This is a genomic window from Rahnella sp. PD12R (assembly GCF_019200965.1).
In the GTDB taxonomy this organism is placed as follows: Bacteria; Pseudomonadota; Gammaproteobacteria; order Enterobacterales; family Enterobacteriaceae; genus Rahnella; species Rahnella laticis.
On sequence record NZ_JAHTMS010000015.1, the window covers coordinates 1 to 115343 of the forward strand.

110 protein-coding genes and 3 tRNA genes (1 of these 113 running past the window's edge) are annotated in these 115343 nt (G+C 53.6%); 51 read left to right on the forward strand and 62 right to left on the reverse strand.

Features of this window, described 5'->3' with window-relative positions; translation table 11 throughout:
* Positions 1-253 precede the first annotated feature (253 nt).
* The gene (locus KWG64_RS22335; RefSeq protein ID WP_218523158.1) at positions 254-1351 is read right to left on the reverse strand and encodes an NADH:flavin oxidoreductase/NADH oxidase; all 1098 of its coding nucleotides are present in this window, start codon (positions 1349-1351) and stop codon (positions 254-256) included.
* Between the two features lie 246 nt (positions 1352-1597).
* On the opposite strand from KWG64_RS22335, the gene KWG64_RS22340 reads away from it, so the two are divergent.
* From KWG64_RS22340 to KWG64_RS22350, 3 genes are all read left to right on the forward strand, one after another.
* Entirely contained in the window at positions 1598-1903 is a 306-nt protein-coding gene (locus KWG64_RS22340) for a SelT/SelW/SelH family protein (protein ID WP_195824870.1), read from the forward strand.
* Positions 1903-2796: a LysR family transcriptional regulator gene (locus KWG64_RS22345; RefSeq protein WP_218523159.1), complete on the forward strand. Its 894-nt coding sequence runs from the start codon at positions 1903-1905 to the stop codon at positions 2794-2796. Before KWG64_RS22340 ends, KWG64_RS22345 begins: the two co-directional genes overlap by 1 nt.
* 140 nt (positions 2797-2936) lie before the next feature.
* Positions 2937-4121, forward strand: a complete 1185-nt coding sequence (locus KWG64_RS22350) for an MFS transporter (protein ID WP_218523160.1) — start codon at positions 2937-2939, stop codon at positions 4119-4121.
* Positions 4122-4182: 61 nt separating this feature from the next.
* Here the strand turns inward: KWG64_RS22350 and KWG64_RS22355 are convergent, their stop codons facing one another.
* The 6 genes from KWG64_RS22355 to KWG64_RS22380 form a co-directional block, all read right to left on the reverse strand.
* Positions 4183-5043, reverse strand: a complete 861-nt coding sequence (locus KWG64_RS22355; RefSeq protein ID WP_218523161.1) for a ribokinase — start codon at positions 5041-5043, stop codon at positions 4183-4185.
* Position 5044: 1 nt separating this feature from the next.
* The gene (locus KWG64_RS22360) at positions 5045-5902 is read right to left on the reverse strand and encodes a MurR/RpiR family transcriptional regulator (protein ID WP_152324611.1); all 858 of its coding nucleotides are present in this window, start codon (positions 5900-5902) and stop codon (positions 5045-5047) included.
* Positions 5902-6873 carry an ABC transporter permease gene (locus KWG64_RS22365; RefSeq protein WP_218523162.1) on the reverse strand — a complete coding sequence of 324 codons (972 nt, stop codon included), beginning with the start codon at positions 6871-6873 and terminating at the stop codon, positions 5902-5904. The genes KWG64_RS22360 and KWG64_RS22365 overlap by 1 nt, the downstream gene beginning before the upstream one ends.
* 46 nt (positions 6874-6919) lie before the next feature.
* On the reverse strand, positions 6920-8422 hold the full coding sequence (locus KWG64_RS22370) for a sugar ABC transporter ATP-binding protein (RefSeq protein WP_195824874.1): 1503 nt from the start codon (positions 8420-8422) through the stop codon (positions 6920-6922).
* 33 nt (positions 8423-8455) lie between these two features.
* On the reverse strand, positions 8456-9499 hold the full coding sequence (locus tag KWG64_RS22375) for a substrate-binding domain-containing protein (protein WP_218523233.1): 1044 nt from the start codon (positions 9497-9499) through the stop codon (positions 8456-8458).
* Between the two features lie 66 nt (positions 9500-9565).
* Positions 9566-10546 (reverse strand): TIM barrel protein, encoded by a 981-nt coding sequence (locus tag KWG64_RS22380; protein WP_195815458.1) that lies wholly within the window; start codon positions 10544-10546, stop codon positions 9566-9568.
* Between the two features lie 319 nt (positions 10547-10865).
* Here KWG64_RS22380 and KWG64_RS22385 point away from each other — a divergent pair, with 319 nt between their 5' ends.
* The gene (locus KWG64_RS22385; protein ID WP_195824879.1) at positions 10866-12653 is read left to right on the forward strand and encodes a methyl-accepting chemotaxis protein; all 1788 of its coding nucleotides are present in this window, start codon (positions 10866-10868) and stop codon (positions 12651-12653) included.
* Positions 12654-12704: 51 nt separating this feature from the next.
* Here KWG64_RS22385 and KWG64_RS22390 read toward each other — a convergent pair whose 3' ends face one another.
* The 3 genes from KWG64_RS22390 to KWG64_RS22400 form a co-directional block, all read right to left on the reverse strand.
* Positions 12705-13541, reverse strand: a complete 837-nt coding sequence (locus KWG64_RS22390; RefSeq protein ID WP_218523163.1) for a proline/glycine betaine ABC transporter permease — start codon at positions 13539-13541, stop codon at positions 12705-12707.
* Positions 13542-13562: 21 nt separating this feature from the next.
* Positions 13563-14402 carry an ATP-binding cassette domain-containing protein gene (locus KWG64_RS22395; protein ID WP_218523164.1) on the reverse strand — a complete coding sequence of 280 codons (840 nt, stop codon included), beginning with the start codon at positions 14400-14402 and terminating at the stop codon, positions 13563-13565.
* A 123-nt stretch (positions 14403-14525) separates the two neighbouring features.
* Positions 14526-15458, reverse strand: a complete 933-nt coding sequence (locus KWG64_RS22400) for a LysR substrate-binding domain-containing protein (protein ID WP_218523165.1) — start codon at positions 15456-15458, stop codon at positions 14526-14528.
* A gap of 105 nt (positions 15459-15563) precedes the next feature.
* Here KWG64_RS22400 and betC point away from each other — a divergent pair, with 105 nt between their 5' ends.
* Together betC and choX are read left to right on the forward strand one after the other, a co-directional pair.
* A complete protein-coding gene (betC, locus tag KWG64_RS22405; protein ID WP_218523166.1) occupies positions 15564-17105 on the forward strand; it encodes a choline-sulfatase in 1542 nt (513 codons plus the stop codon).
* Positions 17105-18049 carry a choline ABC transporter substrate-binding protein gene (choX, locus tag KWG64_RS22410; protein ID WP_255562270.1) on the forward strand — a complete coding sequence of 315 codons (945 nt, stop codon included), beginning with the start codon at positions 17105-17107 and terminating at the stop codon, positions 18047-18049. Before betC ends, choX begins: the two co-directional genes overlap by 1 nt.
* A gap of 88 nt (positions 18050-18137) precedes the next feature.
* On the opposite strand, the gene KWG64_RS22415 is transcribed toward choX, so the two are convergent.
* Positions 18138-19304, reverse strand: coding sequence for a M20 aminoacylase family protein (locus KWG64_RS22415; RefSeq protein WP_218523167.1), 1167 nt, complete (start codon positions 19302-19304; stop codon positions 18138-18140).
* Between the two features lie 571 nt (positions 19305-19875).
* On the opposite strand from KWG64_RS22415, the gene KWG64_RS22420 reads away from it, so the two are divergent.
* Positions 19876-21474: a PAS domain-containing methyl-accepting chemotaxis protein gene (locus KWG64_RS22420; protein WP_218523168.1), complete on the forward strand. Its 1599-nt coding sequence runs from the start codon at positions 19876-19878 to the stop codon at positions 21472-21474.
* Positions 21475-21481: 7 nt separating this feature from the next.
* Here KWG64_RS22420 and KWG64_RS22425 read toward each other — a convergent pair whose 3' ends face one another.
* Positions 21482-22513 (reverse strand): GlxA family transcriptional regulator, encoded by a 1032-nt coding sequence (locus KWG64_RS22425; RefSeq protein WP_255562271.1) that lies wholly within the window; start codon positions 22511-22513, stop codon positions 21482-21484.
* Between the two features lie 436 nt (positions 22514-22949).
* Between KWG64_RS22425 and KWG64_RS22430 the strand changes: the two genes are divergently transcribed.
* The 11 genes from KWG64_RS22430 to KWG64_RS22480 all read left to right on the forward strand — a co-directional run bounded on the left by KWG64_RS22430 (position 22950) and on the right by KWG64_RS22480 (position 35459).
* Entirely contained in the window at positions 22950-23495 is a 546-nt protein-coding gene (locus tag KWG64_RS22430; RefSeq protein WP_218523169.1) for a fimbrial protein, read from the forward strand.
* 119 nt (positions 23496-23614) lie between these two features.
* Positions 23615-24340, forward strand: a complete 726-nt coding sequence (locus KWG64_RS22435) for a fimbria/pilus periplasmic chaperone (RefSeq protein WP_195815448.1) — start codon at positions 23615-23617, stop codon at positions 24338-24340.
* Positions 24318-26906 (forward strand): fimbrial outer membrane usher protein, encoded by a 2589-nt coding sequence (locus KWG64_RS22440; RefSeq protein WP_218523170.1) that lies wholly within the window; start codon positions 24318-24320, stop codon positions 26904-26906. Before KWG64_RS22435 ends, KWG64_RS22440 begins: the two co-directional genes overlap by 23 nt.
* Positions 26907-26914: 8 nt before the next feature.
* Complete coding sequence (stbD, locus tag KWG64_RS22445) at positions 26915-28264, forward strand: fimbrial usher protein StbD (RefSeq protein WP_218523171.1); 1350 nt, start codon at positions 26915-26917, stop codon at positions 28262-28264.
* Complete coding sequence (locus KWG64_RS22450) at positions 28230-28943, forward strand: fimbria/pilus periplasmic chaperone (RefSeq protein WP_218523172.1); 714 nt, start codon at positions 28230-28232, stop codon at positions 28941-28943. The genes stbD and KWG64_RS22450 overlap by 35 nt, the downstream gene beginning before the upstream one ends.
* A 94-nt stretch (positions 28944-29037) precedes the next feature.
* Positions 29038-29691 (forward strand): LuxR C-terminal-related transcriptional regulator, encoded by a 654-nt coding sequence (locus KWG64_RS22455; protein WP_218523173.1) that lies wholly within the window; start codon positions 29038-29040, stop codon positions 29689-29691.
* A 22-nt stretch (positions 29692-29713) separates the two neighbouring features.
* A complete protein-coding gene (locus KWG64_RS22460; protein ID WP_195815444.1) occupies positions 29714-31033 on the forward strand; it encodes a TolC family outer membrane protein in 1320 nt (439 codons plus the stop codon).
* 15 nt (positions 31034-31048) lie between these two features.
* Positions 31049-32311: an HlyD family secretion protein gene (locus KWG64_RS22465; RefSeq protein ID WP_218523174.1), complete on the forward strand. Its 1263-nt coding sequence runs from the start codon at positions 31049-31051 to the stop codon at positions 32309-32311.
* Between the two features lie 25 nt (positions 32312-32336).
* The gene (locus KWG64_RS22470; protein WP_218523175.1) at positions 32337-34499 is read left to right on the forward strand and encodes a peptidase domain-containing ABC transporter; all 2163 of its coding nucleotides are present in this window, start codon (positions 32337-32339) and stop codon (positions 34497-34499) included.
* A gap of 35 nt (positions 34500-34534) precedes the next feature.
* Positions 34535-34969, forward strand: a complete 435-nt coding sequence (locus tag KWG64_RS22475) for a DcrB-related protein (protein WP_218523176.1) — start codon at positions 34535-34537, stop codon at positions 34967-34969.
* A 166-nt stretch (positions 34970-35135) separates the two neighbouring features.
* Positions 35136-35459: a colicin V synthesis protein gene (locus KWG64_RS22480; protein ID WP_195815440.1), complete on the forward strand. Its 324-nt coding sequence runs from the start codon at positions 35136-35138 to the stop codon at positions 35457-35459.
* A gap of 76 nt (positions 35460-35535) precedes the next feature.
* On the opposite strand, the gene KWG64_RS22485 is transcribed toward KWG64_RS22480, so the two are convergent.
* Together KWG64_RS22485 and KWG64_RS22490 are read right to left on the reverse strand one after the other, a co-directional pair.
* Entirely contained in the window at positions 35536-36015 is a 480-nt protein-coding gene (locus tag KWG64_RS22485; RefSeq protein WP_218523177.1) for a hypothetical protein, read from the reverse strand.
* A complete protein-coding gene (locus KWG64_RS22490) occupies positions 36016-36981 on the reverse strand; it encodes a transcriptional regulator (protein ID WP_255562272.1) in 966 nt (321 codons plus the stop codon).
* 1067 nt (positions 36982-38048) lie between these two features.
* Here KWG64_RS22490 and KWG64_RS22495 point away from each other — a divergent pair.
* From KWG64_RS22495 to KWG64_RS22520, 6 genes are all read left to right on the forward strand, one after another.
* A complete protein-coding gene (locus KWG64_RS22495; protein ID WP_255562273.1) occupies positions 38049-38651 on the forward strand; it encodes a LuxR C-terminal-related transcriptional regulator in 603 nt (200 codons plus the stop codon).
* Between the two features lie 54 nt (positions 38652-38705).
* On the forward strand, positions 38706-39281 hold the full coding sequence (locus tag KWG64_RS22500; RefSeq protein ID WP_195815438.1) for a fimbrial protein: 576 nt from the start codon (positions 38706-38708) through the stop codon (positions 39279-39281).
* A 68-nt stretch (positions 39282-39349) separates the two neighbouring features.
* The gene (locus tag KWG64_RS22505) at positions 39350-40030 is read left to right on the forward strand and encodes a molecular chaperone (RefSeq protein WP_218523178.1); all 681 of its coding nucleotides are present in this window, start codon (positions 39350-39352) and stop codon (positions 40028-40030) included.
* A 58-nt stretch (positions 40031-40088) separates the two neighbouring features.
* Positions 40089-42623: a fimbria/pilus outer membrane usher protein gene (locus KWG64_RS22510; protein WP_218523179.1), complete on the forward strand. Its 2535-nt coding sequence runs from the start codon at positions 40089-40091 to the stop codon at positions 42621-42623.
* Positions 42614-43135, forward strand: a complete 522-nt coding sequence (locus tag KWG64_RS22515) for a fimbrial protein (RefSeq protein ID WP_195824897.1) — start codon at positions 42614-42616, stop codon at positions 43133-43135. The genes KWG64_RS22510 and KWG64_RS22515 overlap by 10 nt, the downstream gene beginning before the upstream one ends.
* On the forward strand, positions 43135-44145 hold the full coding sequence (locus KWG64_RS22520; RefSeq protein ID WP_218523180.1) for a fimbrial protein: 1011 nt from the start codon (positions 43135-43137) through the stop codon (positions 44143-44145). Before KWG64_RS22515 ends, KWG64_RS22520 begins: the two co-directional genes overlap by 1 nt.
* 75 nt (positions 44146-44220) lie before the next feature.
* Here the strand turns inward: KWG64_RS22520 and KWG64_RS22525 are convergent, their stop codons facing one another.
* Positions 44221-44454: a DUF333 domain-containing protein gene (locus tag KWG64_RS22525; protein WP_218523181.1), complete on the reverse strand. Its 234-nt coding sequence runs from the start codon at positions 44452-44454 to the stop codon at positions 44221-44223.
* Positions 44455-44651: 197 nt separating this feature from the next.
* Here KWG64_RS22525 and tehA point away from each other — a divergent pair, with 197 nt between their 5' ends.
* Entirely contained in the window at positions 44652-45611 is a 960-nt protein-coding gene (gene tehA, locus KWG64_RS22530; RefSeq protein ID WP_218523182.1) for a dicarboxylate transporter/tellurite-resistance protein TehA, read from the forward strand.
* 115 nt (positions 45612-45726) lie between these two features.
* Positions 45727-45954, forward strand: a complete 228-nt coding sequence (locus KWG64_RS22535; protein WP_152324738.1) for a hypothetical protein — start codon at positions 45727-45729, stop codon at positions 45952-45954.
* 57 nt (positions 45955-46011) lie between these two features.
* On the opposite strand, the gene KWG64_RS22540 is transcribed toward KWG64_RS22535, so the two are convergent.
* The 5 genes from KWG64_RS22540 to KWG64_RS22560 all read right to left on the reverse strand — a co-directional run bounded on the left by KWG64_RS22540 (position 46012) and on the right by KWG64_RS22560 (position 51159).
* The gene (locus KWG64_RS22540) at positions 46012-46269 is read right to left on the reverse strand and encodes a YdgH/BhsA/McbA-like domain containing protein (RefSeq protein ID WP_195815431.1); all 258 of its coding nucleotides are present in this window, start codon (positions 46267-46269) and stop codon (positions 46012-46014) included.
* A 272-nt stretch (positions 46270-46541) separates the two neighbouring features.
* Entirely contained in the window at positions 46542-48083 is a 1542-nt protein-coding gene (locus KWG64_RS22545) for a right-handed parallel beta-helix repeat-containing protein (RefSeq protein WP_218523183.1), read from the reverse strand.
* A 225-nt stretch (positions 48084-48308) separates the two neighbouring features.
* Positions 48309-49028, reverse strand: coding sequence for a DUF554 domain-containing protein (locus KWG64_RS22550; RefSeq protein WP_195824903.1), 720 nt, complete (start codon positions 49026-49028; stop codon positions 48309-48311).
* The gene (locus KWG64_RS22555) at positions 49025-49645 is read right to left on the reverse strand and encodes a UbiX family flavin prenyltransferase (RefSeq protein ID WP_218523184.1); all 621 of its coding nucleotides are present in this window, start codon (positions 49643-49645) and stop codon (positions 49025-49027) included. The genes KWG64_RS22550 and KWG64_RS22555 overlap by 4 nt, the downstream gene beginning before the upstream one ends.
* A 26-nt stretch (positions 49646-49671) precedes the next feature.
* Positions 49672-51159 (reverse strand): UbiD family decarboxylase, encoded by a 1488-nt coding sequence (locus tag KWG64_RS22560; RefSeq protein WP_218523185.1) that lies wholly within the window; start codon positions 51157-51159, stop codon positions 49672-49674.
* 156 nt (positions 51160-51315) lie between these two features.
* Between KWG64_RS22560 and KWG64_RS22565 the strand changes: the two genes are divergently transcribed.
* The 4 genes from KWG64_RS22565 (at position 51316) to KWG64_RS22580 (ending at position 53802) form a co-directional block, all read left to right on the forward strand.
* Complete coding sequence (locus KWG64_RS22565) at positions 51316-52203, forward strand: LysR substrate-binding domain-containing protein (protein WP_195824906.1); 888 nt, start codon at positions 51316-51318, stop codon at positions 52201-52203.
* Between the two features lie 218 nt (positions 52204-52421).
* On the forward strand, positions 52422-52913 hold the full coding sequence (locus KWG64_RS22570; protein WP_218523186.1) for an Hcp family type VI secretion system effector: 492 nt from the start codon (positions 52422-52424) through the stop codon (positions 52911-52913).
* Positions 52913-53383 (forward strand): L,D-transpeptidase family protein, encoded by a 471-nt coding sequence (locus KWG64_RS22575; RefSeq protein ID WP_195824908.1) that lies wholly within the window; start codon positions 52913-52915, stop codon positions 53381-53383. The genes KWG64_RS22570 and KWG64_RS22575 overlap by 1 nt, the downstream gene beginning before the upstream one ends.
* Positions 53380-53802, forward strand: coding sequence for a hypothetical protein (locus tag KWG64_RS22580; protein WP_218523187.1), 423 nt, complete (start codon positions 53380-53382; stop codon positions 53800-53802). The genes KWG64_RS22575 and KWG64_RS22580 overlap by 4 nt, the downstream gene beginning before the upstream one ends.
* A gap of 138 nt (positions 53803-53940) precedes the next feature.
* Here the strand turns inward: KWG64_RS22580 and KWG64_RS22585 are convergent, their stop codons facing one another.
* Positions 53941-54201: a helix-turn-helix domain-containing protein gene (locus KWG64_RS22585; RefSeq protein ID WP_218523188.1), complete on the reverse strand. Its 261-nt coding sequence runs from the start codon at positions 54199-54201 to the stop codon at positions 53941-53943.
* A 112-nt stretch (positions 54202-54313) separates the two neighbouring features.
* Here KWG64_RS22585 and KWG64_RS22590 point away from each other — a divergent pair, with 112 nt between their 5' ends.
* A complete protein-coding gene (locus tag KWG64_RS22590; RefSeq protein ID WP_218523189.1) occupies positions 54314-54586 on the forward strand; it encodes a helix-turn-helix transcriptional regulator in 273 nt (90 codons plus the stop codon).
* Positions 54587-54608: 22 nt separating this feature from the next.
* On the opposite strand, the gene KWG64_RS22595 is transcribed toward KWG64_RS22590, so the two are convergent.
* The 7 genes from KWG64_RS22595 to gpt form a co-directional block, all read right to left on the reverse strand.
* A tRNA-Thr gene (locus KWG64_RS22595) sits at positions 54609-54683 on the reverse strand.
* A 218-nt stretch (positions 54684-54901) separates the two neighbouring features.
* A tRNA-Thr gene (locus tag KWG64_RS22600) sits at positions 54902-54977 on the reverse strand.
* A 157-nt stretch (positions 54978-55134) separates the two neighbouring features.
* A complete protein-coding gene (gene proA, locus KWG64_RS22605; protein WP_218523190.1) occupies positions 55135-56388 on the reverse strand; it encodes a glutamate-5-semialdehyde dehydrogenase in 1254 nt (417 codons plus the stop codon).
* Positions 56389-56398: 10 nt separating this feature from the next.
* A complete protein-coding gene (gene proB / locus KWG64_RS22610; protein WP_195815424.1) occupies positions 56399-57502 on the reverse strand; it encodes a glutamate 5-kinase in 1104 nt (367 codons plus the stop codon).
* A gap of 126 nt (positions 57503-57628) precedes the next feature.
* On the reverse strand, positions 57629-58030 hold the full coding sequence (crl, locus tag KWG64_RS22615; RefSeq protein WP_195815423.1) for a sigma factor-binding protein Crl: 402 nt from the start codon (positions 58028-58030) through the stop codon (positions 57629-57631).
* Positions 58031-58093: 63 nt separating this feature from the next.
* Complete coding sequence (gene frsA / locus KWG64_RS22620; protein ID WP_195815422.1) at positions 58094-59344, reverse strand: esterase FrsA; 1251 nt, start codon at positions 59342-59344, stop codon at positions 58094-58096.
* A 226-nt stretch (positions 59345-59570) separates the two neighbouring features.
* Positions 59571-60029: a xanthine phosphoribosyltransferase gene (gpt, locus tag KWG64_RS22625; protein ID WP_056781475.1), complete on the reverse strand. Its 459-nt coding sequence runs from the start codon at positions 60027-60029 to the stop codon at positions 59571-59573.
* Between the two features lie 416 nt (positions 60030-60445).
* Between gpt and pepD the strand changes: the two genes are divergently transcribed.
* Entirely contained in the window at positions 60446-61906 is a 1461-nt protein-coding gene (gene pepD, locus KWG64_RS22630) for a beta-Ala-His dipeptidase (protein WP_218523191.1), read from the forward strand.
* 39 nt (positions 61907-61945) lie between these two features.
* Here the strand turns inward: pepD and dinB are convergent, their stop codons facing one another.
* Positions 61946-63004: a DNA polymerase IV gene (gene dinB, locus KWG64_RS22635; RefSeq protein ID WP_218523192.1), complete on the reverse strand. Its 1059-nt coding sequence runs from the start codon at positions 63002-63004 to the stop codon at positions 61946-61948.
* Positions 63005-63285: 281 nt separating this feature from the next.
* Here dinB and dpaA point away from each other — a divergent pair, with 281 nt between their 5' ends.
* Positions 63286-64011, forward strand: a complete 726-nt coding sequence (gene dpaA / locus KWG64_RS22640; RefSeq protein ID WP_152324647.1) for a peptidoglycan meso-diaminopimelic acid protein amidase — start codon at positions 63286-63288, stop codon at positions 64009-64011.
* Here the strand turns inward: dpaA and KWG64_RS22645 are convergent.
* The gene (locus tag KWG64_RS22645; RefSeq protein ID WP_218523193.1) at positions 63982-64749 is read right to left on the reverse strand and encodes a class II glutamine amidotransferase; all 768 of its coding nucleotides are present in this window, start codon (positions 64747-64749) and stop codon (positions 63982-63984) included. The genes dpaA and KWG64_RS22645 overlap by 30 nt on opposite strands.
* Before the next feature lie 26 nt (positions 64750-64775).
* Positions 64776-65357 (reverse strand): D-sedoheptulose 7-phosphate isomerase, encoded by a 582-nt coding sequence (lpcA, locus tag KWG64_RS22650; protein ID WP_101079792.1) that lies wholly within the window; start codon positions 65355-65357, stop codon positions 64776-64778.
* Positions 65358-65625: 268 nt separating this feature from the next.
* On the opposite strand from lpcA, the gene fadE reads away from it, so the two are divergent.
* A complete protein-coding gene (gene fadE / locus KWG64_RS22655; RefSeq protein ID WP_218523194.1) occupies positions 65626-68094 on the forward strand; it encodes an acyl-CoA dehydrogenase FadE in 2469 nt (822 codons plus the stop codon).
* Positions 68095-68168: 74 nt separating this feature from the next.
* Here fadE and KWG64_RS22660 read toward each other — a convergent pair whose 3' ends face one another.
* The 3 genes from KWG64_RS22660 to mtnK form a co-directional block, all read right to left on the reverse strand.
* Complete coding sequence (locus KWG64_RS22660; RefSeq protein WP_218523195.1) at positions 68169-69572, reverse strand: carbohydrate porin; 1404 nt, start codon at positions 69570-69572, stop codon at positions 68169-68171.
* 295 nt (positions 69573-69867) lie between these two features.
* Positions 69868-70338, reverse strand: a complete 471-nt coding sequence (locus KWG64_RS22665) for a DUF1456 family protein (protein WP_152324652.1) — start codon at positions 70336-70338, stop codon at positions 69868-69870.
* Between the two features lie 95 nt (positions 70339-70433).
* Entirely contained in the window at positions 70434-71633 is a 1200-nt protein-coding gene (mtnK, locus tag KWG64_RS22670) for an S-methyl-5-thioribose kinase (RefSeq protein ID WP_218523196.1), read from the reverse strand.
* Positions 71634-71750: 117 nt separating this feature from the next.
* On the opposite strand from mtnK, the gene mtnA reads away from it, so the two are divergent.
* Positions 71751-72779 carry an S-methyl-5-thioribose-1-phosphate isomerase gene (mtnA, locus tag KWG64_RS22675; RefSeq protein ID WP_218523197.1) on the forward strand — a complete coding sequence of 343 codons (1029 nt, stop codon included), beginning with the start codon at positions 71751-71753 and terminating at the stop codon, positions 72777-72779.
* Positions 72780-73594: 815 nt separating this feature from the next.
* Here the strand turns inward: mtnA and KWG64_RS22680 are convergent.
* The 4 genes from KWG64_RS22680 to KWG64_RS22695 form a co-directional block, all read right to left on the reverse strand.
* Entirely contained in the window at positions 73595-74140 is a 546-nt protein-coding gene (locus KWG64_RS22680) for an acireductone dioxygenase (RefSeq protein WP_195824918.1), read from the reverse strand.
* Between the two features lie 11 nt (positions 74141-74151).
* The gene (mtnC, locus tag KWG64_RS22685) at positions 74152-74838 is read right to left on the reverse strand and encodes an acireductone synthase (protein WP_218523198.1); all 687 of its coding nucleotides are present in this window, start codon (positions 74836-74838) and stop codon (positions 74152-74154) included.
* A complete protein-coding gene (locus KWG64_RS22690; protein WP_218523199.1) occupies positions 74835-75449 on the reverse strand; it encodes a methylthioribulose 1-phosphate dehydratase in 615 nt (204 codons plus the stop codon). The genes mtnC and KWG64_RS22690 overlap by 4 nt, the downstream gene beginning before the upstream one ends.
* A gap of 220 nt (positions 75450-75669) precedes the next feature.
* Complete coding sequence (locus tag KWG64_RS22695; protein WP_101079808.1) at positions 75670-76299, reverse strand: hypothetical protein; 630 nt, start codon at positions 76297-76299, stop codon at positions 75670-75672.
* A 236-nt stretch (positions 76300-76535) separates the two neighbouring features.
* On the opposite strand from KWG64_RS22695, the gene KWG64_RS22700 reads away from it, so the two are divergent.
* The gene (locus KWG64_RS22700; RefSeq protein WP_218523200.1) at positions 76536-77696 is read left to right on the forward strand and encodes a pyridoxal phosphate-dependent aminotransferase; all 1161 of its coding nucleotides are present in this window, start codon (positions 76536-76538) and stop codon (positions 77694-77696) included.
* Positions 77684-78457 carry an amidohydrolase gene (locus tag KWG64_RS22705; protein ID WP_218523201.1) on the forward strand — a complete coding sequence of 258 codons (774 nt, stop codon included), beginning with the start codon at positions 77684-77686 and terminating at the stop codon, positions 78455-78457. The genes KWG64_RS22700 and KWG64_RS22705 overlap by 13 nt, the downstream gene beginning before the upstream one ends.
* An 89-nt stretch (positions 78458-78546) precedes the next feature.
* On the opposite strand, the gene KWG64_RS22710 is transcribed toward KWG64_RS22705, so the two are convergent.
* On the reverse strand, positions 78547-79821 hold the full coding sequence (locus tag KWG64_RS22710) for a nucleoside deaminase (RefSeq protein WP_218523202.1): 1275 nt from the start codon (positions 79819-79821) through the stop codon (positions 78547-78549).
* Positions 79822-80118: 297 nt separating this feature from the next.
* Complete coding sequence (locus KWG64_RS22715) at positions 80119-80625, reverse strand: DUF1993 family protein (protein WP_218523203.1); 507 nt, start codon at positions 80623-80625, stop codon at positions 80119-80121.
* A 212-nt stretch (positions 80626-80837) separates the two neighbouring features.
* Here KWG64_RS22715 and KWG64_RS22720 point away from each other — a divergent pair, with 212 nt between their 5' ends.
* Positions 80838-82106 carry a glutamine amidotransferase gene (locus tag KWG64_RS22720; protein ID WP_218523204.1) on the forward strand — a complete coding sequence of 423 codons (1269 nt, stop codon included), beginning with the start codon at positions 80838-80840 and terminating at the stop codon, positions 82104-82106.
* Between the two features lie 108 nt (positions 82107-82214).
* Entirely contained in the window at positions 82215-83495 is a 1281-nt protein-coding gene (locus tag KWG64_RS22725) for a ferric reductase-like transmembrane domain-containing protein (RefSeq protein WP_218523205.1), read from the forward strand.
* Between the two features lie 21 nt (positions 83496-83516).
* Here KWG64_RS22725 and uraH read toward each other — a convergent pair whose 3' ends face one another.
* From uraH to KWG64_RS22770, 9 genes are all read right to left on the reverse strand, one after another.
* Positions 83517-83867 (reverse strand): hydroxyisourate hydrolase, encoded by a 351-nt coding sequence (gene uraH / locus KWG64_RS22730; RefSeq protein WP_218523206.1) that lies wholly within the window; start codon positions 83865-83867, stop codon positions 83517-83519.
* Positions 83864-84361, reverse strand: coding sequence for a 2-oxo-4-hydroxy-4-carboxy-5-ureidoimidazoline decarboxylase (uraD, locus tag KWG64_RS22735; RefSeq protein WP_218523207.1), 498 nt, complete (start codon positions 84359-84361; stop codon positions 83864-83866). Before uraD ends, uraH begins: the two co-directional genes overlap by 4 nt.
* On the reverse strand, positions 84358-85632 hold the full coding sequence (hpxK, locus tag KWG64_RS22740) for an allantoate amidohydrolase (RefSeq protein ID WP_218523208.1): 1275 nt from the start codon (positions 85630-85632) through the stop codon (positions 84358-84360). The genes uraD and hpxK overlap by 4 nt, the downstream gene beginning before the upstream one ends.
* The gene (locus tag KWG64_RS22745; RefSeq protein ID WP_195815402.1) at positions 85632-86870 is read right to left on the reverse strand and encodes an alanine--glyoxylate aminotransferase family protein; all 1239 of its coding nucleotides are present in this window, start codon (positions 86868-86870) and stop codon (positions 85632-85634) included. Before KWG64_RS22745 ends, hpxK begins: the two co-directional genes overlap by 1 nt.
* An 18-nt stretch (positions 86871-86888) precedes the next feature.
* Positions 86889-87641 carry an amino acid ABC transporter ATP-binding protein gene (locus KWG64_RS22750; RefSeq protein ID WP_101079818.1) on the reverse strand — a complete coding sequence of 251 codons (753 nt, stop codon included), beginning with the start codon at positions 87639-87641 and terminating at the stop codon, positions 86889-86891.
* Entirely contained in the window at positions 87641-88291 is a 651-nt protein-coding gene (locus KWG64_RS22755; protein WP_218523238.1) for an amino acid ABC transporter permease, read from the reverse strand. Before KWG64_RS22755 ends, KWG64_RS22750 begins: the two co-directional genes overlap by 1 nt.
* A gap of 2 nt (positions 88292-88293) precedes the next feature.
* Positions 88294-88959 (reverse strand): amino acid ABC transporter permease, encoded by a 666-nt coding sequence (locus tag KWG64_RS22760; protein WP_195824931.1) that lies wholly within the window; start codon positions 88957-88959, stop codon positions 88294-88296.
* A 24-nt stretch (positions 88960-88983) separates the two neighbouring features.
* Positions 88984-89775 (reverse strand): transporter substrate-binding domain-containing protein, encoded by a 792-nt coding sequence (locus KWG64_RS22765; RefSeq protein WP_195824932.1) that lies wholly within the window; start codon positions 89773-89775, stop codon positions 88984-88986.
* Positions 89776-90032: 257 nt separating this feature from the next.
* Positions 90033-90872: a MurR/RpiR family transcriptional regulator gene (locus tag KWG64_RS22770; protein WP_218523209.1), complete on the reverse strand. Its 840-nt coding sequence runs from the start codon at positions 90870-90872 to the stop codon at positions 90033-90035.
* A gap of 314 nt (positions 90873-91186) precedes the next feature.
* Between KWG64_RS22770 and KWG64_RS22775 the strand changes: the two genes are divergently transcribed.
* Genes KWG64_RS22775 through hpxZ form a run of 4 tightly spaced genes read left to right on the forward strand, consistent with a single transcriptional unit; the run spans position 91187 to position 94812 of the window.
* Positions 91187-92773 (forward strand): gamma-glutamyltransferase family protein, encoded by a 1587-nt coding sequence (locus KWG64_RS22775; RefSeq protein WP_218523210.1) that lies wholly within the window; start codon positions 91187-91189, stop codon positions 92771-92773.
* A gap of 15 nt (positions 92774-92788) precedes the next feature.
* On the forward strand, positions 92789-92983 hold the full coding sequence (gene hpxX, locus KWG64_RS22780; protein ID WP_218523211.1) for an oxalurate catabolism protein HpxX: 195 nt from the start codon (positions 92789-92791) through the stop codon (positions 92981-92983).
* The gene (locus KWG64_RS22785; protein ID WP_218523212.1) at positions 92980-94383 is read left to right on the forward strand and encodes an AtzE family amidohydrolase; all 1404 of its coding nucleotides are present in this window, start codon (positions 92980-92982) and stop codon (positions 94381-94383) included. Before hpxX ends, KWG64_RS22785 begins: the two co-directional genes overlap by 4 nt.
* A gap of 45 nt (positions 94384-94428) precedes the next feature.
* Positions 94429-94812, forward strand: coding sequence for an oxalurate catabolism protein HpxZ (gene hpxZ / locus KWG64_RS22790; RefSeq protein ID WP_195815395.1), 384 nt, complete (start codon positions 94429-94431; stop codon positions 94810-94812).
* A 421-nt stretch (positions 94813-95233) separates the two neighbouring features.
* Here the strand turns inward: hpxZ and KWG64_RS22795 are convergent, their stop codons facing one another.
* On the reverse strand, positions 95234-95725 hold the full coding sequence (locus KWG64_RS22795) for a hypothetical protein (RefSeq protein WP_195824937.1): 492 nt from the start codon (positions 95723-95725) through the stop codon (positions 95234-95236).
* Between the two features lie 320 nt (positions 95726-96045).
* Between KWG64_RS22795 and KWG64_RS22800 the strand changes: the two genes are divergently transcribed.
* Entirely contained in the window at positions 96046-96540 is a 495-nt protein-coding gene (locus KWG64_RS22800; RefSeq protein ID WP_218523213.1) for a hypothetical protein, read from the forward strand.
* Positions 96541-96748: 208 nt separating this feature from the next.
* Here KWG64_RS22800 and puuE read toward each other — a convergent pair whose 3' ends face one another.
* Genes puuE through KWG64_RS22815 form a run of 3 tightly spaced genes read right to left on the reverse strand, consistent with a single transcriptional unit; the run spans position 96749 to position 99178 of the window.
* Positions 96749-97693, reverse strand: coding sequence for an allantoinase PuuE (gene puuE / locus KWG64_RS22805; RefSeq protein WP_218523214.1), 945 nt, complete (start codon positions 97691-97693; stop codon positions 96749-96751).
* Complete coding sequence (locus KWG64_RS22810) at positions 97686-98444, reverse strand: aspartate/glutamate racemase family protein (RefSeq protein ID WP_218523215.1); 759 nt, start codon at positions 98442-98444, stop codon at positions 97686-97688. The genes puuE and KWG64_RS22810 overlap by 8 nt, the downstream gene beginning before the upstream one ends.
* Positions 98444-99178 carry a GntR family transcriptional regulator gene (locus KWG64_RS22815; protein WP_218523216.1) on the reverse strand — a complete coding sequence of 245 codons (735 nt, stop codon included), beginning with the start codon at positions 99176-99178 and terminating at the stop codon, positions 98444-98446. The genes KWG64_RS22810 and KWG64_RS22815 overlap by 1 nt, the downstream gene beginning before the upstream one ends.
* A gap of 177 nt (positions 99179-99355) precedes the next feature.
* Here KWG64_RS22815 and KWG64_RS22820 point away from each other — a divergent pair, with 177 nt between their 5' ends.
* Entirely contained in the window at positions 99356-100858 is a 1503-nt protein-coding gene (locus KWG64_RS22820; RefSeq protein ID WP_218523217.1) for an NCS1 family nucleobase:cation symporter-1, read from the forward strand.
* 82 nt (positions 100859-100940) lie between these two features.
* On the opposite strand, the gene KWG64_RS22825 is transcribed toward KWG64_RS22820, so the two are convergent.
* The 4 genes from KWG64_RS22825 to aguB form a co-directional block, all read right to left on the reverse strand.
* A tRNA-Asp gene (locus tag KWG64_RS22825) sits at positions 100941-101017 on the reverse strand.
* A 139-nt stretch (positions 101018-101156) separates the two neighbouring features.
* On the reverse strand, positions 101157-101894 hold the full coding sequence (gene dnaQ, locus KWG64_RS22830) for a DNA polymerase III subunit epsilon (RefSeq protein WP_195815389.1): 738 nt from the start codon (positions 101892-101894) through the stop codon (positions 101157-101159).
* 152 nt (positions 101895-102046) lie between these two features.
* On the reverse strand, positions 102047-103132 hold the full coding sequence (gene aguA / locus KWG64_RS22835; protein ID WP_218523218.1) for an agmatine deiminase: 1086 nt from the start codon (positions 103130-103132) through the stop codon (positions 102047-102049).
* Positions 103133-103135: 3 nt separating this feature from the next.
* A complete protein-coding gene (gene aguB, locus KWG64_RS22840; protein ID WP_218523219.1) occupies positions 103136-104020 on the reverse strand; it encodes an N-carbamoylputrescine amidase in 885 nt (294 codons plus the stop codon).
* Positions 104021-104291: 271 nt separating this feature from the next.
* Between aguB and rnhA the strand changes: the two genes are divergently transcribed.
* On the forward strand, positions 104292-104759 hold the full coding sequence (gene rnhA, locus KWG64_RS22845) for a ribonuclease HI (RefSeq protein ID WP_195815386.1): 468 nt from the start codon (positions 104292-104294) through the stop codon (positions 104757-104759).
* 21 nt (positions 104760-104780) lie between these two features.
* Here rnhA and KWG64_RS22850 read toward each other — a convergent pair whose 3' ends face one another.
* Positions 104781-105506 (reverse strand): methyltransferase domain-containing protein, encoded by a 726-nt coding sequence (locus tag KWG64_RS22850; protein ID WP_195815385.1) that lies wholly within the window; start codon positions 105504-105506, stop codon positions 104781-104783.
* A gap of 43 nt (positions 105507-105549) precedes the next feature.
* Between KWG64_RS22850 and gloB the strand changes: the two genes are divergently transcribed.
* Together gloB and mltD are read left to right on the forward strand one after the other, a co-directional pair.
* A complete protein-coding gene (gene gloB / locus KWG64_RS22855) occupies positions 105550-106305 on the forward strand; it encodes a hydroxyacylglutathione hydrolase (protein ID WP_218523220.1) in 756 nt (251 codons plus the stop codon).
* A gap of 69 nt (positions 106306-106374) precedes the next feature.
* A complete protein-coding gene (gene mltD, locus KWG64_RS22860) occupies positions 106375-107760 on the forward strand; it encodes a murein transglycosylase D (RefSeq protein WP_218523221.1) in 1386 nt (461 codons plus the stop codon).
* A gap of 108 nt (positions 107761-107868) precedes the next feature.
* Here the strand turns inward: mltD and KWG64_RS22865 are convergent, their stop codons facing one another.
* Both KWG64_RS22865 and KWG64_RS22870 read right to left on the reverse strand, forming a co-directional pair.
* Complete coding sequence (locus tag KWG64_RS22865; RefSeq protein ID WP_195815382.1) at positions 107869-108657, reverse strand: endonuclease/exonuclease/phosphatase family protein; 789 nt, start codon at positions 108655-108657, stop codon at positions 107869-107871.
* 194 nt (positions 108658-108851) lie between these two features.
* On the reverse strand, positions 108852-110027 hold the full coding sequence (locus tag KWG64_RS22870; protein WP_195824944.1) for an MFS transporter: 1176 nt from the start codon (positions 110025-110027) through the stop codon (positions 108852-108854).
* A gap of 107 nt (positions 110028-110134) precedes the next feature.
* On the opposite strand from KWG64_RS22870, the gene yafC reads away from it, so the two are divergent.
* On the forward strand, positions 110135-111031 hold the full coding sequence (yafC, locus tag KWG64_RS22875; RefSeq protein WP_218523222.1) for a DNA-binding transcriptional regulator YafC: 897 nt from the start codon (positions 110135-110137) through the stop codon (positions 111029-111031).
* A 358-nt stretch (positions 111032-111389) separates the two neighbouring features.
* A complete protein-coding gene (locus KWG64_RS22880; RefSeq protein ID WP_218523223.1) occupies positions 111390-112376 on the forward strand; it encodes an IS110 family transposase in 987 nt (328 codons plus the stop codon).
* Between the two features lie 529 nt (positions 112377-112905).
* Here the strand turns inward: KWG64_RS22880 and cybC are convergent.
* Both cybC and pmbA read right to left on the reverse strand, forming a co-directional pair.
* Positions 112906-113292, reverse strand: coding sequence for a cytochrome b562 (cybC, locus tag KWG64_RS22885; RefSeq protein WP_218523224.1), 387 nt, complete (start codon positions 113290-113292; stop codon positions 112906-112908).
* A gap of 162 nt (positions 113293-113454) precedes the next feature.
* Complete coding sequence (gene pmbA, locus KWG64_RS22890; protein WP_218523225.1) at positions 113455-114795, reverse strand: metalloprotease PmbA; 1341 nt, start codon at positions 114793-114795, stop codon at positions 113455-113457.
* Positions 114796-115011: 216 nt separating this feature from the next.
* Between pmbA and yjgA the strand changes: the two genes are divergently transcribed.
* Positions 115012-115343: the 5' portion of a ribosome biogenesis factor YjgA gene (yjgA, locus tag KWG64_RS22895; RefSeq protein ID WP_218523226.1), read on the forward strand. The gene runs 220 nt beyond the window's last position; the window shows 332 of its 552 coding nt (coding positions 1-332); its start codon is at positions 115012-115014; its stop codon lies beyond the right edge, outside the window.

The following is a 115343-nucleotide window of genomic DNA, read 5'->3' on the forward strand; positions in this document are numbered from 1 at the left end:
GATATTTACAGTTCCATCGCGTGTGCGCTAAGCTCTTTTCGTCCCTCATTGGGACCCCCTTTTGATTTCTTGTTGAACCTTTGCAGTTGCCAGACCGCAAACTGTTTTAACAAATCAAAAGGGGTTTTTATAACTGGCTCAAAGCTGAAAGCTTTACTGAACCCCCAGCCTAGCTGGGGGTTTTCTGTGCACAAAAAAACAGGCAGAAGAATCGCTTCTGCCTGTTGTTATTACCGCAATATCCTGGTGAACGTTAGCTGATGCTGTAACGCTCAAGCCAGTGGGCGTAAGGCGCGGGCAGGACCCAGGACGGATTTTCCACACCCAGCTCTTTCGCCAGCGCATACGGATAATGCGGGTTGGCGAGCATCGCGCGGCCAATCATCACCAGATCCATGTCTTCTTCGCTGATGCAGCGTTCGGCGACGTCCGCAGACGCCACGCCCCAGGAACTGGCGACCGGCAAACCGGCTTCTTTGCGCACACGGCGCGAAACTGGTGCCAGGAAGCCTGCGCCCCACGGGATCTGCGCTTCCCAGGTGGAGAAACCCACGCTGACGTTAAGCAGATCCAGCCCTTTCTCACGCAGGATGCGCGTCAGTTCAATGGACTCGGACAACGTTTCTTCGTCGCGGCCATCGTATTCAATCACGCCAAAACGCGCGGTGATCGGCAGGTTTTTCGGCCAGACCGCGCTGACGGCGTCGAAGGTTTCAATCAGGAAACGGCTGCGACCGGCGAAATCACCGCCGTATTCATCCGTGCGGGTGTTGGAATGCACGGAGAAGAAACTCTGCGCCAGATAGCCGTGGGCAAAATGCAGTTCCAGCCATTCAAAACCGGCATCACGCGCGCGTTTGGCTGCCGCGACGAAATCCGCCATAACGCGCTGGATATCCGCTTTTGTCATCTCTTTCGGCACTTTTGGAAGATGTTTGCCGAACGCAACCGCAGAAGGCGCGATAGTCGCCCAGCCGCGCGGATCGCCTTCTGCAATGTGATCATCGCCTTCCCATGGCAGGTTGGCGCTGGCTTTGCGGCCTGCGTGACCAATCTGGATCCCCGGAACAGCGCCGGCGGCTTTGATGGATTTGGCGATTTTCGCCAGTTCAGCGGCCTGCGCGTCGTTCCAGATCCCTAAGCATCCCGGGGTGATGCGGCCTTCAGGCGAAACAGCGGTCGCCTCGACGATCACCAGGCTTGCGCCACCGCGCGCAAGCGTTGCGTAATGCACCTGATGCCAGTCGTTCGGCACGCCGTCAGTGGCGGAATACTGGCACATCGGCGGAACAGCGATACGGTTTTTTAACGTGACGTCTTTCAGCGTAAACGGCGTAAAGAGTGCGGACATAATTTTTTCCTTTCACAGGTTAATGCGATGAAGCGGCAATCAAAGTGTCACCGGGGAACAATTAAAAAAGCTGGAAAGAGTATAGTGCGTGACGCATTTTGCCATAACTCAATGCGTGCCCTTCCCCGGCTAAACGGCATGCGCTATATGCAGTAAATCGCGCCACATCATGATATTTTCAAGGCTTCATCTGCTTTTCACATGTTAAAAAGGCGGCAATAAAACCGCGCACAGAAGGGTTATTCCATGGAAAAACGTCCGGCAGTGACCATTACTTATTGTTCCCAGTGCAACTGGCTTTTGCGTGCCGCGTGGATGGCACAGGAACTGTTGAACTCGTTCAGCACCGATCTGGCGTCCGTCACGCTGGTGCCGGGAACGGGTGGAATTTACGAGATTAAAGTCGATGACGAGCTTATCTGGGAACGCAAAAGAGACGGCGGTTTTCCGGACGCCGCACCGCTTAAACAGCGCGTGCGCGATATCTGCTTCCCCGACCGGGATTTGGGGCATGCGGATAAGAAGAAAATTCCAGAGGACGGACAAGCGTAATGCCGCGCGATAATCTTAACGATCTGGTGGCGTTTGTTACCGTTGCCCGCGAGAAGAGTTTTACCCGCGCCGCCGCACAGCTGGGTGTTTCACAGTCAGCACTCAGCCATACCATTCGCGGTCTGGAATCGCGGCTCGGTATGCGGTTACTGACCCGTACTACCCGCAGCGTCTCGGCGACTGATGTCGGTGAGCGCCTGCTCGCTACGCTGGCACCGCGTTTTGATGAGATTTACAGCGAGCTGGCGGCACTCAATGACCTGCGCGATAAACCTTCCGGCGTGATCCGCATATCCGCGACGGACTACGCCATTAATCAGCTTTTATGGCCTAAGCTGGAACATTTTCTGCATGAATACCCGGACATCACCGTCGAGCTTATCAGCGACTACGGGCTGACGGACATCGTCGCTAACCGTTACGACGCGGGTATCCGCCTGGGTGAACAGGTGACGAACGGAATGATTTCAGCGCGGATCGGCCCGGATTTGCGCTTTGTCGTGGTCGGCTCTCCGGCATATTTCGCCAGCCACCCGAAGCCTGAAACACCACATGATTTACTTCAGCATCGTTGTATCAATCTGCGGTTGCCCACACACGGGGGTTTTTACGTCTGGGAATTTGCCAAAGACGGACGCGAGGTCAAAGCCCGCGTTGAGGGTCAGGTTATTTTTAACAGCGTGTATCAGATCCGTTCTGCCGCCGTTTCAGGCTTCGGTCTGGCGCATATTCCGGAAGACATTGTGGCGCCGCTGATCGCCGAAGGGAAACTGATTCAGGTGATGGATGAATGGTGTCCGGTCTGGGACGGCCTGCATATTTACTACCCCAGCCGCCGGGAATCATCGCGCGCACTGGCGTTAGTCGTGAAGGCGCTGCGGGCGGGGATTTAGCGTAATTCGGCATAATTTATTTCATTGATGAGCCTGGCTCATGATGGTGTCCCATTTCCCGCTATTCATTAGCGGGAACGTTCTCCCTACACTTCCTGCTTCCTGTAACCCCCGATATCAACACGCACGGATACTCTTTCATGACGCAAACCTATCCTCAGAAAGCGGCGGCGGGATCCCCCGTTCACGCTCACTGGAGCGCCGTATTTTCAATTGCTTTAAGCGTAGTCAGTCTGGTGACTGCAGAATTACTGCCCATCAGTTTGTTAACGCCCATAGCTACCGATCTGGGTATCAGCGAAGGCATGGCCGGACAGGCAGTCAGCGCGACATCCATTATGGGAATGATCGCCAGCCTGTTTATCGCGGCAGCTTGCCGCAGACTTGACCGCCGCCTGGTGCTGATGGGTTTCACGCTGATTTCGATTGCCTCCAATGTCATGGTGGCAGCTGCGCCGGATTACACGGTGTTGCTGATCGGGCGTTTATTACTGGGCATCAGTCTTGGCGGATTCTGGTCGATGGCGGCGGCAGTTTCAATGCGGCTGGTGCATAAATCGCTGATCCCGAAAGCACTGTCGGTTATTTTCGGCGGCGTTTCTGTCGCGATGGCCGTTGCGACGCCGCTGGGAACCTGGCTCGGCGATATCGCAGGCTGGCGCGGCGTATTTCTGGTCACGGCGGCGCTGGGTATTATCACGCTTGTCTGGCAGTACAGCGTATTTCCTTCCATGAAACCGGCCGGACAAACGCGCCTGAGCACATTATTCGGACTGCTGAAAAGACCACAAATCCGGCTGGCGATGGCCGGAATGGTCGGCGTATTTGGGGGGCATTTCGCCTTCTTTACCTATCTGCGTCCCTTGCTGGAAAACGTGGCGCATTTCAGCGTAAGCGGTGTTTCGGCCATTTTGCTGGGCTTTGGCATCGCTAATATTCTCGGGACGGCGGCGTCAGGCATGATGCTGCGCCGCAGCCTGAAAGGCACCCTGCTCTTCATGCCTCTGATACTGGCGCTGATGGCGGCGGTTTTGGTCAGATTCGGCGAAAGTCAGCCAGTGACGGCAATTCTGGTCACGCTGTGGGGATTTGTTTTTGGCGCCGTCCCGGTGGCGTGGACGACGTGGCTGACTTACGCAGTACCGGATGAAACCGAAAGCGGTGGCGGTTTGCAGGTCGCCTCAATTCAGCTTGCCATCACGGCAGGTGCAACATTGGGCGGGCTTTTACTTGATGCACACGGCACGCTGGGAACGGTCACCGGCAGCGGGATTATTTTGTTGCTGGCAGCAGGTTTGATTGAATTTATGCGCTGTAAGTCATAGCCCTGAAAGGGAATAAAACAATAAGGCAGAGATCTCCCTGCCTTAGTGTTTTGCATCAACGCTACGCTTTACGTGAAACGTGTTCTGCGGCGGCGCGGTTGGCTTTTGCCACGGAATCAGCCAGCGTTTTACCCTGCAAAAGTGACGTACACAACATGCCCATAAAGCAGTCGCCTGCGCCGTGCGTGCTGATCAGTTCGACTTTTTCAGCGGGCATGGACTGGCTACGTTCACCGGTTTCGCACCAGGCGACGCCGTGTTCGCCTGCCGTGACGACCACTGCCGGATAATGCCCGCCGAGCCATTCGGCGGCGGCGCGGGCGTCGGATAACGAATTCACTGCAATTCCGCTCAGGTCGCGGGCTTCGACGCCGTTGACCACCAGCAAGCTGACGGCGGATTGCATCGCGCTGCACATCGCGCGCGCCGGAGCGGCGTTCAGGCAGACGCGGATGCCGCGCTGTTTTGCCGCTTCGGCGGCCACCAGATTGACCGCTTCCGGCACTTCGTTTTGCAGCAGCAACATCTCAACCTGTTGCCAGAGGGCGTCGTGGCTAAATTGCGCGGCGTCCACCCGGTTATTGGCGTTGGAGACAACGACCGCGCCGTAATCCCCTTCCGCGTCCATCAGCGCAACACTCATGCCCGACGGCACGTCAGCACTGACTGCCACAAAATCCGTATTCACGCCGTTTTCTTCGAGCACGGAACGCAGGAAATCACCCTGTGTATCTGCGCCAACAGCACCGGCAAAGCTGACCTGCGCGCCCGCTTTTGCGGCGGACACCGCCTGATTGCCACCTTTGCCGCCAAATTTGTACGAACAGCCGTTGCCCATTACCGTTTCGCCTTTTTCAGGGCGGTGATGCGCGTGGATCACGATGTCGTAATGAAGGCTGCCCGTGACTAAAATTTTACCCATTCTAGTATTCCCGAAGGTCCTGAACCGCCTGCTGGGTTTTCATCAGGTTTTTCTCCGCTGTCTTCAAATCCTTCTGCGCAATCGCCACAAATAAGGCATCCAGAATATTTAACTGGGCGATGCGGGCAGCGGCGTTTTCCCCGAGCAAGTGCGATCCCTGAGAGGTTGAATTGAGAACCACATGCGCATTGCGCGCAATAGGCGACTCGGCGTAATTGGTGATGGCGATAACTTTGGCGCCATTGCGCGCCGCCAGTTTAATCGGGTCATTCACCGCACGGGTGGCGCCGGAATGGCTGATAGCGACCACCGCATCATCGTCCGACAAGACTGCTGCTGACATCAGCATAATATGGGCATCATCGTAGACCGTCGTTTTGATCCCGATTTTCAGGAGCTTATGCGACAAATCTCTGGCGACGGCGGCAGAACCCCCGACGGCATATAAATCGATGTGCCTGGCTTTAAAAAGAATGTCAGCGGCGCGGTTAAATTCCGACACATCGACAATAGATAATGTTTCTTCTATTGCCTGAATGGATGTGCGAAATACCTTTTCAAGTAATTGCTCCGACGAATCTCCCGGCTCAATTTCCGCATGTAAATTTGCCACTTCAGAATAGTTGTAATAAATCAAACTGCTTCTGAAATCTCTAAATCCTGAGAAATTTAGTTTCTTCGTCAATTTAACAATCATCGCCTCAGAAACGTTATTTTCCAGCGCAATTTCTTTTAAAGAAGTTTGCTCAGAAAAATCAGTTTTGGACGTAATTGCATCGACGACTTTTCTTTCCAGTGGCGTCAGATGTGGCAATTTCATACGAATTTGAGCGCCTATGGCTCGCGGATCCTGATTCATTACTTGCCTCGTGTCGCCCGGTCAATCAACATCGCTATGATAATAATAAGGCCGGTGGCAAGCAATTGATAAAACGCCTGAATATTCAGAAGCGTCAGGCCATTTCGTAATGAACCCAAAATAACCGCGCCAATCAGAGTGCCGATGACACTGCCTTTGCCGCCCATCAGCGAAGCCCCGCCAATGGCCGCCGCGGCAATCGCATCCAGCTCCCATAAATTCCCCATCGTCGGCTCGGCAGCGCCCAGGCGACCAATCAGAATCAGTGAGGCCAGAGACGCCAGTACGCCGGAAATCACAAACACCGTAACTTTGGTTCTTTTGACCGGCACACCGGCGACGCGCGCGGCTTCTTCGCTACCGCCGACGGCCAGAATGTATTCGCCCAGCGGCGTTTTATTCATGACCACCCACAGGATTGCCGCGATGGCGATAACAATCACAATCGGTGCCGGAACCCCGAATACCGTGCTGTTGATGACGGTGCGGAACTCCATCGGGATGCCGAAAATCGGGTTACCGTTGGTGAAAATCAGCGCCAGCGCACGGAACAGCGACAGGCCGCCGAGGGTGACGATAAACGGCTGCAAACCGGCATAGGCGACTAACATTCCGCTGAAAACGCCGCACAGCGCGCCGACGCCCAGCGTCGCCATAATCGCCAGCGGAACCGGCACGCCCGCCACCATCAGCGTCGCGCCGAGTACCGCAGAAAGCGCCGCCGTTGGCCCGACGGACAAGTCGATGCCGCCGGAAATAATCACCAGGGTCATCCCCAGCGCAATAATTCCGTTAATCGATGACTGCTGCAAAATATTCAGCAGGTTCGGCAGCGTGAAAAATACCGGCGAAAGAAAAGAGAAGGTGATCACAATAATCAGTAAACCAATCAGCGTACCGGCATCGCGAACATTGAATTTAAATAATGCCAGAGGGAAAGCCTTTGGCTGAACATTACCTTGAGTCGTCATAATAATGGCCTTAAAAATCGGTAGGTGTCGGAGCGTATCGTTAAATTCAGACGGCTTTTTTCACATCATTAATGGCATAACGCGCGATATTTTCTTCGGTGATATCGTCGCCGTTAAGTTCTTTCGTAATTTGCCCTTCCCGCATGACCAGAACCCGATCGGAGATACGAATGATTTCCGGCATTTCAGAAGAAACCACCACAATGGCTTTTCCCTGCTGCGCGAGTTTTTCAATCAGATTATAAATTTCAGACTTGGCACCGATATCAATTCCACGGGTCGGTTCGTCAAAAAGAAACACCTTATTATCGGCGGCTACCCAGCGGCCAATAATTACTTTTTGCTGATTCCCGCCGCTCAGCGTACCAATGGTTTTTTCGATATTGAGCGGACGTAACCGCAAATCCGTCATCACATCCAGCGCGGTCTGGTTCAGCTGACTTTTTTTGAGCAGACCAAAACGGGTAAAACGCGCCATCGACGGCAGGGCCATGTTCATTTTGACGGCGCGTTCTTTAATGATGCCTTCTTTTTTGCGGTCTTCCGGCACCAGGCCAATCCCGGCGCGAATGGCGGAACTGACGTTATGTTTTTTCACCGCGACGCCTTCCACTTCAATGCTGCCGCCGGTTTTGGCATCGATACCGGCAATCAGTTTCAGCAACTCGGTGCGCCCGGATCCCACCAGCCCGGCAATGCCCAGCACTTCACCTGCTTTTACGCTAAAACTGGCGTTACGCACGGCTTTATCGCGGCTTAAATCTTCCACGCTCAGCACGATGCGTTCGGTGGCATACGAGTGGTGCTGCACTTTTTCGATTTTGCGGCCCACCATTTTGGTCACGATCGTCTCTTCGGTTTCGTCGCAGATATTCACCACGCCGACCTGCTTGCCATCGCGCAAAATCGTGGCGCGGTCGCAGACTTTGAAGATTTCATTCATCTTGTGCGAGACGTAAATCAGCGAGACATTCATCGATTTCAGATCAGAAATCAGTTCAGCCAGGCGTTCAAATTCCGTCGGCGTCAGGCTCGACGTCGGTTCATCCATCGCAATAATTTTGGCTTCATCGAGCAGCGCACGGGCGATCTCGACGATCTGCTGCTGCGAGACTTTCAGGTTTTTGATCGGCTCATCCGGGTTAATGCTCGGATCCAGACGGCGCAGGATCGCCACCGCCCGTTTGTACTGCGCCTTTCTGTCAACAAACAGCCCTTTCATTTTGGTCAGGGGCCGCCCGAGAAACATATTCTGGGCGACGGAGAGTTCAGGAACGTGCTGCAACTCCTGATGAATCATTGCGATACCGGCATGACGCGCAGACAGCGGGTTCTTCATCTGAATCACCTGCCCTTCCACCAGGATCTCGCCGGAATCGGCGGCCCGGACGCCTGACAGGATATTGAGCAACGTCGATTTTCCGGCGCCGTTTTCACCAATCAGCGCGTGGACTTCGCCCGGCCTGACGGAGAAATCAACCCCCTGAACCGCCGCCACGCCGCTGTAGCTTTTGCTGATGCCGCGCATCGTCAAACAATACTGTTCCATAAACTCTCCTCGCCCTGTTCTCTGACGCCAGACTTATTGTTGCTGCTTCAGCAACTGGCGAATCTTCGCGTTATCTTTGGTGGAGAATGCGTCGGCGTTGTCTTTGGTGATCAGCGCCTGCGGAGTGGACACCACGCGGGAGATTTTCTGGCCATTAATCAGACGGACAACCACTTCCATCGCCACTTCGCCGGTCAGCACCGGGAAGCTGTCAACCGTACCGGTCAGCTCGCCGCGTTTGATTGACGCGTACGCATCGGAAATCCCGTCGGTGCCAAAAACAGCAACCTGTTTCGATTTTCCGGCAGCCGCAACGGCTTCCACCACGCCCAGCGCCATGCCGTCGTTGTTGGCGTAGAAGCCAATCAGATCAGGATGTTGCTGTAAAATTGTCGCTGCGGCGTTGTACGCATTTTCGCGGCTCCAGTTAGCCGGAACGCTGGCGACCACGGTGAATTTCCCGCTGGCCTGAATCGTTTCTTTAAAGCCTTTGGTGCGCTGCGTTGCCGCATACACGCCCGGCTGGCCTTCGATGACCGCGACCTTGCCGCCTTCAGGGTGTTTTTTTATAAACCAGCCCGCCACGCGCACGCCGTTATCTTTCTGCACGTTACCGACGTAATACGCGGCATTTGGCATCACGGCGTCATTGACGTTCACCACGGCAATGTTTTTGCTTTTGGCGGATTCATACGCCGGTTGCAGGTTGGCGTCGGTTTGCGGCGACACCAGCAGGCCGTTGAACCCTTGTGAAATCAGCGTTTCGGCGATAGAGAGCTGGCCGAGCTGGTCGTCTTCATTGGCGGCTGCCTGATATTCCACGGTGAAACCGTGCTTATCGGCAAAGTTTTTATAGCCCTGGCCGAGGGAGCGCCAGTATTCGTTGGTCAGCGTTTTCGACACGCCGCCAATTTTCAGCGATTTATCGATAGCCGGTAACGGGCCATATTTGACGGTCAGTTGCGTCCAGTCGGTGCGATCCGGTTCGGTGTCGGATTGCAGTGGCGGTAAATCCGCCGCATAAAGGCTGGTGCAAAACAGTGTAGAGGTGAGTACAGACAGTAAGAGTTTTTTCATCATCTGGCCTTCGGATTGTTATTTTTATGGTTATCACAGCGACTCGCGCTGTGGCGGTCGCTTTTATTACTGCGCCAGCATCACGTTGTTCACGATTTGCTGAGAGGCGACGGCATCCTGCCTGCTGATGGCTTCATTCAGCGCCGGGTTGTTTTCGAGCTTTTCACACAGTTTCAGTAAGCGGATCACGGTCGCGATATTGGTTTCCGCTTCGCGAACCGGATCCAGGCCGCTGGCATCCGGGAACGTATCGAAGTAATACGCGCCTTTATAGCCGTCACGTTTCATTTGCAGCAGGAATTCCAGCGTGGCGCGCGGGTTCACGGAGCCAACCATCAGGCCGTCGTCACGTTTGCCCCAGCCGTCGTTGAGATCCAGCCCGAGCAGGCGTGAACGGCGCGCCACCATCGCCGCGGCAAACGCCGGGACTTCATTGGCAAACAGCACGTGCGCGAAATCCAGCGTGATGCCTAAATTCTTGCAACCGGCTTCTTCCACCGCCAGCAGACAGGTAGTGGCATTCGGGAAGATGCTGTACGCGCGCGGTTCGTTGGGTTTGTATTCAATGCTGACGTCGAGGTCCGGCGCATATTCCGCCACTTCGCGCACCGCGCTGACCGCGTCTTCCCACATTTTTTTGTAGTCAGCCTGGAAGCAGTAATCGAAACCGTCCTGGCCCATCCACAGTGTCATGATGCTGGCACCGAATTCACGCCCGGCGTCGATGCCGCGTTTGGTTAACTCAATCGCCTGACGACGAATTTTGGGATCCGGGTTGGTAAATGCGCCGATTTTAAATTCCGGAGCATCCCAGCGCATTTGCATCCCGTTGACCGCCAGCCCGACTTCTTCGATTTTCTGACGCATGGTTTTAACGTCATCAGTCATGTGCTGAGGATAATTCAGGTCCAGATGTGTCAATCCTTTAACCGTAGCTGCACGTTCGATCATTTGCAGCACTGAAGGTTTGCCTTTCAGTTCCGGCCAGTAAAGATAAGCCCCCGAGGCAAACGAGTTCAGACGTGTGGCAAATTTAAGTTCTGACATGGGGTGTCCTTTGTAAACTGATTCGTAATGTACTTTCCTTCTTCACATTATTTCGTGAAGTAGTGCATTACTATCATCAGACGAAAAAACCCGCAAGATCCCCTGCGGGTTTTGTGATCAGATTTGAGAGGAGTTTCACGAAATTTCGGTAAAGCGTGGTGGGAATAGTGAGTTGGAGCCTGATGACGATAAATTTCACGCAGAAATAAAAAAGGGCGCTATTTCTTCCCTATAAACCTCCGTTTTTCTGTGACACATCTCAAGTTTTTCGCTTTTCTGCCGTTATCTAAATCTTAAGATTCCTTCCAGGGAAACGCCCATGTTAAAGACCATCCGTTCGCGCATTATTACAGCCTGCATCGCCATTGTGGCCTGCTCGCTGGTGATCAATACCTTCCTCAGTTACACCGTTGCAGATAAATACAACAGTCAGGCGACAGATACCACGCTGAACGCCCTGACCTCCAGCCACACGCAAGGGATCAGCGACTGGGTCAGTTCAAAAACAGGGATGATTGTTTCACTTCAGCCAGTTGCGTTAACGGAAGATCCGGTTCCGGTACTTAAACAAATTGCCAGCGCGGGCGGGTTTACCAACGTCTACGTCGGTTATGCCAATAAAACTGCGAAATTCTCCGATCCGACCGGCGTGCCGTCCGATTACGATCCGACAGGCCGCCCGTGGTACAGGCAGGCAGCCGAAGCCGGGCATCCGGTCGCCACGCCGCCGTATATTGATGCGGGCACCGGTAAGTTAGTGGTCACATTCGCCGTACCCGTGATGGACGGCGGAACGCTGAAAGCCATTGTCGCCGGTGATGTCTCGATGGACAGTGTGGTGAATAACGTCAATACCATCCATCCGACGCCCGGCAGTTTCGGGATGCTGGTGGATAAGTCCGGTGTCATCATCGCGCACCCGGACGATAAGCTGGCCCTGAAACCGTTCAGTTCGCTGGCGGAAGGCGTGAATTTGCAGGATTTATTCGCGGCGAAAACGCCGGTGGATATTCAGCTTAATGGCGCAACAAAGCGCGTTCGGGCCCTGCCGGTCGCGGGCACCGAATGGTACACGCTTGTGTTACAGGACAAGAGTGAGTCAACGGCGGGTATGCGTTCGCTGCTGACCTCTTCGGTGATTACGCTGATTGTGATCGTGCTGATTTCAGCCGCCGTGATTGGCCTGATCATCACCAAATCGTTCCGCCGTTTGTCGGTGGTACGCGATACGCTTAACGCCATCAGTTCCGGCGAGGATGATCTGACCCAGCGCTTACCGACCGACGGCCACGACGAGGTGACGCAAATTGCCCATGCGTTCAACACATTCGTGGATAAACTCAGCAAGGTGATGTCCGAAATCCGCACCACCAGCGAATCCGTTAAAATTGCCGCCGACGAAATTGCCGCCGGAAATAACGATTTGTCGGGCCGTACCGAATCCGCGGCGGCCAGCCTGCAACAAACCGCCGCGTCGCTGGAGCAGATCACCGCCACGGTTTCTCAGTCCGCCAGTTCCGCCAAACAGGCCAGCGCGACGGCGAAATCCGCCTCAGAAGCCGCCACGCGCGGCGACGAGGTGGTGACGAAAGTCATTACGACGATGGAAACGATTGAAAGCGCGTCGTCAAAAATCGGCGATATCACCGGCGTCATCGACGGCATTGCGTTCCAGACCAACATTCTGGCGCTGAACGCCGCGGTTGAAGCCGCGCGTGCCGGGGAACAGGGGCGCGGATTTGCCGTGGTCGCCAGCGAAGTGCGCAGTCTGGCACAGCGCAGCGCGCAGGCAGCAAAAGAGATTAAAGTGCTGATTGAATCGACGGTGAGCAGCGTGGCGTCGGGTTCCGCGCAGGTGCGGCTGGCCAGCGACAGCATGAGTGAAATCGTCAGTAACGTGTCGAACGTCAGCAGCGTGATGATGGAAATCACTCACGCGTCCGAAGAGCAGATGCTGAGTATTCATGAAATCAACAAGGCGATTACCCAGCTTGATGGCATGGTGCAGCAAAATGCGGCGATGGTTCAGGAATCTACCGGCGCGGCGTCAGCCTTGCAGGAACAGGCCACCGGTCTGGCACTCGCCGTCGGGCATTTCCGCGTGTAAGTTCTGTTGATGAAATCAGAAGGCCAGACGCTGTCACACGTCTGGCCTTTTTTACGCCCTGCCGCCCTGTTTACGGGCAAAACTGGCCGACAGCCGGTCCAGCAAAATCGCCATCAGCACCACCACAACTCCGCTTTGTAACCCGAGTCCGATATCCAGCTGCTGAATACTGCTGAGAATATCATTCCCCAGACCACCGGCACCGACCATCGAGGCGATAATCACCATCGACATTGCCATCATAATCGTCTGGTTCACGCCCGCCATAATTGCCGGTTGCGCGGCAGGCAGCTGCACTTTCCACAGCAACTGCCACGGCGTACAGCCGAACGCCAGCCCGGCTTCGATACGCGCCTGACTCACCTGGCGGATCCCCAGATCCGTGAGGCGCACCACTGGCGGCATGGAAAATAAGATGGTGGCAAAAATGCCCGGCGGACGCCCGAGGCCAAACAAAATGGTCGCGGGGATCAGATAAACAAATGCGGGCATGGTCTGCATGAAATCCATCAGCGTGCGCACGACACTGCCGACGGTGGCGCGGCGTGCGCTCCAGATCCCCAGCGGAATGCCAAACAGCAGACTGAAAAATGTCGAGGAAAGCGTCAGTGCCAGCGTGATTGACGCGTGATCGCTGTAGCCGCTGTAAACGATGTAAAGCGTGGCGAGCAGCGCAAACAGCGCGAAGCCTTTGCCAATACGCCAGAAGCCAATCGCGACGGCCAGAAACACCAGCCCCCACGGCGAGAGCCAGCCGGTCAGGGTTTCCAGCCCGCCGGCAACGGCGTCGATGCCAGCCGAAAGGCCGTCAAAAAAACCACCGGCATGCACCAGCAGCGCGTGAATGGCGCTGTCGATCTGACGGCTAAAATCTAAGGGATAGGCCATAACGTTCTCTGTATAAAAAGCTTAAAGCGGCGGCTGCCAGACATCGGCGTAAGATTCGGCCAGCTGCCAGCGCGAGGTATCCACGCCGGAGAAAAAGTGCCGGACATAAGGCGACGCCGGAGCGTTAATGATGTTTTCCGGCGTACCGACCTGCACCAGTTTGCCCTCCTCCATAATCGCAATGCGTGTCCCCAGAAGCAGCGCTTCTTCCATATCGTGGGTAACGAAAACCACCGTTCGCTGTTGTTCCGCCTGAAGGGCCAGCAGCAATGACTGCATGTCGCGGCGGATAATCGGATCCAGCGCTGAGAACGCCTCATCCATCAGCAACACTGCCGGGTTCACCACCAGCGCCCGCGCCAGCCCGACGCGCTGCTGCATGCCGCCGGAAAGCTGATGCGGATATTGCGCGGCAACGTGCGCCAGCCCGACTTTTTCCAGCATCGCGTGCGCCCGTTTGTGCCGTTCGTCACGGCTGACACCCGACACTTCCAGCCCGAACGCCACGTTATCGAGCACGGTGCGTTCGTCAAACAGCGCAAACGACTGAAAAACCATGCCAATCTGGCTGCGGCGCAGTTCAATCATTTCGCGGGCATTCAGGCTGCCCAGCGCCTGCCCCTGAAACAGGACATCGCCGGCACCCGGCTGAATGAGAAAATTGAGCGCGCGCAGCAGCGTCGATTTCCCCGAGCCGGAAAGCCCGACAATAACAAAAATCTCACCGGCTGTTATTTGCAAACTAATATCGTCCAGCGCATTGACCGGCGGTTTATTCTTCTCGCGGGAAAACAGTTTCTTTCCGGTCGCAGAAGAATAACTTTTAAAAACACGACGTAACTCGATGATGGATTGCGTCATAATGGTTTCGCACTCTGTTAATTATCCTGACACGCTAACTCAAAATAATAAAATAAGTGATGTCTTTTGGAATTCTATATAGAGTTATTTCGCATTAGCTTATGACTATTTGTGAAATACACTCTATTCCTGCCGGGAAACAGGGGCGGAATGGTGATGAAAATTCCATGCTTCATTTAACAGCCAGCGGGTTACTTTTTCCTGCTGTACGGACGCCGGTTTACTGCCGGAAGAGATGAGATAATAGCCCCGTTCCGTGCGCACTTCCGCCCCGCAAACGAACAACTGACGGCTCTCCAGCAGCGCCGAAATCAGCGGCCGCCAGCCGAGTGCAATCCCCTGTCCTTCGACCGCAGCCTGGATCACCAGCGAGTACGCATTAAAGGTGCGCGACCCGGCGTGATGCTGCGCGGGCAAGCCCTGCGAACGGAACCAGTCTTCCCATGTCAGCCAGCGCTGCGGACGGGTTTCCGGCAGCTTCAGCAGCGGGAAATGCATCAGTTTTTCCGGCAGCGGATCATCGCCAAGTTTATCCATAACCACCTGATTACAGACAGGAATAACATCCTCGGGAAACAGCTTTTGCGCATGCGTTCCCGGCCAGTTACCGTTGCCGAAATAGATCGCCAGATGGGCGTTGTTATCGCGAAAATTATAGTCATTCGGCGAGGTCGACACCTGCACTTCCACACCCGGGATCAGCGCCTGAATGGCGTTCATCCGCGGCATCAGCCAGTAGGTGGCGAAGCCCATATCGGTGTCAATCCGCAGCGTACTGCGCTGATATCGCGTGCGTTCTATCTGCTCGCTGATGTCGCTCAGGCTGGTGCGGACAATCTGGTAAAGCGCACTGCCGGATTCGGTCAGTTGCACGCCCCGGTGACGCCGTTCAAACAGCGGTCCGTTGAGCAGATTTTCCAGCATCTGAATACGCTGGCTGACCGCCGGTTGCGAAAGTCCGAGCTCATTTCCCGCCGCGGTAAAATTACCGTGTCGTGCGGCAGCTTCAAATACCACTAAAACCTGTAACGGAGGTAATTCTAATTTACCTGCCATAAACCCACCTTATGCCATGATAATTTAATAACCTCTTCACAGAATGAAAAAGGCATGCGATAAAAATATCACGATTCGCTAATTAATTTTTCTTTCAGGCTAACAATGCTTATAAATAAACCGAATATCGTTATTCTCATGGCCGATCAGTTAACCGCCGGGGCATTACGCACCTACGGAAATAATGTCAGCCTGACGCCCAATATCGACAAACTGGCCGACGAAGGCGTGGTCTTTGAATCCGCCTACTGCAACAGCCCGCTGTGCGCCCCTTCCCGCGCGGCGCTGATGACCGGCCAGTTTTTGTCAAACAACGGCGTTTACGACAACGCCGCAGAATTTCGCGCCGACTCGCCGACCTTCTGCCATTACCTGCGCGAACAGGGTTACCAGACCTGGCTTTCCGGCAAGATGCATTTTTGCGGCCCTGACCAGTTGCACGGCTTTGACGAGCGCCTGACCACCGATATTTATCCGGCTGATTTTGGCTGGACGCCGGACTGGGCAAACCCGGAGCGCCGTCTGGACTGGTTCCACAACATGAGTTCAGTGCTGGAAGCCGGTGAGTGTGTACGCACTAACCAGCTGGATTTCGATGATGAAGCGCTGTTTATGGCACGCCAGCGATTGTACGACGCCGCGCGCAAACCGGACGACAAGCCGTTTCTGCTGTTGCTTTCACTCACGCATCCGCATGATCCGTTTGCCATTCCGCGCCGTTATCTCGACCGCTTCAACGCGGATGATATTGACCTGCCGAAAACCGGCGCGGGCGACGTGGAAGACGACGCGCACTCGCAGCGCCTGCGCGCCATGTATCAGCTCGAAGACGGTTTGCTCAGCGACGAGCAAATCCGCCGCGCCCGTCACGCCTATTACGGATCGATTGCCTACGTAGATGACTGCTTTGGTGAAGTGGTCCGCACACTGGAAGAAACCGGTCAGGCGGAGAATACCGTGGTATTTGTGATTGCCGACCACGGCGAAATGCTGGGTGAACGCGGGCTGTGGTACAAAATGACCTTCTTCGAAGGGGCCGTGCGCGTGCCGCTGATTGTCCACAATCCGCAGCGTTTTGCGCCCCGCCGCGTCGGCGGCAATGTCTCGCTGGTGGATTTGCTACCGACGTTCACCGAACTGGCAGGCGGCGCAGAACGCCTTGAGCATCCGGTTGCCCCGCTCGACGGCCACAGCCTTGTATCGCATCTTAAAGGCCAGCCGGGGCCGGACGAAGCCTGCGCTGAATATCTGGCGGAAGGCGCGATTGAGCCGATGGTGATGATCCGCCGCGGGCCGTGGAAATACATTCATTCGCTGACCGAAGCGCCGCATCTTTACCAGCTTGAGCAGGATCCGTTTGAGCTGAAAAACCTTGCAGCGCTGGCCGAACATCGCGATACCGTCGCGGCGTTTGCGGCCGAAGTCGCCGCCCGCTGGGACTTAAATACCCTGAACAAACAGGTTCGCGCCAGCCAGTTAAAACGGCTGTATCTGACCGAAATCGCCGGGCGGGATGCCATTCCGCAATGGGATTTCCAGCCGCATCAGGCCGCTTCGCACCGTTTTATCCGTAACCACCAGACGCTGGACGAGCAGGAAGCCTTTGCCCGTTACCCGCGCCCTTATAAACACCCGACCGGGAAATAATGATGATGATAAAAAGACTCACCACGCTGATGCTTCTGGCCAGTGCCAGCCTGCTGCCGCTGAGCAGTTTCGCCGCTGACGACGCCCGCTGTGCCACCGTTAATCAGTCCGACCCCGGCTGGACGGATATTGCAGCGACCAATGCCGTGTCCGGCGTGGTGCTGAACGCGCTGGGTTATCAGCAAAAAGTGCAAAACCTTTCCGTCGCGCTGGCATTTCAGGGATTGAAAACCGGCCAGCTGGATGTGTTTTTAGGTAACTGGATGCCCGCACAGGCGCCGGTTATCGCGAAATTCACCGATGACATCAGCGTCACCGGCGCTAATTTACCGGCGGCCAAATTTACGCTGGCCGTGCCGGATTACGTGGCAAAAGCGGGCGTGAAGGATTTCGCCGATCTGGAGAAATACGCGGATAAGTTTGATCACAAGATCTACGGCATCGCGCCGGGCGCACCGGCGAATCAGAACATTAAGAAAATGATCGACCAGCATGATTTTGGTTTGCAGAAATGGAATCTGGTGGAGTCGAGCGAAAGCGGCATGCTGGCGCAGGTGACCCGCGCGGTGAGCCGTCAGCAGTGGATCGTGTTTCTGGGCTGGGAACCGCATGCGATGAATACGCGCTTTAAGCTGACGTATCTGAGCGGTGGCGATAAATGGTTTGGTGCGAACTATGGCAGCGCGACGGTGAACACCGTGACGCGCAAAGGTTTTGCCGAACAGTGCCCGAACCTCAACCGCTTCTTCACGCAGCTGAAATTTAACGTGCCGCTGGAAAACGCCATCATCACCCGCGTGCTCGATGACAAGCAAAGCCCGGAAGACGCCGCCCGCGCCGAACTGGCGAAACACCCGGAACTGCTGACCGGCTGGCTGAACGGCGTGACCACCCGCGACGGCCAACCGGCAGAAAGCACGGTGAAAAAAGCGCTGGGGATCTGATCGCCCGGAATAAAGACACAAAAAAAGCCAGGCAATTTATGTGCCTGGCTTTTTTGTCTCTGACGTTTATCAGTCCGTCGTCAGCCGGTTAAGCGGCTGCATCTTTCAGTTGTCTTTCCACCAGCGTGACCCAGATGCCGATGCCCAGCGGAATAAGATCATCATTAAAATCGAAACGGGCGTTGTGCAGCGACGCGGAAGGTTCTGCGCCGTCGGCACCCAGCCAGAAATAAGCGCCGGGACATCGCTCGAGCAAATACGCGAAATCTTCTGCCGCCATCGACGGCGGATTATTGAAATGCACTTTTGTGACGCCCGGCGAATGCTCCGCGGCTTCGCGCACAATTTCGGCCTGCGCCGGATGGTTTTTCGTCACCGGATAGCCAAATTCCCAGCGGACTTCGCCTTTGACGCCAAACGGCAGCGGCACGGATTTGACGTATTCTTCAATCAGCCGCCAGCAGGTCATACGCGTTTCATTGCTCTGGCAGCGCAGCGTGCCGGACATGTGCAGCGTTTCCGGGATGACATTGATTGCCTCGCCCGCCTGTAACTGCGTCAGGCTGATCACCGTTTGTTCCAGCGGCGAGAGGCGGCGCGAAATCAGACTTTGCAGCGACAAAATCAGCTGTGCGCCCGCCACTACCGGATCCGCGCCCAGTTCAGGCATCGCCGCATGGCAGCCTTTGCCGGTGAGCGTGATGTAGAAATTATCCTGCGACGCCATCATCGCGCCCTGGCTGACCGCCACTTCGCCAACCGGCAGGCCGGGCCAGTTATGCAGCGCGTACACTTCCTGCATCGGGAAACGTTCAAACAGCCCTTCATTAACCATCATCTGGCCGCCCCCGGCGTTTTCTTCCGCAGGTTGGAAAATGAAATGTACCGTGCCGCGAAAATGGCGGTTTTCACTGAGATGTCGCGCCGCGCCGAGCAAAATGGCTGAATGGCCGTCGTGACCGCAGGCGTGCATCAGGCCGGGATTTTGCGAGACGTGTTCGAAATCATTGAGTTCCTGAATTGGCAGCGCATCGATATCCGCACGCAGGCCGATTGAAGGCCCGTCGCCGTTGCGCAGGGTCGCGACAATACCGGTTCCGGCGAGTCCGGTGTGAACGTCAAGGCCGAAAGACAGCAGCAGTTCACTGATTTTTTGGGAAGTATGATGTTCATTCAGACCCAGCTCTGGCCGGGTGTGGAGTTCACGGCGTAACTGTTTGGCTTGTTTAATAATCTGCTCGGAAATGACCGCCATAAACCCTCTGTGCTGATCTGAATTCAGTGCGGCGGGCCTGACCCGCGGGCACATTGTTAATTTAAAGTATCACATTCAGAACGATTGGGTTAAACGTCAAATAAGGCCTCTACCGCTGGTCAGAGGACGCGGATTGCGCGCCTTGCGCATTTTCAGAATTTGCCCAGGTTTTGCCGGATCATACAGTTGTGCTTGAATGAAAAATGCCCCCGGAATTGTACTTTTATTGCACATAATCGTTATTCAGAATCGCTAAGTTATATTGCCGTGCCCTCCTGTATGAAATTTGCCTTAATACAGTTTTTTATCTCTACCAATATTAAAACTTTCACTCCACATAAAAATTACATTTATATTAATTCAACAATAAAATTAACCTTTAATATTATCTCATGCCACCACTCAGGTTTTGTAATTTAAATATTTCTGGTCAGTAACAAAAAATCACTGCATAGTAGTTTCGTCATGGAGTGTGCTAACAATCATTTGGACGTTATAACCAGGTCGTAACACAGCAAATCAACAATATAACAACGTTATTAAATATTATTTAATAACACAGAGGTTCCTCATGCGCGTAAACATGCCAGTGACACAGCGGGAATATGGTTTAGATCCCGATACCACATTAATGTCCACGACGGATGTCAACAGCCGGATTATTTATGCAAACTCCGCGTTTATTAATGTCAGCGGATTCTCCGAAGACGAACTGATCTTCAAACCCCACAATATAGTCCGCCACCCGGACATGCCGGTCGAAGCCTTTGCCGACATGTGGTTTACCCTGCAACAGGGCGACAGCTGGACGGGGCTGGTGAAGAACCGTCGTAAAAATGGCGACCACTATTGGGTTCGCGCCAACGTCACGCCGGTACATCATCAGGATAAACTGACGGGATATATTTCCGTGCGCAATAAACCCGCTGAGCACGAAATTAAAGCCGCGGAAGAATTATACAAATCAGTAAAAGATAAAAATGCCGGAAGCCGGAAATTCTATAAAGGTCTGGTGGTGCGCACCGGTTTATTTTCACTCTTTTCGGTATTACAAAAACTGCCGGTGAGCTGGCGTTTACGTTTACCGTTATTTATCGCAGGCATTTTCCCGCTGTTATTTCCGCTGACGGGGATCGCTCAGACGTGGGGGGCTATTTCCACGATTATCCTGTTACTGCTCGCCGATCTCTTTTTACAAACACAAATCCGCAATCCGATAAAAACGATTCTGGATCAGGCGCAGCAAGTGGTCTCCGGGAAAAAAGCCGATTCCGTGCATTTTAACCGCGTCGATGAAATTGGTTTACTGATGCGTTCAGTGAATCAGTTTGGCCTGAATCTGCATTCTCTGGTGGAAGATGTCGGGACGCAGGTCGGCGGGATTTCAAATATCAGCAATCTGATGTCGAAAAACAGCATGGCGCTCAGCGCACGAACTGAAGAAACGGCGGCCAATCTTCAGCAAACGGCGGCGGCGATTGAGGAGATTGCCGGTGCCGTCGGGCAAAGCGCTGACACTGTGATTCAGGCCAGCAAACTGGCGGACAGCGCCGCATCCGTGGCGAAGAAAGGCGGCGAAATCATGCAGGACACTATCGGCATGATGCAGTCAATTTCGCAGGCCAGCAGCAAAGTCGTGGACATTATTTCCGTGATTGACGGCATTGCCTTCCAGACCAACATTCTGGCGCTCAATGCCGCCGTGGAAGCCGCCCGCGCCGGAACCGAAGGCCGCGGATTTGCCGTGGTCGCCGCGGAGGTGCGCGTGCTGGCACAGCGTTCCGCCACCGCCGCCAAAGAAATCAAAGCGCTAATCGAAGCCAATATGCACAGCGTTGAAACCGGCGGCCACATGGTGGAAAGCGCCGGTCAGCAGATCAGCGAAATTATCGGTGAAGTGGTGCAGATGTCGGGGCTGATTAAAGAAATCAGTCACGCCACCCGCGAGCAGACATCGGCGCTTTCACTGATTAATACGTCGCTGGCGCAGATTGAAACCATGACACAAGACAATGCCGGGATGGTGGCGCAATCTTCTGAATCGGCTGAAACGCTGAACTATCAGGCCACGCGGCTGAAAAGCGCCATCGACGTGTACGGCGGCCAGATGACAAAAATGGAGAGCCGTTCTGCGCAGCTTGCGGGTTTCGGGAAAGTCACCGCCAGTTAAGAAATATTCAGATGCTCGCGCGGGCGTTCAACTGTTCATTCTGCCCGCGCCAGAAACCGGGAGTACAGCCGTATTCATTCTGAAAATGACGGATGAAATGGGCGCAGTCGCTGAACCCCATGCGCACGGCGATTTCGGTAATACTTTCCTGCGTATTATTCAGCAACCAGCACGCGTAACGCAGTCTGGCGCTGCGGATAAATTCCCGCGGGCTTTTCCCCAATTCAGCATCAAACAACCGGGTTAACTGCCGGGCGCTGAGCTTAACCTGATGCGCCAGCCACGCGGTGCTCAGCGGGCGCGCCAGATATTGTTCAATCAGCATCACCACCTGACGCAGACGCGGGTCGGCAATCAGGGAAATATTCGCCGGCCTTGAAACGGCGGCGGTGCGAAATTCATCATGACCCAGTGATAAACGGTGGCTGGCTTTTGCCGCCGTCTCTTCACCCGCATGCTGGCGGATCAGTTCAGTCGCCAGCGTGAGCGTCGAAATACCGCCAGGGCAAGTCAGCACGTCCCCTTCATCGATAAAATCAAATCCTTCCTCGGCATACACGCCCGGAAACCTTTTGCGAAATTCTTCATTGTGAAACGGATGCACCGACGCGCGGCGGCCATTAAGCAAACCGGCTTTTGCCAGAATAAAGCTGCCGGTGCCAATCCCGACCACCGGCACACCGGCCTGATGTGCGCGCCTGATATATTTAAGATCGTCTGCCTGTCCGCGTGACAAACATTTCAGCGTTCCGCCAATAACAGCGAGGTAATCATAATGTTCGGGGAATTCATGCGCCCTGCCGGGTTTCACGCTGATACCGGTATTACTGTTCACCGGCATCTCCGGTTTTGCGCTGATAATACTCAGCTGACATTGTGTTTTATTTCCGGCATGTGCGGCATAACGCATGGCATCCATCATTCCCGACAGCGCCAGCAGCGGAAATTCCGGCCATAAAATTAATCCGATATGTAATTTCTCCCCGGGGGGAGGAATATTTTCACCTGCGGGAGAAGAAACAGCGGCAGATGTTTTCATTATTGTTCCCTCGTATTTATGGCAGGGAATTATAACGGGCAATTAATAACCACTTATCTCAACAGATCGTCAACGCGGCCAAACCTCAGGATTTCTTAACCGCCAAATCTTCCCGTTTCAAACCAAATAATTAACGTTAATCACACAAGCGCAGTGCGGCACTTCACATTTCCTGAGTTTTCTTCACTAACATAACTTTACATTCGAATTCTACTATGGCCCGGCAAATGAGCGATTCGTGCTTATTGCAGCTCTTTCTGATGTTTTTTTGAGATTCAAATGTACGTCTTTAAGTCTTCAGCGCCGCCCCCAAGACGGGGCTGAATTTTAAATACAGGGTTGATTTCAGCATCAGAATGAAAAGGAAATACGCCGTCCTGCGTTATGAAACGTCGCCGTCGTATTAATCAACTGTAAGTAAATAGGGAATTTTGCAATGAAAAAACTGGCCTTCTTATCTGTTACGGCAATGTCTGTTCTGTTCGCATCTCAGGCGTTCGCTTTTTCTGATAATACAGTGACTTTCCAGGGTGAAGTGACAGCAGAAACCTGTTCTGTGACCATCAACGGTAACAGCGCAAAACCACTGGTTCTGCTGCCAAGCGTTAACGCAAGCACGCTGGCTGCAGCAGGTCAGACTGCCGGTCAGGCGACTTTCGATATCGGTGTTTCCGGTTGTACTGGCAGCGCAGATGCTGCAACTAAAGTTTCCAGCGTCTTCGCCGGTAACAGCGTTGCGACCACTGGCGACCTGAGCAACGTGGCAACCACTGACGCTGCAACTAACGTAAACATCCAGATCCTGGATACCAAAGCCACAGCAATCGACTTCTCTTCTCCGTTCACAGCTGACGGTGACCTGACGCTGGCTGCCGGTGAAACGGCTGCAACGGCTACCTACACCGCGCAATACATTGCAACCGGTAAAGCAACCGCGGGTGCGGTTGAATCCACTATGCAATACGCAGTGAGCTACAACTAATACCTTAATAAATCAGGGATGTTTATTTCTCTGAATACCTTATTCAGATTAATTAAGGCCACGGATGGCCTGTTAATTCCTTTCCAGAATATCAGTCAGTATTTTCACGGGTGGATATTATGTCCCGCTTTCAATGGCGTAGCATTTTCTTATTTGTATTCGCACTGAGCGCTTCATTCAGTGCCTCAGCCAGCGTCGTCATGACCGGCTCACGCGTTATTTATCCCTCTGATGCGAAATCAGTGGACGTCCAGCTGAGAAATAACGACGAATTCCCTTACGTTATTCAGGCCTGGTTTGACAGCGGCGATCAAAATTCCACACCGACGACCGGTAAAGCGCCTTTTGTCGCCACACCACCCACATTCAGAATTGCCGCCAAAGACGGGCAGGTATTACGCCTGTTCTTTACCGGTGAAAAAGCATTACCCCAGGATCGTGAATCCATTTTTTATTTTAATTTCCTGCAAGTGCCTCCGTCTAATATTGGCGGAGACAAAGGAAATCAGATGGTCATTATGCTGAAAAACAGGCTGAAGGTGTTTTATCGCCCGGCCGGTTTAAAAGCCAATAATAAGAAGATTTTTGATTATCTGAGTTTCAGCAATATCACCGCCAATAATATCCGCATTACCAATGCCTCACCTTTTTATATTTCACTCGGCAAGGTTGCGGTGAAAGGGGTGAATGCAAAAGATAAACCGCCAATGATTGCGCCTTTTGCCGCCGCGGATGTGGCGCTGAATGCAGGAAAAGTCACCGATAAGAACGTTCAGGGAATAGAAATCGGTCTGGTTAATGATTATGGAGCAACGGTGACACATGAGTATCCAATCCAAAAATAACAACAGGGTCTTCCGCCTCGCGGTGCTGACCTGTGTGATTAAAGCGTCATTGTTCTCTCATTCTGCGTTTGCCGAAGATTATCGTTTCGACAGCCATTTGCTCGCCGGTTCAGATTTCGCAGAAAGCGTGGATCTGGATAAATTTAACGAAACCCAAATCAGTGTTCCGGAAGGCCCGCAAACGCTGGATATCAGCCTCAACGGTATCAAAATTAAAAGCCAGGTACCGGTGCAGTTCCGCAAAGTGAAAGCGACGGATAAAAGCGCGCAGCCGTGTCTGGACGTTGAGCTGATGAAGCTGTTGCAGCTGAAATCCCAGCCGCTGAAAGGCACGCAGAAACAGTGTGTCTTTTTGTCAGAAATCACACAACAGGGCAGCTGGAAAATACAGCAATCCACCCTGACGCTGAATTTTTTAATTCCGCAAATTCTGCTGAACCGCCAGCCGCGCGATTACATTCCGATTTCAGAATGGAATGCCGGTGCGCCGCTGGTGTTTTTACGCCACAACACCAACTTCACGCGCAACATCATGCGCGACGTTCACTACAACTATGTCTGGAGCATGATCAACGCCGGGGCGAATATGGGCATGTGGCAACTCCGCCATCAGGCCAATTTGCGCTATATGGAAAGCAGCACCAGCGGCGATCACTACAAATGGAACACCGTGCGGACGTGGGTGCAGCGCCCGGTTCCTTCCCTTTCCAGCGAGCTGATGGTCGGTGATACCTACACCGACAGTTCAATGTTCGGCTCGATGTCGTTTAACGGTGTGAAGCTGGCCACCGATCAGCGTATGTGGGCGCAGGGAAAACGCGGCTACGCGCCGGAAGTGCGCGGCGTGGCGAGTACCAATGCGCGCGTGATGATCCGTCAGGCCGGTAATCTCATTTATGAAACGCAGGTGCCGCCCGGCCCGTTCCTGATTGACGACCTTTACAACACGCGCAGTCAGGGGGATTTACAGGTTCAGGTGATTGAAGCCGACGGCAAATCGTCGTTCTTCGTCGTGCCTTACGCCGCCGTACCGAACTCCATGCGCCCCGGCAACCTGAGTTATCAGTTTGCCGCCGGTAAAGTCCGCAATTATTACTCGGTACAAAATGCCTTCACCGAAGGCGTACTCCAGTACGGCGTGAATAACAGCATTACGTCCAACACCGGCGCGCGCTTTGCCAATGATTATCAGGCATTGCTGGTCGGCGGCGTGTTTGCATCCGAACTCGGCGCGCTGTCGCTCAATACCACCTGGTCACATGCGCGGGTGGAAAACGATCAGTCGAAAAGCGGCTGGCGTGCGGAGATGTCGTACAGCAAAACGTTTGAAACCAATACCAATATCGTGCTGGCGGCGTACCGCTATTCCACCGCCGGTTACCGCGACCTCGAAGACGTGCTGGGCGTTCGCCGTCAGGAAAATGGCGGCACAAACTATTATTCCGACACGCTGAAACAACGAAACCGTTTCACCGCCACGCTCAGCCAGAACATGGGTGACTACGGCACCGTGGCGCTCAGCGGCAGCAGTACGGACTATTACAACAACCGTTCGCGCATCACCGAGTTGCAGCTTTCTTACAACAATATGTGGAAGAAGCTCAGCTACAACATCAACGTGGGCCGCCAGCGTTCGAGCTGGAGCAACGATAACGTCTACAGCGTGAACGACGCCGATTACGATTCGAGCCGCTATCAGAAATACACCGAGAACGTGATTTCCATTGGCCTGTCCGTACCGCTGGACTGGCGCGATTCCCGCTCGAGCGTGTCGTTTGACATGATGAAAGACAAAAATACCCGCTCGGCGATGACCACCCTTTCCGGCTCCGCAGGCCAGGAAAGCGACTTCACTTATTCCGTGTATGCCGACCACGACAAATACACCGAACTGGAAGAAGGCAAGAGCCATGACATCCGCTGGGGCACCAACGTGCAGGAACGCACCCGCATGGGGACGGTCCGCGCCTCGTATGCCCGCAGCGATGATTATCATCAGCTCGGCCTCGGCACGGCCGGAACGCTGGCCGTGCACGGCGGCGGTGTGACCTACGGCCCGTACGCCAGCGACACCTTTGCGCTGGTCGAAGCCAAAGGCGCAACCGGTGCGCGCGTCAACAACGCACAGGGCGCACAAATCGATACCTTCGGTTACGCCATCGTGCCGTCACTCGCGCCTTACCGCTACAACACCATCAGCATCGACGGCAATTCCATGAGTCAGGACGTTGAGCTGGAAGGCGGTAACGTGCGCGTGGTGCCGGTACTCGGCGCCGTGCCAAAAATTGCCTTCAAAACCCTCGGCGGCACACCGGCATTAATCACGGTCATGATGCCGGACGGCACACCGGTGCCGATGGGTGCGGATGTGAAAGACAGCAACGGAAACAGCGTCGGGATGGCCGGTCAGAGCGGTCAGGTCTACGCCCGTCTTCCGGCCGCTTCCGGCACGCTGTTTATCAGCTGGGGAAGCAATAAATCGTGCCGCGTGAATTATCAGCTTCCGGCTAAGAACAAAACCGACGGCAATAACTTCATTCTCTTAAACGGCACCTGCGTACAGTGAGAATCACCATGAAATTTCCTATTTCTCAGTTAAAAACCTGGCTGATTGCCTCAGCCTTTATGGCCTGCTCGCCGTGGGCTCACGCGATTTGCTACAAGGTCACCGGGATCGGCACCACCACGTCCACGATCCCGCAGGCGGTGGCGGATATGGGTTACACCGCCACCAGCTGGGGCGGCGTACTGAACTCGGCAGCGGCGTCGATTTCTTTCGGGACCATTATTATGGGTACCGGCGCGCAGTCGCTGGCGACGGCGGGCACCGTGCTCGCCAGCGCAAACCTGAACTTTATCGATACGGCGCTGAAAGTGCCGTATTCCGCCAATCAGATTGTCTTCAAATGCGCGCTGGCCGATGCCGATACGTTATATGAAATGTATGCCCTGTTCGGCGGCAACGGGGTTTTCTACGGCGGATATGCAGTGAATGACGTTGACGGCGGTTATGCCACGCCAGCACAGGGCATTGCCTACCGTATTACGAACCAGAAAACCGGCCTGTATTACACCAGCAAATGGCAGGAACGTAAGCTGACGGCTGATGATTACATTACCGTCGGATCTAACATTTATATTCCGGCGTCGTCATTTGACAGCGCCACGTTTGAGCTGATTAAAACGGACGATATCGGCTCCGGGGCTTACGTCACACGTAATGCCTTCTCGCAAATCGTAGCTCCGCAGGGTTTTGTGGCCCTGAAAGGCAACGCGATGAACACCGATCTGACCACCGGATCCCTCGCAAACTCTCCTTCACCTTATAACACCTCCGCGGTGTGGAGCATGAGGGGCGGTTCCACCACGATCATTCGCGGGAATACCTGCAAGGTCGGCGATTTCGATCAGGTGGTGCAGTTACCGTCTATCGGTGCCGGTGATCTGCGTAACGGCAGCAGCAGTTCGAATACCTTTAACGTCTCCATCGAATGTGACGCCGGTGCCATTTCCGGTACCACGTCCAGCAGTACAAACGCTCCCGTCGCGATGGGTTTCCTGGTGACGCAGCCCACGGCGTTAAGTCAGGCGTCAACGCTGGGGCTGAAAAGCAGCTCCGGCGGGATCAGCTATCTGCTTGATGATAACTACGGCACCAGCGGCGTGGCCTCCGGCGTTGGCATCCGTCTGTACTCTCCGTCCGGCGCGGCACTGAATCTGCTGTCATCCAAGGATACCACCGGCACCGGCAATGCCGCGGGCTGGTACGGTTTTGCCGATTTACTCAGTGCAACCGGTGCCACGTCGACCGGCGGGGAAGCGTATGGCGGAACGTTCACCGCGTCGCTTGAACAACTTCCGGGATTACAGGCCGCAGCAGGATCAGTCAATGCGCAAGCTCAGATTGTTGTCAGCCTTCAGTAAGCCTTTGCTGGCGGCGGCGCTGTTGCTCAACGCCAGCATGGCCGGTGCGGTGGTTAACAGCACGCAAAGCCGTCTGGTGTTTAATGAAGACAGCATGGCCGAATCGCTGGTGCTGGTGAATTCAGAACGGGCACCGGCGCTGGTTCAGGTCTGGAGTGACGATAACAACCCGCTTACGTCGCCGGACAAGATCAGCACGCCGGTTATTGTTGTGCCGCCGGTGTTCAAACTGGACGCAGGCGGATCGCGCAACCTGCGCGTGATGTTGCTTTCCCGTCAGGGAATGCCGTCGGATCGTGAGCAGGTTTACTGGCTGAATATTTATCAGATCCCGCCGAATACGCAGGCCGGCAGCACCGGTGAAAAGAAAGTGATTCTACCGCTGCGTATCCGTATGAAAGTGTTTGTGCGCCCCGCCGGGCTGAAAGCGCCGGGTGAAGATATCGGGAAATCGCTGGAGTTTGCGCTACGCGATGGCGCGCTGGTGATCACTAATCCGACGCCTTATCACCAGACGTTAGGCGGGCTGAGCCTGGGCAATAAACCGCTGACGCCGCTGATGGTGGCACCAAAATCTTCCGCCACGGTGACGGTTCTGGCGGGCAATCATGCCCGGCAGATAAGCTGGTCGGTGATTGACGATTACGGGAAACAAACCTTGTACCAGCGGCAATTATAACAATAACGCTGTCACGTCCGGGCATCCCGCAGATGCCCGGATTTATCGCACCCGTTCCAGAGGGTTTATTACGTTGACGAACCTGAAGCAGCCTATGAAAAATACAACGCTCACAACGATTAATATGACGTACTTCCATCAATATCATATGTCCTATGATTTGATTGCTTCGTATATTCAGCAGGAAATGAAAGTCAGTCATTTACAGTTACACCATTTCCCGGATCCGGAATCGCTGTTAAACGCGGTGAAAGAAAATAAAATCGACATTGTGATGATTAATTCATCCTGCCTGTTTGACGGATATTTCCGTGAAACCGAAATCCGTAAAGTGCTGTCTGTGCTTTGTGCAAATAATCACACGACCACGGTGTTATTTGCTCAAAACATGAAACCGGTTTTACTCAAAAAAATGGCCGGCGCGGGCATGGATATTATGCTCAGCTCCCATGACACGCCGAATGAACTGGTCACCGCGCTGATGAACGCCATGATGACGGCAGAACCGGAACCCTATATTTCTCAGTCCATTAAAGCACATCTGTTGCAGACCCAGGATGAGCTGACCACCAAGGAATGGGAAGTCATCAACCTGATTAATCAGGGATATTCACTTTCACAAATTGCCTCGAAAAAATGCCGGGCGATGAGCACCGTCTCGACCCAGAAGCGCAATGCCATGAATAAGTTGCATATCACCAGTGAAAGTGAATTATTGCGATTTTTACACCAGAACACATTTTTCTAATTATTAAACTTTGTGGAATTTCATGTTTAAAAAAATGCTTATCCCGCTCACCGGGGGATTATTACTCACCGGGAATGCCTGGGCGCTGTCGCTTCAGGAAGCCCTTATTGCAGCCAATACCTATAATGCAGAAATTAATGCGGCGCGCAGTGAACACGACGCGGACAGCCAGAAAAAATATCAGGGATTTGCCGGATTATTACCGGTTGTCACCCTGAACGGCGCGTGGAATAAAACCGATCAGCCCGATGCCGCTTATTCCGCCGGCGTCACCCGTCATAATTACAGCTTCAATGTGACGCAGCCGATTTTTGACGTATCGAAATATGCGACATGGCGCAAAAGCCTGGTGATCAGCGATCTGGCCGACGTGAATTACCTGATTGCCCAGCAAAAGCTGATCACCGATGTGGTGTCGGCGTTTTACGACGTGGTGTATCAGCGCAGCGTGCTGGAAACCAATCAGCGGATCCTCGCGGCGTTTAACGCCAAGCTGAAACAGTCCCAAAAAGCGCTGGAAGTGGGCGATGGCACGCGGCTGGATGAAGTGGAAGCGCAGGCCAACTATGACAAGGCGGTGGCGGATGAGCTGGCGTCAGAAAACAGTCTTAACGATGCCTACGTGACATTTCGTCAGATGACGGGACTCGACGCACAAGGGATTTCCGACCAGACCCTGAGCTGTGTGCGCTATACGCAGGACATCAATCCTGAGCAGATTAAACAGCTGGCGACCGCCAACAATCTGGACGTACTTTCTGCCATTCAGACCCAGAAAGGCACCGAAGCCGACATTACCACCGCCACGTCCAACTATATGCCCGTCGTCACCTTTCAGGCCGGTTATGGCAAGAACTGGAGCCGCGCAGAAAACAGCAATCTGCTGGATGACCTGTTCGGCACCACATCCAAAACCGACAACACCACTTACGGCGTCAACGTGTCGATCCCGCTGTTTGCCGGTGGCAGCCACATTTCACAAAGTCTCGAAGCCGCTCACCGCTATGAACAGAGTAAGGATTTGCTGATCAACGCACGCCGTAAAGCCGAACAGCAGGCGATTCAGGCGGCGTCGGGCGTAAGAAACGATCAGTCGCGGATCAGGGCGTATGAGCGGGCGATCAGTTCTGCCGAAAAGCGCCTGACGTCGACGCGCTACGGACGGGAAATCGGGCAGCGCACGCTGATCGACGAGTTCAATGCCGAGAAAGATTATTACCAGGCGATTCAGGATCTGGCGCAGGCGCAGAACAGCCTGATTCAGTCGATCGTTAAATTAAAATCCGCAACCGGTGCGCTCGATTACGCCGCGATGCAAATTTTCAACTGTGGCGCGGCGTAACCGGAGATTTTGAGCATGAATAACGACTTATTTCGAAAAGAATCGCTGGAAGCCCAAAAAACCAAAGTGCTGGGCGCGGTGGCTCTGTATTGCCCGCCGTTCCGCTGGCTGATTATCGCCATCGTCTGTGCGCTGGTGGCGGTCCTGATCGGTTTTTGTATTTTCGGCAGTTACACCAAACGCGAAACCGCGAAAGGCGTGTTGACGCCGGAAAGCGGCATGATGACCATGACGGCGATGACCGCCGGAACGGTGATGGCCCTGCCCGTTCGTGAAGGCGATAACCTGAAAAAAGGCGATCAGATCGCCACCATTTCGTCTGAAATCTCCACCGGCCGTTATGGTCAGACGCGTGAAGCGATCGCCAGCCAGCTGGATCTCCAGCAGCAGGGTTTAAACAATCAGCTGACCAATCTTGAACAGCTCAATGTGGAAACGCTCCGCTCGTTGCAGGAAAAAAGCAGCCTGCTGGAACAGCAGTCCGCCGAGCTGGACACGATTTACCGCCAGCGCACACAGCAAATCGCGCTGACCAAAAAGCAGGTCGATAAAATGGCTGCCATGCGCGCTGAAGGCTACGCCTCGAATACGCAGGTCGAGCAGCAGCAAAATGATCTGCTGGATGCCAGCGTGCGTTTGCAGGATGTGGCCCGCCAGCGCATCGATGTCAGGCAGCAACTGGCTCAGGCGCGCCAGCAGCTGCGTGAGCAACCACTCACTTATTACCAGCAGAAGAATGACCTTCAGCAAAAACTCTCCGACATCACGCAGTCGATGATGGAAAACGAATCGCGCCGTTCGATTGATTTGCGCGCGCCGGAAAAAGGCACGGTCAGCGCCGTGCTGGTGAAACCGGGACAAATCGTCAGCGCCGGGCAAACGGTCGCAATGATCCTGCCGGACAACGCCCGTTTACAGGCGCGGATCATGCTCAGCAGCCGCGCAATCGGGTTTATCCGCCCCGGCCAGCGTGTGGTGCTGCGCTACGAATCTTTCCCCTGGCAGAAGTTTGGTCAGCAGTACGGCACCGTGACTGAAATCTCCAAATCGGCGCTGTCACCGCAGGAAGTCTCCAGCATTACCGGCGATTCTCAGGTTCAGGAATCCCTTTATCAGGTCAAAGTCGCCATCGACCACCAGTCAGTACAGGCCTATGGCAAGCAGGTCAGCCTGCGCCCCGGCAGCGGGCTGGACGCCGACTTTATCGTTGATAAACGCCGCATCTACGAATGGGTTCTTGAGCCGCTTAACGCGCTGGGCAAGATGACCTCTCTGTAATTTCAAATAGTTAACCGGGTTGAGCATGGATCTTTTTCACAAACTTAATTTGTCGTTCCGCCATAAGTTGCCAGTTTTACGCCAGACGCAGGCCGCAGAGTGCGGGCTGACGTGCGTCGGTATGATTGCCGGTTTCTACGGCCACCAGATTGATATGGTATCGCTGCGCCACCGTTTTCCGTCATCACAAAAAGGCAGCACGCTGACTGATGTGATGTCCTTCGCCCAAAATCTGGGAATGGGTTGCCGCGCCGTGCGGCTGGAGCTCGATGAGCTGCATAAACTCAGCCTGCCCTGCGTGCTGCACTGGGACATGAACCATTTTGTGGTGCTCAAAAGCATCAGCAAAAACACCATCACAATCCACGATCCGGCGCGCGGCGTGCGTAAAGTGGCGATGGATGAAGTGTCGCGATCGTTCACCGGCGTGGCGCTGGAACTGTATCCGGCGGCAACCTTTGAGCAGAAGAACGAGAAAAAGTCGATCTCGATGCTCAACCTGATCCGCAATGTGTCAGGCATCGGATCCGCGTTTACGCAGGTCGCCCTGCTCTCTCTGGCGCTGGAGTTTTTCGGCATCATTTCACCGTTTTATATGCAGTGGGTGATCGACCAGGTTTTGGTGTCCAGCGATCGCGATCTGCTGACGTTACTGGGCGTGGCGTTTATCAGCATTACGCTGTTCCAGAATCTGATCAGCGCATTACGCAGCTGGGTGACGACCTGGTTTTCCAGCATGCTGAGCGTGCAGTGGTCGGGTAATTTGTGCGCTCATCTGCTTGGTCTGCCGCTGAGCTATTTTGAGGAGCGCCACGTCGGCGACATCCTGTCGCGCTTTGGTTCTATCGCCAATATTCAGAGCACGCTGACCGGCCGGTTTATCTCGTCGATTTTCGACGGCGTAATGGCGCTGGTCACATTGGCCGTGATTTTTACCTACAACGCCAATCTGACGTTTGTGGTCATCGGCCTGTTTCTGCTTTATGCGCTGATCCGCTGGATCTCGTTTGAACCGTTCCGGCAGGCCAATGAAGATCAGCTTCTGGCCTCCGCGCAGGCGCAATCACAACTGCTGGAATCGATTCGCGGCGTGCAGGCGATCAAGCTCAATAACAAGCAGGATCTGCGCGTCTCGACCTTCACCAATGAAACCGTGGAATCCACCAACAAAGGCATTACGACACAAAAACTGTCTATCGGATTCAGCACATTACAGGGCACGATTTCCGGCGTCGGCAAGATTGTCCTCATCTGGCTGGCCGCAGGACAGGTGCTGGACGGCAATTTTACCAGCGGGATGCTGGTGGCCTTTATTTCGTTTTCCGACCAGTTTATTTCCCGCTCGGCCGGGCTTATCAACGCGCTGATTGAATTCAAAATGCTGCGCTTACACGGTGAACGTATCTCGGACATCGTGCTGACGGAAAAAGAGCAAAACATGGAAAGCAACATCGCGCTGGCCGAACAGGAAGGCCCGGTGCGTCTGGATATCCGTCAGCTTTCGTTCCGTTATTCCGCCACGGACGCCGAGATTTTTACCGGTTTTAATCTGGCCATTGAAGCGGGGGAATCCATCGCCATTATCGGCCCTTCCGGACAAGGCAAAACCACGCTGGCAAAACTGTTGCTCGGGTTACTGAAACCGGTGAGCGGCAGCATCTGCATCAACGGCGTCGATCACACAAAGCTGGGCATGACGCATTACCGTGATCTTATCGGCAGCGTGATGCAAAGCGACATGCTATTTGCCGGATCCATCATGGATAACATCAGCTTCTTTGATGCCAGCCTCGACCGTCATCACGTTGAGCGCGTGGCGCGTATCGCGCAGATCCACGATGACATTATGGCGATGCCGATGGGCTACAACAGCATGGTCGGCGACATGGGTTCGTCTCTGTCCGGCGGGCAGGTTCAGCGCGTGATTCTGGCGCGGGCGCTGTACCGCAAACCGCGCATTCTCATTCTCGACGAAGCCACCAGTCATCTCGATGTGGCGCGCGAAAGCGCCATAAATGCGGCGATTAAACACATGGCGATGACGCGCGTCATTATCGCGCACCGCCCGGAAACCATTTTAAGCGCGGACCGTATTATCCAGATTAGCCGTAACGGCATCATGGAAGTGCCAAAACCGGATTTCATCCGGCTGGTCAACGCATCACAACCGGTACTTGAGGCAGGTTAAGCACTCAATGCCCCCGTAATCCATCAGGAGAAATCATGAATAACCGCTTAATTTGCCTGGAAGGCACCCTGGATTTTGAAGAAGAAATCCGCACGCAGTCGATCAACATTGTCTCTTTCCGTCAGGGACAGCAAATCACCATTAATCGCGACCAGCTTCCGGCTGGCCGCACTTTTGCACAACAAATGTCATTACAGTTAGATAACGCGCAAAAGATTTTTAATCAGTTCAGTTTTGTAAAAATGGATGAAATGAATGAAGGCGATTTATTTGCCGATACTATTCAGGTTATCTTTACCTTTATTACGGGCAACGGGCAGAAAGTCTGGCAGGTCACATTTGCAGCCTGCCCCGGCGGGAAAGAAATCATTAATTTTACTTCTGTATATCCTGATGAAGAAAGTATGAAAAACGAAGTCTGGAGATTACGGCATTGCGTCACGCACTTTGTATTATCCGCAGAAAAATAAATTTTAAAACCAACTAAAAATAGAAGTAATTCTATATATTTCAAAATCGATAAAATGCAGAATTCCCCCATCGAAAGACAGCCGGACATTCCGGTTCTTTCGTGGCGTAGAGTAATCTTCACACGACTTTGTAAAACATTTTATTTAAATAAAAAGGAAGAAATAAATGCGTGAATTAAGCGTAATGGAAGTGGAAGCAGTTTCTGGTGCAGGTTTCTTTAGCGCTCTGACCAGCGCTATTTTAGGCGGCGCAGCTGCAGGTGCAGCGGGTGCTGTTATCGGTGGTATGCACGGCGGTGACGGCGGCGGCATTCTGGGCTTTGGCGCAATCGGCCAGGGCGTTGGGATGGTTGCTGGCGGCCTGTTCGGTATCGCTTTCGGTGCTATTGGCGGCGCAATCATTGGCTGGAACGATCCTGATTCCGTGACTTCAATGGTTAGCCAATGGGTCAGCAACGTGAGCAACGGTTCATTCACGCAAACCGCGTAATAACCTGACGAGTCTCATGAATAAATAAAAAAGGTGCAGATTATTCTGCACCTTTTTTTATTTCTGATTTCCCGGTTTACTCTTCTTCGATACTCTTGCAGATATACGTCGGAATGGTATCGATCATAAACAGATAGTTGTTATTTTCCTGCTGATCAATGCGCATATAAATACTCTTATCCGGATAAACAAAAAAATCCGGTTCATGCTCACCCAGCCAGGTATCATCCACATTATCATCCGGAAATTTAAGATTGCTTTTTGACGTCATAAAATAAACGTCACCTTCTTTATGCATCGTGAAGGATATTTTACGATTGAACACTTTATCGGGATGCGCTTGTGAACGTCCGTTAATACTGATAATCCCCGACGTACCGCGTACCGTATAGCTTAATGAAACATCCACGTTGTCACCGGAATAATGCTGCGACAAACTGGCAGCGCAGGAGAAATTATCCAGCGTGTTATTGTGCCAGAAGGAATAAATAATCGCCGCCACAACCCCTGCTCCCGCGATGGAGATCAGGATTTTGGCCTTAGGGTTGAGCTTCATTTATTTATCCTCAAAGAAATAATCAGAAATGCAGGTGTTCGGTTCCGTCATCGGTTTATCACAACGGATAACCGACGTTCTTGGCAGCAACGGCAAATGCGTCACGTAGACCCAGGGGTAACTTTTGCAGCCGTCGGGGATCTGTTTGCTACGCTCAAGCGCGTTCGCACGGGATTCCGGCGAAATGATGCCGTCCGACAGAAAAATGTGGCAACCCTGCGTGGTTTTCAGAAAGTGGTAACGCGAGAAAAACTGACCGTCGTCGTTGCTACGCAAAACCAGAGTGGCAGCGCCAAGCATAACGAGCGCAATCAACGTGCTCACGCCGCCGGTCATCCACTGACGACGTGAACAACGGCGTGCCGGTTTGGCTTCTGCGACCGGCACAGGCGGCGGTTCGGATGGCTTTTCGGGCGATACTTGCGCAGGCGTCTCTGCCGGTTCTCCGGATACCGGAACCTCTTCCTCATGCACGCCTTCCAGCTGCTGAAGGATCCTCAGTTCCTGGTTCAGTGACTGCTCATCGATAAAGTGCGCATTCTCATGACTGACTTCCACCAGCTGTTCTGTAGTCAGTTTTTTGATGTGCGTGCCGCTGGCCAGCGTTAAGCCGATGCGCGGAATAGTGACGACCGGATCGTCAGGCAGGCCAATCTTTTTTAACCCTTTCCGCAGAATAGAAATGTTCTGATAAAAGGTATTAGAAGACACCAGCATTCCCCGCTTTGCCCAAACGTTATCCAGAAATTCGTGCTGGGTGACAATGGTTCCGGTTCTTTCAATCAGCAACAGCAAACAACGCCCCGCCGGTGAATTTAATACAACCACGTGGTCAGGGTCGTTGAGATCACGCAATGTACTGGTGGCCGGGTGAAATTCAACAACCCCGTTAATAATGTAATGATTATGCATACGTGTGGGTAAAAACTCCGTGGGTGCTTCATGGGCGATCCATGGAAGCTCCATTGGTAAATAGCCGGCGCATAAACGCCCTGTCCCTTAATTAACCGTAAAGTCTGATCAGCAGAAATGAGAAGAACTCACTCAGGCGTAATTTGACGCATAAAATAAATAATGTATATCGCCGCCACTGGCGATTTGTCTCATTTTTCATGATAGCCAGCCCTGCGTGTTCTTAATCTGATTAAGCAATATTAATATCTTACATTACGGCTCGTTCATTAAAGGGCGGTTATATTGACGCATTACAGCCCACAGACCTTTTCATAAGGTGTGATTTTTTATGAAGTTAAGCATAACCGTCTGAATGCTTTATGAAGCATAACCGTTTAAAAACATCAGATATTATTTCTAATGAAAAAGAGCAAAGGTGAGAATTAAGCATTTTTTAACGTTATCCTTTCGCGATAAATGCACGAACCCCGCACCTTGACATTTACAAATACTGACATACGACACCCTTGAACGCGACAGACACGGATGTCCGCGCTGTTATGCCCGTTATTAAAGTGGCAAAGAGAAGAACCCAGTAATAATGCGGCCTGAGCCATTAAAATCCTCGCCATAACAGTTGTTTTCCGCCCGGTTAAAAATCAGAATTTTCGTGCATTTTGTGAGGTTTAGTCAGTAAGGGCGCGGGTTCTCTGACAAACCGCTTTCCGGTTTTTACAAATCATTAATAAACTGCACAGTACACTTAAGATTGTTCTGTATGATTATTCTCATACCGGAAAGGGAAAGAAAGCATAACAAAGGGAGCATTTAGCAGGCCTGACCTGCATTAACAAGGAATACCTCTAAATAGGAAGATCTCAGACTCAACGGTCGTTACTAGGATATTTCTACGGATAACTCTGAACAATTTTAACGCGAAATGGTGATTTTTACTGCAATTTCACATTTTACCCAAAGTCAGAGAATCCAAAAATTAACAGAAGGTGAGATTTATTCAGAAGATCATTCCGAAAAATCACCTATCATAAGTGAATAAATCCTATTTTCAGCCAGATTAATCATGTTGTTGATCGTTTATTAAAAGATATTACATTAGCATTACCAATCGAGGGGATATTATGGAAAGCATATTTGAACCCGGGGGAATCACGGATATTGCATTAATGGGAGATGACCACTATGCCCGACAGGGAATAGCCTCCTTATTGCAAGTCATGGGTTCTAAATTAAGGATAAAAGCCTCTGTTCGTGATTATCAAGTTCTTGATATGGTTTTAGAAAAAACACGAATAGATCTCGTATTTCTCTCGGAACCTGAAAAATGTAACGCTGGCTTCGACACATTAAGGTTTATTAACAAAATCAAACTTAGCCATCCACATATGGTTATTTGTATGTACTCAGTACATACCAGCTCATTGTTATGGGTGCGCGGAGATGTCGATGCTTTTATTTCACTGAAAGAGCCGATGTATAACTGGCATGCAAACATTATGAAATTGGTGGATTCACGTTACCGGCCAAGATCTAAACCTGCTGCGTTATCCCTGACGCCTATTGAGTGGAAAGTATTGAAAGAATTAAGAAACGGGCAGGACTTACGCCGCATCGCGGCAACGGAAAAACTTTCTTATCGTCGGGTCAGTGCATTAAAAAGCTCGGCGACAAGAAAACTCGGGCTCAGGAATAAGACAGATCTGCTGATTTTTTTAACCAGTTAATTCTGCCGTATTAAGAGCAATACTTAGCAATAAATTAAAAATGGAAATTTTAAGATGAAATTACACACCACTAAATCATTAATCGCTAAATCACTGATCGCGGCCACGCTGGTTTTCGCCGGTCAGGCCATGGCAGTCGATGAAACTCCGGTTCCGGTTGTCGTCGACGGCGGCACCGTGAACTTCAACGGCAGCGTCGTGACCGCCGCCTGTGCGCTGGGCAGCAACAGCGCCAACATTGATGTCGATATGGGTCAGGTGCGTACCGCCTCTCTGGCCACCGCCGGCAGCGTAGCCAGCACGTCAAAAAGCTTCTCTATCGTGCTGGAAGATTGCGACAGCACCGTTTCCACCACAGCAGCCGTGACCTTCACCGGTACCGCTGACGCCAACGACAGCTCAAGCCTGGCGGCGGGTTCTAACGGCGGCACCGGCACGGCGCAAAACGTGGCCATCCGTCTTTATGACGAAAAAGGCACCGTGGTAAACCTGGGCGAAGCCTCCAGCGCAACGGCCCTGCGTAACGGCGAAAACACCCTGAACTTCAGCGCGAAATACTATTCGCCTAAAGGGACGGCGACCGCCGGTGATGCAAGCGCCGTTGCGACTTACACGCTGACCTATCTGTAATTTTTAGTCTGTCATTACCGCGGTCCGGCCGGATGGCCGGACCTGATTCACCGCAAAAGGGAATTGCTATGCACAAGTTAGCTTCTTATGTCGTACTGGCCGCCTCATTCACGTCGTCCGCCGTTTATGCCGGGGGTGTAGGGTTAGGCGCCACGCGGATGGTGTATTCCGCCGCCGCCAAACAATCGTCAATGGATGTCAGAAATACCAGCAAGGATTCGCCGTTTCTTATTCAGTCATGGGTAGAAGATGAATCCGGCAACCGGACGAATGATTTTGTAATTACGCCGCCGTTATATGTTTTAAAATCGTCATCCGAAAGTGTGGTGAAAGTCATCTTTAACGGCAAAAAATTGCCGGCTGATCGCGAGACACTTTACTGGCTGACCGTAAAAGCCATTCCGCAGGATACAAAACAGGCCGCCGGAAATACCTTACAGTTTGCTTCGGCGAACCGGATTAAAGTGTTTTACCGCCCTGAAGGGCTGAATGAAAATGTGAATGAAGCCTGGAAACGTGTCCGGGGAGAATTCCGTCAGGGAAAAATTAAGCTCAATAACCCGACACCTTATTACCTCACCACCGTGAATTTAACCGTGGACGGTAAAGCCGTAAAACCGGTCATGATCCCGCCGAAAGGCAGCGTCACACTGGAAGAGTCTTTCGCCAGCGCCCGTGAGTTCAGCTACCAGACCATCAATGATTTCGGGGCCTGGACACCGGCGATGACCTATCCGCTGGTGAAATGAGTGTCAGGTAAAGTCACCGGCAGCGGAAGCCGCAAAATATAAAGTAAGGCGTAATATCGTGAAGGTTAAAATCGTTTGTGCCCTGGTTTCTTTAAACCTGATGGGAAGTGCTGTGTGCGCAGAGAACGATTTGCAATTTAATCCGGCATTTCTTAATGGTGAAGGATCTAATATTGCCGATCTTTCCTGGGTAAATGCAGGAGGAGAATTACCTCCGGGTGAATACAATATTAATGTTTACGTGAATAACGAATATGCATTCACCGGCAATATTAATTTTGATGTCGATAAAGAGAATGCGAAATCCGCGCCAGCGCCCTGCTTAACGCCGGAACAAATTACCGCGATGGGCATTGATGCCGGGCAGGCTCAGGGCAACGCCCTGCCGCTGACGCAAAAATGTTATTTCCTGAATCATTATTTTCCGGGAACGCAGATTGATTTCGACCAGAAAACGCTGACCGTGAATGTCTCGGTTCCGCAGCGTTTCATGCTGAATTTACCGCGCGGCTATGTCAGCCCGCAAAGCTGGGAATCGGGGATTACGTCGGCCTGGTTTAATTACGTCGTGAACGGTGCCAATAACCAGTATCAGGGCGAAAGCAGCGCCGACCGCGAGCAGCTGTTTGCCAGCCTGAACAGCGGCGTCAATCTGGGGGCGTGGCGTCTGCGTGATTTCACCACCTGGACCAAAGAAAACAACAAGCTGACGCACGTTCAGACCTGGCTGCAACGCGACTTGCCTGCCCTGCGCGCACAGTTTTATGCGGGTGAAACCTACACGTCAGCGCAGATCTTTGATTCCGTCAGCCTGCGCGGTGTGGCGCTCAGCACTGACGACAATATGTTGCCCGCCAGCCTGAGCGGCTATGCGCCGGAAATCCGCGGGATTGCGCGCAGCAATGCGACGGTCACGGTGCGCCAGAACGGCAACATCATTTATCAGACGTCGGTTTCAGCCGGTGAGTTTGTTTTAAAAGATTTATACCCGACGGCCTCCGGCGGCGATCTGTCGGTCACCATCACCGAAAACGATGGCAGCAAAACACAGTATTCCGTGCCGTTTGCCAGCGTGCCCAATCTGGTGCGAGCCGAGCAGTTTAAATATTCGCTGGGTGCCGGGAAATTCCGCCCGACGTCTAATCAGGAATCACCGGCGTTTATGCAGGGCGAGTTGTTCTGGGGCTGGAAATATGGCCTGACGTTCTACGGCGGTACGCAGTTATCACAAGATTATACCGGCGTGGCGCTGGGCGTCGGGCAGAACATGGGCAGTTTCGGCGCGTACTCACTGGATCTGATCCACGCCCGCAGCACGCTGGCGGACGGCAACAGTTATAACGGGGATTCCGTGCGCCTGCGTTACAGCAAGCTGATTAACGACGTCGGCACGCGCCTGAATTTCTACTCATGGCGCTTCTCGACCGAAGGGTTTTATACCCTCAGCGATACGACCTACAAAGGCATGAACGGCGGGACATCGACGCAGGTGACGGAAAGCGACGGCACGGTCACCACCAGTTACGAAAACGTGTACGACCTGAGAATGTCGCGCAAATCCAAAAATCAGCTGATGTTGTCACAGCCGATGGAAAATCTGGGATCCGTTTCACTGTCATGGGATCAGCAGACGTACTGGAACACGCAGAAATCGACGCAGGGCATTCAGTTCTCCTGGAACAATACGTTCAAAAACGTCTCGGTCGGGGTGAATTTCCAGCGCAGCACCAGCCTTTACGACAATCAGAAAGACAACATTGTGTCGCTGTCATTGTCAGTGCCGCTGGGCAATCCGGCACTTTCAACGCGGGCACGCTACAGCGCCACGCAGTCTGACGCCGGCGGCGCAACTAACAGCGTGGGCCTGAGCGGCTATGTGCCGGGCAAAGACAATTTGTATTACAGCGTGAACCAGCGTTACAGCAAACAGCAGCAATACGGCGGCGATACCGCGCTGCAATATCAGGGGCAATGGGGCGATTACAACCTCGGTTACAGCTACTCCGGCAACTCGCGCAATCTCAGCTACGGCATGAGCGGCGGCGCGGTGTTGCATGAAAATGGCCTGACGCTCAGCCAGCCGCTGGGTAACACCAATATTTTGGTGAAAGCGCCCGGTGCGGCAAATGTTGCAATCCGCAACCATAAAGGGATTAAAACCGACAGCCGCGGTTATGCGGTCATACCTTACGCCACGCCTTACCGCGTTAACCGCGTGGAGCTGGATGTGACGACGACGGGCAATGACGTCGAGCTGGATAACGCGGTGATCAATGCGACACCGACCGAAGGCGCGCTGGTCCGGGCGACCATTCCGACCCGCGTCGGCCTGAAAGCCATGCTGGTGATCCGCAACAAAAACGGCGTTCTGCCTTTCGGCACCGTGGTTTCGCTGCTGGATGACAAAAACGACAGCAGCAGCATTGTCGGCGATAACGGCAGCCTGTATTTGTCCGGTTTGCCGGAAAGCGGTTCAGTCAGAGCTGTCTGGGGAACCGGCAACGGCAAATCCTGTACGGCGAAATATCAGCTGAACAAGCGTGATTACAATGCACAGACCGGCCTTTATTCACAGGAGGTGATATGCCAGTAATGTTACGTTTCGCCGGATTCGCCGCGCTGGTCGGGCTGATTTCCACGCCGGTCAGCGCCTACGACGTGCTGGTGTCGGTGACCGGTTCGATTTATGGCAACACCTGCACGGTGTCGGCAGATTCAAAGGAAATCACGGTGCCGCTGGGCACAGTGGCGACGCGCCAGTTCGGTGCGGACGGCGCAGTCAGCAACGTCAAAACGCCATTTTCCATCAATCTGGAAGACTGTGGCCCGACGTTCTCCGGCGTCAAAATCTCGTTTACCGGTACGCCGGATCCTGGCAATCCGGAGCTTTTAAAAACCGAAGACAACGGCGCGACCGGCGTGGCCGTGCAGTTACTGGATAACCGCAGCACCGCTATTCCACTTGGCACGTCTACCGAAGCCTACGGGAGTGCGGGCGCGGAGACGGTGCAGATGAAGTTTTTCGCGCGTCTGGTGGCAAACGGTGAAACCGTCAATCCCGGCAGTGTTTCTGCCGTGGCAACCTGGGTAATGGAGTACCAATAATGCGTTTATTTCTGATTTCTCTTTTATGGATGTGTTCGGCGACCGGCGTTTTAGCCGCAAGCTGGACATCTGATATCACGCTCTCGCCACAACCGATGAGCTTCTCCGGCCCGGCGGATTCCGTCGTACCGGGCAAAATTATCGGCTCGACCTGGAGCGCGACGGCCAGCGTCGAGGAAGTGGTCTGGTGCGGGCTGGTGTGGACCTGTCAGACCGGCACGATGGAGCCGGGCAGCAGCATGATTTCCACCGGCATGACCGTGACGGTCGATGGCGCAAACTACACCGTTTTCGAAACCGGCGTGCAGGGCGTGGGCTTTATTCTCGGCCTGAAAGACTACAACGGCACCACCTATATGCCATTGCAAAGCGCGCAGACGCAGACTTATCCGGCAGCGGGCACCAGTGGTTATGCCACCAAGTTAGGCTGGTCGGCAAAGGTCACGTTTGTGAAAACCAGCCAGACGCTGGCGACCGGTGTTTACACCACCAAAACATTGAATGCGGCACTGCTGACGGTCAAAAATAACGAAACCGTGACGGCAAAAGTGATCATTAATCCGACGACAATTACGGTCAGCGCCACCGGCTGCACCGTGCTGACGAAAACCGCCAATGTCGATCTCGGCGCAGTTGACGTTCGTTCACTGCCTGCGGTGGGTAGCACATCGCCGTCGGGCGGTTTCAACATTTCGCTGTCGTGCGACCAGCAGGTTTCCGTTAACGCGACCGTCAGTGACCAGACTCATCCCACTAATTTCTCTTCCGCGGTTTCGCTGACGGCGGATTCCACCGCCTCCGGAATTGGTGTGCAGTTTCTGTATAACGGTACGCCGGTCACTCTCGGTAAGGACAGTTCTGCATCCGGCACTCTGAATCAGTTCTTTATTCAGACCACGAGTACGGCACAGACGCTGTCTCTTCCCTTTCAGGCGCGGTATATCCGTATGGGGGATGTGATTCCGGGCACCGCTAACGCACTGGCCGGAATAACGTTTTCCTACCAGTAAGTGAGCGCTTACAACACATCCATAAAAAAGGCTTTCCTCTTTCGGGGAAAGCCTTTCCGGCACAAAGCCTCTGACCTAGCGGTGGTCGTGGCGGTACAACTCCCATTCGTCGATGTGTCTGCCGTCAGGGAATACGCAATCCGTCCTGACGCCCTGCTGCGTTTCAATATTCACCGATCTGCCGCCTCTTTCATGGCAATAAACCGCCGCCGGATTCGCCATTCCGGTCTGACGTCGTTGCGGTTCGTGATGATGATTCACGCAGCCCGACAGCGCTGCAACCATGATGATGAATAAGACTTTTTTCATTCTGATCCTTCGTGGAAAGAGTAAAATAACGCAGCGATTCTATTCCCCAACGCTTTCGGTTATCTACTCATGGTTTCCTAAAAACGCACCTCGTTTGACCTGCGTTTTGATTTACAGCGGAACATTGACCGGGCTTATCGCTGAGGGCGATTTTTGCGTATAAACTTTGCCGGTCATTTCACTTCCGGTTAATCGCTATGTCATTTTCGCAGTTTGTTCATCGGGTTCCCGTCAGTTTTTTCGGGATGGTTCTGGGGGTTTTCGGGCTGGGCAGCGCCTGGCGCTATGCCGCCACGCTGGGACTGGGACCTGCCTGGCTGGGTGAAACGCTCATTTTTGCCGGAAGCTTTATCTGGCTGACGCTGGCGCTGGTTTACGCCGGTCGATGCCTGACCGAACCGAAAACCGTGCGCGAAGAGTTTCTCAATAATAACCAGTTCAGCTTCATCAGCTTACTCCCCGCGGGCGGCGTACTGGTTTCGACAGGCTCACATCCGTACAACCTGCTGCTGGCGAACACGCTGATGATCGCCGGTGCCACCGGGCAACTGATATTTTCCGCCTGGCGTTGCGCCCCGCTCTGGCGCGGCGAATTTGCTTCAGAAGCCACCACACCCGGTTTTTATCTCCCGACGGTTGCTGCCAACTTTATCTGCGCCATGGCCTTCGGCACGGCCGGACATCAGGATATCGGCGCGCTGTTTCTCGGCGCAGGGTTGATTTCATGGCTGACACTCGAACCGGCGATCATCCACCGGCTGCGCACGCAGACGGAACTTTCCGGCCCGGCGCGTGGCGTGATTGGCGTCCAGCTCGCACCGGCGTTTGTCGCCTGTTATGCGTGGCTGTGCGTGAACGGCAATCATTTTGATATGTTCGCCCTGCTGCTGCTGGGCTACGGTTTACTGCAACTCTTCTTTATGCTCCGGCTGGTGCGGTGGTTTTTTGCAGGCGGATTCAGCCCGTCGATATGGGCCTTTTCGTTCGGTCTTTCAGCTATGGCAAACGCCTCTTTACGGCTGGCGCACAGCCGGCAGGTCATCGATATGCAGATTTTGTCGTGGATTTTATTTTCCCTTGCCAATCTTCTGCTGGCCGGGCTTATCGTGAAAACGCTGTTGTTGCTGGTGAGCGGCAGGTTGTTGCCGGGGAAATAAGGCACGCCGTAATCGCCCGATACCTTTAAAAAAGCCGGGTGGCTCACATAAACGAAAAAAGTTCGTGGCTAAGATAATTTGGCTTAAATCGAATATCACTGGCAGGGAGGTGGGAATGGAAAGGTACCAAAATCGGGGAGGTAATTCGGGTATCGTCGCTTTTTTGACAACGGAAGATTCAATTACGGTGAAGTTTAAAGATGGCTGGCATTACATCTACAACTCCATTCGCCCCGGTCTGGCCGATGTGGACCGCATGAAAGCGATGGCGAAAGCAGGCAGCGGCCTCCATGGCTTTATCAACCGTAAGATCCGCAATAACTATTTTCATAAATACCACTGAACCGCAGACATGAAAAAGGCGGCAAACGCCGCCTCTTCTGCATACTGCTGTGACATCTTATTTATACAGTTCTGCTGTACCGTACATCTGGTTATTACCGGAAGCACCGATGATGCGGTATGAACTTGCACCGGCCTGTTCAGCTTTGGCATTCAGTTGTGATTGCAGGCTTGGCAGTGAACCGTAAGTTGATGCGCTGACCACACCTAAAGTTTGCTGACCGGCAGGGGCGGACTGAACTTCAGTTGCTGCCAGAGTGGTGAATGAAGCAGTAGCCAGTGTCAGGGCAGCGATGGTCATTGTGATAGTTTTCATGATGTTAATTCCTGTTCGTTAATTTGGTCTGGGATGCCTTCTTCAGGAAACCCGGTTTCAGGTCAACGTTATTTATTAATTAACGTTCGATAAGTAAATACTAATGGCTGATGAGACTTTGTGCAAGACATTTATTTAATGACCATTAACTAAATGTGCGATCGCGTCCAGAAGCGGGCAGGAAGGGATAAACAGAAAGGGAGACGGCAGAGACGGTAAACGCTCTGCCGGTGTTTTATTTGCAGGGAATGCACGTTGTCAGGACAAAAGTTTTACTTCAGCGCAACCGGTTTACTGAGTGTGGAAGTGGCACCGTCGCTGGTGGTGGCGGTTGAGGTGACATTCGCCACCTGCAAATCTGCCGCGACGTTAATCTGGTCGTGAATGACGCCCTGCCCTTTGGCATTGATGGGCACCATCTGATAACCCAGATAATTTTCAGCTTCATCCTGTGTGGATTTGCTGTTGGAGAAGAACTCAACGCGGTACAGCGTATTGGCTTCGCCTTTCACCTGACCGTCGATGGTCAGCGCGTTCTGGCTGCGGTTTACGCGGGTAATCGCCGGAGCCTGCTGATCTTTATTCGGGGTTTTCTCGCAATCTGCTGACGGGCCGTCAATCGCGCAGATTTTTTCGAGTTTGCTGGTGTCGTTACTGATGCCGCCGCCACGGTTGCCGGTAAAGGCCGCGTGTTCCAGACCCGGCACGTTAAAGACGATAGCGCCTGCAAACCCCTCCAGACAACTGCCGCCGGCAAAGCAGCGTTTCACCGGTTTACCGTTATCAACCATGATGTTAGCCGTAATGCGGTTGACCGCAGGCCCGGTGATGCGGTTGATGCCGAACGCGCCATTTTTACCGGGTTCCCCCTGCGGACGGACGGAAACGGCCACGCGGTTGCCGGTCATGATATTGCTGTCGACGATATTGCCGGTGCCGCTCAGCGTGACGGCGGAAGACAGATTGGTGAAGGTATTGCCGGCGATATAATTGCGGTTCCCCCAGTTAAGCTGCACACCGTCGGAATAGTTTTCAAAATGGTTATGCAGCACTTCGTTATCATTCCCCCACAGCATTTCCAGCCCCTGAGAAGGTTCTTTATTATTTACGTCGTCGGTCGTAATAAAGTTTTCAGCAATCAGGTTAAATGACGCACCGCGCGTCGCTTCCATCGCATCGCCATTATTAATGAAGGTATTGCGGATAATTTTATTACGCTCGGTGGTGGTCGCGGTGGAATTCCCTTTGCCGTCATCGCCGGTCATCATGATGCCTGCGCCACCGCGGTTGCCCACGATACGGCTGTCTTCGATGACGTTATTTTTAGCGCGGTTAATCAGAATGCCGATGCAGAAGTTGCGGACTTCGACGCCCTGTAAAGTCACGTCATGGGTATCGCGTAAAACCAGACCCGGCATGGTGGTGGTGCGGACGTTTGCGCCGTACTGGCCGCTGACCGCGCCCGGACAGGATTGCGGTTCGCTGCCCTTGATATAACCGGAACCGTCGATGGCAGCGTATTTGCCATTTTTCTGCCAGTCGAGGTTTATGATATCCACCGGCCCGAGAATTTCCGGCAACGGTTTAACCGGCTTAATCACTAGCGGCTGATTATCGGGGGACTGAAGCTCAATGCGGTAATGTCCGGCGTTTTGGTTATTTTTCTCCAGCGCCCAGCGCAATGTGCCTGCGCTGCCGTCATCCGCGGATGAGGTGACTTTTAAAACTTCTGGTGCGGAATTAATCGTTTCTGCTGCAAAGGAAGTCAATGGCATTAATAATGCCAGCGTAACGGAAAGTTTATTTTTTATCATGACAGAACCTGTTTCTTCTTAGATAAAAACGCATTATTTCCAGTCCCTGGATCCCTGTCATTCTCAGAAAGGACGCAGCAGCAAGCCACCGCGTGCGATTGAAATCACTGGTGTATTTAATTTTCAAACATGGCTTTCTGAAATAACGTCATCCATCATTTTTATTTCCCGCACGCGCGGTTGCCCGAACATGCGGTTTAACGTCTGTTACTGTCTGCCGCTCAGTTAGAAAAAGTGAGTCCACAGGGCGGATATTGGCATCGCCAGCACCAGCGCGGGCAGCATATTGGCCACCGGGAAAATCTTAATACCGCAGATTCGAAAACCGGTCGCGAACATCAGTACACCGCCAACGGCGGAGAAATCGGCCTGCATGGCGGGCGTGGTCAGCGGCAGGATAAACACCGCGCCGTACGCCAGCAGCAGCTGGATGATTAATTGCGGAACAGCAACCACAGCGACGGCAAAACCGAGCGTAGTGGCAAAGATCGCCGCAGTGAACAAATCCAGGAACGATTTGGCGATAAGCACGCTGGTGTCGCCGGTCATGCCTTCGTGCATCGACCCGAAAATCCCGGTGCCGCTGGCGCAGAACAACACAATGATCGCCACGTAGCTTTGCAGGAATTTTTCCTGAGATTCCTGATCGCCCGGATCAGATTTCACAAACACTTCAACCAGACTGCGGGCTTTGCTGCCCAGTTTGCCGATGCCTTTTTCCAGATAACACAGCTCACCGAGCAGCGCGCCGAGGATCACCGACAGCACCATCACCGGCATATGGCTGAGTTTTCCCACCAGAACGACGCCCATACACATGGAAGCCGCCCCGAAAATTAAGGGCATAGACGTACGGATGCGCTCCGGCAGGCGGTTACTGAGCACCGCGCCAACGATGCCGCCGATCAATACGGCGGAGCCGTTGATATAAGGTCCGATAATCACGAGTCTTTACTCCTGGTCATTAACTTCATGTTTTCACCCCAGCGAGGCAAACCGGCACAGTCCAGATCCAGCAGACCCAGCGCGCGCGCCACGCTATGCGCAATAATGTCTTCAACACTTGTCGGCCTTGCGTACAGGGCAGGTACCGGCGGAAAAACAATTGCGCCGGATTCTGTCACCTGTTGCATGTTGCGCAGATGCCCCGCATGCAGCGGCGTTTCACGCACCATCAGTACCAGCCGGCGCCGTTCTTTTAACACGACGTCCGCCGCCCGCGTCAGCAGATTATCCGTCAGACCGGTCGAAATAGCCGCCAGGGTATGCATCGAACAAGGCGCCACCAGCATGCCGAGCGTACGGAATGATCCGCTGGCAATTGCCGCCCCCACCGCGCGGAAGGGATAAACCACATCCGCCAGCTCTGCCACATCCGCTTCCGTCAGCGTGGTTTCGTGCTCACGGTTGAGATGCCCGGCCGGGGAAATCACCAGATGCGTTTCCACATCCAGCTGGCGCAGGTAACGCAACGCCTGAACGCCATAAGAGAACCCGGACGCGCCGCTGATCCCGACGATAACGCGAGTTTTCTGTGGTGCCTTAAATGCAGACCCTGACATGCTGTTTCCTTATTGCTTATTACTGATCACTTTTTAGTAAAACCCGGGATAAAGCGGTTTACGTCCACTTCGAGGAACTCACTGCGGTGGAAATTCGCTTTCAGGTTATAAGGTACTGTGCAGTCGAAAATGGTTTTGCAGGCAATACCGTGGTCGCGCACCGACGGGCTGAAAGCCGGATCGGATGACGGATCGAGCGGATGGCAGCGCACGCCAGGAATAAAGATGGTGCTGACGTCGCCCTGATAGCGGGTGGTCATCGCCCAGATCACGTCATTGAGATCAAAGATATCGACATCTTCATCCACCAGCATGACGTGTTTCAGCTCGGAGAACGCTGAGAACGCCAGCAGTGCCGCCTGACGCTGACGACCTTCGTCCGCCGCAAAACGTTTTTTCACCTGCAATACCGCCAGGTATTTACCGGTACCCGGAGACGGGCAGTGAACGTTCTGCACAAAGCCCGGCAGTGCGCGTTCAACCATCTGCAAGATACTGGCTTCTGTCGGAATGCCCGCCATGTTGGTGTGTTCATCGCTCGGCCCGATACAGGTTTGCAGGATCGGATGACGGCGGTGAGTGATCGCTTTCACTTTGATCACAGGTACTTCGGCTTGCGCGGCACCGGTATAACCGGGGAATTCAGGCATCGCTTTGCCGGTATTGGTGTTCTGGTCTTCGCGCACGCGGTAGTTCGGCAGCAATTCACCTTCAATCACGACTTCGGCGTTAGCGATACCGCGTGCATTCACGGTCAGACAATCCACCAGTTCTACGGCCTGATTGCGCAGGCTGCCCGCGATGGACAGTTCGTCAAAGCCCAGCGGCGTGGTTGGCGGCTCAAAGCACGCACCGATTTCAATCGCCGGATCCACACCGATGCTGATTGAAATTGGCAAGGGTTTACCTGCCGCTTCAGCTTTCTGACGGAACACGTCCAGATGACGCCCCGGCACGAAATACATGGAGATTTCGTCTTTGCTCTGCACGCACAGGCGGTGAATGGTGACGTCATGCTCGCCGGTTTCCGGGTCGGAGGCGTAGCACATGCCGAGGGTGAAATACGGACCGGCATCTTCCGGCGTATTGGTCGGCGCTGGCAGGATTTTCAGGATATCGAAATCCGGGTCAGTCGCCAGATGAACCACTTCCTGACACACCGCTTTTTCACGTGGGATCACGACAGGCGCGATAGGATTCGACACGGAATCTTTCAGCATAAACGCCAGGTTTTCCGGCGTGGTACCGAACAGGCGAGCCACGCGTTTACGTGAAGACAGCAGGCCAATCAGCACCCGCATGTCGTTATAGCCTTTGACCTTATTAAAGATCATCGCCGGACCGATTTGGGTCGGACGTTTAACGGTGCCGTGGGCGCCTACGTAGCGGTATACACCGGATAACTCCGCGATCGGATCCACGGGTTCATCGGTGTAGATCAGTTCGTCGTCGTACTGGCTTAAGACCTCCAGTGCGGAACGGAGATCAGTCACTTTTTTTTGTTCTTCAGACATCTCAATGGCCCTTAAAGTCAGGTAATCGGGGGTGCAGCGGAATGTGCTTCTTTGCCGCTGCCCGGTCAGTTTGCAAAGAATCGGTGATAAGAGTCCAATAACATTACCCGGCTCTTTGATAAGGGATTATTATGAGAAAAACGACGCGGAGAACGCATGGATTACCGACAATTACACTCATTTGTGGTGCTGGCAGAAGTGCTGCATTTTGGTAAAGCCGCCCTGCAACTCAACATCGCGCAGCCCGCACTAAGCCAGCACATCAAGGCGCTCGAACAGTCACTGGGGATCCCGCTTTTTACCCGCGACAAACGCCATGTGGCGCTGACTTTCGAGGGGCAACAGCTGGTAGAAGAAGCGCGGATTGCCATCAACCATTACGAGAAATTTCTCGAAAATGCGCGCAGTTTACGGCAGGGTTTTAAAGGACAACTGAAGCTCGGCTACGTCGGATCGTCGATTCTGGATCCGGCGCTGGCACTGTTAATTAATGGTTACCGCAAGAAAAAACCGGATATTGAGATCGTTATTGAAGAACATAACGTTCACGAGCAGCTAACACTTCTGCTCAACTATCAGCTTGATATCGCCCTCGTCCGCTCGCCGGTACCGCAGTATCCTGAGCTGGAATATCTCGACGTCGCGACCCGCCCGCTGATTGCCGTTCTCCCGCGTAATCATCCGCTGGCCTCCGGTCAGAAAATCGCCCTTTCCTCACTTTCCGAATGCCCTTTCCTTATCCAGAGAGATCCGCCCGGCGTCGGCCTCGGCTGGTCAGCGATGAACGCCTGCCAGCAAGCCGGATTTGTCCCGCAGAAAATTCAGTTTACGCGGGATGTGTCAGTGGCTATCGGGCTGGTCTCGATGGGAATGGGCGTCACGCTGGTGCCGGAAACGCAGAGATCGGTGATGATCCCCGACGTGAACTACTGCTTCCTGACCGACTCAGGCGCAACATCCACCCTGACCCTGAGCTGGCAGCGACACCAGAAAAATAAAGCTCTGGCTGATTTTATTCGTTATGCGAGGGAGCTGACGGTTTAGGGGGATTGAGCGACGGGGGTTAAAAACGGCAGAGATTTTGACCTGCCGTTTGCTTTACTCATCCGGCTTACTTATTCGTATAATTAATTTTTTATGCCCTATAAATCAATGAAACATATGAATTATCTATGGCACGAACTGCCTTGTAGAAGGGCTTTTTACGCGCTTATTTTGAGCTTCTGATTTCTTATTTTTGTCGTGTAAAAAGGAGCTTTGAAATGGCAATACCAGCGTATTTGTGGTTAAAGGATGACGGCGGTGCTGATGTTAAAGGGTCGGTGGATGTACACAACCGCGAGGGGAGTATTGAAGTCCTTAGTTTCACCCATGGTCTGCATATCCCCACCGATGGAAACACGGGAAAACTCACGGGAACACGCATCCATGGTGCTTTCACCATTGGCAAAGAGTTCGATAGATCATCGACATATCTTTATAAAGCCGTTGCTACCGGCCAGACTTTAAAATCAGCTGAGTTAAAATGGTATCAGATCAATGATGCAGGTCACGAAGTCGAATATTTCAGCATGTTCCTTGAAAATGTGAAGATCGTTTCCGTTACTCCTGTCATGAATCACTGCAAAGATCCAAACTCTATTCATCTGAATCATATGGAATATATTGATATCAGATACGAGAAAATAACGTGGCGACACAGTGATGGTAATCTGATTTACGCAGATGCCTGGAATGAAAGAGTGACAGCCTGATGTCCCGTCTCTCTTTTGATGGCTCATCTCACACACTTTCACTTCTTGCTGATGATGGAACATCAATTAAAAGCTGGAGTGCTTACAACAATGTCGATTCTCATGCGACATTGCGCCACGTAAATAATGGTACATATCAGTTTCAGGACAGAAGCTCCCCACACTCTCATACCGCAAACCCAAATGGTCCCTATGGTTCTTATGGAATTATCAGATTTGATGTTCCTGGACATCCCGGCATCGGAATTCATTCAGGCCGGGCAAATGCACGTCATCTTCCGGGGCCACAACATCCAACAATGGGTTGCATCCGCACGTCTGATGAAGCAATGAGATACCTTAAAGAGCATATGTCGGGTCATTCTCTCTCCACTATTGAGATTCTTAACAATAGTGGTCCCTCCGCCGCAGGCTCAACCCAAAGAAATGAGAACAGGGAATATCAGGGAGTCCGCATGGAATTTATATGAAAACATTCACCGCGATATTGTCACTCGCCCTTCTAACAGGAACAGCTCACGCAAACATCTGCACTGAAAATGAAGCTACAGCAGCGGATTTAGCCGTCGATAATCTGAGTAACTGGAAAGCTATTTACGATAATTACACCGCTTACAAACAGTGTGATGACGGAAGTATTGCGGAAGGAAATTCAGAAGCAATTGCGAGAATGTTCGCAGATAAATGGAAGGAGACCGGGAAGCTACAATCGCTGATTGATCGAGATTCCACATTTGAGGAATACGTTCTGAGGCATATTGATTCAACACTTGATACGAATGACCTGACTCAGATTGCGAAATTATCGTCCCACTCTTGCCCGACCAGTAACAAACCGTTTTGCAGTAAACTTTTCAGTGCAGTTCAGGCTGTTGAAAAACAGGATTAACAGAAAGCTAAAAACGGCAGAGATTTTGACCTGCCGTTTGAATATGCCCCGCCCGGAAAACAGTCAGGCAATGAAAATTTTGCATTCTGTATATAGCCGGGCAAAGGCTTACAGTTTCTGGCTGATGGCCGATGATTCCTAAGATGACGGCTTTTTACTTTCATGAAATCCAATAATCAGCGCAGCCAGCTCGTCTTCCTCTGCATAAAAATAGGCAACGGGCACATCTAAAACTTTGGCGATTCGGCTCACCGTATCCTGATCGGGCTGATGCTTACCCTTCTCATATTGATTCATTCGGGCGCTGGAAGAAGCTTCATCCAGCCCCGCGAGTACACCAAGTTTGTACTGAGAAAGTCCCGCGCGCAGACGCGCTTCCTTGAGTCTTTTGATCAACATAATGTCGGAGCTAACCTTTTAACTAAGTTATTCTTAGTTTTATATTGTGTTATTTTTAAGCTCCGCTCATACTAAGGATAACTTAGTAATCAACATTATCTGGAGGTCTTACATGGCAAGTTCAAATGATTGGCACAGCGCTGATATCCTCGCAGCAATCAAAAAGAGAGGGACAACGATGGCGGCAGTTTCCAGAGAGGCGGGATTAAGTTCATCTACTCTCTCAAATGCACTATCGAGACCGTGGCCGAAAGGTGAAATGATTATCGCGCAAGCCATTGGTGTTGAGGCGAAAGAGATCTGGCCGAGCAGGTATTTTGATGCAAGAACGGGCGGGCAAATCAGCCGGAAAATCAGGCAAGTAAGCAGGGTTGATATTTCCTGAAGGGATAATCTGGAACACTAACTGGTGCGATAATAGGAGTCGAACCTACAACCTTCGCATTACGAATGCGCTGCTCTAAACACTGAGCTATATCGGCTTTTTAAGGGATTGGCGGGGGCTACGGGGCAACAACTTATTCCTTACCTAAGGCGTCCGTCAAGACTCTGAAAGGACGTCTGGCGTGATCTTAATCACCCTGCGCACGTTATGGATATTATGGTTGTTTTGACGTGAAAAATCAGGCTGAGAACAACCAGATATCGCCGGAGCGTGGAGTATTAACGTTTTGATATTTTTGGGATTGGGTTTTAAAAATGGTGCCGACTACCGGAATCGAACTGGTGACCTACTGATTACAAGTCAGTTGCTCTACCTACTGAGCTAAGTCGGCTTTTTGAAGTGTTACCGGGGAACTACGGGGTGCTAAATTAGTGAAATCTGACGCTGCCGTCAAGCCCCTGAAAGTGCGTTTGCTGTTTTTCTCATCAAATGGCGCAGAATAGGAAATTTCTACCGGTTTCATAGGCTTGAAACCGGTAGAAAAAGGGTCACGGACGCACTAAATCGTCGCCATAACCAATCCATTTATAGGTCGTCAGGGCTTCTAATCCCATCGGGCCGCGGGCGTGCAGTTTTTGGGTACTGACCGCCACTTCTGCACCTAAACCGAATTGGCCGCCATCGGTGAAACGGGTGCTGGCGTTGACGTAAACCGCCGAGGAATCGACTTCACGCACGAAACGGTCGGCGGAGCTGATTGAACGGGTGAGGATCGCGTCGGAATGTTCGGTGCCGTAGGTGCGGATATGCGCCACGGCGGCGTCCAGATCGGCGACGACGGTGACGTTCAGATCCAGCGACAGCCATTCATCCTGATAATCTTCCTCAGTCACGGCCAGCACTTTCGCCGGGCCATTTTGCAGATGCGGCATGGCGGATTCACTGGCATGAAGCGTGACGCCCGCACGGTGCATACGACTACTCAGCTCCGGCAGAAAACGTTCTGCAATCGCCTGATGAACCAGCACGGTTTCGAGGCTGTTACAGGCGCTCGGACGCTGCACTTTTGCGCTTTCAATCACCGTCAGCGCTTTGTCGAAATCCACGCTTTCATCCACAAACGTATGACACACGCCGATACCGCCGGTGATCACCGGGATGGTGGACTGTTCGCGACACAGTTTGTGAAGCGCCGCGCCACCGCGTGGGATCAGCATGTCGACGTATTTATCCAGACGCAGCAGTTCTGCCACCAGAGCGCGATCCGGGCTCTCGATGGCCTGAACGGCGGCTTTTGGCAGGCCACATTCTTCCAGCGCCAGCTGGATCACTTTGACCGTCGCCTGATTGGTGTGATGCGTTTCTTTCCCGCCACGCAGGATTACGGCGTTGCCGGTTTTCAGGCACAGACTGGCGACGTCGATGGTGACGTTCGGACGCGCTTCATAAATCACGCCAATCACGCCCAGCGGTACGCGGCGGCGTTCGAGACGCAAACCGCTGTCCTGCTGAGAACCGTCAATCACCTGCCCGACCGGATCGCTCAGGCGGCAGACATCGCGCACGTCGCTGGCGATGGCGGATAAGCGCGCAGGCGTCAGCAGCAGGCGATCGAGTAATGCTTCGCTCATGCCGCTTTCGCGGGCGGCGGCCATATCCAGTTCGTTGGCAAGAATAATGCTCTGGCTGTTGGCCTCGAGCATGTCAGCCATCAGCATCAGCGCACGGTTTTTCTGCGCGGTGCTGAGGGTGGAGAGCTGCCAGGACGCGGCTTTCGCGGCCCTGCCCATCTCGTTAAGCATGTGTAACTCCTTAACTGACAATCATGTCGTCACGGTGAACGGCAACCGGGCCGTATTCGTAACCGAGAATTTCGCTGATCTGCTGAGAGTGATGACCGGCAATCATGCGCATCGCATCGCTGTTATAGCGGCTGACGCCGTGCGCGAGGTCTCGCCCGTTCAGGTTGCGGATGCGGATCACTTCGCCACGCGAGAAATCGCCTTTCACTTCGCGGATGCCTTTTGGCAACAGGGAACTGCCGCGCTCCATCATGGCGGAAACGGCGCCGTCGTCGATGGTGATTTCACCGGCTGGCGGTGCACCGAAAATCCAGCGTTTACGGTTTTCCAGCGGGGTTTCCATGGCGTGGAAACGCGTGCCGACGGAAACGCCGTTAATCACATCGCCAATCACGCCCGGCAGGTTGCCTGCGGCAATAATGGTGTCGACGCCCGCACGGCAAGCGACGTCTGCGGCTTGCAGTTTGGTCGCCATCCCGCCGGTTCCGAGGCCGGAAACGCTGTCACCCGCCACGCCACGCAGTTCATCATCAATGGTCATGACTTCGCGGATCAGTTCGGCTTCAGGATTGGTACGCGGATCGGCAGTAAACAGGCCGCTCTGATCGGTCAGCAGCAGCAGTTTGTCGGCACCGGCCAGAATCGCAGCCAGCGCCGAGAGATTGTCGTTATCGCCGACTTTAATCTCTGCGGTGGCGACGGCATCGTTCTCGTTGATCACCGGCACGATATGGTTATCGAGCAACGCGTGCATCGTGTCGCGGGCATTCAGAAAACGCTCGCGATCTTCCATATCGGCACGGGTCAGCAGCATCTGACCAATGTGGATGCCGTAAATCGAAAACAATTGCTCCCAGAGCTGGATTAAACGGCTTTGCCCGACGGCAGCCAGCAGCTGTTTGGAAGCAATGGTGGCGGGGAGTTCGGGGTAGCCAAGATGTTCACGCCCGGCGGCAATCGCGCCCGACGTTACAATCACAATCCGGTGCCCTGCCGCATGTTGTTGCGCGCACTGGCGGACAAGCTCAACAATGTGAGCACGGTTGAGGCGGCGTGAACCGCCAGTGAGCACGCTGGTGCCCAGTTTTACAACCAGTGTCTGACTGCCACTCATTAGTCTTTCCATTAAGGTGAAATAAGAAATGCTTCGTTGTCTTTGTAACAGGGGAGAAGCGTTATGCCAACCGGCATAACGCTATAATAGCAGCATTCAGTATGGGAATGGGTAGTACAGAAGGTGTCAGGCGGAGAGCTTCACCGGTTCTTCGCTGAAATCATCAGCCGGTTCCAGTTTGAGGGACATCTCTTCGATCATCGTGTTGAGTTTTTTGTGGAACCCAACCAGAGTGGTCTCAAGTTTCTCACGCACTTCAGCATCTTTAATGTTTTGCGCCTTCCAGATGCCGTCTTTATCGAACAATCCGAAGTAATAAACATAGGTAAAACGTTCGGCTTCGGCTTGCAACTCTATCCACCAGCCCCAGAATTCACGCTTCTCAGGAGCGGGTTTCACGTTTACACAGACCGCTAAGCAGTCAAAGAAAAAGCGGTCGTTCTCGCATTTCCCTTCTCTAATGTACGGCCCGAGTGTACCGAAACGTTTCATTAGCCTGCTTTTAGGATGACCACTTGGTAACGTCATTGTACAACCTCCATAGAAAGACGATCCTTTTTAGCAAACCGTTAAGAATTAGCAACCATTAAGTTAACGCATCTGCTTTTCCAGCCATTCACAAATTTCGTGTAACGCGCTGTCAAAGTGCTGATAAAGCGGCTCACTTTTGATGGTCAGAATCTTGCCTTCGGAGGAGGAATCAGCAATCAGCCTGGCTTCGCTCTTCGGGCTGAAGATATCGCTTTCCCAGTAGGCGGCAAGCATTGGCGTCGGTGTTCTGCGCCCTAATAATCCCTGCGTTTTCAGAGAATATCGATTAAGTTCAGTTTTCAGCGCGGAGTCCGACGCCGTCGACATTCCGATGCGGCTCGCCAGCACGTCCATGTACATATCCGGCACCTGTTCCTGACATTTCGGGTCGCTCAGCAGCGAATGCACCAGCGCGCCCAGCGTCGCCACAGCCCGCACGCGGCGCGGCTCGAGATACGCCAGCCGCACGGCGACGTTCGCCCCAAAGCGATAACCCAGCAGGCTGACGCGGCTCGCATCCACCCACGGCACATCAGAAAGCTGCATGAGAACCTGCTGATGCAGGAAGCTGGTGTCCTGCGTCAGTTTCCATTTAGAGGAAAAACCGATCGACGGCATGTCGATGGTGAGCATCGCAATGCCCATCGGCGCGAGATAAGAGCGGAACAGACGCTGATGGTCACTTTGTAATGTGTCCAGACCGCCGCAGACCATGACCGTCGGGAACGGCGCTTTGCCTTCGTTCGGCAGATGCAGGAAACCGGTGATCGGCGCGCCGCCCGGGATTTTGAATTCCAGCTCTTTCAGATCATACGGTGAATGTTCGGAGGATTTCTCAAACGCTTTATTGGCCAGCGCTTCCGCCTGTTCTGCCAGCGTATCGCCTTTCAGATGCGGGTAACCGGCAATGCTGTAAAGGTTCGCGGCTTTCAGCCAGTATTCGCTGGCAAGATTGGCGTCTTTTTCATCGGCGGCTTTTTGCTGCCAGTGCATGGCCTGATTCGACCATTCATAAATCCAGTTACCGTTGCGATAGCCAATGACGGTATCGAGCAATAACGGGTCGCTGTGTTCGGCCTGAGAAACGGCAATGCGCGAAAGCACTTCTTCCACTTCCAGCGGATCAACGCCGCGCCACATCCACATCAGACGGTTAATTGTCCGGTACCAGCAATTCACGGTATCGCCTTCCAGCGCTGAGTGCATCGGCGGGTGCGTATTGTGATGATGAACGCGATGAACCAGTGTCGAAGTTTCCGGATATTTGAATGACGGTTTGAACAGTTTTTCCGTGAGATTGGCTGGAGCCATGATGCAAGATCCTCCGTTAGCAAGCAGCTTTTCGCCCGCAGGCGAACGTTTCAGGCAGGGATTATAACCCGCCCACGTTGCGACAAGACAGGAGTGAGGTCAAGCGGAAAGGATTTCAAGTCAACAAAAGCAAAACGCCCGGCAATGAGCCAGGCGTTAAAAGGGGGTCACTGCATCCTCTAAATCCTTCGTGCTGCATCATGGCGGCGTGAAGGATGACGAGGATTTACTTTCCAACCAATGGCGGGACGAACACCACGCCCATATCCCACGGCTGTTCAATCCAGGTGTTCTGCGGGATATCAACCACGTAATCGTCAACCAGCGGCGCACCGGCAGGTTTGGCGAAGATCGTGATGAAATGCGCTTTCGGATACATTTCGCGGATCGCTTTCGCGGTGCCGCCGGTATCGACCAGATCGTCGATTACGATGAAACCTTCACCGTCGCCTTCTGCGCGTTTCAGCACTTGCATTTCGCGCTGATTGTCGTGGTCGTAGCTGGAGATACATACGGTATCCACATGACGGATGCACAGTTCGCGAGCCAGTAACGCTGCCGGAACCAGACCGCCACGGCTGACGGCAATAATGCCTTTCCATTGTTCTGCCGGCAGCAGGCGTTTAGCCATCGTGCGGGCGTGGATTTGCAGCATGTCCCAGGTTACAACGTATTTTTCGCTCATAAAGGTGTCCCAGCCAGTGAATTGACGGCTTCTAAAAATTTAAACCCTAAATAATTCAGATTGCAGGAAGGCGGCAAGTGAACGAATCCCGATGAGCTGACATAAGTCAGTGATTCGGGTGAGCGAACGCGGCCAACGCATCTGCAATTTGAAGTATGACGGGTGTATTCGGGGAAAAAGGTTGCGCGAGATTATAGTGAGTCCGGTTCACAAAAACCAGCGATTATCTGGCCTCACGGCCCCAAAAAACCCGGATTTTCTCCCCTCGCCCGCGCACAGGTTAAGATTAAGTGATATTCTGTCAGGCCACTCGCCACACAGTCTGGCGGGGATTACTTAACCTTAAACCTACAGCATCTCAATCAGTTCCCCTGCAAATGGAGCCTGAATGAGCTGACTGTTACAGGAGACTTATAGTGTCTGAACTGTCTCAGCTTTCGCCACAACCGTTGTGGGATATTTTTGCCAAAGTATGTTCAATTCCGCACCCTTCTTATCATGAAGAAGCGCTGGCAAAACACATCGTTGAATGGGCTCAGGAAAAGGGTATCCACGCTGAGCGTGATGAAGTTGGCAACATTTTGCTGCGCAAACCGGCCACCAAAGGCATGGAAAACCGCAAAGCCGTTGCCCTGCAGGCTCACCTCGATATGGTGCCGCAGAAAAACAACGATACTGTTCATGATTTCACTAAAGATCCTATTCAGCCGTTCATTGAAGACGGTTGGGTAAAAGCCCGCGGCACCACGCTGGGCGCAGACAACGGTATCGGCCTGGCTTCTGCACTGGCGGTTCTGGCTGATGACAGCGTTGAACACGGCCCGCTGGAAGTGCTGCTGACCATGACCGAGGAAACCGGCATGGCGGGCGCATTCGGCCTGCAACCGGACTGGTTACAGTCTGAAATTCTGATCAACACCGATTCTGAAACCGAAGGCGAAATCTACATGGGCTGCGCCGGCGGGATTGATTTTACCGCCACGCTGCCACTGAGCCGCGAAGCGGTTCCGGCCGGTTTCACCACGCTGAAACTGACGCTGAAAGGCCTGAAAGGCGGCCACTCCGGCGCGGATATCCACCTCGGTCTGGGCAATGCCAGCAAACTGCTGGTGCGCTTCCTGTCAGAACACGCCGACACCCTCGGTCTGCGCCTGCTGGATTTCACCGGCGGTACGCTGCGTAACGCCATTCCCCGCGAAGCCATCGCAACACTGGCAATTGCAGCCGATAAAGCGGACGCACTGAAAGCCGCTGCACAGGAATTCCTGGCAACGATTCAGTTCGAACTGTCTGCGGTTGAGAAGAAAATCGCTTTCGTCGTGGAAGCGGCAGAAAGCACAGCGAACGCGCTGAGCAAAGACAGCCAGGGTAAATTCATTGCACTACTGAACGCGACGCCAAACGGCGTGATCCGCATGAGCGATGACGTTAAAGGCGTGGTAGAAACCTCCCTGAACGTCGGCGTTGTCACCATGAAAGATGACGAAGTGGCGATCAACAGCCTGATCCGTTCCCTTATCGACAGCGGCAAAGAATACGTCGTCAGCATGCTGAATTCGCTGAGCAAACTGGCCGGCGCAAAAAGCCTGGCAAAAGGCAGCTATCCTGGCTGGAAACCTGAGCCAAGCTCTCCGGTGATGACGCTGGTGCGTGAAACCTACGAAACGCTGTTCAGCAAAACCCCGAACATCATGGTGATCCACGCCGGTCTGGAATGCGGTCTGTTCAAAAAACCGTACCCGGACATGGACATGGTTTCCATCGGGCCAACCATCACCGGGCCACACTCGCCGGATGAGCAGGTTGAAATCGCCAGCGTTGAGCTGTACTGGAAACTGCTGACAGCATTGCTGAAAGCGATTCCTGAACGTAAGTAATTGTTTTAGCGCCTCCCCTGCGAAGGGGAGGTGCTACAGTCACTCCCACGGCAATAACAACTGCCGTTCTATCTGCGGGTCCTGCAACGTGACATGCAACCCGACCAGACGCACACCCCGCCCGCCGCGCCGCTGTTCCCACGCTTCACGCGCCACTTTCAGTAAATCTTCTTTATTGAGCACCGGCCAGACGTGTTCCTGCGTGGTCTGCTGGAAATCATGGAATTTGAGTTTCACGCCCTGACGCGCGATGCGTAAATTCGGGCTGACCCGGCTCAGGCGCGTTTGTAATTCAGGATATAACCGTTCGATCAGCGCGACGCACTCCTCCCAGCTGTGGATATCTTCCGCCAGCGTGCGTTCCACACCGACCGACTTCCGCAGCCGCTCGGCTGAAATTTCACGCTCATCGATGCCCTGACAACGCTCCCACAGCACGCGGCCAAATTTGCCAAACTGTTTAAGCAGCCTTGCTAAATCATAGCGCTGCACGTCGCCGCAGGTGATCAACCCCTGCTCCTGCAATCGCTGGGCGGTGACTTTGCCAACACCGGGGATTTTACTCAGCGGCAGATCCAGTAAAAAAGCCTCAACTTTGTCTGGCGTAATCACAAACTGGCCGTTGGGTTTATTCAGGTCTGAGGCAATTTTCGCCAGAAATTTGATGGGCGCAATCCCCGCCGAGGCCGTCAGATTAATTTCATCAAAAATCGCCTGACGGATTTCAGCGGCGATCAGCGTCGCGGAGCCATTGCATTGGGTCGATTCTGAAACATCCAGATAAGCTTCGTCGAGTGACAGCGGTTCGATCAATGGCGTATAACGCGCAAAGATTTCGCGGATGTGGTTTGAGGCTTCTTTATACGCCTCCATTCTGCCGGGAATGACTTTCAGGTGCGGGCAAAGTTTGAGCGCCATTCCGGTCGGCATCGCGCTGTGGACGCCGAATTTGCGTGCCGGGTAATTGGCGGTGCTGATGACGCCACGCCGGTCGCGGCTGCCACCGATGGCGATAGGAATGTCGCGCAGGGAAGGATCATCGCGCATCTCGACGGCCGCGAAAAAGCAGTCCATATCCACATGAATGATTTTACGCATAGCCCTCCCCCAATGACTGTATAAGTATACAGTTGAATCAGGAGATTTCAAACACAGAAAATGACGGTTAATTTGGCTTAATTAATCACCATTAATGGCATCAGAAAGTATTTACATTTCCTGAAGCGAGAATTCAATATTTGGTGATTGCTAAAAAATTAATCAGTATTAATATGGCAACGTTTCAGACAGGCAGTACATAAGAAGAAAATCAGTGGCGGTCTTACAGGCAGTTCATCTGTAGACAAAATAATCAAAATTATTATCGAGCAGGACTTAGAATGATCAGAATCGCGCTGTTTCTTGCGATGCTCCTCAGTTTGCCTTTATTTACAGCAAATTACGCCGTGGCCAGCGATGCTGTCCCGGTAAACGCGGCGCTTAAAAAACAATTGTTAGGTGCCCCCGTTTATATCCAGATATTCAAACAAGAACGTAAACTCGAATTGTATGCCCAGCTCGACGGCGAATATCGTCTGATCGGCAGCTACGGCATCTGCGATTTTTCTGGCGGTTTAGGAAATAAACGTCGCGAAGGTGATTTTAAAAGCCCGGAAGGTTTCTACAACGTGGATATTCACCACCTGAAACCGGACAGCCGTTTTTATCGCGCCATCAACATCGGTTTCCCGAACGCCTATGATATCTCGCAGGGTTATTCCGGTAAGTATCTGATGATCCACGGCAACTGCAAATCTATCGGTTGCTATGCGATGACTGACGGTTATATGGATGAAATCTTCACCTACGTGCAGGCGGCCTTCCAGTTCGGCCAGCGCAACGTGCAGATCAGCATTTATCCGTTCAAGATGACCGATGCCAACATGCAGTCGCACAAAAACTCAAGCTACATCACGTTCTGGCGTCAGCTACAGCCGGGCTTTGCGTACTTTGAGAAACACCATCAGCCACCTAACGTCGTGGTGACTAATGGGAAATATGAAGTGCTGCAACCGTTGTCAAACATCCCGCTGCCTTCACAGCTGGCGTTCGCCCCGGTGAAATAATGCGAATTCACCTGGAGCAATTTTGTTCCAGGTTTCGTTTGCCGTCAGCGGTTGCGTGGCAATCACGGTGACGACATCATCCGGTGTCGTCTGCTGCTGAAAATCAATTTCCACATCCTGATCCAACAACGTTGCCTTTCCGAAAGGCGCCCGCCGCGTGATCCAGTGCAGATTGGTCGAACAATAGGCCATCACAAAATGCCCGTCCGACAACAGCATATTAAACACGCCCTTCTGCCGTAACTCATCCGCCAGCGACGCAATATAGCGAAATACCGGCGGCCAGTTGGCCGGACGGCGCGGATAACGCTGCGTAAGTTTATGCAGCAACCAGCAAAAAGCGTATTCACTGTCGGTTTGCCCGACCGGACGCAACGTGCCGGTATCCAGCTGGCGGTAACCGCGAAGCTGGCCGTTGTGCGCGTAAGTCCAGTTATGGCCCCACAGTTCGCGGGTAAACGGATGGGTATTCTCCAGCGCCACTTCGCCACGGTTTGCCTGACGAATATGGGAAATCACCGCGCAGGATTTGATCGGATATTCCTGAACAAGGCGGGCGATAGGCGAATTAAAACTCGGCATCGGATCTTTAAAAGTACGACAGCCATTCCCCTCGTAGAAGGTAATGCCCCAGCCGTCTTTATGCGGGCCTGTCCCGCCACCGCGCTGCACTAATCCACTGAAACTGAAGCAAATATCAGTTGGAACGTTAGCGCTCATCCCGAGCAATTCGCACATCTCCCGCCTCCTTTACAGCAAAGGTATTACGCCTTCGCCATCTCTTTTTCGATTAATAAGATCAGGATATGAATCACTTTAATGTGGATTTCCTGCACGCGGTCAGCGAAGCCAAAGTGTGGCACGCGAATTTCCACGTCGGCAGAACCGTCCATTTTGCCGCCGTCTTTACCGGTCAGGGTAATGACTTTCATGCCTTTAGCGCGCGCGGCTTCAATCGCTTTGATCACGTTACCGGAATTGCCGGAAGTGGAGATGCCCAGCAGCACATCGCCTTTCTGACCCACGGCTTCCAGATAACGGGAGAAGATATATTCGTAACCGAAATCGTTACCCACGCAGGAGATGTGGCTGACGTCGGAAATCGCAATCGCCGGGTAGCCCGGACGGTTTTCACGGTAGCGGCCGGTCAGTTCTTCTGCGAAATGCATGGCGTCACAGTGTGAACCGCCGTTACCGCAGGAAATCACTTTCCCGCCCGCCTTGAATGAATCGGCCAGCAGCACTGCTGCACGTTGAATAGACTCAATATTTGCCGGATCGCTGATGAATTTATTCAGCGTAGCAGCAGCTTCGTTCAGTTCAGTACGGATAATATCCTGGTACATAGCAGCCTCTTTTATGTCCATTTGCAGCCAGCTGTGGCTGGCCGATAGCAATAAAACTTTCCGCTGAGCAGTTTAACGGAAAGCCGAAACAGCGAGAAGCCAAGAAGCGGTAATGATTCTTATAGTTTCCGTTTTTGACGCTTCGTGCGGCCGGTTTGTGAGCTGTGTTGTAATTAGTATGTAAACACATTGATAAAGAAATGAGCATGAACTAAAACCATTGTATCCCTACAACAGGTCAGACCTCCTACTACTCAGGAGCTTTACTATGATGGTTCTTAGCATTGTTGCATTTGTCGTGATCCTTGGTGCGTTGTTCTATCACAAGGTCAATCTTGCCTTTAGCAGCCTGATTTTACTGGCATTTACCGCTGCCATCGGCGCTATTCATCTGTGGACGCTGTGGCTGTTACTGCCGCTGGCGATTATCCTGCTGCCGTTCAATGTGCCCGCACTGCGCCGCGCATTGTTCTCCGCACCTGCACTTCGCACCTTCCGTAAAGTGATGCCCGCAATGTCACGCACGGAAAAAGAAGCGATTGAAGCCGGTACCACCTGGTGGGAAGGCGACCTGTTCGGCGGTAAGCCGGACTGGAAAAAATTGCAGGATTATCCTGAACAACACCTGACCGAAGAAGAGCAGCGCTTTATCGATGGCCCGGTTGAAGAAGCCTGCCGCATGGCCAACGACTTTGAGATCACGCACGAACTGGCTGATTTGCCGCCGGAGCTGTGGGCGTATCTTAAAGAGCACCGCTTCTTCGCGATGATCATTAAGAAAGAGTACGGCGGTCTGGAATTCTCCGCTTACGCTCAGGCCCGCGTGTTACAGAAACTGGCAGGTGTGTCCGGCATTCTGGCCATCACCGTCGGCGTGCCGAACTCCCTCGGCCCGGGCGAATTGCTGCAACATTACGGCACCGAAGAACAGAAAGATCATTATCTGCCGCGTCTGGCTGAAGGTCTGGAAATCCCATGCTTTGCACTGACCAGCCCGGAAGCCGGGTCTGATGCCGGGGCGATCCCTGATTTCGGTATCGTCTGTAAAGGCCAGTGGCAGGGCAAAGAAGTGCTCGGCATGCGCCTGACCTGGAACAAGCGTTACATCACGCTCGCACCTATCGCCACCGTGCTCGGTCTGGCGTTTAAACTGAAAGACCCGGATCATCTGCTCGGCAGTGAAACGGATCTGGGCATTACCTGTGCGCTGATCCCAACGGACACTAAAGGCGTGGAAATCGGCCACCGCCACTTCCCGCTTAACGTGCCTTTCCAGAACGGCCCGACGCGCGGTAACGATATTTTCGTTCCAATCGATTACATCATCGGCGGCCCGAAAATGGCCGGTCAGGGCTGGCGTATGCTGGTGGAATGTCTGTCCGTGGGCCGCGGCATTACCCTGCCGTCTAACTCCACCGGCAGCCTGAAATCACTGGCGATGGCGACCGGCGCTTATGCGTACATTCGCCGTCAGTTCAAACTGCCTATTGGTAAAATGGAAGGCATCGAAGAACCGCTGGCACGTATTGCCGGTAACGCTTACGTGATGGACGCCGCTGCAACGCTCATCACCAACGGCATTATGCTCGGTGAAAAACCGGCTGTGCTGTCGGCGATTGTGAAATATCACTGTACCCACCGTGGTCAGCGCGCTGTCATGGACGCGATGGATATCACCGGTGGTAAAGGCATCATGCTCGGTAAAAGCAACTTCGTGGCCCGTACTTATCAGGGCGCGCCGATTGCCATCACCGTAGAAGGCGCCAACATTCTGACCCGCAGCATGATCATCTTCGGTCAGGGCGCTATCCGTTGCCATCCTTACGTTCTGCGTGAAATGGCGGCGGCTGAGAAAAACGATCTGGACGATTTCGACCGTGCGCTGTTCGGGCATATCGGCCACGTCGGCAGCAACAAAGTGCGCAGCTTCTGGCTCGGTCTGACCAACGGCCGCACCAGCGATACGCCGGTTAATGATAAAACCGCGCGTTATTACCAGCACATTAACCGTCTGAGCGCTAACCTCGCGCTGCTGGCTGACGTGTCGATGGGCGTGCTGGGCGGCAGCCTGAAACGTCGCGAACGTATTTCCGCCCGTCTCGGCGATATTCTCAGCCAGATGTATCTGGCGACAGCGACTCTGAAACGCTTTGATGAAGAAGGTTGCAACGAGGCCGATTTACCGCTGGTTCACTGGGGCGTGCAGGATTGTCTGCATCAGGCCGAAGTGGCTATCGACGACCTGCTGCGTAACTTCCCGAATGCGTTTGTGGCGGGCGTGATGCGCCTGGTGGTTTTCCCGCTGGGCCGTTCACACGCGGCACCGTCAGATCGTCTTGATCATGAACTGGCGCGTATTCTTCAGGTGCCTTCTGCGACCCGCAGCCGCATTGGTCGCGGTCAGTATCTGACGCCAAGCGAGCACAACCCGGTCGGGCTGCTGGAAGAAGCGTTACTGGATATTCTGGCCGCCGAGCCGGTGCATAAACGTCTGTGCGACGCGATGGGTAAAAAACTGCCGTTCACCCGTCTGGATATTCTGGCGCAAAAAGGTCTGGATGCCGGTCACCTGAGCGCCGACGATGCGCGCATTCTCAGCCGTGCGGAAGAAAGCCGTCTGCGTTCTATTAACGTCGATGATTTTGAGCCACACGAACTGGCCGCGAAAAAGCAGGACGTGGAGGAAGAAAGCGCAAAAAAGGATGACGCCAAACCGCGCCATACCGAAGCCGCTTAATCCTTAAAATTCACGGTTAAAAAAAGCCTGAGTGTTTACGCACTCAGGCTTTTTCTTTTCCGGATGACGGGTAATCAGAAGAAGTATTTAAAGCGAACACGCCCGCCATACCGCTGATCGCTGTCATTATCATTGCTGTAATGTTTATCCGCTTCCAGCATCGACACATACGCGCCCAGATAGACATTGAAGTTCTTCATGTCCATCACGTTCGGGATGAGATAACTGGCGTGAATGGTATGAATATCGTAGCTGCCCGGCTCGCTGAACCAGTCATCACCGGCGTTTTCGTTATTCATTGGCCGTAAACCGTTGGCATTAAACTCTTCAATGCGGTTATGCGCGTAGATGTAACCCAGCTCGAAGTTTTTCCACAGGGCATTGGTGCCGACCGTGAAATCTTTCTCGTCTGAGGCGTCCATGTACGCCGTACTCAGGTTCGCCACGATGCCGTTTTCCGGATCCGCTTTCTGCCCGTTCCAGGTCATGGTCATGCCGTAGCCGTTACGTTTGGACTGATCAATAGTTTCGCCCTGATCGTTCTTGTAGCCGTACGCGTTGTTGACGATGTTGGTTTCCATCGCCGCCGCAACGGAGAACGCCTCGCCTTTCCAGGCAATAACCGGTCGCAGATACGCGACGTTTTTATCCTGTTCCAGTTTGTTGCCGTGGTAGTTCTGGTCGGCAAACAGCGACGTCCCGTTTTCCATCAGCGTATTGAGCTCGAAGTACCAGTTGCCGAGCGTTTTGTTCAGCAAAATGTTACCGCCGCTGTCACTGCGTCCACGCCCTTCTTTCATCATATACACATAGCCGTAGCCGTCGGCGTACAGATCGTTGGCGGTATTCCCGGAATATTCGATAAACGTATCCTGATTCAGCGGGAACATATCGTAGGCTTCAAATCGGCCGATTTTTGCCATCCAGTTTTGTTCTTTACCGAAGAAGAAGGCGGCGTCATCGACATTCATTGAACCGTTTAAATCAGCGGTCGGTTGCACGGAGAACCCGGAGAATTGCCCTTTATCATTACGGCGATAACCATCCAGCCCGATCAGCAAGCGGCCATTGACATCCCAGCGTTCATTGCCGCCATTCCATTTATTATCATCGCCATTTTTCGCCGAAATTAATTGCCCGCTGCGGCTTGCGCCGTCGACGTTAAATTCTACGTCACCGTATAATTTCAGATTATCAAAACCATTGAGCGTTAATAATTTATCCTTCGATATACCGTCTGTTTTTACTTCAACCGGCGTGGATTCTTTCACGCTGGCAATTTCCTGCTCGCGCTTCACATCCTGTTTTTTCAGCTGCTGAATTTGTTTCTCTGCCGATTCCGCGCGGGCTTCAGCCAGCTGAAGGCGCTCTTCAAGCTGCGCCATGCGGGCTTCCAGACTGGCTGAAGAGCCTGCCGCCATCGCAGAACCCGACACGGCGATCCCCACTAATAATGCCAGCGTCTTAATCTTTCTCATAATTACGATATCCTTTTCAATACAAAATCAAACCATCGATATCAATTAACGACGTTGTTTTGTTTTTATTAAAATAGTGCCCGGAGGTTTCATAATGAGAAATGAAGATAGATTCTGGCCGAATAAACTGTCAAAAATAAAGCGGGGAAACGTGAAGTAAAACTGTAATAACGAAATTTCATCCTTACAAAACCAATAAACATAAAAAACGGGGTACTGTTATTCACAGCACCCCGCTTATTATTCATTTCAAATACATTGCGCCCAATATATTTATCAGTCGAATGTTTACAGCTTAGCTTTTCTTAGGACGAATCTTCGCGGTCAGCCCTTTCAGGAAATACCGCAAAACCTGATCGCCGCACGGACGATAGTTTTTGTGCCCTTCCTTACGGAAGAATGCGCTCAGTTCGCCTTCGGAGACTTTGAAATCTGCGGCCGTCAGCACGGCAATCATGTCTTCAGTTTTCAGCTCAAACGCCACACGCAGCTTTTTCAGCATGATGTTGTTGGTCAGACGTTTTTCCACTTCCGGTGCCGGGAAACGATCGTCTTTACCGCGTTTGAACACAATCAGCCCGTTCAGGAAGTTTGCCATGACTTCGTCCGGCACTTCCATATACCCTTCTTCGTCTTCTTTTTTCAGATAACGGGACATCACTTCAGGGCTGACCGGCGTGCCGGTGGTTTTGAGGATTTCAATCAACTGACCTTCGCTCAAATCCAGCATGTAGCGCACGCTGCGCAAGACATGGTTATGCATCATAATTCTGTATTCCTGTTAAAAGTAAACCGAGGAAATGCCACCGGGTTTACCCCTACGCACCTCGAAGGCGGGCATTATACAAGAAACCGACAGAATTAGCTGAACTGGCGGATACGCGCGATAAAGGATTCCACATCACTGATTTGCGGCGCCGTCAGGATCAGCCATTTTCCGAGACTCAGCGCGTGGCGCTGGCAGTCAGCACGCATTGCGGCGTCTTTGATGGAATCAAGATCGGCCACGTGCGCCAGCCCGATGGTGCGACGGATTAATTCCGCGCCGCAATATCCGACCGCGTCGTGCCAGACGTCCTGCAAGAAAACGTCGGCGTAGCCCGGCTCGGCCAGCGTCGGATCCTGTGATTCTTCACGTGCCAGTTGCAGGAAACGTTCTGAGAAGCTCAGCCACAGTTCGCGCACATCTTTCAGGCGCTGCTCGCGACCGTCAGCGGCTTCACGCACGCCCACCAGCCCCGGCAAACCGCAATAGTTCAGCAACAAATTACCGATAGCCGAGCCCGGATCAAAACCGACAGGGCCGTAATAACCGAACTCGGCATCAATGGCTTTCAGCTTGCCTTCGGCCACAAAAATCGAACCGCTGTGGATATCGCCGTGCAGCAACGCTTCGGCCTTGCTCAGGAAACGGTGCTTGAGCGCCGCCACCGCCAGACGCAGCGGTTTATCGGCACGCAGCGCATCGACTTCCGGCTGCAAAACCGGGTCAAAATTATTCCGTTCGTGATCGACATAAGGATCGGTGAAGAACAGATCTTCGGTGATCTGGCAAAGTTCCGGGTTGGTAAAGCGTGAAACTTCGGCTTTCTTGGTCTGCGCGTTCTGATAGAAATCGGACGTATGGAAAAGCGTCTGCGCCAGGTATTCACCCAGCTGGCTGGCGGCCTGCGGGAAGTATTTCCCCTGCACCAGCTCACTGCGCCAGATCTGATGATCCGACAAATCTTCCTGCACCATCACCGCCAGTTCGGCGTCATGATGCAACACTTTCACCGTATGCTGCGGGCAATACTGACCGTGAATAATCAGTGTTTCCGCTTCGATGCGCGCGCGGTCGAGCGTCAGCGGCCAGGATTCCCCGACGCAGCGCACGTACGGCAAAGCCTGTTTCACGATCACGCGGCTATTGCCCGTGGTATCGCGGATTTTAAACACCAGATTCAGGTTTCCGTCACCGATTTCATCGGCGGTTACCAGAGATTGCGGATCTGCTACGCCACCGTATTTACGGGCATATTCAACAGCATCTTCGGCGGTAAATGTGTAGTAGCGCGACATCCTGACCTCTCGAAATTTTCTTTTAGCCTTAAAAGTGTTTAGACGTCTATACATCCATAAAACATGTTGGCAGAATAAGTGAACAGATGCAACCGGGCAACAAGGATTTAACCAACAATGCAAAGCCTCACAACCACCAGTTTACGTATCCGCGAAAACCAACTGTGGATCCTCGATCAGCAGGCCCTGCCACAACGTTCCGACTGGCGCGAATGTCGCGATGTCAGCGATCTGGTGGATCACATCCGTACCCTGCGCGTGCGCGGTGCGCCGCTGATTGGTTTATCCGCCAGCCTGCTACTGGCGTTGCTGGCTGAACAGGGCATGAAGCAGGATGAACTGGCGCATTCGCTGGACGTCCTTCGCGCCTCGCGCCCGACGGCGGTGAACCTGATGAACAATCTCGACCGCATGAAAACCGCGTTACAGCAGCCCGATTTCGTCACCGCGCTGACGGCTGAAGCGCTGCGTCTGGTGGATGAAGACCGCGCGCTGTGCGAAAGCATTGCAACGCACGGCGCAACGCTGGTGACGCCGGGCAGCCGTTTGCTGACCCACTGCAACACCGGCGGGCTGGCGACAGCAGGCGTCGGCACGGCCATTGGCGTGATCCGCCGTGCGCATGAGCAGGGAAATGTCGAGCAGGTTTGGGTCGATGAAACGCGCCCGTTATTGCAGGGTGGCCGTCTCACCGCGTGGGAACTGGGCGAACTGGGCATTCCGTATCAGCTGATTTGCGACTCGATGGCTGCCAGCCTGATGGCACAAAAACGCGTTGACGCCATCTGGGTCGGCGCTGACCGCATCGCCGCCAACGGCGACGTCGCCAACAAGATCGGCACTTACAGCCTGGCGGTTCTGGCGAAATACCACGGCATCCCGTTTTACGTCGCCGCGCCGCACACCACGCACGATCCGCATTGCCCGAACGGCGCAGCCATCCCTATCGAACAACGCGATGCCCGCGAAGTCACCGGCGTTTCCGGCAGTTTTGGTTCCGTACAGTGGGCTCCGGAGGATGCAAAAGTTTATAACCCGGCGTTTGATGTGACACCGGCGGATCTCATCAGCGGATGGGTACTGGATGTGGGGGTGATGACGCCTGCGCAGGTGCGCGAAGGGGTCTTCGCGGCTTCCTTGAAGTAGCGGTTGGCGGTTGCCGCACCGCAGGCGGTATTGCGATAATTTCGGTTTTTCATGTGCAGCATGTAGCGCTAAAGGCGGTATTGCGGAAGTTTCGGTTTTTCATGTACAGCATGTAGCGCTAAAGGCGGTATTGCGGAAATTTCGGTTTTTCATGTGCAGTGATCGCTCAGCGGCTCGCGCCGAAACCGACCAAAGAGGCCCAGGACGGGGCCTCTTTGGAATCTCCGCGTCTTTCTTACTGCGCGCTACCGCTCGCTGGCTATGTTTCAGGTACCACAGCTATTGCCGCGAAAACTTGCCGCTGCGCGGTTCCCTTACTCGGTTTCGAGCCATTGGTCTCGAAACGCTTCGCTCGGCAAGCTTTCTGAAAGCGGCCACTGGCTATGTAATTCAGCATGCTTTTTGAAAGCGGCCAGAGGCTTTTCTAAATTCAAAATCTAGCTGGTTTTAATCTTTTACAAAGGCAATCTGGCGCACTCAGAAATTTTGCTGACCGAGGGTTCGAGACCGCAAGGCTCGAAGCCCTCGAGGAAGGCACCGCGTAGCGGCAAGATTTCGCGCCACACGCCGATGTTCCAGAACATGTCCATCGTCCCAGCGGCAGCGCGCAGTTAAAGAGCCGGAGATTCTAAAGAGGCGCGGCGATAGGCGCCTCTTTAGGCCAGTTTGGGTGGCAACCCAAGGTTTTGACCTGAGCTAAGCGATCACCGCACATGAAAAACCGAAATTTACGCTAAGCTGTCCCTTTGGGCCAGTTTGACCGGCAACCCAAGGTTTTGACCTTAAAAAGAAATTTTAAAGCTTTTCTAAAAAGCTTATTCCCCCATCCTCGGGTACTTATCCGCGATACCATCGCCTGTAAAATGCGCCACCCACCCTTCCGGATTATCAAACACGCGAATCGCCGTAAACGACGGTGAGCCGCCCATGTCAAACCAGTGGCGGGTATTCGCGGGGACGGAAATCAGATCGTTTTTCTCACACAGGATCTGGAAAATCTTACCGTTCAGATGCAGGCAGAACAGCCCGGCGCCTTCCACGAAGAAACGTACTTCGTCTTCGCCGTGGGTATGCTCGGAGAGGAATTTGGTGCGCAGCACTTCACGCTGTTCGTTGTCCGGACGCATGCTGATTACATCCCAGCTCTGATAGCCCTTCTCTTCCACCAGCTTGTCGATTTCATGCTGATACGCGGCGATCACGTCCTGCGGCTGCGGGTTTTCGCCTAAATCACGGTCGGCCTGCCAGCGCTCGAAACGCACGTCAATCTTGTTCAGTTCGGCAGCGATGGCCTCGCCGTCACGGCTTTCCCAAACTGGCGCGGAAGGATCCTGGTCACTAAAAATCGTCAATGCACTCATGGTCAACCCTCTTATAAGAATGTTTCTAAGGCTATCTGATCAAAACGGTTAACTTGCAGGTGATCGCTGAGTTCGTCAGCGTCATCACGGATCAGCTGACAGGTGTGCCAGCCCGCTAAGCGTGCGGCGTCCAGTTCCTGACGGATGTCCGATAAAAACAGTAAATCAGCGGGCGGTAAAATCAGCTGTTCGGCGATGTTCTGATAGGATTCTGTTTCACGCTTGGCGCCAACGCGGGTGTCGAAATACCCGCTGAACAGCGGCGTGAGGTCGCCCGCATCGCTGTAACCAAACAGCAGTTTTTGCGCGTCAACGGAACCGGAAGAATACACGCAAAGCTGCAAACCGTCGGCTTTCCAGGCTTCCAACTGCGGCGCGACATCCGCGTACAAATGCCCGCGGAAATCACCGTTCTCATACCCGGTGCGCCAGATAATGCCCTGCAACACTTTGAGCGGCGTCGATTTGACGTCGTTGTCCATGTAGGTAAAAAGTTGCTCAATCAGGGCCTCGACGCTGGCCTGCGGGCGGTCGATTTCGGCCCGCAATGCGTTCAGCGCAGCCGCCACTTCCGGCTCTTCGTGCTGATGACGCAGAAATTCAGCGAGCCGCTGACGGGCATACGGGAATAACACCTGATGCACAAAACGGATATCCGTGGTGGTGCCTTCAATATCAGTGACGATGGCGCGGATCATTTGGCCTCCAGCAGGCGGCGTTGCAGTTCACACTGGAACAGAAATTCCAGCCCTTCCAGATGGCGGCGTGCTTCCGCCACATCCCGTCCCCAGCAGGTCAGACCGTGGCCGCGCAGCAAAAAACCATACTGCAACGGCGCGTGTTCCGTGCTGGCAATAATCTTCTGCACCAGAGCTGAGATGTCCTGGCTGTTGTCGAAAATCGGGATCACCACCTGATCAAGGTGCGTCGTCTGGCCGCTCAGCGATTTCTGCATTTCGTAGCCTTCCAGCACCAGTGCACCGCTGCGTTCCACGCGGGACAAAACGGTCGAATTCACCGAATGTGTATGCAGCACCGCACCTGTTTCAGGATAGCGGGAATAGAGCATCGTGTGCAGACCGGTTTCCGCCGACGGGCGGCGTCCGCTCGGCGCGAGGCCGCTTTCCAGCTCAACTAGCAGAAAATCATCTGTGGTCAGCGAGCCTTTATCCTTCCCCGATTCGGTGATCAGGCAATGTTTGTCGCCCTCGCGGACCGACATATTCCCGCCTGTCGCCGGGCTCCAGCCCTTCTGACCAATCCAGTGACAGGCCGCCAGCAGCGCGCCCAGTTGCAAATTCTCTGTCATCGTAATCCTGAAAAATCGTGCGTTGAGGGCCTGAGTTCGGAGTGAAAACCGCGATATATAAATAATTGATATGGCCTAGATTGAATTAGCATTTAGCCATCTAAGCGTCTCGATTGCCAAATATTAACATCGTGTATCGGGAAAATGAAAGGGCAAATAGCAGAACGCTCTGTCTTCTTATGGCGCTCACTTCTGGCATAAAAAAACCTGCCGAAGCAGGTTATTTTGCAGGGAGTTCAAATTTAGAAATGATGGCCAGCCTTTGCTGGTAATGCTCAGGGTCTCCCCAAAGCCACTGCTCGTAACGCCCCACATCATCTTCTGATGCAATGTTATGTAATTCGCAACTGATCATGTCGTAAGCATAAACTTTAAGCCCGTAAATCAAGGCGTCATACATTCTGGCCTGCCAGAACGACATGCCATCGTGAGTCTGGTTCATGTCAGACACGATCACATCGTATTTTTCGAGCAGATAATTCAGGAAAATTAGCCCTGCAAGCTCGTGCAATTCTTTTCTGTGCTTAGGTTTCTGAGTGCGCCATACCAACACCTGCGTCACCGGGCGGCAATTGAGGAAATGATCGGACTGAATCACAACGCGGTTGTAGTAAGCCACGTCCTCAGAAACATCATTGATTAACGCCAGTTCGAAATGGCGCTGAGTAATTTTTTCAGAAAGGCGATTATCAACGCGCACAATCCGGTAACCGGGAGATAGCGTCAGACCAACAACATCAAGCTCCTGCCCGCGTGCCAGCTCGGAATAGAGGGTGCTGTTATCTATGCCGTCGCTAAGATGAGCGAAGACTTCGTTAACTTTCACCGCATTTACCAATTTAACCGGCATATGACCCTCTGTAAGCGTTGAACAACCTCAGTTGTAAGGCGTTTAGTTTATATCTTAACCAGTTTTCAGGCAACGGATAGCGTTCGCAGAATTCCCGCAACCCGCTCTGCGCGCGCCGTTCCGCACCGTCATTCCGGTCATATCCTTATTCTTCATTGATTTAAACCCGGCTTTAACATCGTGTTATATTGTGAGCAACATCGCTATCTGCACCGGTCCAGGAGTATTGACCCGCCATGAGCACAGCCGCACTGATCCCCGAAAGTAAGCTTCCTTCCCTCGGCACCACCATTTTTACTCAAATGAGTGCCCTGGCGCAGAAGCACAACGCCATTAACCTGTCTCAGGGTTTCCCTGATTTCGATGGCCCCGAGTATCTGCGCAACCGTCTGGCGTATCACGTCAGTCAGGGCGCGAACCAGTACGCGCCGATGACCGGCACTGCGCCATTGCGTGAAGCGATTGCCGCAAAAACCGAACAGATTTACGGCTACGCACCGGACGCCAATTCCGACATCACGATCACCGCCGGCGCCACCGAATCTTTGTACATCGCCATCACCGCGCTGGTGTCAAAAGGCGACGAAGTGATTGCGTTTGACCCGAGCTACGACTGCTACGCGCCTGCGGTGGAACTGGCGGGCGGCGTGATGAAACGCATTCAGCTGCAGCCGCCGGAGTTCAAAGTGAACTGGGCGGAATTTGCCGACCAGATTACGGACCGGACAAAGCTGGTCATCATCAACACGCCGCACAATCCGTCGGCCACGGTCTGGAGCCACAGCGACGTTGAGCAGCTCTGGCAAACCATTGCTGATAAACACATTTTTGTGCTCAGCGATGAAGTCTACGAACACATCTGCTTTGCGCCGGAAGGCCACGCCAGCGTGCTGCGCCACCCGCAACTGCGTCAGCGCGCCATCGCGGTGTCTTCTTTCGGCAAGACCTATCACATGACCGGCTGGCGCGTGGGTTATTGCATCGCTCCGGCGATTATCAGCGCCGAACTGCGCAAAGTTCACCAGTATCTGACGTTTTCGATCACCACGCCGGTTCAGCTGGCGCTGGCGGATATGCTGCGGGAAGCGCCGGAGCACTGGCAGGAATTACCGGCGTTTTATCAGGCCAAGCGTGACCGTCTGGCGCAAGGGCTGGCGAACAGCCGTCTGAAAGTATTGCCGAGCCAGGGCACGTATTTCCTGCTGGTGGATTACAGCGAAGTCTCGGATCTGGACGATGTTGCATTCTGCCACTGGCTGACTGAACATGTGGGCGTTGCGGCCATTCCGATGTCGGTATTTTGCGCCGCGCCCTTCCCACATAAACTGATCCGGCTGTGCTTTGCCAAACAGGAAGCCACGCTGGACGCTGCTGCGGAGCGCCTGTGTCAACTTTAAAACTGTCCGTATTGCAACAGCCGCTGGTGTGGCTGGACGGCGAGGCCAATCTCGCGCATTTCGACGGTCTGCTGGGTTCACTGACCGGCCGCGACCTGATTATTTTGCCGGAAATGTTCACCACCGGTTTCGCCATGCAGGCTCCGGGCAGCGCGCTGCCACAGTCACGCGTGGTGGAATGGCTGCATCAGTGGGCGAAAAAACTCGGTGCAATGATTGGCGGCAGCGTGGCGCTGAGCACGACGGAAGGCGCGGTAAACCGTTTCCTGCTGGTCGAACCGCAGGGCAAAGTGCATTCCTACGATAAACGCCATCTGTTCCGCATGGCGGGCGAACACAATTATTACGTGCCGGGCAAACGCCGTGAAATCGTCGAATGGCGCGGCTGGCGGATTCTGCCGCAAGTCTGTTACGACCTGCGTTTCCCGGTCTATTCGCGCAATAATCAGGATTACGATCTGGCACTCTACGTCGCCAACTGGCCTGCCCGCCGCAGCCATCACTGGCAAACATTGCTGACGGCGCGTGCAATCGAAAATCAGGCCTACGTCGCCGGGTGCAACCGCGTCGGGGATGACGATAACGGCCACCACTACAGCGGCGACAGCCTGATCATTAATCCGCTGGGCGAAGAACTGGCGCGCGCCGAGCCGGGTTCGGCAATGATTATCGACGCCGAACTGTCTCTGGAAGCGTTACAGGATTACCGCGAAGCGTTCCCGGCGTGGCGCGATGCCGATACGTTCCTCCTGCACGATTAAAGAAAGCGGCAACGCATAAATATCAGAAAGCCCACCCGCTGTATGTGCAGCGGGTGGGCTTTTATTTATTGATGATTATTAAGAGGAAATTACGGTTTCGGCAAACCGGCAATCAGCGCGTTGATCAGATCAGAGTTCGTCACCTGCCGCGGATGAACCTGGATCTCCTGACTGTATAACGGTGGCAGGGTCTGGCAATAGGCATCCAGATCGGCCTGTGCAATCGTCGGCACGCCATACTGGAATGAGTTCGGATTTTCCGGTGGCAATGCCCCTTCCATCGTGGAACCGTAGGCACCGAGTTCAATCAGGCTGTGTGATGACTCATCCGGGCCATGCGCAAACACAAACGTGCCGTATTTAGGATGGCCGAGATAAGGCAGCACTTCATCGTCACTCAGGTTGCTTCGCAGGTTATAACGCAGCTGCGCATAATTACGTGTTACCAGCAAAAACGCCGTCTGAATCAGCGAGGCTTTTTCGTTACCCGGCAAACACATCAGCAGGTTGCCGTAATAATCGAGAAACGCCACGGCATTCCCTGTGCCGCCCTGCGCAATATCCTGATTTGCCGCCGCGATCAGATACGGCGCCAGCCCTTCATCCGGCTGCCCGCGGGATGGCGCGGTATAGCTCAGCGCGTCCGGATAAATGGCTTTTAACGCCGTCACGATCCGGCTATCAGACGGTAAATCTTTAATATTTCTGAAGTGATCCGGCGTTAAATCCGTGTTGATGCTGGCTTTAACCTGCGTCAGCGTGGCATCGAAAGCCGTTTCGCACAGCGCCACCGTCTGAACATCCATAACGGCGTCGGTGAAGAAAGTCGGCACCGGCGCTGAACTGGCACCGCGGCTAAAACAGTTATTCCCGTTAACTGCCGGATAGCTGAACGTATTTTTTGCCACCTGCGCCAGTTCAGGTGAAAGCGTCGGGAAATCCGCCTGTGTATCCCAGTTAATACCTGAATACGTATCGAAAGCGGCAGAAATAACTTTAAATCCGCCGGTAATAATCGAACCGGTACACATGCAGCACGGATCCAGCGACGTCACAATGGTAATATCAGACGGTGGTGGCATATCGATACCCGCTTCAATTTGCGCGTAATACCAGTCAATTAACTGACGTTCACCGTGAGCCGTCGGGTCACTGGTCATATTATTTTTAACCACATTATTATTAATCGCATTCAGCACATTACCGCTGGCATCGAGCATAACGCCGCCGACGCTGAACGTATTCTGACAATAGGCCACCAGCGCCTGTTCTGCCGCGGCTGTGGCCGCCGCCTCGACGGTCACATACGTTTCACCCGCTTTAACTGCCGTGGCTTTTAATGAATTACAGTTGCAATTACACATATTAATTCCTTCCGTTAGATTAAGTGTATTGATTAAGATTCAGTAATTCGCGGAGCGTGATTTTATAAACACGCCGGAATTAAATAGACTGTATCGTGACAAAATAACCTGAATTAAAAAAACGGAAGGTGTTGTGCCAGCGATGGCACCGGGTTTATTTTATAAACCTGAAGTTATTTAGAGAGGAATTCATTTTGTTATAATTCTGGTGAATATATACTTCACAATACCGCCCTGAATTATATATTTCAGGGCGGGTATTTAATTAGCGATTCAGGTAATTAAATAAAACCGGACTTAAACCTGCCCGATAAAATCGAACTTGCCGATATTCACGCCCAGATGGCGCAAAATATTGTACGCGGTGGTGACGTGGAAGTAGAAGTTCGGTACCGCAAATGTGGTGACGTAGCTGTGTGCGGTAAAGGTCAGTTCATGGTTTTTGCCTTTTACCACGATGGCGCGCGTTTCGTCGCCTTCCAGCTGTTCCGGTTTTACGCTTTCGATAAAGCGCAGGGTTTTCGCGATACGCTCCTGCAATTGGGCGAACGTGGTTTCAGTATCGTCCATTGCGGGCGCCGGGACACCGGCCAGACGGGCGATTGCGCCTTTCGACATATCGCTGGTGATTTGCACCTGACGCGCCAGCGGATACATGTCCGCCGCCAGACGGGTATTCAGCACTTCTTCTTCCGATTTTCCGTTTTCCTGCGCCCACGCAGCGCCTTTTTCCAGCAACGCCGAAAGATTCTTTAAACCACGTACAAACTGTGCCGCCGTGCTGCCATACAGAGATGCTGACATGATGCTTCCTTAATGAATGGGGGTTAGAACAACCGGCGATACATTAGCGCGTTATGGTCTAAACAGCGTGACGTTTTGTAGTAGTCCGCGGCGGCTAAAATTCGCATTTGCGACTTACCGCGCCCTTTTTGTCAAAGCATGTAAACGCCGTTCGGGGTGGATCGCTTCTTGCATTCAATACCCCCGCAAAAACATCTGACAGAGGACTCCTGATGACCATCACCTTTATTGCACACTCCACGCCCGAACCTGCGTTGTACGGCGCGATGGCAGCGATACTTGCTGAATTACGCGCTTTGCCGCTGTGTCACTTTCCCGTCAGTCATGATGCAAAACATTATCCGAATGCGCGCCAGCACGTCACGGCGCAGGGCCATACGCTGACCAGCGGACTGGTCTGGCTGGAGCGCCTGACCGGGCGCGGTGCGGGTGAGGAATCCGGTCTGGAATCACTGATTTATCGGGCACTTAAAGAAGATATCGTGGTGCCGCTGCGCGAGCCGTTATCCCCTGCGCTGGCCGCCAGAATCGCCGGACACGGTATCGGCGTGGAGTCATTAAGCGTGGTCCGCAATCAGGATAAATTTCAACTTGAAGACTGCGGATCCGGCAAAATTCGCAGCAACGGCTGGGGACGCGATGCGTTTGGCCGCTGGGCGCTCGGCTCAGTTTCACAGCCGGTCATGCGCGCCGGAAAGACCCTGCGCGTGGCGATGGTCGGCGATTTTTGTGAGCAGCGCGACAGCTATCCGGCGATGCTCGCTGCACTGGGAGATGCCGCCGATGCACTGGCAATGAACATTGACGTCGTCTGGGTGACGCCTTCGTTGCTCGGCAGTCAGCTCGATTCCACGCTGTATGACGTTGACGGCATTATTTTGCCGGGCACCACGCTGACATCCGGCGATCATCCGGTCAGTCAGCTGGCAAGCGCAGTCTGGGCGCTGGAAAACCAGACGCCGCTGCTGGGGATTAATCAGGGTATGCACCAGATGGTGACGGCGTTCGGGCAGCGCGTTCTCGGCCAGGAGCGCGTGGTGATGCACGGGCCATCGAGCCTCAACAGCCTGCAAACCAGTTTGCCACTCAGCCGCCATCAGCAACAACGTCTGGGCAACCATAGGGTGCTGAGCCGCAGTGGCACGTTGCTGGCGAACAGGATGGGCGAGGAATTTACGCTGCGTTATAACCAGCGTCGTTGTCTCAATCCGCATCTGCTGGCAGAGCTGGAAAGTGCCGGGCTGAAAACTTCAGGCACGGACGAAAGCGGGGAACAGGCGCAGGCCATTGAGCTGAATAATCACCCGTTCTTCATGGGCGTGCAGGGGCAGCCGGAGCTGATGTCGCGCCGCGAACGCCCCAATCCACTGCTGATGGCCTTTCTGCAACAAGTCCGCCAGAGCAACCGCGATCACGACATCAGCCATTCTGCGCTGACCAAAAGCGTACGGCTGCGCCACCCGCATTTATCGATGGGGTAAATTTGAGTCAAACCATCGTTGCAACACTGCAACGATGCGTCACAAAAACAGAGATTTTTCCGAATTTTGACAACGATTATAGTATGCCCTCACGCAACGGAGGGCATTATGGCTATTTCAGTATTCTTTTTAAGTACGGTCTGGTTTCTCGACTGGCTGCTGTTTTCTCACGTAGAACAAAGCGTTGCCTACTGGCGCGATCAGCTGATTAATTACACGGGCATCGTGGGTTTTGGCCTGATGACGGTCACGATGATCATGTCTCTGCGCCCGCACTGGCTTGAAAAGCATCTGCGCGGACTGGACAAAATGTACCGCCACCACAAACGGTTTGGCATCGCCTCCGGCGTCTTTATCTTCCTGCACTGGCTCTTTTCACAGGGTGGAAAATGGCTGGTGGAACGGGGTTATCTCAGCGGACCGCAGCACACGGCCGGTGAACCTGTCACCTGGAAAAACCGCTTTGAGCAACTCGGCGAATGGTCGCTGTATCTGATGGTCGCGCTCATCGCCATCAGCCTGATCCAGCGTTTCACCTACACCAAATTCAGACTCTCCCATAAATTCATGGGCGTCGTATTTATCATGGCATCGCTGCATGTTGTCGGCCTTTTGACGCATACACAGCCGGGCATGATTTTCATGGTCAGCGCCCTGCTATGCTGCGCGGCGGGTTGTTATGCCGCCGTTATTTCGCTGACCGGACGAATCGGCCAGTCGCGCCAGCTGACCGCCACTCTCGGTGAAATCAGCCAGCGAACCGCCGATCTGGTTATTTTCAGCGTTCATCTCACGCAGCCTTTTGCGTACAAGCCGGGGCAATTTGTTTATATCAATTTCAGCAAGGACGAAGGCGCGCATCCCTTTACGGTCGTGAGTTACGACGGCGATTGCCGGATTGAGCTGGCCATCAAGGCACTGGGGGATTACACCCGCACGCTGCCGCAATGGCTGAAAAAAGGTTTGCCAGTGACGATCGAAGGCCCTTATGGCGCATTCAGTTACAGCCAGCGGGAAAGCCAGGTGTGGATCGGTGCCGGGATCGGTATCACGCCGTTTATTGCCTGGCTGGATGAACTGGTGCGCACGGGAACTGAACTCAGTAAAAATGTGACGCTGTATTACTGCGTGCCCGGCCCTGCATCAGCGCCGTTTCTGGCCCGGCTGGTGAAATTAACTGACGGACGGAAGGATATTACTTTGCGCGTGTTATACAGCGAAAACGGTGAAATCCTTGATGGGAAAGAAATTGGCGGACGCCATAGCATTCCCGACACGGAGGTCTATTTTTGCGGTCCGCAGGGTTTTGCCCGCTCGCTGAATCAGCAGCTCACCGCCCTGCGCATGCCGTCAGGGCAGTTCCATAGCGAACACTTTACTTTTCGCTAGAGCGTTAATGCCGGCAGTCCGTTAACTGCCTCTGTACGTCGAATACGAATAGGGGCTGATTAACAAAGGCAGATGATAGTGATCCTGCTCGCCGGAAATCACCACGTCGATAATCGCCGAGTGATACAGGGTTTCGCGGTTTGTGGCGGCAAAATAGGCGCCGATGTCGGCACAAAGCCGGTAATGGCCGGAGGGCACCGGCTCCGGTGTGAGTTTTGCGGCGCGGCCATCGGCGTCGGTTTGGGTTTCGGCGATGAGCGTAATTTTGTGCCCGTCGAGTTTTTCCAGCCAGACGCGCACGTCAGCCGCGGGCTTACCGAGCGACGTATCAAGAATATGCGTGGTGACTTTCGTTTTAGAAACAGACGTCATGATTGCAAACTCTCCTTAAAGCGCAACAGTGTGATTTCTTTCAGCTGCTGCGCGGTTTCCTGATATTCGGCTTCCGGTGAATTCTGCAAGCGCCGTTGCAGGTTTTCGAGGATTTCCTCTGAACTGCGGCCTTTGGCACGGATCAGAAAAACCCGCCCGAAACGCTGTTCGTAACGCTGATTGCCGTCATGCAGCGCATCAATAATAGCCTGCTGGCTGATATTCAGCGTCGCCTGCTCGCTACGGGAAAGCTGGGCTTCTTTACCGCTGCCGTTCGCCCGCTCGCCGATACGCGGATGCGCGGACAACGCCCGGGTGATGTCGTCGGGTTGCCAGCTTTCGCAGGCGGCTTCCGCGCTTTGCAGCGCCTGTTCCACCGATGAATACGGGCGTCCGTCGCTGACCTGTTTCGCCCAGCCGGGAATATTCACCAGCGGGCGGAGCAGCGCGACGGCTTCGAATTCAGACAGCGCATTAAATTCCTCAGGCGTCACAGATGGCCTCCGTCGAAACTCAGCACCGTATTGATATACGCCTGCACCGCATACGCCACATCGCCGGTGGTAACAGATTCATCAGGATGATGGCTGATGCCGTCTTTGCAGCGCACAAACAGCATGCCGACCGGCCAGCATTCGGCCATCGCAATCGCGTCGTGCCCGGCACCGCTTGGCAGCGACATCGCCTGCCCCTGTAAATGCAAAACGCTCTGGCTCAGGCGGTGCTGCAAACTTTCATCGCACTCTGTCGCGCTGATGCCGTAAAACTGTTCGGCAGTGAACGTCAGGCCGCGACGGGCGGCGATCTCATGGCCTTGCGCCAGCAGGACTTTCAGCAGCGCGCCTAAATCGTCATCGCGCGGCCCGCGCACGTCGAGGGACAGTTTTACCTGCCCCGGAATGACATTCACCGCGCCCGGCAGACATTCCAGCGTGCCGACGGTGGCCACCAGATTGCGTCCGGCAGTGGTTGTCAGCGTTTCAATCGCCAGCGTCCATTCAGCGGCGGCGGTCAGGGCGTCCTGACGTTGCCCCATCGGAACGGTTCCTGCATGACCGGCATGACCGGTAAATTCGCAGTTCAGGCGGCGTGCGCCGTTAATCGCGGTGACCACGCCGAGCGGAACATTGGCCGTTTGCAGACACGGCCCCTGCTCGATATGCAATTCCAGATACGCGCAAAAATCGCCGGCCGCACGTTGTGATGCGCCGATCGCCAGCGGGCTGAGCCCGACATTTTCCATCGCCTGCGCGACAGTAATTCCCTGCGCGTCCTGACGCTCCAGCCAGTCAGCAGGCCAGGTACCGGTCAGGCCACGGCTGCCCAGTAAGGTGATGCCAAAACGTGTGCCTTCCTCATCGCAGAACCCGACAATTTCCACAGCCATCGGCAGGCGGATCCCGTTCTGATGCAGATACGAAACGACTTCGAGCGCCGTCAGCACGCCCAGCGGGCCATCGTAGCGCCCCGCATTGCGCACGCTGTCGAGGTGCGAACCAAGCAGCAGCGCAGGCGCGGAAGGATCCTGCCCTTCGTAGCGCCCGCAAATATTACCAACGCTGTCCTGCCAGACGCGCATTCCGGCTTCCGCCATCCATTCACCGACCTGACGGTTAGCCTGTAAATGTTCAGCGGAAAGATACACGCGGGTCAGCTGTCCCGGCGTTTCGCTGATGGCGGCCAGCGTATCGCAGCGCGCCATCACCCGCCCGGCTGCGCGTGCAGCACTGTGGGAAACCGCGGCCAGCGTAAGGGCTTCTGCCATTACTGACCTCCTGCGTAATGATCCCAGGCGGCCTGCGCGCCCGCGCCGTATTTCGAGGCAAAGCCCAGACGGTTCAGCACCGCTTCCAGCGCCACCAGCGTCTGCAATACGCAGTCTTTACGCGCGTTATAACCCATGGTGCCGATGCGCCAGATTTTCCCGGCCAGCGGACCAAACGAGGTGCCGATTTCGATGCTGAAATCATTGAGCATCATCTGACGCACCTGCTCGCCGTGAATGCCCTGCGGGATCACTACGCCAAGCACGTTATTCATGCGGTGATTCAGGTCGCCGAAGACTTCCAGCCCCATTCCCTGAATCCCCGCCAGCAGCGCGCCGCCGTGCAGTTCGTGGCGGGCGATGCCGTTATCCAGCCCTTCTTCCAGAATGATGCGCGCGCACTCGCGGGCGGCAAACAGCATGCTGGTCGCTTCGGTGTGGTGATTCAGACGTTCCGGACCCCAGTAATCCATGATCATGCCCAGATCGAAATAGTTGGAGTAGATCATCTCTTCGTCGCCGTCGGCGTGATCGGCGGTGCGGATCCCTTCTTCGACACATTTACGGCGGCGGATTTGTTCTTCAAAGCGCGGGCTGATGGTGACCGGCGAACTGCCGGACGGGCCACCGAGGCATTTCTGCAAACCGGCAGAAACCGCGTCTAAACCCCAGGCATCCGTTTCCAGCGCGTTACCGCCAAACGACGCCGTCGCATCGGAATAAAACAGCACGCCGTGACGGCGGCAGATTTCGCCCAGTTGCGCCAGCGGCTGCAACATGGTGGTGGACGTATCGCCCTGCACGGTCAGCAGCCAGCGCGGTTTCACCGATTTAATGGCGTCTTCGATTTGTTGCGGATCAAACACTTCGCCCCACGGCGCTTCAATCGTATGCACTTCAGCACGACAACGGCGGGCGATTTCACACAGCAGATGCCCGAAACGCCCAAACACCGGCACCAGCACTTTATCGCCCGGGCGGATGCCGGAAAGCAGCACGGCTTCGATACCGGCGCGCGAGGTGCCGTCGATCAGAAACGTCCACTGATTTTCGGTTTTGTACAGCGCGCGGTACAGCGCCATCACTTCGTTCATGTAGCCGGTCATTACCGGGTCATATTGCCCGACCAGCTGGCTCGCCATCGCCCGCAGCACGCGCGGATCGGCGTTGATTGGCCCCGGCCCCATCAGCAGACGGGTTGGTGGGTTGATTTGTCCGAGTGTTTGGATGCCTGACATAGTTAATCCTTTAAAATGTTAACTTGCGGTGGCTTCGTTTAAGCCACGAACGGATGCGATAAATTGTTTTAGCTCCGGCGTTTGCGGATTGGCAAACAGCGCGCGGCTTTCGCCCTGTTCCCACACGGTGCCCTGATGCATAAACACCACGCGGTCGCCCACTTCACGGGCAAAATTCATTTCGTGCGTCACCAGTACCAGCGTCATGCCCTCTTTCGCCAGTTGCTCCAGCACTTTGAGGACTTCACCCACCAGCTCAGGATCCAGCGCGGAAGTGATTTCATCGCACAGCAACACTTTCGGGTTCATCGCCAGCGCACGGGCAATCGCCACGCGTTGCTGCTGGCCGCCGGAAAGGTTCGAAGGGTAATAATCCATGCGATCCGCCAGCCCGACTTTCGCCAGCATCTGCGCGGCCAGTTCACGGCATTCCGCCGCGGATTTTTTCAGCACGCGGCGCGGCGCTAACATGACGTTTTCCAGCGCGGTCATGTGCGGGAAAAGATTGAAACTCTGGAACACCATGCCCACCGAGCGGCTGATATCGCGCGCCTGAGAATCGCGGTCGGTAATGGTCATGCCGCCAAGTTTGATGCTGCCTTCCTGATAGCCTTCCAGCCCGTTCATGCAGCGCAAAAGCGTACTTTTGCCGGAACCGCTGCGGCCAATGATAGAGATCACTTCGCCGCTGTCGATGTCCAGATCCACGCCTTTCAGCACGTGGTTCTGGCCGTAAAATTTCTGAACCTGATTGATGGTGATAAGTGGCATTACTGTTTCTCTCCACGCAGTGATTTTTCTAAATGCTGGCTGTAACGCGACAGCGGATAGCACATCAGGAAGTAGCCCAGCGCCACTAATCCGAACACTTTGAACGGCTCATACGTCACGTTGTTGAGCATCGTTCCGGCTTTGGTCAGTTCGACAAAACCAATAATGGACGCCAGCGCCGTGCCTTTAACCACCTGGACGGAAAAGCCTACGGTCGGCGCAATCGCAATCCGCAACGCCTGCGGGGTGACCACGCGCCACAACGTCTGGCCGAAATTCAGGCCGAGGCAGCGCGAAGCTTCCCACTGACCTTTTGGCAGCGCCGCGATGCTTCCGCTCCAGATATCCACCAGATACGCGCTGGTGTAGAGCGTCAGCGCCAGCGCCGCCGCGGTCCACGGGCTGACGTTAATGCCAAACAGGCCGAGGCCGAAGAACGCCAGGAACAGCTGCATCAGCAGCGGCGTGCCCTGGAATAATTCTGAATACAGGCGCACAAAGCGCGTCGGCCAGCGACGTTTGGTCAGACGCATGAGTAACAACGGCAGCGTCACCAGCGTACCGCCGATAAACGCCGTCAGCGAAAGCAGTAACGTCCAGCGCGCCGCCAGCAGCAGGTTGCGCACTATGTCCCAGTCGGTGAACGTCATCATCAGTTTGCACTCCCAAAGAAGCGGCGTCCGGCCAGCAGCAATAACTGACGCATCGCGACTGACAGCAACAAATAGAACAACGTGGTAACCAGATACACTTCAAAACTGAGGAACGTGCGTGACTGAATCAGGTTCGCCGCAAACGTCAGTTCTTCATAGGACACCTGCGAGACCACGGAAGACCCGAGCATCACGATAATGCACTGGCTGACCAGCGACGGATAAATGCGTTTCAGCGACGGCGGCAGGACAATGCGTAAAAACGTCTGGCTACGGCTCAGCCCCAGCACGCGCCCCGCTTCCCACTGGCCTTTCGGCGTCACCTGAATGCCCGCGCGGATAATTTCGGTGCTGTACGCGCCGAGGTTAATCAGCATCGCCAGCAGCGCGGCTTCTCCGGCAGTCATTTTCAGGCCGATGGCCGGCAGGCCAAACACGATGAAAAACAGCTGCACGACAAACGGCGTATTGCGGATGGCTTCGACATATACGCCCCAGACCGTCCGCAAGGTTTTGTGATTGCCGCAGCGAATGGCCGCACCGCAAATGCCGATCGCGACGCCGCCAATCGTTGCCATCACCGTCAGCTCAATGGTGGTCCATAAACCGGCCAGCAGTTCCGGCATATAAGGCCACAGCGCGCTAAAGTTAAGCTGATAGGTCATGAAAGTTCTCCGTCAGTCAGCTGATTACGCGCCAACAGATGCAGGCAGCGGCGCCTTCATCCATTTTTCAGACAACGAATTCAGCGTCTTATCTTTGATACCTTCAGCAATCAGTTCATTCACTTTATCTTTCAGCGCCGGTTCGTCCTTGCGCAGGCCGACGTAGCACGGCGAATCTTTCAGCATCACTTTGGAAACCGGCGCTTTTTCCGGGTTCATCCGGGCAATCGCAGCGACCACCAGGTTCCCGGTTGCGATGTATTCCACCTGGCCGGACAGGTACGCCGACAGCGTGGTGTTGTTGTCTTCATAACGCTGAATTTTGGCGTCTTTTGGCGCCACGTCTGTCAGCGCCAGATCTTCCACCGCACCACGGGTCACACCAATAGTTTTGCCAGACAGTTCTTTCAGATCCGCCAGTTTGTCGCCCTTCGCGCCAAATACGCCAAGGAAGAACGGCGCGTAGGCGTTACTGAAATCAATCACCTTTTCACGCTCAGCGTTTTTACCGAGGCTGGAAATCACCAGATCCACTTTGTCCGTTTGCAGGTAAGGCACGCGGTTGGCGCTGGTCACCGGCACCAGTTGCAACTTAAGTTTCATCTTATCGGCCAGATAATGCGCCATATCGATGTCATAACCTTCCGGCTGCAAATCTTTGCTCACCGAACCAAATGGCGGGAAATCCTGCGGAACCGCCACGCGCAGCACGCCGCGTTTCTGAATATCCTGCAACTGATCGGCCATTGCGCCGGATGCCTGAAGCACCAGCATTGCAGCACCTGCCCACGCCAACAGCCGTTTGTTCATGTTCATAGATTATCTCCGGTGAAAGGTTTTTGGAACGATAGATTCTTATAAAGTGAACTTTGCAACGAATGTGCCAAAAGCGATTGTCCGGAGAAATTGTGCACAAAGTCACGGTATGACAAGGAATTAAGGTAACGGACAGAGAAAGCGAGAGGAATTCTTTGCCCTAAAGGAAGGCAAAATAACGAAACGAAGGAAAATGCTTTGCACCCTGATTGTGCGCAGGCACCAAAAAAGCGCCTGCTTTGTTCGTAAAACGGGAATCAGCGCTGTTCCAGTTCGTCGAGTTCGTTGTACAGATCGCTGATTTGATGAATTCTCTGACGGCCCGACGCCAGTATTTCGTGCAGCAGCGCATTGCTGAGTAAATTCGCCAGACTCATCGCGGAAGAATAGCTGTCGAATGCCGACACGCTGTCGAGCGGTGCCGCCAGATGCCACGCCGCCAGCGGGATCAGCGCTTGCGCCTGGGGTTCGCAAATCAGCAGCACCGGTACGCCAAGTGTCTGTAATTGTGTGAGAATCGCCTTTGCCATTCGCGGCCTGCGGCGAAACGCCACAAAAATCACCACATCGTGCGCGGTCAGATCCACCAGCTCTTCCGCCAGCGTCTGCCCCGGTTGCGGCATCATCAACACGCCCGAACGCACCTGGATCAGCTGCTGACGCAGGTGCAGCGCGACCGGATAACTGTTGCGAAAGCCCAGCAAACGCACCTGCCGCGCCTGACTGAGTGCGGCAATCAGCTCACCAAACGCTGCGCCGTCAATCTGGTTAATCCACTGCGTCAGATTCGCCATTTCCTGCTTATAGTGCCGTGATAACAAGGTGTTACCTTGCACCGCATCGCGGCTGTCGGTCAGCGGCATCCCGCTCTGGCGCAGCGTACGCATTTCATCGCGCATATCGCGGTAACTCGGATAACCCAGGCGCTTAAACAGGCGGCTCACCGTGGCTTTCGACACGCCGCTAAGCCGCGCCAGCTCGGCGCTGTTGTAACTCATCAGGTCATCGATGCTGGCGAAAATAAAATCCGCCACCCGCTGCTCCTGCGGCGTCAGTCCGGCGTAATGATCACGCAGACGCTCATCAATCTGTTTCATGTTTATCCTCATGTCCTAAATAGTTCGAATTGCAGGAAGGCGGCAAACGAAAGAGTCCCGATGAGCTTACTGAAGTAAGTGATTCGGGCGACTGAGAGCAGCCAACGCATCTGAAATTTGAAATATGACAGACATTGTAACGAAGGTTTCAGCGGAACATACCATGCACTATGCTTGCCAATGCAAGCGAATTTATCCGCGGATGCGGTGGGAACCTGCCGATGTGGAACACGTCTTGCTTAACCTAATGACATCGCGCCCTTATCCCTGCAGGCCGGGCAGCATAAAAACAGAGTCGTCAAAAAGGACATCGCATGATTAACAGTAACAGCGCCCCGCTCGGTATGGCGGTTACCCCTCATCATCTGGCCAGCCAGAGTGCGCTTGCGGTATTGCGCGAAGGCGGTAATGCCATCGAAGCGATGGTGGCCGCCGCGGCAACCATCGCCGTGGTTTACCCGCATATGAACGGGCTTGGCGGAGACGGCTTCTGGCTGATTGTGCCGCCGCAGGGCAATCCGGTTGCCATCGACGCCAGCGGAGCCGCCGGTTCGCTGGCGTCTCTGGACTTTTATGCCGGAGAAAGCCACATTCCGCACCGTGGCCCGAAAGCCGCGCTGACCGTCGCCGGCACCGTGGGCGGCTGGCACGAAGCGCTGAAAGTCTCGGCTGAATCCGGCGGCGAGCAAAAACCGCTTTCCCGCCTGCTGCGCGACGCCATCCGTTACGCCGCCGACGGCATTCCCGTGACGCCGTCGCAGGAAGCCGCGACCCACGCCAAACACCATGAACTGAAAGATATCCGTTCATTTACCGACGTCTTTTTACCGAACGGAGATGTCCCGCGCGCCGGAAATCGTTTCACCCAGCCGCAGCTGGCGAACACGTTATCAATACTGTGCGAAGACGGGCTGAACAGTTTCTACCGTGGCAAGCTGGCCGATAGTATGGCGGCGGACATGGAAAAACTCGGTATGCCGCTGACGCGCGCCGATCTTGCCGCTTATCAGCCGCAGCGCCGTGTGCCGTTACGGCTTAAACACAGCAAGGGCGAAATCTACAACCTGACGCCGCCGACGCAGGGGCTGGTTTCACTGGCCATCCTCGGCCTGACCGACCGGCTGCCGCTGGAAACCATGGATGAGAGCGCCACCATTCACAGCGTGGTTGAAGCCACCAAACTGGCGTTCGGCCTGCGCGACCGTTTCATCACCGACCCGCGCATGATGACGCAGGATGCTCAGAGCCTGCTGGATCCGCAGTATCTCGACGCCCTCGCGACCCGCATTAAACCTCACAGCGCCGCCGACTGGGGAAAAGGCAAAGGCCCGGGCGACACCGTCTGGATGGGCGTGATGGACAGCAGCGGGCTGGCGGTGTCGTTCATTCAGAGCATTTATCACGAATTTGGCAGTGGCGTGGTCCTGCCGGGCAGCGGCGTACTGTGGCAAAACCGCGGTGCGTCTTTCAGCCTTGATGCCGATCATCTGCTCGCACTCGCACCGGGTAAACAACCTTTCCACACGCTGAACCCGGCGGCGGCACGTTTATACGATGGCCGCACGATGGTTTATGGCTCGATGGGCGGCGACGGCCAGCCGCAAACGCAGGCGGCAGTGTTTATCCGCCACGTCGTGCAGGGGCAATCGCTTCAGCAGGCGATCAGCGGCCCGCGCTGGCTGCTGGGCAGAACCTGGGGCGAAAGCTCCGATTCCCTGAAACTGGAAGGCCGCTTTGAATATCAGACGCTGGCCGGGCTGCGCCAGCGCGGTCACGACGTCGAGTTGTTACCTGATTTCAGCGAAGCCGTCGGCCATGCAGGTGCGATTGTGCGCCACACCAACGGCATGTTTGAAGGCGCTTCCGACCCGCGCAGCAACGGCAGCGCGGCCGGTTTTTAAACTGAGGAACTGATCATGAAAAAAAAACCTGCGGCCACAGACTGGGCCGTTTACATCAGCCAGATGGAGTCTGTCCTGGCACTGGAACTCGACGATACACGCCGTCAGGAACTGCTGGTGCAGTTCGGCCGCATCGCCCAGATGGCACAACCGCTGATGGATTTACCGCTCGACCCGCGTCTGGAAATCGCCGGGGTGTACAGAGCATGAAATCGTTTGATAGCTTCACGATTAACCAGCTGCATCAGGCTATTACGCAGGGCGAAGTCTCTGCCACGGAAATCGCCAGCACCACACTGGATGCAGTTGAACAGGCCAATCCGGTCATCAATGCCTATACTCACATCACCCGCGAACGCATGTTAAGCGAAGCGGCGAAAGTCGATAAAACCCGTGCCAGCGGGGTGACGTTGCCGCCGCTCGCCGGGATCCCTTATGCGGTGAAAAACCTGCTGGACGTCGCCGGTGAAATCACGCTGGCCGGTGCCAGCCTGAACAGCAGCAATGCCGCCGCGCGTCAGGATGCGTGGGCCGTTTCCCGCCTCGCCGCACAGGGCGCAACGCTTTCCGGCATGCTGAATATGGATGCCTACGCCTACGGTTTCACCACGGAAAACAGCCATTACGGCGCAACACGAAATCCACGCGACCTGTCACGCGTTGCCGGAGGTTCGTCCGGTGGATCGGCTGCGGCAGTGGCCGCCGGCCTAGTGCATTTCACATTGGGCAGCGACACCAACGGTTCGATCCGCGTTCCGGCTTCGCTGAGCGGCATTCTTGGCCTGAAACCGACGTTCGGGCGGATCTCCCGCCGTGGCAGCCAGCAGTTTGTCGCCAGCCTGGATCACCTCGGCCCGCTGGCGCGATGCAGCGAAGATCTCTCGCAGGTGTATGACGCGATTCAGGGTACCGATCCGCAGGATCATTTTCAGGCGGACAAACCGGCTACCGAAACATTTTCCCGCCTGACCCGAGGCCAGGAAGGGCTCCGGACTGCAATCCTTGGCGGATACTTTTCTACCTGGTGCGACGACAGTGCCAAATCGGCGGTTTTGCAGATTGCCCGGGCACTTGAGGCTCAGGAAGAAATTGAGATACCTCAGGCAGAACTGGCCCGCTCGGCGGCATTCATCATCAGTGCCTCCGAAGGGGGAAATCAGTACCTGCCAAAACTGCGCAGTATCCCGGAACAGTTTGAGCCGCTTTCGCGCGAACGCCTGCTGGCAGGCGCTATGATCCCGGCTGCGTGGTATGTGCAGGCACAGCGTTTTCGTCAGCAATTTCAGCAAGAAATCTTGCCCTTGTTCGAACATTGGGACATCTTGATTGCGCCGGCGACGCCGTGCCCGGCTACGTTGATCGGCCAGGAGACCATTCATATCAATGGTCAGAACCTGCCGACGCGGGCCAATATGGGCATGCTGACCCAGCCAATTTCATTCCTCGGCCTGCCGGTTGTAACGGTTCCGGTGACGACCGCAAGTGGCCTGCCCATCGGGCTGCAACTGATTGCGCCACCGTGGCGGGAAGACCTCTGCCTTCGCGCTGCCTGGGCGCTGGAGCAGCAAGGCATTGTGAATGTCAGCAGTTCTCCGGTGATGCCGGTTTGATGACTCCGGCCACCGTTTTCCAGGGTGACGTTAAGAGAGTAAAAAATGAAAACTGAACATATCGACCGCCCGGCGATCCTTGCCGAAATGAATGCGGCATTTTATCGCTACGAACAGGCGCTGATTACCAACGATACGGCAGTGCTTGACGAACTGTTCTGGCATGACCCGCGCACAGTGCGCTTTGGCGCGGGTGAAAATCTTTATGGCATCGACGCCATCCGCGCTTTCCGCTCCGCGCGTTCGTCACAGGGGCTGGATCGCGAACTGGTTAACACGACGATCACCACCTTCGGGGATGATATGGCGGTGGCGAGCACCGAGTTCCGCCGCGAGGGCACTGATCGGATCGGCCGCCAGCAGCAGACATGGGTAAAGATGGCGAGCGGGTGGAAGATTGTGGCAGCCCATGTCAGTTTGATGATTTGACCGAATCATGGGCGGTTCAGCTTTGGAAAACTGAGGAAACTTTTTCGGTTATCGCCGGGATTTACGCAGAAAGGTGAGAAGAAAGAATTTCGGTTTCTCACGTGCGGTGATCGCTTAACTTTCAGTGACGAAACCGACCAAAGGAGGAAAGTGCTTTTCCTCCTTTGGATTCCTCCACGCCTTTTTACTCCGCGCTGCCGCTGGATAGATGGACATGTTCTGCCACCACAGCAAGAGGCGCAAATCTTGCCGCTGCGCGGTGCCTTCACTCGGTCTTCGAGCCTCTGGTCTCGAAGCCGCTCCGTTCAGCAAGATTTTGAGCGCGCCTGGGTGGGATCTTATAAACGGTGCAGACTTGCTGTTGTTGTTAACGTTTCGCCATATTTAAAATGATTTGCCTTATGCCTTGAGAAATTCCCCTTTAAGGCAATTTCATAGATATTTCAGCGAACAGTTTTAGAAGCGTAAAAATAAGACCCGCCATTCCTGCCAGCATAAAGGTACAAAACGGAACACCCACTTTCCAAAGCAGCGTCGATTTTAGTTCTTTAATCTCGCTTGAGAATTTATCCCCCATCTTATCAATTTTTAGATTGAGTTCATCACGGGTGTTGTAGATCATACGCATTAGATCATTGTGTACATTTTTAATATCATTTGAGAGTTCGTAGCGACAGTCGCTGATCTCTCCTTTCATTTCTGCCCGTAAACTTTCAATGTCTGCGCGGGTTGCATAGTTGGATTTGATGACAGCCACATCGATGGCCATTTTCGTCACTTCGCTTTCCAGGTTCCCTACCCGCTTTTCCAGATTTCCTGTCATAGCGCCACCTCCGCTATTCTTAGCGCTTCGCTTAATCATTTTATGCTCCCGAAAAGGGAAGGCATCGAATGAACTGAGTGTTGAAGTCATAAATCTTCCTTAATAAAAACATCCATTTTTCAACGCTGCCAATATAACTGACCCGCGATATAAAAATCATTACCGGGGCAGGTAACGATATTACGTTACGTCAATCTGAAAACAGATAACTCAAGGGGAATATAAGCATTAAAAATAAAGAAATCTCACTAATCTACGCTTTGCAGTCGTTACATTTATTTCCTGCGTGATGCTTTCCAGTTTTTAAAAGTAGTGATTTTTTTATTTTTTTCTCGGTGTAAAGTACAGCCTGTTGAGAAAAATATGAGTTCAAAAAACTCTTCGAATTTAAATTTAATTGAATCAATAAGATGACGGACTATCTTTCAGAATCATTCAGAGAGTTTTTACATGGTGAGTATATTGCTCACCTGTACAATTTTTCTGTAGACAACCATTTATTCATCATTATATTTACAGAAATTGATACTACCGATATTGTTTATCATAATTTTAGAAGTGAAGACGCTGGATTTAGATTGCCAAAACATTGCTACGATGTGAAATTTGATCGGGTAGAAAATTTTGAAAAAGAGACTTACTACCAACCGCCTCCCAAAGGTAAGTGTTCGAGAAAATTTTCATTTCCTGGGGAACTTTCAAAAACAATTGAGAGGATCATTACACTCCATCAAGATACTTACAAAGCTCGGGCATATTTTGCAGTTGCAGAAACACAAAAACTTAAACGTTATTATGACCGGGTTTTACAGCAACCCCCTGTGAATATAGTATACAAAGCAACTAACGGACATGGTGAAAGAGGAATGGGTTATGTACTCAGAACGCGATATTTCAACTCTTAAGAAAATGACGATCACCGAATATAAAATTGAATCTATGCGTCAGTTAAAAGCATCCTATGAACTTGCAAAGCGTAACGGCACATTGCGAATTCGCCACGTAACGACCACAAAAAATAAATCTTAGAACAATGTCTTAAAAGACTGACCAGGACGCACTCAAAAAACCGGCTGAACGGAGCGCGTGGGCGGCGGGCCCACGCTTTTGACCTTATTCTTTCGCCGGATGTAACAGCGCCCAATGATCCGCGATCTCCTGCCGTTTACAGACCCAGACCCTGTCATGTGACTCCACATAATCGAGGAATCGCTGCAATGCCCGGAACCGCCCCGGACGGCCGAGGATCCGGCAGTGCATCCCGATTGACATCATTTTCGGGGAGATTTCCCCTTCTTCGTACAGCACATCGAACGTGTCTTTCAGGTAAGTGTAAAACTGCTCGCCGGTGTTAAAGCCCTGCGGCGAGGCGAACCGCATGTCGTTGGTTTCCAGCGTGTACGGGATCACCAGATGCTGTTTAATTTCACCGTTTTCCAGCCTGACCGGCGTCCAGAACGGTAAGTCGTCGCCGTAATAATCGCTGTCGTACTGGAAACCACCTGATTCGGCGACCAGCTGGCGGGTGTTCGGGCTGTCGCGTCCGGTGTACCAGCCAAGTGGCGCTTTGCCGAACAGGTCGCGCAGTACGGTGATGGCTTTTGCCATGTGCTCCGCCTCTTCGGCTTTTCTCATGTTCTGATAATGGATCCAGCGCCAGCCGTGGCTGACAACGTCGTAATCCGCCGCTTTGATGGCGCTGACAATTTCCGGGGTACGCGCGAGCGCCATCGCGACACCGAAAACGGTGAGCGGCAAACCGCGTTTCTGGAATTCATTGTGGATCCGCCAGAAACCAGCGCGTGAGCCGTATTCATACAGTGAATCCATCGACATATGACGGTCGGGGAAACTGGCTGCGCCGATAATATCCGAAAGAAATTGCTCCGAACCTGCGTCGCCGTGCAGGACGTTATTTTCTGCGCCCTCTTCATAGTTGAGGACAAACTGCACCGCGATCCGGGCATTGCCCGGCCAGTTTGCGTGTGGCGGGCGACCGGCATAGCCAATCAGGTCGCGCGGGTAATTGTCAGTAAAACCGTTATCGAATTCAGGCATGGTTATCTCTCAGATTCAGTCCGGCAAAGCGGCCAGACAAGGGTTTTTCCAGCGGATAATCCAGATCACCGTGCTTACTGGTGGTCAGGCGAAGTGCGGCCAGCGACTCGACCATTTTGACCGCCGCGCTGACGCCGTCGATCACCGGAATATTGAGCTCCAGCGTCAGTTCCTGCGCCAGATCGGCCATACCGCCGCAGCCCAGTACAATCGCCCCGCTGCCATCGGATTTTTTCGCGGCGATACATTGTTCACGTACTTTCTGCTGCGCCAACCCGCTGCCGTCTTCGAGCGAAAGCACCGGAAGATCGATCGCATGCAGCGCCGCGCAATGACGCTCGAAACCGTACTGATGCAGTAAATGGCGTGCAATAGTGAGAGTTCTTGGCAAAGTGGTGACGATGGAAAAACGCGTCGCCAGCATCGTGGCCAGATGCATGGCCGCTTCGGCAATGCCGATGACCGGCGCACGCGCCAGCTCACGCGCGGCCAGTAAGCCCGGATCGCCAAAACAGGCAATGATATGGCCGTCCACGCGGGCTTCGCGCCCGGCTTTCACCTGCTGCAAAACACCGAGCGTGGCAATCGCCTCGTCAAAATGCCCTTCAATCGACGGCGCACCTTCCTGCGGACAAACCGCCACAATTTGTGTATCCACGGCGGCAACAGAGCGCGCGGTTTGCGCCATGACTTCCGTCATCGCCAGACTGGTGTTCGGGTTGATCAGTTGTATACAAAGCGGTTTTGCCATCACTCTGGCTCCTTTCCGGCGACCAGAAGATGAGAGGAAAAGATATTTGCGAAATCAGGCACCTGCCCTTTATTTTGCTCAAAACGCAGGCTGGAAACGATGCTGTCGAAGTGATGCGACATGCTTTGCGTCAGCCCGGCAACGTCCCGCTTTTTCATCAGTTCCAGTAAATCATCGTGGTCATGACACCGGCAGCCCTGTTGCCACGGCGCGCCCCAGGCGGCAATCGCCAGTGAAGAACGCAGCGTGAGCTGAGAAACCGATTCGGTCAGCACTTTGTTGCCGGAAATCGCCTGAAGCTGGACGTGGAAAGCAGCAGAAAGCCGGATTGCGGCCGGGCCATTACGCTCGTCGTGGGCGCGCTTTTCTTCCTGTACGAGTTTTTTCAGCGCCACCAGATGCATGGACTGGCAATGCGCGATCACCAGCGGCAGGTTGGCGCATTCAAGAATTTTTCGGGTGGCGAAAACGTCGCGGGATTCTTCTGCGTCCGGCGTGGTGACATGCGCACCACGCTTGGGCAATAGCGTGACCAGTTGCACTGCGGCAAGGCGCTGCAACACACGCCGGATGCCTGTCCGGCTGACAGAAAACACTTCAGCCAGTGCTTCTTCCGGCAATTTACTGCCCGGCAAAAGCTGGTGTTCAACAATCGATTTCACCAGCGCGTTGTAAATGTGGTCGTCCTTATCCTCGGTAAAATAGGCCGTATTCAGCCCGCTCCAACTGGTCATTGCCGTTACTCCGTATACCGTTCGATAGATTAATCGTATACATGAAAATTATTTTTTGTATACAAAAAATGAAATATGGCCTGATTCGTGCAGTGCTCCTGTGACTGCTTTTCACCTTTGGGCAGCCGGTCACCGGCTTCCGACTTTTACATGTTGTTAATGACAGGAGCACGATTTATGCCAAATCAGGAAATCACCTCCGCCACGGCGCCCTCTGAACAGAGCGCCGGGATCATCAAACCTTATTACAGCCCGCGGCTGTGTAACGATGATTTAGCGCCCACTCGTGACCAAAACTGGAGCTGGTACAACATTTTTTCTTTCTGGATGTCGGATGTGCACAGTATGGGCGGCTATGTGGTGGCGGCGAGTTTCTTCACGCTCGGCCTGACCAGCTGGCAGGTTTTGCTGTGTTTGCTGTGCGGGATTTGTATTGTGCAGATTTGCGCGAACCTGGTGGCGAAACCTAGCCAGCAGGCGGGCGTGCCCTATGCGGTGATTTGCCGTCAGGCATTTGGCGTGTTTGGCGCTAACATTCCGGCGGTGATCCGCGGGCTGATCGCGTTTGCGTGGTATGGCATTCAGACGTATCTGGCGGCCAGCGCATTAATGCTGGTGTTGCTGAAATTCTTCCCGTCCCTGACGCCGCTGACCGTGCCGCACTGGCTGGGCTTGTCTGCGCTGGGGTGGATTTGCTTCGGCATTATGTGGGTGTTGCAGGCGATGGTGTTCTGGCACGGCATGAGCGCAATTAAGCGTTTTATCGACGTGGCGGGCCCGGCGGTGTATGTCGTGATGCTGATGCTGGCCGGATGGATTTTGTATAAAACCGGGCTGAGCAATATCTCTTTCACGCTGTCGACAAAAACGCTGACCGTCGGTCAGCAAGGCTGGGAAATGCTGACCGCGACGGCGCTGGTCGTCTCTTACTTCTCCGGCCCGCTGCTGAACTTCGGTGACTTTTCGCGTTACGGCAAAAGCATGGGTGAAATCCGTCGGGGCAACCGCTGGGGGCTGCCGTTTAACTTCCTGCTGTTCTCGATTGTGACCGTGGTGATTGTATCCGGTACTCAATCCCTGTTTGGCCAGATGATTACTGACCCGATTGAAACAGTCAGCCGCGTGGGTAACAGCGTCGCGGTTGCGCTCGGTTTGCTGACCATGATCATCGCAACCATTGGTATCAATATTGTGGCGAACTTCGTATCACCGGCGTTCGACTTTTCCAACTGTTCACCACAGAAAATCAGTTTCCGCACCGGCGGGATGATTGCCGCCGTCGGTTCTGTTTTACTGACACCGTGGAACCTGTTCCAGTCACCGGAGCTGATCCACTACACGCTTGACGTTCTCGGGGCATTTATCGGGCCGTTGTTCGGCATTCTGCTGGCGGATTATTACCTGATCAAACGCGGTCATATGGATGTCGATGCGCTGTTTAACGCCTCGCCTTCCGGCCGTTACTGGTACCGCAACGGGTTCAACCCGAAAGCCATAGGCGCGCTGGTGCCTGCGGTGCTGATTGGCCTGGTCATCAGCTTTACGCCAAGCCTGCATCAGGTGGCGAATTTCAGCTGGTTTATCGGGGCATTTCTGGCGGGCGGTTTTTATCGCTATATCGCCCGTCATGACCGCGCGGCAGGTAACGCGATGGGCTATATGAAAACAGAAGCGGAATAAATCGTTGTAACAGGGAGGAAAAAGCCAGGAAGGCTGAAACGACGAAGCCCTGAGTGATTTCTCACTCAGGGCTTCTGAATAGTGGCGGAACGGACGGGGCTCGAACCCGCGACCCCCTGCGTGACAGGCAGGTATTCTAACCAACTGAACTACCGCTCCGCGTTTTGTTCTGGTTAAGAACGAGGCGGATATTAAGGAATGCCCGCCATTACGTCAATGCTTTTCCTGATATTTTCTACCGACTGCACAGTTTTTCCACACACCGGATATTTTCAATACAAATTGCAGAAAATACGCGTCACGAACGCCATAAACAGCTGCCGCCCTTTTTCACCACTAAATCTAACCGTTCTTCATGCCACGCCAGCTCCTGCTCTGAAGCCGTAATAACTTTCAGCCCGGACGCCGGACGTGCCACACGCTGGATCCCCAGCCCGTCAGCCCCGGTATTTTGCTCACCTTCGTGAGTGAATTTGATACTGGTCTGCCCGCCGGTCATCATCAGATAAACTTCTGAAAGAATTTCGGAGTCGAGCAATGCGCCGTGCAGCGTTCGTTTGCTGTTGTCGATCAGGTAGCGATCGCTCAGTGCATCGAGGTTGTTACGCTTGCCGGGAAACAGCTTGCGCGCCATCGCCAGGCTGTCGGTGATTTTGCAAAAGGTTTCGGTTTTCGGCAGATTACGGCCGAGCATGTCGAACTCGTAATCCATAAAGCCGATGTCGAACGTTGCGTTATGAATGACTAATTCTGCGCCGCGAATGTATTCGATAAAATCGTCGGCGATGTCGGCAAACACCGGTTTGTCGGCCAGGAACTCGTCGCTAATCCCGTGAACGCCGAAAGCTTCAGGATCGACCAGACGATCGGGTTTGAGATAAACGTGGAAATTGCGCCCGGTCAGGCGACGGTTAATCACCTCGACGGCCCCGATCTCAATAATCCGGTGACCTTCATAGTGAACGCCGAGCTTATTCATACCGGTGGTTTCGGTATCGAGAACGACGATCCTGTTAGATGTGTTTTGTAAATCCATGGTTATTTACCCAACCCTGCCGATCATTTTGAAACGAAACCCGGACGATAGAGACATCGTGAATGCGTCACAGAGTACCATCAGGTGGAGGCTTAAGTCATTTCGCCGGAGAAGTTGATAAGCCCGCAGCAAAGCGCCACGGGCATTTTATCTTACGCGGGGATTTGCTGAGTGATGCAGTGAATGTTGCCACCGCCCAGCAGGATTTCGCGGGCCGGAACGCCGGTCACTTTGAAATCAGGGTACATTTCAGCGAACACTGCTTCGGCATGTTTATCCGTTAGCGGATCCAGCAGCGGAAAAATGATGTGCTGGTTGCTGATGAGATAGTTGACGTAAGACGCCGCCAGGCGGTTACCTTCGTGGCGTTCAATCGCCGTTCCCGGCAACACGTCAATGGTCTCTTCCGCGCTGGCAAACAGCGTCGGCGGCGACGGCATTTTCCAGACTTTCAGGCTGCGGCCCTGCGCATCTTTCGTCGATTCCAGCACTTTCAGAGCGGCAACGGAACGCACATATTGCGGATCGTTCTGATCGTCAGTCCAGTGCAGGGCAACTTCACCCGGACGAACAAAGCAGCACATGTTATCAATGTGGCCGTCGGTTTCATCGTTGAACACGCCTTCTTCAAGCCAGATGATTTTCTTAACGCCCAGATATTCCTGCAATTTCGCTTCAATTTCTGACTTCGAAAGATCCGGATTGCGGTTGGGATTAAGCAGGCATTCCGCCGTGGTCAGCAGCGTACCTTCGCCATCAACATGGATTGAACCGCCCTCAAGCACCAGGCTTGTGGAAAGGTAAGGGATGTGATGATAGTTCGCCACCTGACGGGCTACGAGCTGGTCACGATCCCAGCTGGAATACAGGCCGCCATTGAGACCGCCCCACGCATTAAACGTCCAGTCGATCGCCAGACGCTCGCCTTTTGCATTGGCCACAATGGTCGGGCCGGTGTCGCGCATCCAGGCGTCGTCACTTTCCATTTCCACCAGCGTAATCTGCGAAGGCATCAGGCCACGGGCCTTCTCCATTTCCGCAGCAGGGACAGCCATAATGACCGGCGTGGTGCTCGAAATGGCCGCCGCAACGTCAGAAAAAGCCTGTTGCGCAGGGCGTCCGTTTGAACGCCAGTTGTCCTGACGGTAAGGCCAGATCATCCAGACAGCCTGCTGCGCCGCCCATTCAGCCGGCATCGCAAAACCTTCACGCTGCGGTGATTCAGGAATAGAGGACATCAGTTATTTCCTCGTTGAACCGTCAGAGGTCGCAATTGCGCCATACATTTCCGGACGACGGTCGCGGAACAGGCCCCATGACGCGCGCTGCGCGGCAATCGCATCAAGATCAAAAGTATGAACCAGCACGGTTTCTTCTGTTTTACCGGCCTGAGCAACCAGTTCGCCGGTCTGATCCGCAATGAATGAAGAACCGTAGAAGGTCATTTCATAATCGGGGATGAATTTACTTTTTTCCGTACCGATGCGGTTCGACGCAATCACCGGCACCAGGTTTGCCGCCGCGTGGCCTTGCTGGACGCGGGTCCAGTGTGGCTGGCTGTCGATTTCCGGATACGCTGGCTCTGAACCAATCGCCGTCGGATAGAAGATGATTTCCGCGCCCTGCAAGGCCAGGCAACGTGCAGTTTCCGGGAACCACTGATCCCAGCAAATCCCTACGCCGATTTTCGCGTAACGGGTATTCCAGACTTTAAAACCGGTATCGCCGGGAATGAAGAATTGTTTTTCCTGATAGGCAGGGCCGTTCGGAATGTGCGTTTTGCGGTAAACATCCAGTACGCTGCCGTCAGCATCAATCATGACCAGCGAGTTGTAATAAGCGTTGTTGCACTTCTCGAAGAAGCTCAGCGGCAGCACCACTTCCAGTTCTTTGGCGAGTGCTGAGAAATGACGGATGAGCGGGCTGTTAGTCAGCTCCTGCGCCAGGCCGTAGTGTTCCGGGCTCTGATCGATACAGAAGTACGGTGCGGCAAAAAGTTCCTGAATCAGAATGACTTGCGCGCCCTGGGAATGTGCCTCGCGAACCAGTTTTTCGGCATTAACAATATTCTTTTCCAAATCCCAGCTGCAGCTCATTTGTGTTGCAGAAACCGTTACATTTCTCATCAGACATCCTTAAAGCATTGAAAAATTTGCAGTGAAAAAACCATGAAAGACGGAACTCACTCAGAGTTTTGAACTGCCACTCTGCCTTTTCCTATTATATTGCAAAAGACAGCGCTCTCCAGCCTAAAGAGTGATGAATGCCCAGATATCCTGCGGCAAAAGCCTCTCATCGCCCCTCTTTCGGACAGTTGAACCCCAAGATATTACTGTGCCCGGCAGGACGGTTTATGTCAGACTTGGTTTTTATATTTGATGAAAGAGCCTGCCAGAGATGACCAAACAGGTAGAAATTTTCACCGACGGCTCCTGCCTCGGCAACCCCGGCCCCGGCGGTTTCGGTGCAATTTTACGCTATAAGCAACACGAAAAAGAGTTCAGCGCGGGTTTCCGCCTGACCACGAATAACCGCATGGAAATGATGGCGGCCATTGTGGCGCTCGAAGCCCTTTCCACCCCGTGCGAAGTCACGTTAAGCACCGACAGTCAGTATGTGCGCCAGGGAATTACCACCTGGATCCATAACTGGAAAAAGCGCGGCTGGAAAACTGCGGATAAAAAACCGGTGAAAAACGTCGATTTATGGAAGCGTCTTGATGCCGCAATTCAGACTCACCAGCTGAACTGGATGTGGGTAAAAGGCCACGCAGGTCATCCTGAGAACGAACGCTGCGACGTGCTGGCAAAAGAAGCGGCGGGCAATCCGACGCTGGAAGATGTGGGTTATCAGGCAGAAGGTTAAACGGCCGCGCATCGGGCATACTCAGTCCCGATGCTCTTCCCGATAACTTTTTGTCGCCCCGACGGCCTGCTGTATTTTCTGTTTCTGCGCGTGAACTTTTTTCGCCGTTGGTGTCAGCGGGAATGTGCGTTTACGGGCGATAATTAACGTCATGCAGCCCAGCGCGGGCAGATGCGTACTCAGCAATTTGCCGCCATTTTTTTTCCACGGCAGCACATGAAAGCGCCGGTGAACCATCACTTCGTAATTGAGCAACGACAGCCAGTCGAGCAGTCGCATCTGTGTAAAGAGACGGCTGCTGTAGGGCTGACGTTTGCGAAAGAACGGCATCAGTTTCCCGATACCTAACAGACTCAGCGGATTGAAGCTGCTCAGCACCATCCAGCCATCATCAATCAGCACGCGATCGACTTCACGCAGTATGCGGTGCGGGTCATCGGCATACGCCAGCGTATGGCTCAGCAGACACGCATCGACCGATTTCGCGGAGAACGGTAAATAGTAGGGATCCCCCCTGACGTGCAGCCCTTCGCCTTCCGGCGCGAAATTGACCTGATGCGAGATAGGGCAGGCTTCAGCGTTGATTTCGGCACTTAATGCGCCGATTTTCAGCAGGTGAAAACCGTAGAGTTTTCCCCACCAGGGTTGCAGTTGTTGCTCAAGCGCGGCACGGTAATAGTCGCCGCAGGGAATATCTTCCCAAGATGCCGGTGCAACAATGGTCTTACGGGCGCGGGCTGGTCGCATATTTTATTATCTTCTTTCAAGCAGTTGCCAAAGAGAGGTTGCCATGAATCTTATCAGTATTCCTGCCCTGCAGGACAATTACATTTGGATGCTCGATGACCAGAAAGGCCATTGCCTGATTGTGGATCCCGGAGAAGCGGCGCCTGTTTTAGCCGCACTGAAAACGGCGAATTTAACGCCAACCGCCATCCTTCTGACGCATCATCATCACGACCATGTGGGTGGCGTAAACGAAATTTCCGGCCATTTTCCGGGCCTGAAAGTGTACGGACCTCACGAAACTGAGAACAAATTTAGTCAGATTAGTCTTAAAAACGGCGATAAATTGGTAATTGGCGGTCTGGAATGGCAGATCTTTGCTACGCCCGGTCACACAATTGGTCATATTTCATACTATAGCGCGCCTTATCTTTTCTGCGGAGACACAATGTTTTCCGCCGGATGTGGCCGTCTGTTCGAAGGAACGCCGGAGCAAATGTACCAGTCGTTTCAACGGTTAGCGGCGCTCCCTGACGAAACATTAGTCTGCGCGGCGCACGAGTACACTCTCTCAAATCTTAAGTTTGCACGCTCCATTTTACCGGAGGATCATGATATTCATTCTCATGAGCACAAAGTGCAACAAATGCGGGAAAAGGGACAATCTTCCCTACCTTCAACCCTCGGTCTTGAGCGTAAAATTAACGTCTTTTTACGCTGCGATGATATTGATTTACAAAACAAATTAAACCTTAACGATCCCTTAAAGACAGGCTCACAGGTTTTCGCCCATTTAAGGGCACTCAAGGACAGCTTTTAGACCCGAAGGTTGTGTTTTTTTTCGAAGCAAAGTATTATCGCTCGTCTTTTAAGCAACTATGACACACACATGAAGGCAAACGCGATCCTAATAATCGCCTCCATGTTGCTTACAGGTTGCCAGGCGTCCAGGCAGGGCGTGAAGGTACCCGAGCAACATGCACAGAGTTTGTCTTCGGCAAGTCAAAGTGAAGCAGGACAGTACACAGATGATGGCCGAGCGGCCTCTGGGGGATGGTTGGATGGAAACGACGCCGTCTCCCAACAAAATCTGTGGAACTTCATAGGCGACGAGCTGAAGATGAAGGTTCCGGATAACCCCCGGATCCGCGAACAAAGAGTTAAATATTTAAAAAATAAGAGCTATCTCCACGATGTAACATTACGGGCAGAGCCGTACATGTACTGGATCACCGAGCAGATTAAGAAACGTAATATGCCGATGGAACTGGTACTGCTACCCATAGTGGAGAGCGCTTTTGACCCAAAAGCAACCTCATCAGCTAACGCTGCTGGGTTGTGGCAGATCGTGCCACAGACGGGTCGCAACTATGGTTTGAAACAAAACCAGTGGTATGACGGACGCCGCGATGTTGTGGCTTCGACGACCGCTGCGCTTGATATGATGCAACGCCTGAACAAAATGTTTGGTGGTGACTGGTTACTGACCATTGCCGCGTATAACAGTGGTGAAGGCCGCGTGATGCAAGCGGTGAAAGCCAATAAAGCGAAAGGTCGATCGACTGACTTCTGGGCGCTGGCGCTTCCTCGTGAAACGTCAATTTACGTGCCTAAAATGTTAGCGCTGAGCGATATTTTAAAGCACAGCAAAAAATACGGTATCAGCCTGCCGCAACCGAGTGAAGACCGTGCCCTGGCGCGTGTAGAAGTCGGTCAGCAGATGCAGTTGACCCAGGCCGCTGAAATGGCCGGGATGTCCCTGACGAAGCTGAAATCGTTTAACACTGGCTACAAGAAGAATGTGACCGCGCCGAATGGCCCGCATTACATTGTTCTGCCGAAGGCGCATGCCGACCAGTTGAAAGATTCTCTGGCTGATGGCGATATTGCCGCAGTGCAGGAAACGAAACTGGCCAGCAACACTCCGTCAGGTGCAAAAGCGTACAAGGTTCGCTCCGGCGACAGCTTGTCCACCATTGCAGCCCGGCTGAATGTGAAAACCCGTGATTTACAGCGTTGGAACAATTTGCGCTCAGCAGGCGCGTTAAAAGTTGGGCAAACACTGCAAGTGGCGGATAACAGCGTCAGCGATACCAGCATCAACGGTGGCAGCATCACTTATCAGGTACGTAAAGGCGATTCGTTGTCGAGCATTGCCAAGCGTCACGGCGTGAACATCAAAGATGTGATGCGCTGGAATGCAAATGCCGATAACCTGCAACCGGGCAACAAGTTAACGTTGTTCGTCAGCAATAAGATGAGCCCGGATACCTAAAAAGTACCGACCATAAAAAAGCACCCTGAATATTCCGGGTGCTTTTTTTATGTCTGCATTTTTTGACTGACGAAATAAGCGCTATTGTGTCAGAGGCTTACTCGCAACTTATTTACTGGCAAGAAACTCCACCCGTAACGGGTTGTGGTCAGACGCGCGGGTTTCCATGACGGACGCGCTGGTCACGCTCAGGTCGCGGTAGAAGATAAAGTCCAGCGGCCTGCCGAATGCCCTTTTGCGGTAATCGGAGGGGAAACGCACTTCCTCCAGATGAATATTCCCCGCAAAGCCAAACAGCGCATTGATACGTTGTTTGCTCCAGGCGTTGAAATCCCCCGCCATAATGACCGGCCCTTTGTGGTTGGCAATTTGCTCACCAATCGGGTCAAGCTGCTTACTGTATACGTCGATGCCGATACTGAAATTCACCGCGTGAATGTTCACAACCATCAGCAACCGACCATCAATCAGCGGATAGACCGTCACCAGCGCCGATTTTGCCAGCCTCAGAAGCGGCTCACGCTCACGCAGCGGGCAACAATAAACCGGATGCGCCGCTGACAGCGTCATCACGCCAGAGGGGTGCTGAGGCAGCATAAACGCCGGCACCTGATCGGCCGCCAGAAAGTTGGATGTGGCAAAATGAATCAGTTCCGGCGTCGTCTGCGCCTCCTGAAGTAACACCAGCTGCGCGTCTTTGCCGTACTCTCGCAGAACTGACAACCAGTCAGCCCGCTGCTGTTTGAAGATATTCCACACCATGACGCGTAAAATATTTGAATTGGGTAGCGCGGCTCCCGGCGGCAAATCCGGTCCAAGATGTGCAAGGACTCCAGGGAAGATTTGCTCTGCGGGCTGACCTGCGACATACCTCATTGCATATGTTTTTTTCCGCACGCTAATCGCCTGTTTACCCGTTGTATCGATGCTATATGAGAGAGTTTCTCACAGCGAAAGTTCAGTATACGCCCGCAGGCGCTGAGGCCAAATCTGTTTACATTGGTATACAACCCGGTCACATCTACAGGCTAGCATAAAAACAAAAACGGCCCGCCAGAGGCGAGCCGTGCAGACACAGAACGTTGTTAAATTCAGGCAACAGCAGGTTTTAACTTTCTGTCCAGATGACCGCTGAGGCGGATCAGCAGCAGTGCGCCGAGGACAATCACCGCGCCAATCCACGGCGTTTGCGCCAGTCCTATCGTGGAAACCACCTGCCCGCCGATCACAGAACCTAATGCGATACCGACGTTAAACGCGGCGATATTCAGGCCCGACGCCACATCGACAGCATTAGGCGTCACTTCTTCCGCCTTCTGCACCACATAGACTTGCAAGCCCGGCACGTTACCAAACGCAAAGATCCCCATTACCAGCAGCGTGATTAACGCCGGAATGCCAAAGCCAGAGGTGAACTGGAAAATCAGCAACAGAGCCGCCAGCGCCGCGAAAATCAGCGTCAGGGCTTTCACTGCGCCATGACGATCGGCCAGTTTACCGCCCCAGATGTTCCCGATAGCCACTGACACGCCGTAGGCGAGCAAAATCCAGCTGACCATGCTGGCCGAGAAACCGGCCTGTTCCTGCATCATCGGCGCCAGGAAAGTGAATGTGGTGAACACGCCGCCGTAGCCCAGTGCGGTAATCGCGTAAATCAGCATCAGGCGCGGGTTCATCAATACTTTAACCTGATCGGAAATACGCGCCGCCGGTTTGTTTTTGATGTTGTTTGGCACCAGGATCGCGCTGGCAATAATGGCAATCACGCCAATCATTGAAACCGCGAGGAACGTCTCACGCCAGCCAAAATGTTGCCCGATAAATGTCCCCAACGGCACGCCGGTGACCAGTGCCACGGTCAGCCCGCCGAACATCAGCGCAATGGCCGAAGCGGCTTTTTCTTTTGACACCAGACTGGTGGCAATCGTCGAGCCAATCGAGAAGAACACGCCGTGCGCCAGCCCGGTCAGCAAGCGCGCGATGACCAGCGTGTTGTAATTCGGTGACTGCCACGCCAGCAGATTGCCCAGCGTGAACAGTACCATCAGGCCGATAAGCAGCGCTTTACGCGGTACGCGCCCTGTCAGCGCCGTCAGCACCGGTGCGCCAATCGCCACGCCGAGTGCGTAAATAGACACCAGTAAACCCGCTGACGGGACGCTGACGCCCAGCTGTTCGGCGATTGTCGGCACCAGTCCCACGATGACGAACTCTGTCGTTCCTATAGCAAACGCACTGATGGTCAGTGCTAATAGTGCAAGCGGCATAACCTTTACTCCACAATGAATTTCGATTTGATGGCGGCTATTATCGGCTTGTGCTTAAATGACAGAAATAACCAAAGTATCAAATCATTTATGCTGGAGTAACAACAATGCGAGCCAGTTCAGAAGAGTTGATTACCTTCGTCACCGTGGTGGAAAGCGGCAGTTTCAGCCGCGCGGCGGAACAGCTGGGGCAGGATAACTCGGTGGTCAGCCGGACGCTGAAACGTCTGGAGCAAAAACTGGGGATCACCCTGCTCAACCGCACCACGCGCCAGATCAGCCTGACGCACGAAGGCGAGCGTTATTTTGTCCGCGTACAGAAAATCCTGCATGAGATGGCAGCCGCCGAAGATGATTTGCTGGAGAATCGTGACGATCCGCAAGGTCTGTTGCGCGTCGACGCTGCAACGCCGGTGATCCTGCACGTCATTTCCCCGCTGGTGGCAGAATTTACCGGGCGCTTCCCGAAGATGTCGCTGGCGCTGTTTTCGTCCGAGAGCAACATCAACCTGATCGACCACAAAGTGGATGTCGCCATCCGCGTCGGCGAGCTTGAAGATTCCAGCCTGCGGGCGCGAAAACTGATGATGAGCCACCGGAACGTACTGGCATCGCCGGAATATCTGAAAAAATGGGGCACACCCAAAACCGCCGATGAGCTGCTGAAACACCGTTGTCTGGGCTTTAACGAAGTGCTCGCACTGAACAAATGGCCGCTGCTGTGTGCTGACGGCCAGCAACTGACGGTCACACCGTTTATCAGTTCAGGCAGCGGCGAAACCCTGCGCAGGCTGTGTTTGCAGGGAAACGGTATCGCCTGTTTGTCCGATTTCATGACTGACGAGGATGTACAGCGCGGGGATCTGGTGAAGTTGCTGGTACCGGATGTCATGCGGATTGCGATGCCGTTGCATGCGGTTTATTACAGTGACCAGACGGTGAGTACAAGGATTCGGTGTTTTATTGATTTTCTGAGCGAAAAATTAGGGCAAGCCCAGAGTTAATCTGGATCGGGATAGTTTCGGTTTCTCACGTGCGGTGATCGCTTCAATCAGGTCAAGACCTTGGGCTCGCCGCCCAAACTGGCCTCAGGTCAAAATCAAGACCTTGGGTTGCCACCCACACTGGCTTTAAGAGGCGCCTGTCGCCGCGCCTCTTGTATCTTGATCTACGTGGTGGTTAGCTACCCCCACATGAAACAGAGTGAGCCTGCCGCGCCTCTCATGGGACAACCTTGTTTTTAAGTAAAGGCCCTCTGTTTCACCTTTCACGCCAGCATTCAAATTGGACGGTTACTAAGAGCTCTGACTCTGCATGTACAAGAGAAATAGGCGTGATGGTTTTCGTGAAAGGAGAATGCTCATGTATCAGATTGGCATTGACGTCAGTAAGAAAAAACTCGATATCTGTCTGTTATTTGACGGTATTTTAGGTAAACGTAAAACAAAAGTCATCGATAATGACGCCCACTCATCTCGTGAACTGATTAGCTGGTTGGGCAAACAAAAATGCCGGCCAGAAGACGCTCGCATMGTGCTGGAAGCCACCGGCACTTACCACGAAACTCTGTGCGACCAACTCTTCGAAGCCGGTATTTACCTTTCGATCGTCAACCCCTACCGCATCCGTGAATTTGCCAAAGGCATGGGCATTCTGAGCAAGAATGACATCGTTAATGCCTATGCGCTAGCCTGCTTTGGCACGCTAAAACGACCGGGTGCCTGGGTTCCCCCACCGCCAGAAGTTCGCGAGTTAAAAGCGCTGTTGCGCAGGCGTGACGCACTTTTAGCTGATGTTTTATGCGAGCAGAACCGGTTGGAAAAAGCGGAAGTGACACGCACACCTAAAATCGTAATGCGCTCAATAATGAAAATACTCAAGACGTTGGAAAAAGAGAAAAAAGGGATAGAAGAGGAAATAGCAAAGCATATTGATAAGTACCCTGGCCTTAAAAAGGATATGGATCTGTTGACCTCGATAAAGTCAGTGGGGCCTCAATTGGGGGGAAATATGCTCATGGTTTTAAGGTGCAGGGAATTTCACAGTGCGGAGCAGGTTGCTGCATATTTGGGCGCTGTACCTGTAGAACGACGTTCGGGAACATCGGTGAATAGTCATGCACACTTGTCGAAAGCGGGGCCGTCAGACATTCGGGCTAAGTTATTTTTAGCGGCACTGACAGCAACGCGGTTTAATCCACATGTTAAGGCCCTTTATGACAGACTGCTAGCGAAGGGTAAAACCAAGATGTCTGCACTGGGGGCAGCAATGCGTAAGCTGGTACATCTGTGCTACGGCGTGTTGAAAACACAGCAGCCCTATGACGTAAATTATGCGGTTTCAGGTTGACGGCCAAGACGGTAACTTAAAAATCTCCGGCTCTTTCACTGCGCGCTGCCGCTGGGTCGACGGACATGATCTGCCGCATTGGTGAGTGGCGCGAAATCTTGCCGCTGCGCGGTGCCTTCCTTGAGGGCTTCGAGCCTTGCGGTCTCGAACCCTCGGTCAGCAAGATTTCTGAGCGCGCCATCCAACCTATTTAAAAAACAAAACCAATCTGCATTTGAATTTAGAGTAGCCAGTGGCCGCTTTCAAAAATCACGCCGGAAGGAGAGATGAAAAAACGCGTATCTTTACGCGCGGTTTGTAATCCGACGCGAGGGAACCGCGCAGCGGCGGGATTTTGCGGCACTCACTGTGGCCACTGAAACATAGCCAGCCAGCGGTAGCGCGCAGTAAAAAAGCGAGGAGAGTGCAGAGAGGAAAAGCACTTTCCTCTCTGCTCGGTTTCGGCGCAAAAGGCCATGTGATAACCGTTATTGAGAAACCGAAATTTTCCCAAATCTGCTTTTAAAGCCGCTTTAGCAGCGGCCTTCTGCTATTTAAACTTCTTGTGGTTCTCATTACGCGTAGCCTTAAACCCTTCGGCTTCTTTCTTCGCTTCATCCACTTTGCCGGCTTTCGCCAACGCTGATGCCGAATCAATCTGCCCAATCAGCGTATCCAGCCCTTTGTGGTAATCCTGAATCTCAGGGCTGTCCGGCGCTTTACCTTTCAGCTTCGGCGGTGTGGCTTTTTTCGCGTCTTCCGCTGCCGCTTTCATGTTCGCCAGGCTGTTCGCCAGTTCTGCCTGATCATTGGTCTTCAGTACTTTGCTGTAGTTATCGGCAATCGTGTCCATGTCCGTTTCTAAATCTGCGGCCAGAACCGCCGTACTGCTTCCTAACAGGGCGATTACCGCCAACGCCATCAGTTGTTTGCGCATATTCTTTTCTCTCTATTGTTATTTATTTGTTAGTTAAAACGACATTGCTTGTAAGGCTTTATAAAAATAGGCTGAGAGAGAGGAAAACGGGATGAATTTTTTGTAAAGAAAGGTAGTAAAGAAGGAAGCAGCGATCGGGCGATCGCTGCCTTTACGTCAGGATTATTCGCCGGCGATTTTCATCGCAGGCAACAGTACGGAGCCGCACTGAATATTGCTGCGGGTTTCAATATCGCTGCCGATGGCAACCATATTGCGCCACATGTCTTTCAGATTACCGGCGATAGTGATTTCGCTGACCGGATACTGGATCTCGCCATTCTCAACCCAGAAACCTGCCGCACCGCGGGAATAGTCACCGGTCACGCCGCTGACGCCCTGGCCCATCAGTTCGGTAACAACCAGACCTTTGTCGAGCTTACGCAGCATACCGGCGAAGTTGTCACCCTGACCGGCAATGCGCCAGTTGTGGATGCCGCCCGCATGGCCGGTGGTTTGCAGACCGAGCTTACGCGCGGAATAACAGGTCATCAGCCAGTTTTGCAGCACGCCGTCTTTGACGATGTCACGGCGTTCGGTGCGCACACCTTCGCTGTCGAACGGCGTCGAAGCCAGACCTTGCAGCAGATGCGGATGCTCTTCAATGGTCAGCCATTCCGGCAGAATTTGCTTGCCGAGGCTGTCGAGCAGGAATGACGATTTACGGTAAATGCTGCCGCCGCTGATCGCGCCGACAAGATGCCCGAAGAGGCCCGTCGCGACTTCAGACGCGAACAGAACCGGTGCCTGCATGGTCGGTAACTTACGCGGAGCCAGACGCGACAACGTGCGGCGTGCGCACTCTTCGCCGACCCATTCCGGGTCTTTCAGGTCGCTCATTTTACGGGCGATGGAATAGGCGTAATCGCGTTCCATATCGCCTTCATGCTCGGCAATAACCGACGCAGAAATGGAGTGACGCGTCGAACAATAGCTCTGCAACATGCCGTGGCTGTTGCCGAAAACGCGGATGCCGTAGTGGCTGTTGAAACTGCCGCCTTCGGTATTGGTGATGCGTTTATCTGCTTTCAGCGCGGCCTGTTCAGCGCGCGCGGCCAGCTCGATACTGCGATCCGGATCCAGCTCTTCCGGGTGGAAAAGATCCAAATCCGGTGCATCGAAGGCCAGCATTTCTTTATCCGCCACGCCCGCGAACGGATCCGGTGACGTATAACGGGCGATATCCAGCGCAGCCTGAACGGTGCGGGAAATTGCATCCGGGCTTAAATCGGTGGAAGACGCACTGCCCTTGCGGTTCTGGTAATACACAGTGATGCCTAACGCACCATCGCTGTTGAATTCTACGTTCTCAACTTCGCCAAAACGCGTGCTGACGCCGATACCGGTGGTTTTGCTGACCGCAACTTCCGCGGCGTCTGAGCCTGCTTTCGCCAGCTCCAGTGCCTGTGAGACGGCCTGTTCCAGGGTTTTACGCTGCTGCGCAACTTGATTGACTACGTTCATCGGCATGCCATCGCTTATGAGATAAAAGGGATTGTTCTACACTGAATTATGAAGACGAATACCTTTGAGTCTAACAGAGACTCGCCATAATTTCGCTTTCAGTCCGACAGTGTTAAACCGAAGTTGCAACAGAATATAGAGGACTGTGGCATAATGCGGCCGAAGCAATAAAGCACAATCAAACTGACAGGATTACCTCGTTAAGAGGAAGCGCCCATGACAAAGAAAATTGACGACTGGCACGACGACGTTCCGGATAACCACGCGAACGAAGAAGATGATGAGATCATCTGGGTCAGTAAGAGTGAAATCAAACGTGACGCCGAGGCGCTGAAAGATCTCGGTGCAGAAATGGTTGATCTGGGTAATAACTCGCTCGACAAATTGCCGCTGGATGAAGATCTCCGCGCCGCCATCAATCTTGCGCAGAAGATCAAGAAAGAAGGCCGTCGCCGCCAGATGCAGCTGATCGGTAAAATGCTGCGTTCCCGTGACGTTGAGCCGATCCAGACCGCGCTGGATAAACTGAAAAACCGCCACAACCAGCA

Excerpts from the sequence above, each read along its gene's own strand:
- KWG64_RS22335 (WP_218523158.1), bottom strand. The coding sequence starts at position 1,351 with ATGTCCGCACTCTTTACGCCGTTTACGCTGAAAGACGTCACGTTAAAA.
- KWG64_RS22340 (WP_195824870.1), top strand. The coding sequence starts at position 1,598 with ATGGAAAAACGTCCGGCAGTGACCATTACTTATTGTTCCCAGTGCAAC.
- KWG64_RS22345 (WP_218523159.1), top strand. The coding sequence starts at position 1,903 with ATGCCGCGCGATAATCTTAACGATCTGGTGGCGTTTGTTACCGTTGCC.
- KWG64_RS22350 (WP_218523160.1), top strand. The coding sequence starts at position 2,937 with ATGACGCAAACCTATCCTCAGAAAGCGGCGGCGGGATCCCCCGTTCAC.
- KWG64_RS22355 (WP_218523161.1), bottom strand. The coding sequence starts at position 5,043 with ATGGGTAAAATTTTAGTCACGGGCAGCCTTCATTACGACATCGTGATC.
- KWG64_RS22360 (WP_152324611.1), bottom strand. The coding sequence starts at position 5,902 with ATGAATCAGGATCCGCGAGCCATAGGCGCTCAAATTCGTATGAAATTG.
- KWG64_RS22365 (WP_218523162.1), bottom strand. The coding sequence starts at position 6,873 with ATGACGACTCAAGGTAATGTTCAGCCAAAGGCTTTCCCTCTGGCATTA.
- KWG64_RS22370 (WP_195824874.1), bottom strand. The coding sequence starts at position 8,422 with ATGGAACAGTATTGTTTGACGATGCGCGGCATCAGCAAAAGCTACAGC.
- KWG64_RS22375 (WP_218523233.1), bottom strand. The coding sequence starts at position 9,499 with ATGAAAAAACTCTTACTGTCTGTACTCACCTCTACACTGTTTTGCACC.
- KWG64_RS22380 (WP_195815458.1), bottom strand. The coding sequence starts at position 10,546 with ATGTCAGAACTTAAATTTGCCACACGTCTGAACTCGTTTGCCTCGGGG.
- KWG64_RS22385 (WP_195824879.1), top strand. The coding sequence starts at position 10,866 with ATGTTAAAGACCATCCGTTCGCGCATTATTACAGCCTGCATCGCCATT.
- KWG64_RS22390 (WP_218523163.1), bottom strand. The coding sequence starts at position 13,541 with ATGGCCTATCCCTTAGATTTTAGCCGTCAGATCGACAGCGCCATTCAC.
- KWG64_RS22395 (WP_218523164.1), bottom strand. The coding sequence starts at position 14,402 with ATGACGCAATCCATCATCGAGTTACGTCGTGTTTTTAAAAGTTATTCT.
- KWG64_RS22400 (WP_218523165.1), bottom strand. The coding sequence starts at position 15,458 with ATGGCAGGTAAATTAGAATTACCTCCGTTACAGGTTTTAGTGGTATTT.
- betC (WP_218523166.1), top strand. The coding sequence starts at position 15,564 with ATGCTTATAAATAAACCGAATATCGTTATTCTCATGGCCGATCAGTTA.
- choX (WP_255562270.1), top strand. The coding sequence starts at position 17,105 with ATGATGATGATAAAAAGACTCACCACGCTGATGCTTCTGGCCAGTGCC.
- KWG64_RS22415 (WP_218523167.1), bottom strand. The coding sequence starts at position 19,304 with ATGGCGGTCATTTCCGAGCAGATTATTAAACAAGCCAAACAGTTACGC.
- KWG64_RS22420 (WP_218523168.1), top strand. The coding sequence starts at position 19,876 with ATGCGCGTAAACATGCCAGTGACACAGCGGGAATATGGTTTAGATCCC.
- KWG64_RS22425 (WP_255562271.1), bottom strand. The coding sequence starts at position 22,513 with ATGAAAACATCTGCCGCTGTTTCTTCTCCCGCAGGTGAAAATATTCCT.
- KWG64_RS22430 (WP_218523169.1), top strand. The coding sequence starts at position 22,950 with ATGAAAAAACTGGCCTTCTTATCTGTTACGGCAATGTCTGTTCTGTTC.
- KWG64_RS22435 (WP_195815448.1), top strand. The coding sequence starts at position 23,615 with ATGTCCCGCTTTCAATGGCGTAGCATTTTCTTATTTGTATTCGCACTG.
- KWG64_RS22440 (WP_218523170.1), top strand. The coding sequence starts at position 24,318 with ATGAGTATCCAATCCAAAAATAACAACAGGGTCTTCCGCCTCGCGGTG.
- stbD (WP_218523171.1), top strand. The coding sequence starts at position 26,915 with ATGAAATTTCCTATTTCTCAGTTAAAAACCTGGCTGATTGCCTCAGCC.
- KWG64_RS22450 (WP_218523172.1), top strand. The coding sequence starts at position 28,230 with ATGCGCAAGCTCAGATTGTTGTCAGCCTTCAGTAAGCCTTTGCTGGCG.
- KWG64_RS22455 (WP_218523173.1), top strand. The coding sequence starts at position 29,038 with ATGAAAAATACAACGCTCACAACGATTAATATGACGTACTTCCATCAA.
- KWG64_RS22460 (WP_195815444.1), top strand. The coding sequence starts at position 29,714 with ATGTTTAAAAAAATGCTTATCCCGCTCACCGGGGGATTATTACTCACC.
- KWG64_RS22465 (WP_218523174.1), top strand. The coding sequence starts at position 31,049 with ATGAATAACGACTTATTTCGAAAAGAATCGCTGGAAGCCCAAAAAACC.
- KWG64_RS22470 (WP_218523175.1), top strand. The coding sequence starts at position 32,337 with ATGGATCTTTTTCACAAACTTAATTTGTCGTTCCGCCATAAGTTGCCA.
- KWG64_RS22475 (WP_218523176.1), top strand. The coding sequence starts at position 34,535 with ATGAATAACCGCTTAATTTGCCTGGAAGGCACCCTGGATTTTGAAGAA.
- KWG64_RS22480 (WP_195815440.1), top strand. The coding sequence starts at position 35,136 with ATGCGTGAATTAAGCGTAATGGAAGTGGAAGCAGTTTCTGGTGCAGGT.
- KWG64_RS22485 (WP_218523177.1), bottom strand. The coding sequence starts at position 36,015 with ATGAAGCTCAACCCTAAGGCCAAAATCCTGATCTCCATCGCGGGAGCA.
- KWG64_RS22490 (WP_255562272.1), bottom strand. The coding sequence starts at position 36,981 with ATGGAGCTTCCATGGATCGCCCATGAAGCACCCACGGAGTTTTTACCC.
- KWG64_RS22495 (WP_255562273.1), top strand. The coding sequence starts at position 38,049 with ATGGAAAGCATATTTGAACCCGGGGGAATCACGGATATTGCATTAATG.
- KWG64_RS22500 (WP_195815438.1), top strand. The coding sequence starts at position 38,706 with ATGAAATTACACACCACTAAATCATTAATCGCTAAATCACTGATCGCG.
- KWG64_RS22505 (WP_218523178.1), top strand. The coding sequence starts at position 39,350 with ATGCACAAGTTAGCTTCTTATGTCGTACTGGCCGCCTCATTCACGTCG.
- KWG64_RS22515 (WP_195824897.1), top strand. The coding sequence starts at position 42,614 with ATGCCAGTAATGTTACGTTTCGCCGGATTCGCCGCGCTGGTCGGGCTG.
- KWG64_RS22520 (WP_218523180.1), top strand. The coding sequence starts at position 43,135 with ATGCGTTTATTTCTGATTTCTCTTTTATGGATGTGTTCGGCGACCGGC.
- KWG64_RS22525 (WP_218523181.1), bottom strand. The coding sequence starts at position 44,454 with ATGAAAAAAGTCTTATTCATCATCATGGTTGCAGCGCTGTCGGGCTGC.
- tehA (WP_218523182.1), top strand. The coding sequence starts at position 44,652 with ATGTCATTTTCGCAGTTTGTTCATCGGGTTCCCGTCAGTTTTTTCGGG.
- KWG64_RS22535 (WP_152324738.1), top strand. The coding sequence starts at position 45,727 with ATGGAAAGGTACCAAAATCGGGGAGGTAATTCGGGTATCGTCGCTTTT.
- KWG64_RS22540 (WP_195815431.1), bottom strand. The coding sequence starts at position 46,269 with ATGAAAACTATCACAATGACCATCGCTGCCCTGACACTGGCTACTGCT.
- KWG64_RS22545 (WP_218523183.1), bottom strand. The coding sequence starts at position 48,083 with ATGATAAAAAATAAACTTTCCGTTACGCTGGCATTATTAATGCCATTG.
- KWG64_RS22555 (WP_218523184.1), bottom strand. The coding sequence starts at position 49,645 with ATGTCAGGGTCTGCATTTAAGGCACCACAGAAAACTCGCGTTATCGTC.
- KWG64_RS22560 (WP_218523185.1), bottom strand. The coding sequence starts at position 51,159 with ATGTCTGAAGAACAAAAAAAAGTGACTGATCTCCGTTCCGCACTGGAG.
- KWG64_RS22565 (WP_195824906.1), top strand. The coding sequence starts at position 51,316 with ATGGATTACCGACAATTACACTCATTTGTGGTGCTGGCAGAAGTGCTG.
- KWG64_RS22570 (WP_218523186.1), top strand. The coding sequence starts at position 52,422 with ATGGCAATACCAGCGTATTTGTGGTTAAAGGATGACGGCGGTGCTGAT.
- KWG64_RS22575 (WP_195824908.1), top strand. The coding sequence starts at position 52,913 with ATGTCCCGTCTCTCTTTTGATGGCTCATCTCACACACTTTCACTTCTT.
- KWG64_RS22580 (WP_218523187.1), top strand. The coding sequence starts at position 53,380 with ATGAAAACATTCACCGCGATATTGTCACTCGCCCTTCTAACAGGAACA.
- KWG64_RS22585 (WP_218523188.1), bottom strand. The coding sequence starts at position 54,201 with ATGTTGATCAAAAGACTCAAGGAAGCGCGTCTGCGCGCGGGACTTTCT.
- KWG64_RS22590 (WP_218523189.1), top strand. The coding sequence starts at position 54,314 with ATGGCAAGTTCAAATGATTGGCACAGCGCTGATATCCTCGCAGCAATC.
- proA (WP_218523190.1), bottom strand. The coding sequence starts at position 56,388 with ATGCTTAACGAGATGGGCAGGGCCGCGAAAGCCGCGTCCTGGCAGCTC.
- proB (WP_195815424.1), bottom strand. The coding sequence starts at position 57,502 with ATGAGTGGCAGTCAGACACTGGTTGTAAAACTGGGCACCAGCGTGCTC.
- crl (WP_195815423.1), bottom strand. The coding sequence starts at position 58,030 with ATGACGTTACCAAGTGGTCATCCTAAAAGCAGGCTAATGAAACGTTTC.
- frsA (WP_195815422.1), bottom strand. The coding sequence starts at position 59,344 with ATGGCTCCAGCCAATCTCACGGAAAAACTGTTCAAACCGTCATTCAAA.
- gpt (WP_056781475.1), bottom strand. The coding sequence starts at position 60,029 with ATGAGCGAAAAATACGTTGTAACCTGGGACATGCTGCAAATCCACGCC.
- dinB (WP_218523192.1), bottom strand. The coding sequence starts at position 63,004 with ATGCGTAAAATCATTCATGTGGATATGGACTGCTTTTTCGCGGCCGTC.
- dpaA (WP_152324647.1), top strand. The coding sequence starts at position 63,286 with ATGATCAGAATCGCGCTGTTTCTTGCGATGCTCCTCAGTTTGCCTTTA.
- KWG64_RS22645 (WP_218523193.1), bottom strand. The coding sequence starts at position 64,749 with ATGTGCGAATTGCTCGGGATGAGCGCTAACGTTCCAACTGATATTTGC.
- lpcA (WP_101079792.1), bottom strand. The coding sequence starts at position 65,357 with ATGTACCAGGATATTATCCGTACTGAACTGAACGAAGCTGCTGCTACG.
- fadE (WP_218523194.1), top strand. The coding sequence starts at position 65,626 with ATGATGGTTCTTAGCATTGTTGCATTTGTCGTGATCCTTGGTGCGTTG.
- KWG64_RS22660 (WP_218523195.1), bottom strand. The coding sequence starts at position 69,572 with ATGAGAAAGATTAAGACGCTGGCATTATTAGTGGGGATCGCCGTGTCG.
- KWG64_RS22665 (WP_152324652.1), bottom strand. The coding sequence starts at position 70,338 with ATGATGCATAACCATGTCTTGCGCAGCGTGCGCTACATGCTGGATTTG.
- mtnK (WP_218523196.1), bottom strand. The coding sequence starts at position 71,633 with ATGTCGCGCTACTACACATTTACCGCCGAAGATGCTGTTGAATATGCC.
- mtnA (WP_218523197.1), top strand. The coding sequence starts at position 71,751 with ATGCAAAGCCTCACAACCACCAGTTTACGTATCCGCGAAAACCAACTG.
- KWG64_RS22680 (WP_195824918.1), bottom strand. The coding sequence starts at position 74,140 with ATGAGTGCATTGACGATTTTTAGTGACCAGGATCCTTCCGCGCCAGTT.
- mtnC (WP_218523198.1), bottom strand. The coding sequence starts at position 74,838 with ATGATCCGCGCCATCGTCACTGATATTGAAGGCACCACCACGGATATC.
- KWG64_RS22690 (WP_218523199.1), bottom strand. The coding sequence starts at position 75,449 with ATGACAGAGAATTTGCAACTGGGCGCGCTGCTGGCGGCCTGTCACTGG.
- KWG64_RS22695 (WP_101079808.1), bottom strand. The coding sequence starts at position 76,299 with ATGCCGGTTAAATTGGTAAATGCGGTGAAAGTTAACGAAGTCTTCGCT.
- KWG64_RS22700 (WP_218523200.1), top strand. The coding sequence starts at position 76,536 with ATGAGCACAGCCGCACTGATCCCCGAAAGTAAGCTTCCTTCCCTCGGC.
- KWG64_RS22710 (WP_218523202.1), bottom strand. The coding sequence starts at position 79,821 with ATGTGTAATTGCAACTGTAATTCATTAAAAGCCACGGCAGTTAAAGCG.
- KWG64_RS22715 (WP_218523203.1), bottom strand. The coding sequence starts at position 80,625 with ATGTCAGCATCTCTGTATGGCAGCACGGCGGCACAGTTTGTACGTGGT.
- KWG64_RS22720 (WP_218523204.1), top strand. The coding sequence starts at position 80,838 with ATGACCATCACCTTTATTGCACACTCCACGCCCGAACCTGCGTTGTAC.
- KWG64_RS22725 (WP_218523205.1), top strand. The coding sequence starts at position 82,215 with ATGGCTATTTCAGTATTCTTTTTAAGTACGGTCTGGTTTCTCGACTGG.
- uraH (WP_218523206.1), bottom strand. The coding sequence starts at position 83,867 with ATGACGTCTGTTTCTAAAACGAAAGTCACCACGCATATTCTTGATACG.
- hpxK (WP_218523208.1), bottom strand. The coding sequence starts at position 85,632 with ATGGCAGAAGCCCTTACGCTGGCCGCGGTTTCCCACAGTGCTGCACGC.
- KWG64_RS22745 (WP_195815402.1), bottom strand. The coding sequence starts at position 86,870 with ATGTCAGGCATCCAAACACTCGGACAAATCAACCCACCAACCCGTCTG.
- KWG64_RS22750 (WP_101079818.1), bottom strand. The coding sequence starts at position 87,641 with ATGCCACTTATCACCATCAATCAGGTTCAGAAATTTTACGGCCAGAAC.
- KWG64_RS22755 (WP_218523238.1), bottom strand. The coding sequence starts at position 88,291 with ATGACGTTCACCGACTGGGACATAGTGCGCAACCTGCTGCTGGCGGCG.
- KWG64_RS22760 (WP_195824931.1), bottom strand. The coding sequence starts at position 88,959 with ATGACCTATCAGCTTAACTTTAGCGCGCTGTGGCCTTATATGCCGGAA.
- KWG64_RS22765 (WP_195824932.1), bottom strand. The coding sequence starts at position 89,775 with ATGAACATGAACAAACGGCTGTTGGCGTGGGCAGGTGCTGCAATGCTG.
- KWG64_RS22770 (WP_218523209.1), bottom strand. The coding sequence starts at position 90,872 with ATGAAACAGATTGATGAGCGTCTGCGTGATCATTACGCCGGACTGACG.
- KWG64_RS22775 (WP_218523210.1), top strand. The coding sequence starts at position 91,187 with ATGATTAACAGTAACAGCGCCCCGCTCGGTATGGCGGTTACCCCTCAT.
- hpxX (WP_218523211.1), top strand. The coding sequence starts at position 92,789 with ATGAAAAAAAAACCTGCGGCCACAGACTGGGCCGTTTACATCAGCCAG.
- KWG64_RS22785 (WP_218523212.1), top strand. The coding sequence starts at position 92,980 with ATGAAATCGTTTGATAGCTTCACGATTAACCAGCTGCATCAGGCTATT.
- hpxZ (WP_195815395.1), top strand. The coding sequence starts at position 94,429 with ATGAAAACTGAACATATCGACCGCCCGGCGATCCTTGCCGAAATGAAT.
- KWG64_RS22795 (WP_195824937.1), bottom strand. The coding sequence starts at position 95,725 with ATGACTTCAACACTCAGTTCATTCGATGCCTTCCCTTTTCGGGAGCAT.
- KWG64_RS22800 (WP_218523213.1), top strand. The coding sequence starts at position 96,046 with ATGACGGACTATCTTTCAGAATCATTCAGAGAGTTTTTACATGGTGAG.
- puuE (WP_218523214.1), bottom strand. The coding sequence starts at position 97,693 with ATGCCTGAATTCGATAACGGTTTTACTGACAATTACCCGCGCGACCTG.
- KWG64_RS22810 (WP_218523215.1), bottom strand. The coding sequence starts at position 98,444 with ATGGCAAAACCGCTTTGTATACAACTGATCAACCCGAACACCAGTCTG.
- KWG64_RS22815 (WP_218523216.1), bottom strand. The coding sequence starts at position 99,178 with ATGACCAGTTGGAGCGGGCTGAATACGGCCTATTTTACCGAGGATAAG.
- KWG64_RS22820 (WP_218523217.1), top strand. The coding sequence starts at position 99,356 with ATGCCAAATCAGGAAATCACCTCCGCCACGGCGCCCTCTGAACAGAGC.
- dnaQ (WP_195815389.1), bottom strand. The coding sequence starts at position 101,894 with ATGGATTTACAAAACACATCTAACAGGATCGTCGTTCTCGATACCGAA.
- aguA (WP_218523218.1), bottom strand. The coding sequence starts at position 103,132 with ATGTCCTCTATTCCTGAATCACCGCAGCGTGAAGGTTTTGCGATGCCG.
- aguB (WP_218523219.1), bottom strand. The coding sequence starts at position 104,020 with ATGAGAAATGTAACGGTTTCTGCAACACAAATGAGCTGCAGCTGGGAT.
- rnhA (WP_195815386.1), top strand. The coding sequence starts at position 104,292 with ATGACCAAACAGGTAGAAATTTTCACCGACGGCTCCTGCCTCGGCAAC.
- KWG64_RS22850 (WP_195815385.1), bottom strand. The coding sequence starts at position 105,506 with ATGCGACCAGCCCGCGCCCGTAAGACCATTGTTGCACCGGCATCTTGG.
- gloB (WP_218523220.1), top strand. The coding sequence starts at position 105,550 with ATGAATCTTATCAGTATTCCTGCCCTGCAGGACAATTACATTTGGATG.
- mltD (WP_218523221.1), top strand. The coding sequence starts at position 106,375 with ATGAAGGCAAACGCGATCCTAATAATCGCCTCCATGTTGCTTACAGGT.
- KWG64_RS22870 (WP_195824944.1), bottom strand. The coding sequence starts at position 110,027 with ATGCCGCTTGCACTATTAGCACTGACCATCAGTGCGTTTGCTATAGGA.
- yafC (WP_218523222.1), top strand. The coding sequence starts at position 110,135 with ATGCGAGCCAGTTCAGAAGAGTTGATTACCTTCGTCACCGTGGTGGAA.
- cybC (WP_218523224.1), bottom strand. The coding sequence starts at position 113,292 with ATGCGCAAACAACTGATGGCGTTGGCGGTAATCGCCCTGTTAGGAAGC.
- pmbA (WP_218523225.1), bottom strand. The coding sequence starts at position 114,795 with ATGAACGTAGTCAATCAAGTTGCGCAGCAGCGTAAAACCCTGGAACAG.